Source organism: Vibrio crassostreae, assembly GCF_024347415.1.
Lineage (GTDB): Bacteria > Pseudomonadota > Gammaproteobacteria > Enterobacterales > Vibrionaceae > Vibrio > Vibrio crassostreae.
This window is the reverse complement of record NZ_AP025476.1, coordinates 2,363,272-2,478,614: the sequence shown is the minus strand read 5'-3', so window position 1 is coordinate 2,478,614 and position 115,343 is coordinate 2,363,272. Positions and strand designations below refer to the sequence as shown.

97 protein-coding genes, 1 tRNA gene and 1 riboswitch (2 of these 99 only partly in view) are annotated in these 115,343 nt (G+C 44.4%); of the genes, 54 read left to right on the top strand and 44 right to left on the bottom strand.

Annotated features, from left to right (window positions below):
* Together OC193_RS10970 and sodB are read right to left on the bottom strand one after the other, a co-directional pair.
* Window positions 1–243, bottom strand: the 5' portion of a protein-coding gene (locus tag OC193_RS10970) for a VC2046/SO_2500 family protein (RefSeq protein ID WP_261377961.1). The gene continues 261 nt to the left of window position 1, outside the view; 243 of the gene's 504 nt are visible here — the first part of the coding sequence; its start codon is at window positions 241–243; its stop codon lies off the left edge, out of view.
* 271 nt (window positions 244–514) lie between these two features.
* Entirely contained in the window at window positions 515–1,099 is a 585-nt protein-coding gene (gene sodB, locus OC193_RS10965) for a superoxide dismutase [Fe] (RefSeq protein WP_004734050.1), read from the bottom strand.
* 269 nt (window positions 1,100–1,368) lie between these two features.
* Between sodB and OC193_RS10960 the strand changes: the two genes are divergently transcribed.
* On the top strand, window positions 1,369–1,707 hold the full coding sequence (locus tag OC193_RS10960; protein ID WP_004741702.1) for a Grx4 family monothiol glutaredoxin: 339 nt from the start codon (window positions 1,369–1,371) through the stop codon (window positions 1,705–1,707).
* A gap of 98 nt (window positions 1,708–1,805) precedes the next feature.
* Window positions 1,806–2,435: a DsbA family protein gene (locus OC193_RS10955; protein ID WP_048662056.1), complete on the top strand. Its 630-nt coding sequence runs from the start codon at window positions 1,806–1,808 to the stop codon at window positions 2,433–2,435.
* 42 nt (window positions 2,436–2,477) lie between these two features.
* On the opposite strand, the gene OC193_RS10950 is transcribed toward OC193_RS10955, so the two are convergent.
* From OC193_RS10950 to rnt, 4 genes are all read right to left on the bottom strand, one after another.
* Window positions 2,478–6,827 (bottom strand): transporter substrate-binding domain-containing protein, encoded by a 4,350-nt coding sequence (locus OC193_RS10950; RefSeq protein ID WP_048662057.1) that lies wholly within the window; start codon window positions 6,825–6,827, stop codon window positions 2,478–2,480.
* A gap of 46 nt (window positions 6,828–6,873) precedes the next feature.
* Window positions 6,874–8,217: a response regulator gene (locus OC193_RS10945; RefSeq protein ID WP_230682703.1), complete on the bottom strand. Its 1,344-nt coding sequence runs from the start codon at window positions 8,215–8,217 to the stop codon at window positions 6,874–6,876.
* Window positions 8,218–8,641: 424 nt separating this feature from the next.
* Window positions 8,642–9,967 (bottom strand): Na+/H+ antiporter family protein, encoded by a 1,326-nt coding sequence (locus OC193_RS10940; protein ID WP_048659751.1) that lies wholly within the window; start codon window positions 9,965–9,967, stop codon window positions 8,642–8,644.
* 65 nt (window positions 9,968–10,032) lie between these two features.
* Window positions 10,033–10,677 carry a ribonuclease T gene (gene rnt, locus OC193_RS10935; protein WP_017061178.1) on the bottom strand — a complete coding sequence of 215 codons (645 nt, stop codon included), beginning with the start codon at window positions 10,675–10,677 and terminating at the stop codon, window positions 10,033–10,035.
* Window positions 10,678–10,865: 188 nt separating this feature from the next.
* On the opposite strand from rnt, the gene motY reads away from it, so the two are divergent.
* Entirely contained in the window at window positions 10,866–11,747 is an 882-nt protein-coding gene (gene motY, locus OC193_RS10930) for a flagellar protein MotY (RefSeq protein WP_004734048.1), read from the top strand.
* A gap of 95 nt (window positions 11,748–11,842) precedes the next feature.
* Here motY and OC193_RS10925 read toward each other — a convergent pair whose 3' ends face one another.
* The 10 genes from OC193_RS10925 to OC193_RS10880 form a co-directional block, all read right to left on the bottom strand.
* The gene (locus tag OC193_RS10925) at window positions 11,843–12,277 is read right to left on the bottom strand and encodes a DUF2753 domain-containing protein (RefSeq protein WP_004734047.1); all 435 of its coding nucleotides are present in this window, start codon (window positions 12,275–12,277) and stop codon (window positions 11,843–11,845) included.
* A 201-nt stretch (window positions 12,278–12,478) separates the two neighbouring features.
* Window positions 12,479–12,895, bottom strand: a complete 417-nt coding sequence (gene gloA / locus OC193_RS10920; protein ID WP_004734046.1) for a lactoylglutathione lyase — start codon at window positions 12,893–12,895, stop codon at window positions 12,479–12,481.
* Between the two features lie 123 nt (window positions 12,896–13,018).
* A complete protein-coding gene (gene nth / locus OC193_RS10915; RefSeq protein WP_048662059.1) occupies window positions 13,019–13,654 on the bottom strand; it encodes an endonuclease III in 636 nt (211 codons plus the stop codon).
* Between the two features lie 164 nt (window positions 13,655–13,818).
* Window positions 13,819–14,511, bottom strand: coding sequence for an electron transport complex subunit E (locus tag OC193_RS10910; RefSeq protein ID WP_012603531.1), 693 nt, complete (start codon window positions 14,509–14,511; stop codon window positions 13,819–13,821).
* Complete coding sequence (rsxG, locus tag OC193_RS10905) at window positions 14,511–15,140, bottom strand: electron transport complex subunit RsxG (RefSeq protein ID WP_048662060.1); 630 nt, start codon at window positions 15,138–15,140, stop codon at window positions 14,511–14,513. The genes OC193_RS10910 and rsxG overlap by 1 nt, the downstream gene beginning before the upstream one ends.
* Before the next feature lie 12 nt (window positions 15,141–15,152).
* Window positions 15,153–16,199, bottom strand: a complete 1,047-nt coding sequence (gene rsxD / locus OC193_RS10900; protein WP_048662061.1) for an electron transport complex subunit RsxD — start codon at window positions 16,197–16,199, stop codon at window positions 15,153–15,155.
* Entirely contained in the window at window positions 16,199–18,871 is a 2,673-nt protein-coding gene (gene rsxC / locus OC193_RS10895; RefSeq protein WP_048662062.1) for an electron transport complex subunit RsxC, read from the bottom strand. Before rsxC ends, rsxD begins: the two co-directional genes overlap by 1 nt.
* A gap of 7 nt (window positions 18,872–18,878) precedes the next feature.
* Window positions 18,879–19,472: an electron transport complex subunit RsxB gene (gene rsxB, locus OC193_RS10890; protein ID WP_004734040.1), complete on the bottom strand. Its 594-nt coding sequence runs from the start codon at window positions 19,470–19,472 to the stop codon at window positions 18,879–18,881.
* Window positions 19,473–19,474: 2 nt separating this feature from the next.
* Complete coding sequence (gene rsxA / locus OC193_RS10885) at window positions 19,475–20,053, bottom strand: electron transport complex subunit RsxA (protein WP_004734039.1); 579 nt, start codon at window positions 20,051–20,053, stop codon at window positions 19,475–19,477.
* Window positions 20,054–20,419: 366 nt separating this feature from the next.
* Window positions 20,420–20,495, bottom strand: a tRNA-Asn gene (locus tag OC193_RS10880).
* A gap of 509 nt (window positions 20,496–21,004) precedes the next feature.
* Between OC193_RS10880 and uvrB the strand changes: the two genes are divergently transcribed.
* From uvrB to luxU, 3 genes are all read left to right on the top strand, one after another.
* Window positions 21,005–23,035, top strand: coding sequence for an excinuclease ABC subunit UvrB (uvrB, locus tag OC193_RS10875; protein WP_048662063.1), 2,031 nt, complete (start codon window positions 21,005–21,007; stop codon window positions 23,033–23,035).
* 329 nt (window positions 23,036–23,364) lie between these two features.
* The gene (gene luxO, locus OC193_RS10870; protein ID WP_017632950.1) at window positions 23,365–24,753 is read left to right on the top strand and encodes a quorum-sensing sigma-54 dependent transcriptional regulator LuxO; all 1,389 of its coding nucleotides are present in this window, start codon (window positions 23,365–23,367) and stop codon (window positions 24,751–24,753) included.
* A 23-nt stretch (window positions 24,754–24,776) separates the two neighbouring features.
* The gene (luxU, locus tag OC193_RS10865) at window positions 24,777–25,121 is read left to right on the top strand and encodes a quorum-sensing phosphorelay protein LuxU (RefSeq protein ID WP_017632949.1); all 345 of its coding nucleotides are present in this window, start codon (window positions 24,777–24,779) and stop codon (window positions 25,119–25,121) included.
* A 93-nt stretch (window positions 25,122–25,214) separates the two neighbouring features.
* Here luxU and OC193_RS10860 read toward each other — a convergent pair whose 3' ends face one another.
* Window positions 25,215–26,102, bottom strand: a complete 888-nt coding sequence (locus tag OC193_RS10860) for a YvcK family protein (protein WP_048662064.1) — start codon at window positions 26,100–26,102, stop codon at window positions 25,215–25,217.
* A 194-nt stretch (window positions 26,103–26,296) separates the two neighbouring features.
* Window positions 26,297–26,449, top strand: a riboswitch (molybdenum cofactor riboswitch).
* Here OC193_RS10860 and moaA point away from each other — a divergent pair.
* The 11 genes from moaA (at window position 26,438) to OC193_RS10805 (ending at window position 36,851) form a co-directional block, all read left to right on the top strand.
* Window positions 26,438–27,427 carry a GTP 3',8-cyclase MoaA gene (gene moaA, locus OC193_RS10855; RefSeq protein ID WP_017632500.1) on the top strand — a complete coding sequence of 330 codons (990 nt, stop codon included), beginning with the start codon at window positions 26,438–26,440 and terminating at the stop codon, window positions 27,425–27,427. It overlaps the preceding riboswitch by 12 nt.
* A 356-nt stretch (window positions 27,428–27,783) precedes the next feature.
* Window positions 27,784–28,296, top strand: a complete 513-nt coding sequence (moaB, locus tag OC193_RS10850) for a molybdenum cofactor biosynthesis protein B (RefSeq protein WP_004734027.1) — start codon at window positions 27,784–27,786, stop codon at window positions 28,294–28,296.
* 12 nt (window positions 28,297–28,308) lie between these two features.
* Complete coding sequence (gene moaC, locus OC193_RS10845; RefSeq protein WP_017093480.1) at window positions 28,309–28,788, top strand: cyclic pyranopterin monophosphate synthase MoaC; 480 nt, start codon at window positions 28,309–28,311, stop codon at window positions 28,786–28,788.
* A complete protein-coding gene (gene moaD / locus OC193_RS10840; RefSeq protein WP_048662065.1) occupies window positions 28,785–29,030 on the top strand; it encodes a molybdopterin synthase sulfur carrier subunit in 246 nt (81 codons plus the stop codon). The genes moaC and moaD overlap by 4 nt, the downstream gene beginning before the upstream one ends.
* 2 nt (window positions 29,031–29,032) lie before the next feature.
* Complete coding sequence (moaE, locus tag OC193_RS10835; protein WP_048662066.1) at window positions 29,033–29,488, top strand: molybdopterin synthase catalytic subunit MoaE; 456 nt, start codon at window positions 29,033–29,035, stop codon at window positions 29,486–29,488.
* 632 nt (window positions 29,489–30,120) lie between these two features.
* On the top strand, window positions 30,121–31,752 hold the full coding sequence (locus tag OC193_RS10830) for an ABC transporter substrate-binding protein (RefSeq protein WP_048659735.1): 1,632 nt from the start codon (window positions 30,121–30,123) through the stop codon (window positions 31,750–31,752).
* Window positions 31,753–31,866: 114 nt separating this feature from the next.
* The gene (gene oppB / locus OC193_RS10825; RefSeq protein WP_017062174.1) at window positions 31,867–32,787 is read left to right on the top strand and encodes an oligopeptide ABC transporter permease OppB; all 921 of its coding nucleotides are present in this window, start codon (window positions 31,867–31,869) and stop codon (window positions 32,785–32,787) included.
* A 12-nt stretch (window positions 32,788–32,799) separates the two neighbouring features.
* Entirely contained in the window at window positions 32,800–33,702 is a 903-nt protein-coding gene (oppC, locus tag OC193_RS10820) for an oligopeptide ABC transporter permease OppC (RefSeq protein WP_048662067.1), read from the top strand.
* 42 nt (window positions 33,703–33,744) lie between these two features.
* Window positions 33,745–34,716: an ABC transporter ATP-binding protein gene (gene oppD, locus OC193_RS10815; RefSeq protein WP_048659733.1), complete on the top strand. Its 972-nt coding sequence runs from the start codon at window positions 33,745–33,747 to the stop codon at window positions 34,714–34,716.
* A complete protein-coding gene (gene oppF / locus OC193_RS10810) occupies window positions 34,713–35,705 on the top strand; it encodes a murein tripeptide/oligopeptide ABC transporter ATP binding protein OppF (RefSeq protein ID WP_017632507.1) in 993 nt (330 codons plus the stop codon). The genes oppD and oppF overlap by 4 nt, the downstream gene beginning before the upstream one ends.
* Before the next feature lie 198 nt (window positions 35,706–35,903).
* On the top strand, window positions 35,904–36,851 hold the full coding sequence (locus OC193_RS10805) for a glutathione S-transferase family protein (RefSeq protein ID WP_048662068.1): 948 nt from the start codon (window positions 35,904–35,906) through the stop codon (window positions 36,849–36,851).
* Between the two features lie 102 nt (window positions 36,852–36,953).
* On the opposite strand, the gene pta is transcribed toward OC193_RS10805, so the two are convergent.
* Together pta and OC193_RS10795 are read right to left on the bottom strand one after the other, a co-directional pair.
* Window positions 36,954–39,119 (bottom strand): phosphate acetyltransferase, encoded by a 2,166-nt coding sequence (pta, locus tag OC193_RS10800; protein ID WP_048659731.1) that lies wholly within the window; start codon window positions 39,117–39,119, stop codon window positions 36,954–36,956.
* Between the two features lie 147 nt (window positions 39,120–39,266).
* Window positions 39,267–40,463 carry an acetate kinase gene (locus OC193_RS10795; protein WP_017107306.1) on the bottom strand — a complete coding sequence of 399 codons (1,197 nt, stop codon included), beginning with the start codon at window positions 40,461–40,463 and terminating at the stop codon, window positions 39,267–39,269.
* Between the two features lie 343 nt (window positions 40,464–40,806).
* On the opposite strand from OC193_RS10795, the gene yfbV reads away from it, so the two are divergent.
* The 4 genes from yfbV to OC193_RS10775 all read left to right on the top strand — a co-directional run bounded on the left by yfbV (window position 40,807) and on the right by OC193_RS10775 (window position 46,244).
* Complete coding sequence (gene yfbV / locus OC193_RS10790; RefSeq protein ID WP_048662069.1) at window positions 40,807–41,259, top strand: terminus macrodomain insulation protein YfbV; 453 nt, start codon at window positions 40,807–40,809, stop codon at window positions 41,257–41,259.
* A gap of 317 nt (window positions 41,260–41,576) precedes the next feature.
* Window positions 41,577–42,542 (top strand): ABC transporter substrate binding protein, encoded by a 966-nt coding sequence (locus OC193_RS10785; protein ID WP_048662070.1) that lies wholly within the window; start codon window positions 41,577–41,579, stop codon window positions 42,540–42,542.
* A 190-nt stretch (window positions 42,543–42,732) separates the two neighbouring features.
* Entirely contained in the window at window positions 42,733–44,610 is a 1,878-nt protein-coding gene (malZ, locus tag OC193_RS10780) for a maltodextrin glucosidase (protein WP_048662071.1), read from the top strand.
* Window positions 44,611–44,777: 167 nt separating this feature from the next.
* Complete coding sequence (locus OC193_RS10775; protein ID WP_048662072.1) at window positions 44,778–46,244, top strand: GGDEF domain-containing protein; 1,467 nt, start codon at window positions 44,778–44,780, stop codon at window positions 46,242–46,244.
* A gap of 30 nt (window positions 46,245–46,274) precedes the next feature.
* Here the strand turns inward: OC193_RS10775 and dusC are convergent, their stop codons facing one another.
* Window positions 46,275–47,231, bottom strand: coding sequence for a tRNA dihydrouridine(16) synthase DusC (gene dusC / locus OC193_RS10770; protein WP_048662073.1), 957 nt, complete (start codon window positions 47,229–47,231; stop codon window positions 46,275–46,277).
* A 178-nt stretch (window positions 47,232–47,409) separates the two neighbouring features.
* On the opposite strand from dusC, the gene OC193_RS10765 reads away from it, so the two are divergent.
* Complete coding sequence (locus OC193_RS10765) at window positions 47,410–48,030, top strand: YecA family protein (RefSeq protein WP_048659727.1); 621 nt, start codon at window positions 47,410–47,412, stop codon at window positions 48,028–48,030.
* A gap of 107 nt (window positions 48,031–48,137) precedes the next feature.
* On the opposite strand, the gene dsbB is transcribed toward OC193_RS10765, so the two are convergent.
* On the bottom strand, window positions 48,138–48,662 hold the full coding sequence (gene dsbB / locus OC193_RS10760; RefSeq protein WP_230682264.1) for a disulfide bond formation protein DsbB: 525 nt from the start codon (window positions 48,660–48,662) through the stop codon (window positions 48,138–48,140).
* 132 nt (window positions 48,663–48,794) lie between these two features.
* Complete coding sequence (gene nhaB / locus OC193_RS10755; protein ID WP_048659726.1) at window positions 48,795–50,387, bottom strand: Na(+)/H(+) antiporter NhaB; 1,593 nt, start codon at window positions 50,385–50,387, stop codon at window positions 48,795–48,797.
* A gap of 640 nt (window positions 50,388–51,027) precedes the next feature.
* Here nhaB and fadR point away from each other — a divergent pair.
* Window positions 51,028–51,867, top strand: coding sequence for a fatty acid metabolism transcriptional regulator FadR (gene fadR, locus OC193_RS10750; RefSeq protein ID WP_017062161.1), 840 nt, complete (start codon window positions 51,028–51,030; stop codon window positions 51,865–51,867).
* A gap of 187 nt (window positions 51,868–52,054) precedes the next feature.
* Here fadR and OC193_RS10745 read toward each other — a convergent pair whose 3' ends face one another.
* Entirely contained in the window at window positions 52,055–52,534 is a 480-nt protein-coding gene (locus tag OC193_RS10745; RefSeq protein WP_010437231.1) for a YehS family protein, read from the bottom strand.
* 220 nt (window positions 52,535–52,754) lie between these two features.
* The gene (metG, locus tag OC193_RS10740; RefSeq protein ID WP_048659725.1) at window positions 52,755–54,815 is read right to left on the bottom strand and encodes a methionine--tRNA ligase; all 2,061 of its coding nucleotides are present in this window, start codon (window positions 54,813–54,815) and stop codon (window positions 52,755–52,757) included.
* A gap of 158 nt (window positions 54,816–54,973) precedes the next feature.
* Here metG and apbC point away from each other — a divergent pair, with 158 nt between their 5' ends.
* From apbC to OC193_RS10725, 3 genes are all read left to right on the top strand, one after another.
* Complete coding sequence (apbC, locus tag OC193_RS10735) at window positions 54,974–56,050, top strand: iron-sulfur cluster carrier protein ApbC (RefSeq protein WP_048659724.1); 1,077 nt, start codon at window positions 54,974–54,976, stop codon at window positions 56,048–56,050.
* Window positions 56,051–56,307: 257 nt separating this feature from the next.
* Window positions 56,308–56,949 carry a uridine kinase gene (gene udk, locus OC193_RS10730; protein WP_004734002.1) on the top strand — a complete coding sequence of 214 codons (642 nt, stop codon included), beginning with the start codon at window positions 56,308–56,310 and terminating at the stop codon, window positions 56,947–56,949.
* 106 nt (window positions 56,950–57,055) lie between these two features.
* The gene (locus OC193_RS10725; RefSeq protein ID WP_048662074.1) at window positions 57,056–59,182 is read left to right on the top strand and encodes an AsmA family protein; all 2,127 of its coding nucleotides are present in this window, start codon (window positions 57,056–57,058) and stop codon (window positions 59,180–59,182) included.
* 220 nt (window positions 59,183–59,402) lie between these two features.
* Here the strand turns inward: OC193_RS10725 and cobO are convergent, their stop codons facing one another.
* Window positions 59,403–60,008, bottom strand: coding sequence for a cob(I)yrinic acid a,c-diamide adenosyltransferase (cobO, locus tag OC193_RS10720; protein WP_048659722.1), 606 nt, complete (start codon window positions 60,006–60,008; stop codon window positions 59,403–59,405).
* A gap of 84 nt (window positions 60,009–60,092) precedes the next feature.
* On the opposite strand from cobO, the gene OC193_RS10715 reads away from it, so the two are divergent.
* On the top strand, window positions 60,093–60,542 hold the full coding sequence (locus OC193_RS10715) for a low molecular weight protein-tyrosine-phosphatase (RefSeq protein WP_048662075.1): 450 nt from the start codon (window positions 60,093–60,095) through the stop codon (window positions 60,540–60,542).
* A 114-nt stretch (window positions 60,543–60,656) separates the two neighbouring features.
* On the opposite strand, the gene OC193_RS10710 is transcribed toward OC193_RS10715, so the two are convergent.
* Entirely contained in the window at window positions 60,657–62,204 is a 1,548-nt protein-coding gene (locus OC193_RS10710; protein WP_048662076.1) for a SulP family inorganic anion transporter, read from the bottom strand.
* 258 nt (window positions 62,205–62,462) lie between these two features.
* Complete coding sequence (rne, locus tag OC193_RS10705; RefSeq protein ID WP_048662077.1) at window positions 62,463–65,564, bottom strand: ribonuclease E; 3,102 nt, start codon at window positions 65,562–65,564, stop codon at window positions 62,463–62,465.
* 618 nt (window positions 65,565–66,182) lie between these two features.
* Here rne and rluC point away from each other — a divergent pair.
* On the top strand, window positions 66,183–67,127 hold the full coding sequence (rluC, locus tag OC193_RS10700) for a 23S rRNA pseudouridine(955/2504/2580) synthase RluC (protein ID WP_048659718.1): 945 nt from the start codon (window positions 66,183–66,185) through the stop codon (window positions 67,125–67,127).
* A 283-nt stretch (window positions 67,128–67,410) separates the two neighbouring features.
* On the opposite strand, the gene OC193_RS10695 is transcribed toward rluC, so the two are convergent.
* Complete coding sequence (locus tag OC193_RS10695; RefSeq protein ID WP_048659716.1) at window positions 67,411–67,992, bottom strand: Maf family protein; 582 nt, start codon at window positions 67,990–67,992, stop codon at window positions 67,411–67,413.
* A 149-nt stretch (window positions 67,993–68,141) separates the two neighbouring features.
* Here OC193_RS10695 and yceD point away from each other — a divergent pair, with 149 nt between their 5' ends.
* The 15 genes from yceD to OC193_RS10620 all read left to right on the top strand — a co-directional run bounded on the left by yceD (window position 68,142) and on the right by OC193_RS10620 (window position 81,245).
* A complete protein-coding gene (yceD, locus tag OC193_RS10690) occupies window positions 68,142–68,669 on the top strand; it encodes a 23S rRNA accumulation protein YceD (RefSeq protein ID WP_046222705.1) in 528 nt (175 codons plus the stop codon).
* 35 nt (window positions 68,670–68,704) lie between these two features.
* Window positions 68,705–68,875 carry a 50S ribosomal protein L32 gene (gene rpmF / locus OC193_RS10685; protein ID WP_004737376.1) on the top strand — a complete coding sequence of 57 codons (171 nt, stop codon included), beginning with the start codon at window positions 68,705–68,707 and terminating at the stop codon, window positions 68,873–68,875.
* 9 nt (window positions 68,876–68,884) lie between these two features.
* Window positions 68,885–69,910, top strand: a complete 1,026-nt coding sequence (gene plsX / locus OC193_RS10680; RefSeq protein WP_017062152.1) for a phosphate acyltransferase PlsX — start codon at window positions 68,885–68,887, stop codon at window positions 69,908–69,910.
* Between the two features lie 5 nt (window positions 69,911–69,915).
* Complete coding sequence (locus OC193_RS10675) at window positions 69,916–70,866, top strand: beta-ketoacyl-ACP synthase III (RefSeq protein ID WP_010437276.1); 951 nt, start codon at window positions 69,916–69,918, stop codon at window positions 70,864–70,866.
* An 80-nt stretch (window positions 70,867–70,946) separates the two neighbouring features.
* Entirely contained in the window at window positions 70,947–71,870 is a 924-nt protein-coding gene (gene fabD, locus OC193_RS10670; RefSeq protein WP_048659714.1) for an ACP S-malonyltransferase, read from the top strand.
* A 24-nt stretch (window positions 71,871–71,894) separates the two neighbouring features.
* Window positions 71,895–72,629, top strand: a complete 735-nt coding sequence (gene fabG, locus OC193_RS10665) for a 3-oxoacyl-ACP reductase FabG (protein ID WP_029235138.1) — start codon at window positions 71,895–71,897, stop codon at window positions 72,627–72,629.
* 166 nt (window positions 72,630–72,795) lie between these two features.
* On the top strand, window positions 72,796–73,029 hold the full coding sequence (gene acpP, locus OC193_RS10660) for an acyl carrier protein (RefSeq protein ID WP_004737381.1): 234 nt from the start codon (window positions 72,796–72,798) through the stop codon (window positions 73,027–73,029).
* 93 nt (window positions 73,030–73,122) lie between these two features.
* Entirely contained in the window at window positions 73,123–74,367 is a 1,245-nt protein-coding gene (gene fabF, locus OC193_RS10655; RefSeq protein WP_019821243.1) for a beta-ketoacyl-ACP synthase II, read from the top strand.
* 104 nt (window positions 74,368–74,471) lie between these two features.
* Window positions 74,472–75,350, top strand: a complete 879-nt coding sequence (gene pabC, locus OC193_RS10650; protein WP_048662078.1) for an aminodeoxychorismate lyase — start codon at window positions 74,472–74,474, stop codon at window positions 75,348–75,350.
* On the top strand, window positions 75,347–76,363 hold the full coding sequence (mltG, locus tag OC193_RS10645; protein ID WP_048662079.1) for an endolytic transglycosylase MltG: 1,017 nt from the start codon (window positions 75,347–75,349) through the stop codon (window positions 76,361–76,363). Before pabC ends, mltG begins: the two co-directional genes overlap by 4 nt.
* Window positions 76,364–76,373: 10 nt before the next feature.
* The gene (gene tmk / locus OC193_RS10640) at window positions 76,374–77,006 is read left to right on the top strand and encodes a dTMP kinase (RefSeq protein WP_048659711.1); all 633 of its coding nucleotides are present in this window, start codon (window positions 76,374–76,376) and stop codon (window positions 77,004–77,006) included.
* Between the two features lie 6 nt (window positions 77,007–77,012).
* Window positions 77,013–77,978 (top strand): DNA polymerase III subunit delta', encoded by a 966-nt coding sequence (locus tag OC193_RS10635; RefSeq protein ID WP_048662080.1) that lies wholly within the window; start codon window positions 77,013–77,015, stop codon window positions 77,976–77,978.
* Window positions 77,969–78,736 (top strand): TatD family hydrolase, encoded by a 768-nt coding sequence (locus OC193_RS10630; protein WP_048662081.1) that lies wholly within the window; start codon window positions 77,969–77,971, stop codon window positions 78,734–78,736. Before OC193_RS10635 ends, OC193_RS10630 begins: the two co-directional genes overlap by 10 nt.
* Window positions 78,737–79,181: 445 nt before the next feature.
* Complete coding sequence (ptsG, locus tag OC193_RS10625; protein WP_017062145.1) at window positions 79,182–80,612, top strand: PTS glucose transporter subunit IIBC; 1,431 nt, start codon at window positions 79,182–79,184, stop codon at window positions 80,610–80,612.
* 228 nt (window positions 80,613–80,840) lie between these two features.
* Window positions 80,841–81,245: a hypothetical protein gene (locus tag OC193_RS10620; protein WP_048662083.1), complete on the top strand. Its 405-nt coding sequence runs from the start codon at window positions 80,841–80,843 to the stop codon at window positions 81,243–81,245.
* Between the two features lie 94 nt (window positions 81,246–81,339).
* Here the strand turns inward: OC193_RS10620 and OC193_RS10615 are convergent, their stop codons facing one another.
* Window positions 81,340–81,933 carry an outer membrane beta-barrel domain protein gene (locus tag OC193_RS10615; protein WP_048659707.1) on the bottom strand — a complete coding sequence of 198 codons (594 nt, stop codon included), beginning with the start codon at window positions 81,931–81,933 and terminating at the stop codon, window positions 81,340–81,342.
* Window positions 81,934–82,078: 145 nt separating this feature from the next.
* Between OC193_RS10615 and cydH the strand changes: the two genes are divergently transcribed.
* Window positions 82,079–82,168: a cytochrome bd-I oxidase subunit CydH gene (cydH, locus tag OC193_RS10610; protein ID WP_102432550.1), complete on the top strand. Its 90-nt coding sequence runs from the start codon at window positions 82,079–82,081 to the stop codon at window positions 82,166–82,168.
* A gap of 41 nt (window positions 82,169–82,209) precedes the next feature.
* Complete coding sequence (locus OC193_RS10605) at window positions 82,210–83,424, top strand: patatin-like phospholipase family protein (RefSeq protein ID WP_048662084.1); 1,215 nt, start codon at window positions 82,210–82,212, stop codon at window positions 83,422–83,424.
* Between the two features lie 160 nt (window positions 83,425–83,584).
* On the opposite strand, the gene pyk is transcribed toward OC193_RS10605, so the two are convergent.
* Window positions 83,585–85,030, bottom strand: coding sequence for a pyruvate kinase (gene pyk, locus OC193_RS10600; RefSeq protein ID WP_048659705.1), 1,446 nt, complete (start codon window positions 85,028–85,030; stop codon window positions 83,585–83,587).
* A gap of 319 nt (window positions 85,031–85,349) precedes the next feature.
* Between pyk and mlc the strand changes: the two genes are divergently transcribed.
* Together mlc and OC193_RS10590 are read left to right on the top strand one after the other, a co-directional pair.
* Window positions 85,350–86,567 (top strand): sugar metabolism global transcriptional regulator Mlc, encoded by a 1,218-nt coding sequence (gene mlc / locus OC193_RS10595; protein WP_048607464.1) that lies wholly within the window; start codon window positions 85,350–85,352, stop codon window positions 86,565–86,567.
* 167 nt (window positions 86,568–86,734) lie between these two features.
* On the top strand, window positions 86,735–87,676 hold the full coding sequence (locus tag OC193_RS10590) for a chemotaxis protein CheV (protein ID WP_048662085.1): 942 nt from the start codon (window positions 86,735–86,737) through the stop codon (window positions 87,674–87,676).
* Window positions 87,677–87,995: 319 nt separating this feature from the next.
* Here the strand turns inward: OC193_RS10590 and OC193_RS10585 are convergent, their stop codons facing one another.
* The 6 genes from OC193_RS10585 to OC193_RS10560 all read right to left on the bottom strand — a co-directional run bounded on the left by OC193_RS10585 (window position 87,996) and on the right by OC193_RS10560 (window position 95,687).
* A complete protein-coding gene (locus OC193_RS10585; protein ID WP_048662086.1) occupies window positions 87,996–91,088 on the bottom strand; it encodes an error-prone DNA polymerase in 3,093 nt (1,030 codons plus the stop codon).
* A gap of 94 nt (window positions 91,089–91,182) precedes the next feature.
* Window positions 91,183–92,652: a Y-family DNA polymerase gene (locus OC193_RS10580; RefSeq protein ID WP_048662088.1), complete on the bottom strand. Its 1,470-nt coding sequence runs from the start codon at window positions 92,650–92,652 to the stop codon at window positions 91,183–91,185.
* 3 nt (window positions 92,653–92,655) lie between these two features.
* Window positions 92,656–93,363: a translesion DNA synthesis-associated protein ImuA gene (gene imuA, locus OC193_RS10575; protein WP_048662090.1), complete on the bottom strand. Its 708-nt coding sequence runs from the start codon at window positions 93,361–93,363 to the stop codon at window positions 92,656–92,658.
* Window positions 93,364–93,515: 152 nt separating this feature from the next.
* On the bottom strand, window positions 93,516–94,358 hold the full coding sequence (locus OC193_RS10570; protein WP_123961588.1) for an IS3 family transposase: 843 nt from the start codon (window positions 94,356–94,358) through the stop codon (window positions 93,516–93,518).
* Window positions 94,355–94,864 carry a helix-turn-helix domain-containing protein gene (locus OC193_RS10565; protein WP_048662683.1) on the bottom strand — a complete coding sequence of 170 codons (510 nt, stop codon included), beginning with the start codon at window positions 94,862–94,864 and terminating at the stop codon, window positions 94,355–94,357. Before OC193_RS10565 ends, OC193_RS10570 begins: the two co-directional genes overlap by 4 nt.
* A gap of 82 nt (window positions 94,865–94,946) precedes the next feature.
* Window positions 94,947–95,687 carry a YciK family oxidoreductase gene (locus OC193_RS10560; RefSeq protein WP_017629695.1) on the bottom strand — a complete coding sequence of 247 codons (741 nt, stop codon included), beginning with the start codon at window positions 95,685–95,687 and terminating at the stop codon, window positions 94,947–94,949.
* Window positions 95,688–95,824: 137 nt separating this feature from the next.
* Here OC193_RS10560 and sohB point away from each other — a divergent pair, with 137 nt between their 5' ends.
* Complete coding sequence (gene sohB / locus OC193_RS10555) at window positions 95,825–96,892, top strand: protease SohB (protein WP_048664661.1); 1,068 nt, start codon at window positions 95,825–95,827, stop codon at window positions 96,890–96,892.
* A gap of 144 nt (window positions 96,893–97,036) precedes the next feature.
* Here sohB and OC193_RS10550 read toward each other — a convergent pair whose 3' ends face one another.
* The 3 genes from OC193_RS10550 to OC193_RS10540 form a co-directional block, all read right to left on the bottom strand.
* The gene (locus tag OC193_RS10550) at window positions 97,037–98,599 is read right to left on the bottom strand and encodes a SpoVR family protein (protein ID WP_048659699.1); all 1,563 of its coding nucleotides are present in this window, start codon (window positions 98,597–98,599) and stop codon (window positions 97,037–97,039) included.
* Window positions 98,600–98,610: 11 nt separating this feature from the next.
* Window positions 98,611–99,882, bottom strand: a complete 1,272-nt coding sequence (locus tag OC193_RS10545) for a YeaH/YhbH family protein (protein WP_048664662.1) — start codon at window positions 99,880–99,882, stop codon at window positions 98,611–98,613.
* A 120-nt stretch (window positions 99,883–100,002) separates the two neighbouring features.
* Window positions 100,003–101,937 carry a PrkA family serine protein kinase gene (locus tag OC193_RS10540; protein WP_048659697.1) on the bottom strand — a complete coding sequence of 645 codons (1,935 nt, stop codon included), beginning with the start codon at window positions 101,935–101,937 and terminating at the stop codon, window positions 100,003–100,005.
* Window positions 101,938–102,333: 396 nt separating this feature from the next.
* Here OC193_RS10540 and OC193_RS10535 point away from each other — a divergent pair, with 396 nt between their 5' ends.
* Window positions 102,334–103,047: a MipA/OmpV family protein gene (locus OC193_RS10535; protein ID WP_132957276.1), complete on the top strand. Its 714-nt coding sequence runs from the start codon at window positions 102,334–102,336 to the stop codon at window positions 103,045–103,047.
* A gap of 95 nt (window positions 103,048–103,142) precedes the next feature.
* Here the strand turns inward: OC193_RS10535 and OC193_RS10530 are convergent, their stop codons facing one another.
* The 5 genes from OC193_RS10530 to OC193_RS10510 form a co-directional block, all read right to left on the bottom strand.
* On the bottom strand, window positions 103,143–103,643 hold the full coding sequence (locus OC193_RS10530) for a YfbU family protein (protein ID WP_017631241.1): 501 nt from the start codon (window positions 103,641–103,643) through the stop codon (window positions 103,143–103,145).
* A gap of 221 nt (window positions 103,644–103,864) precedes the next feature.
* Complete coding sequence (gene pflA, locus OC193_RS10525) at window positions 103,865–104,605, bottom strand: pyruvate formate lyase 1-activating protein (protein WP_017631242.1); 741 nt, start codon at window positions 104,603–104,605, stop codon at window positions 103,865–103,867.
* A 164-nt stretch (window positions 104,606–104,769) separates the two neighbouring features.
* Window positions 104,770–105,771: a lipid A deacylase LpxR family protein gene (locus tag OC193_RS10520; protein ID WP_048664664.1), complete on the bottom strand. Its 1,002-nt coding sequence runs from the start codon at window positions 105,769–105,771 to the stop codon at window positions 104,770–104,772.
* A gap of 201 nt (window positions 105,772–105,972) precedes the next feature.
* A complete protein-coding gene (gene pflB / locus OC193_RS10515) occupies window positions 105,973–108,249 on the bottom strand; it encodes a formate C-acetyltransferase (protein ID WP_048659694.1) in 2,277 nt (758 codons plus the stop codon).
* A gap of 307 nt (window positions 108,250–108,556) precedes the next feature.
* Window positions 108,557–110,098 carry a DUF3360 family protein gene (locus OC193_RS10510; RefSeq protein ID WP_048664665.1) on the bottom strand — a complete coding sequence of 514 codons (1,542 nt, stop codon included), beginning with the start codon at window positions 110,096–110,098 and terminating at the stop codon, window positions 108,557–108,559.
* An 800-nt stretch (window positions 110,099–110,898) separates the two neighbouring features.
* Here OC193_RS10510 and OC193_RS10505 point away from each other — a divergent pair.
* The 5 genes from OC193_RS10505 to OC193_RS10485 all read left to right on the top strand — a co-directional run.
* Window positions 110,899–111,669, top strand: coding sequence for an ABC transporter ATP-binding protein (locus OC193_RS10505; protein ID WP_004736532.1), 771 nt, complete (start codon window positions 110,899–110,901; stop codon window positions 111,667–111,669).
* A 136-nt stretch (window positions 111,670–111,805) separates the two neighbouring features.
* Window positions 111,806–112,576, top strand: coding sequence for an ABC transporter substrate-binding protein (locus tag OC193_RS10500; protein WP_048659693.1), 771 nt, complete (start codon window positions 111,806–111,808; stop codon window positions 112,574–112,576).
* Between the two features lie 79 nt (window positions 112,577–112,655).
* On the top strand, window positions 112,656–113,396 hold the full coding sequence (locus tag OC193_RS10495; protein WP_048659692.1) for an ABC transporter permease: 741 nt from the start codon (window positions 112,656–112,658) through the stop codon (window positions 113,394–113,396).
* 2 nt (window positions 113,397–113,398) lie between these two features.
* Entirely contained in the window at window positions 113,399–114,076 is a 678-nt protein-coding gene (locus OC193_RS10490; protein ID WP_048664666.1) for an ABC transporter permease, read from the top strand.
* A gap of 227 nt (window positions 114,077–114,303) precedes the next feature.
* Window positions 114,304–115,343 carry the start of an ImpA family metalloprotease gene (locus tag OC193_RS10485; RefSeq protein ID WP_048666458.1) on the top strand. The gene runs 1,807 nt beyond the window's last position, so 1,040 of the gene's 2,847 nt are visible here — the first part of the coding sequence; it begins with the start codon at window positions 114,304–114,306; its stop codon lies beyond the right edge, outside the window.

The following is a 115,343-nucleotide window of genomic DNA, read 5'->3' as shown; positions in this document are numbered from 1 at the left end:
CGACGACTGGTTTGAACGCAGTTGTTGAGGTTCTGCTACGCCGAATTGTTTACGGAGGCGATCTTCATTGGTCTCTGTGATTTCAATGGTGTCAATCGGCGTGCAATCACGAACATCATTAGAAAACATAGATAACAGCAACGCGAAATCTGCACGGCGACCTTGCTCAACCGCTTGGCTGATCCCGATGCCGAACTTCAGTTCGTTGATGATTCCTGCTTTGTCTAAAGTATGTATTTGCATGTCGCCTCTCATTGGATACACCTTTAACGGCATGGAGTCGGCAAACTTTAGTGTTTAATTACAGGCAAATAACGAATTTCTGCAGGGCGGGGTAGAGTGCTAGGAGTTGGTCGAGAAGTAAGCTCTCTTGGCTAACTGGCTAACTGGCTAATAGGCTAATAGGTTAACAAAGGTCTAGATTTTGTGGAATACGACAGATACAAAAAAGCTCACGCCGAAGCATGAGCTTTCAATAGATAACTCGCTATAAATAGCGCAGCGTAAGTAATAATTACTTAGCTAGGTTCTCTTCTACGAAAGACCAGTTTACTAGGTTCCAGAATGCAGCCATGTAGTCAGGGCGAACATTGCGGAAATCGATGTAGTAAGCGTGTTCCCATAGGTCAACAGTTAGAAGTGGAGTAACACCTTCTTCTGTTAGAGGAGTAGCAGCGTTAGAAGTGTTAACGATGTCTAGAGAACCGTCAGCTTTCTTAACTAACCAAGTCCAAGAAGAACCGAAGTTGTTGATTGCTGAATCAGTGAATTTCGCTTTGAATTCTTCGAAAGAACCGAATGCAGCGTTGATAGCTTCTGCAACAGCGCCAGTTGGTTCGCCGCCTGCTTTAGGAGCAAGACAGTGCCAGTAGAACGTGTGGTTCCAGATTTGAGCAGCGTTATTGAAAACACCACCAGTAGAAGTCTTAACGATCTCTTCTAGTGTTTTGCCTTCAAACTCAGTACCAGGGATAAGGCCGTTTAGCTTAACAACGTAAGTGTTGTGGTGCTTACCGTGGTGGAAATCTAGCGTTTCTGCTGAGATGTGTGGTTCTAGTGCGTCTTTCGCGTAAGGAAGAGCCGGTAGTTCAAATGCCATTGCTCAATTCTCCATTGATATGAAAGAGTTAACTCTTTCGATTGCTTCCAGTGATATTATTATTCATGGCTCGCTATACTGCCAACCATGGTCAATTTGCTGACTTGCGATATAGTTTAGCAAGTTTTTACTTTATTAAAAGCTTATTTCATCACTTTTGTGTGAATTGTTAGCTTAGCTTGTTAACCGCTTTTTTTATATGGTTTTTATTCTTTTGGTTTGGGGTAGAATAAAGGCAATAAAAGCCGTAATCCATTAACGAGGAAGCAATGGAAACTATCGATAAAATCAAACAGCAAATTGAAGAAAACACTATTCTACTGTACATGAAAGGTTCTCCTAAGCTACCTAGCTGTGGTTTCTCTTCTCAAGCGTCTCAAGCTCTAATGGCATGTGGCGAAAAATTTGCTTACGTAGATATCCTACAAAACCCTGATATCCGTGCAGAGCTTCCTGCTTACGCACAATGGCCAACTTTCCCACAACTTTGGGTTGAAGGTGAGCTAATCGGTGGTTGTGACATTATTCTTGAGATGTTCCAAAAAGGCGAACTTCAGCCAATCATCAAAGAAGCAGCGGCTAAAGTTGCTGGCGATGACGCTGAATAAGTTCTAGCCTTTGCGCTGAATAGTTAAAATGAGGGGCCTTAATTAGGCTCCTTTTTTGTTTGAATTGATCGAATCATTGACTCGATAAGGAATGAACAATGAACGTAAAACTTCATTATGTGCATGATCCAATGTGCAGCTGGTGTTGGGGTTACAAGCCAACACTTGAGTTATTGAAACAACAATTGCCTGCGAGCATTGAGTTTAACTATGTAGTGGGTGGTTTGGCCCCGGATTCTGATGAGCCAATGTCAGAAGAGATGAAAGGCAAGCTGCAAGCGATTTGGAAGCAAATCGAAGCTAAACTAGGGACTGAGTTTAACCATGAATTTTGGACTGAGTGCCAACCTGTTCGTAGTACTTACCCTGCATGCCGTGCTGTGATTGCCGCTGGTTTTCAAGACCACTACGAAGCGATGCTTGAAGCGATTCAACATGCTTATTATCTTCGTGCGATGTTGCCACATAGCCAAGAAACGCATCTGCAGTTGGCTGAAGAGCTAGGTATGAATGTTCAACAGTTTGAAAATGACCTTTCTAGCAAGTTATTGGAAAGTGAGTTAGATGACCAGTTAGGCTTTAAAGATGCGATGGGAGTATTCTCTTATCCGACTTTAATGCTTGAAGTGAACGGCATCTTTAGTGAAGTTGAATTGGATTACCATTCAACGGAAGCAACGCTTAAGTCTATTCGCGAAATTCTAGTGAGTAATGCTCCCGCTGCGTAATTCAGCGAGAGTTGTCTGTATTGGCGCAATGACTTCTAAGGCTTACTCATAAGAGTAAGCCTTTTCTTTTGTCTGACGTAGTTGGTTTATTTCCTCAGTAAATCGTTCAAATGTGGAATTCACTTCCTCGATTGACGCTTCAATTTTTGATTCGACTTGCTCTAAGTCCGTGTCTTCGGTTACCAGGTCGTTTGCTCGTGCCTCAATGATTGCGAGCGGAGAAGCAATCCTGTCACATGCGACCATTTTCGCTGCGCCTTTAAGTCGGTGCGCTGTGGTTTTTAGTTCCTTGTATTCCTTGCTCGCCCAATATGTTTTTATCCGTTCATTATCTTCAATAAAGCTTGCGGCAAACTCATCGAGTAAGGTCATTACGACATCGTGATCTTCAAATAGCTCGTAGAGCGCGGCGTAGTCGATAACTTGATTGTTAGTAAGATTGAATGAGTCTTGAGGGCTAGCAGGAGTAACCTCTTGGCTAGGCTCTGATGGGTTACTGATCTCCACTTCCGCAAAGCTCTGTTCAATATCTTGGAACAGCATCGAAAATTCATTGGCTTCTTGATCCGCAGGTAAAGAGTCTGACGAAGAGCTTGTGTCCTGACTGTGTGAATCTGGTTTTTCTGAATCAGAAATATCGTATTCAGGTGTTGGAACGGAATCGTTTATTGCGGGCAACCACTTCTCAATGGTCAGCTTCATTTGCTTAATGGACACAGGCTTAACTAAGAAGTCATCCATGCCGTGAGCATAACAGTTAGCATCCTCACCTTGTACGGCATTTGCTGTTAATGCGACGATTGGCAGTCTTTGAGTCTCTTGGTTAAGTTCCTCTTTGCGTTGTTCTATTTGGCGAATGCTTGATGCAAGTGTGTATCCGTCCATTTCGGGCATGTGGCAATCGGTTAGCAATAGCCCATAGCGTTTATCTTTCAAGGCATTCAGAGCCAGCACTCCGTTATCAACTATGTCGGCATGGACGCCAATATTTTCAAGTTGCTTAGCGATGACTTGCTGGTTGATAGGGTGATCTTCCGCGACCAGAATCAGCCTACCATTGTTCTCAGCTTGTTCGCGAGTCTCTTCAGCGATAGGCGCTTTAGCTTCGCTATCCACTGGTGAGATTAGATTGTCGTGACTGACGGGTTTCGTTAGAACATGCACAAGGTTATCGGGTAGCAGCGGATTGACCGACAAGCACCAAGAGTTGCCTAAAGGCTCAGGCGAGAGCATTGGATTTTGGTTGATCACCGTGAAGCGTGTTGAGCTTGTATGTTGTTGAATCCAGGCATCGGTAATCGCCAGTTGCTGCCATACAGACATCGCAACAAAGATGTGTTTTGGCTGATGTTTGACGACCATCTCTTTGAGCAGGTGCTTTTGATTAATATGCAGAACCTTTGGTTCAAGGCCGAAGTGTTTCAGATATCGGCACAGCTCTTCTTGTTGCAGAACGTAACCAACCACATACACCTCGTGAGAGTGATTGCCCACACCTAGTTCAATAGTATTTTCAACATCCGAAGTGCAGAGTAAAGTTTGTGGCAGAGCCAAAGCGTTGTTGACTGCCTGTTCAGGAGTACAAGTTGGGAGAGTAACGGTAACCGTAAAGTGGCTGCCTTTTCCTTCTTCACTCGACAACTCTATGGTGCCATTCATCTGTTCAATCAACTTCAAAGCGATAGACAGCCCAAGCCCTGTGCCCCCAAAACGGCGGCTGGTGGTTTTGTCGGCTTGTTCAAAAGGCTGGAATAAACTTTGTTGTCTGTCTTTCGGGATACCAATACCTGTATCTGAGACAGTGAGGCTAATTTTCTGCTGATGTTCGTTCTGTTCAATCACATCAACATGTAACGATATTGTCCCATGCTCGGTGAACTTAATCGCATTATTGAGGAAGTTATTCAGGATCTGGTGGAGTCGTATGTCGTCTGCAAACAACCACTGAGCGAGGTTTGGGTCTTGCCAATAGTGGAAGGCCAAGCCTTTTTGTTGTGCATGAATGGATTGCGGTTGTACGATGCGCGCTAATACTTTGCCTAATTCAATCTCGGTAGGGTTAAGTTCTAGTTTTCCCGCTTCAATCTTGGAGTAATCGAGTACGTCATTAACGATGTGCAGTAAGTTACGAGCAGACTGATTCAATCCACCGTGTAAGTTCAGCAACTCTTCACTCAGCTGATGTTCCTGCATTAACTCTAATAGCCCTAAGATCCCACTGATTGGGGTGCGAACCTCATGACTGATAGTTGCTAGGAACTGAGACTTAGCGGCGGTGGCACTTTCTGCTTTCTGGCGAGCGTTGTCTAAAGCCTGTTGCTGTTTTTTCAGCAGGGTGATGTCTGTTATCACCGTGTTCCACTCAATGGCTTGGCCGCTCGATACTTGGCTATTAAATTTCACCCATTTCGCTTCACCAGACGCTAGTTGTACTTGTTGTTCGCTTTCCCAATGCCCAGATTCAATAGCTTCGAGCATACTGGTTTCAAATTGGGGCAAGTCCTCGTCTGAGATAAGATCAAACAGGTGTTGAGGGTGCTCTTTTACGCTATCCACGGATAAGCCGAACATATCGGTTACACCGGCACTGACGAAGCTAAACTGGATATTCAAAGGCTGCCCGAGGTTTGTTTGAATATGTTTAAGCACAACCCCATCAATGTTGTCGGCCAGGGTTTGTAAATGGGCTTCCGCTGCTTTGGCCCGTTGTTCTGCGACTTTTCGCTGCTCGATTTCCGCTGCCATCTTGCGATTCCAGAATACGATCACGAAGATGACTATAAAGATCCCAAGCCCGATGATCACCGACCATTTAGCCACTTCACGTGGCGACAAGCCTTCTTGGTATTCATAGGTCAGCCATTTATTTTCCAAGCGCTCAAGTTCATTGGCAGGCAATGCGCTAATGGCTTTGTTGATAATGCTCAGTAGCATGGGATGGCGGAAGTTGACCGCGAGAGCTAAAGGAGCGCTGTTTTGCTCATTAATGGTGCCAGTGATTTTAAATTGCCCAACATAGTCTTGATGCAATAAAGGTGCAGCATGATGAAGTGAAGCGAGCGCGAAACTGATCTCGTCTTTCTGTAATGCTTGGAAAGCGCTCACGTGATTGATGTAAGGGACGGCTTGGCAAGTCAGGCAGAGAGAAGGTAGAACTGTTGTGCCTCCAGAATCTTCAATCATACCAATCGCTTCGGTGCCACTTGGCGCAAAGTTGCCTAACCGATCAGATCGACTCAATAACACCCATGGTTCAAAACTGTAGGCTTGAGTGAAGTCCATGTATCGCGTTTTATCTGTGGTTGGCGTGATGTTGGTTAGCACCATTGTCTCACCATTATTGAACGCGACCTCGGCTGCTTCTGGGGTTAGGTAAGTGGTACTTTCAAATGACACGCCGAGCACATTACTTATTAGATTTAAGACGTCAGCAGATAAGCCGGAGTGTTGCTGTTGCTCATTGGTAAAGTCGTAAGGATACCAATTGGAGTGTGTGCCTACAGGGATGGAAGGGTTTTTATCAAGCCAGTTCTTTTCGTCTTGGGTTAAGTTCAATGTTCCATAGTCCAGCAACATCGAGTGTTGAGATGGGGCAAGCCATTGATTGTAAATCGACTGCAGCGAACCTTGCTTGATGTCCTCTAAAGCAAAGTTGATTCGGCTGAGTAGTTTATGTTTTCCTTTTTTGACGGCGAAGTGCAAGTGGTCAGCTGGCAGATCAGGAAGGACTGATAGTGTGAGTGAGTCTTTAGGCTGTTCACGTAGCAGCGCAGAAAGGGCAAGCGCATCCCCAATGTAAGCGTCGACACGATTATCTTCAATCGCCGTGAAGGCCGCTTGCGTGCTGTCTAATGTTGTAATTCGACTATCAGGAAGCAGGCTAGGAAGAAGATCATTGAGCGCAAACCCTTTCTCTAGCGCTAAGTTTGCGGTTGCCAGTTCACTCAAGTCGTTTATTTTCAGGTTTTGAGTAATGACCGCTCGTCGAATCGAGAACATGGGTTCACTAAAGGTCATGTATTCTTGGCGCTCTTTGGTCGAAGAGACACCGACCAACAAATCTAATTCACCCTTTTCAAATGCACTAAGTACGCCGCTAAATGTTGGGTACAGCTCAATCTGATATTTGAAGCCTGCGTTTGCCGATACCTCATCCAACATGCTGATAAGTAGCCCTTCTGAAACTCTGTTCCCAGAGGGAGTTTGATGTTGATAGCTATAAGGAACCATGTTGTAAGAAGGCAGGCCGACACGTAATACAACTTGGTTATTCGACGAGTTTTCTAAAGGTTTGCTTTCAGCAAGGATCTGCAGTGGCCACATGAATACCGTAAGGCAACTCAATAGAAAGGCGACACACCCCGTTTTCGTTTTTGTAGCATTGTTCTGCATAAAGACATCCTGTCGTTTACGTATTCATTTGGGTTTGACTGTGTGCTCAACTAACGGCGGCCAAAGGCTTTTTGGTTAGTGTGGGTAATGCAAAATTGTCTGCTTGCTGTAATGCCATACGCTGCAAAAGGGCGAGGCTGGTTTGGTCTGCTTTTAGGTGGATCTCAATTTGGCGCTTAATTTGCTCGAGCTTGTCTTGTAGGCCCAAGGTTTGATAACACAATGCCAACAAGAAGAAGGCTTCGACATCATTGTCTGAGAACTCATTCATTGAGATGCTCTCAATACGCTCTTTCGCAACCTCTTGCTGATCAAGTTGAATGAGCTGCAAGGTACGGCAAAGCTTCAATAGTGGTTTACTAAGCGCATTCGATTTTTCGGAGTGAGAGAGCCTTTGCCAAGCGGCTTCTGGCTTCCAGTTTACTAACTCTTTTTGAGAGAGGGCTAAACTGTCTACCCACAAGATAAGTGCTCGCTTACCTGCTGAGTCCCAAATCGAATGCGGGACTAATTGGGCTAGCGATTTGAGGTACAGAGTCGCTTGTTCGACATTGTTATCGAGCAATTGAAGCCAAACCATGGTGTTGGTCAGTTCGATGTTGCTGCCATTGACGGTGAGCACTTGCTCAATGAGCGTGTTGGCTGACTCGAAGTCACTGGTATTTAAGCAGATTTTAACCTTAAGCTGTTGTAGCTTGATATTGCGAGGGTTGTCTTCAATCAGGCCATCTATTTGACTGAGGGCGTCGTGATAATGCTGTTTGGCGATATGGATTTCAACGAGCTTGATCTTTGCAGGCTGGTAATCATGAAGCTGCAGCAGCCCATTCAACATGGCTTGTGCTTCATCGAGGTGTTGGTTTTTTATCAGAATATTCGCCATATAGATAATGGCATCTTTCAATGTTGATGGGTCAGGTGCTTGTCCAAAGAGTGGCTTTACCGCGTTGAGTCCGTTCTTGAGATAGGCCTGTTCTAATGTTGAAAAGTATTGCTGTCGAGAGAGTGCAGAGGTGACTCTTTTTATTATGTCATCTGCGCGTATTGGCTTAATCAAGTAACCATCAGGCTCGAAGTTAGCATAACCAAAGAAGATGTCTTGGCTGTCATTACCAGTGACGATAAAGACAATCGTTTGTGGCTTGATCAATTCTTTTTGCTGCAAAAACTCAAGCAGTTGTAAGCCATTACTTCCTGAGCCTAAATCGTGGTCAATCAATAAGATATCGAACCGATGTGTGCGGCAAGCCCCAATCGCATTTTGTGCATTGGAAGCACTAATTACATTGTTATTTGGTACGCCTAACTTGATAAGCAGTGCGCGTGTTGCACTTTGAATCACACTGCTGTCATCAATGATGAGATAGCGCGAACGGGCGAGTATATCCATATAGTAGCCTTCTGACGTATTGAGTCTTGCCACTTTATTACACCAATCGTAGTAAACAACTAATCATCCTAGCTGGTTAAAACGCTCGATAACTGCGTTAGAATTTTTGATTGTAGAATAACTACTTACCAAAAAATCTGCCTTGTTCTCGAACCTTTTTCCTGCGCTATTTCTGATCATTTACTTATTGTGATTGGTATTCTCTATGAATTAGCGGCTTATTTATTAAACACTTAAGTGTAGAAGTGAATTTAACGAATAGCCATGAGTTGCATATCAATGCGAACGGGATAATGTATAGAAAGTGATGTTGGTTCAGAAGGTTAGCGTGTTTCTAAAGTTAGATATAAAGGACGGAAAGAGGCTAAATACAAAAAAGACCGCACGAGGCGGTCTTTATAAAAGTGAGCGTAGGACTGTTTAACTACAGAACCATGGCTGCAATCCAACCGAATACGATCAGTGGGATGTTGTAGTGCAAGAACGTCGGTACTACGGTTTCCCATACGTGCTCATGTTGACCATCAGCATTTAGACCAGACGTTGGACCTAATGTTGAGTCAGAAGCCGGAGAACCTGCATCACCAAGTGCTGCTGCTGTACCTACTAGAGCGATCGTTGCCATTGGTGAGAAACCAAATGCTGCTGCTAGTGGAACGTAGATAGTTGCAAGGATTGGAATCGTAGAGAACGAAGAACCAATGCCCATTGTTACCAGTAGACCAACCACTAGCATAAGTAGCGCTGCTAGTGGTTTATTGTCACCGATGCTAGTTGAAAGAGCTTCAACCAGAGATTCAACGCCACCCGTTTGCTTCATAACTGCCGCGAAACCTGCCGCTGCAATCATGATGAAACCGATCATTGCCATCATATGAACGCCCTTGGTGAAAACATCTTGTGTCTCTTTCCAAGCAATGACGCCACCGAAGGTAAATACCATGAAGCCCGCTAGAGCACCGATGATCATAGAACCCGTCGACAGTTGAACTGTTAGCGCTGCTACGATACCAGCCGCTGCAACTAGGATGTGCTTCTTGTTGATCTCTTTCACTTCTGTTGAAACAACAGTGTGAGAGGTTTCTTTGTATTGGCGAGGCTTACGGTAAGTAAAGAATACTGCGGTAAGAAGGCCGAAGATCATGCCTGCTGCTGGTAACAACATTGCCATAGGTACTTGGCTCGCTACAACGTTTTCAAGACCATTGTCGTGAAGGTTTTTAAGCAGGATGTTGTTTAGGAAGATGCCGCCAAAACCAATCGGTAACACCATGTAAGGCGTAATCAGACCAAAAGTAAGCACACACGCAACTAGACGACGGTCTAGGTTCATTTTTGCGAATACGCCTAGTAGAGGTGGGATTAAGATTGGGATGAAGGCGATATGTACAGGAATCACGTTTTGTGAAGACATGGTCACTAAGATCAACGACGCAAGGATGCCGTATTTAAGACCAGTCGATGCTGCACTGTTCTCTTTGCCATGAATGCGTTTGATAACACTTTGAGCAAGGAGATCCGTTATACCAGAACGTGAGATAGCAACAGCGAATGTACCAAGCATAGCGTAGCTAAGTGCGATAGTTGCACCGCCACCTAATCCACTTTCGAAAGCCGCGACTGCGTCGTTCAAGCCCATACCAGAGGCTACGCCACCGATAATTGCGCTGAACGTGAGAGCAACGACTACGTTTACGCGCATCAAAGCTAAAACAAGCATGATGCAAACTGAAATTACAACAGGATTCATATTATTCTCGGGATGTTGTGTTTTTTATGAAGGCAATACGAGTGAACGTTTACCGACTCTATTTTTTATTCTTCGTCAACAAGAGGCCAACCACCAAGGGCTTTCCATTTGTTTACAATGCCGCAAAATAACTCTGTGGTTTTTTGCGTATCATACAAAGCAGAGTGTGCTTCTTTGTTGTCAAATTCCATCCCTGCAGTGCGGCAAGCTTTAGCCAAAACGGTTTGACCGTAGGCAAGACCACTAAGAGCTGCAGTGTCAAAAGTAGCAAATGGATGGAAAGGGACGCGTTTAAGCTTACAGCGCTCACTTGCCGCATTAACGAAGTTCAAATCGAATGTAGCGTTGTGAGCAACCATGATTGCGCGACTGCAATCTGAAGCTTTTTGTTCTTTTCTCACTAGCTTGTAGATTTCTTTAAGGGCTTCTTGTTCCGACACAGCACCACGTAATGGGCTAAATGGGTCTTTAATTCCGTTAAAGTCTAATGCTGCCTGCTCTATATTTGCGCCTTCAAAAGGCTCAATGTGAAAATGAAGCGTTGATGCAGGGTGCAGATCTCCGTTCTCATCCATTTTTAACGTAATGGCACAGATTTCTAATAATGCATCGGTTTCAGCGTTAAACCCTGCGGTTTCCACGTCGATGACCACTGGAAAATAGCCACGAAAGCGTTTTTTTAGGGTCAGAGCTTCGTTTTCTACAGTCATGTTAGCCCAAATAAGTGTGATTAAGGCTGCATTATTGCAGATAATAGCAGTGATAAAAACTAGGGAAGGGCAATAAATCATAAATTACCTAATCCATTGCGGCTTGATAATTGCATATTTAAACGTGAGAGAAAAATGCGGCAATTGGCTGCATTGTTAAACGAATTGCTTAAGAGATACTCCACTTTATGAAGAAACAACTCATAACAGGTTCAATGCTATTTTCGCTACTTATGTCGTCACCAGTAATGGCACAAGAAAAGCGTTACGGAGCATCTCCTCAACAGTCAACGTGGGAGATGGTGGCCAACACGCCACTCGAATGCCGCTTGGTTCACCCTATCCCAAATTTTGGTGATGCTGAGTTCTCATCTCGCGCGAGTAAGAAAATCATTTTGGACTTTGAGCTTAAAATGCGTCGCCCGATGGGTGCTACGCGTAATGTCAGCTTGATTTCGATGCCGCCACCTTGGCGTCCGGGTGAAAGTGCTGATCGCATGACAACCATTAAGTTCTTCCAACAATTTGATGGCTACGTTGGCGGTCAAACGGCGTGGGGAATCTTGAGTGAGTTGGAGAAAGGGCGCTACCCGACATTCAGTTACCAAGAGTGGCAGAGCCGCGACCAGCGAATCGAAGTGTCGCTGTCGTCGGTGTTATTCCAAGAAAAATACAATGTGTTCAGTGACTGTGTTGCTAACCTGCTGCCTTACAGCTTTGAAGATATCTCTTTCACTATTTTGCACTATGACCGTAACAGTGATCAGCTGAACAAGTCGTCGCGCAAAAGGCTGAGCCAGATCGCCGATTACGTTCGCTATAACCAAGACATCGATCTTGTGCTGGTGGCAACGTACACCGATTCTGTCGACAGCAAAGGTATTAGCCAAAACCTTTCAGAGCGCAGAGCGGAATCGTTAAGAGAGTACTTCAAATCTTTAGGCTTGCCAGAAGATCGTATCCAAGTTCAGGGCTATGGTAAACGTCGCCCGATTGCAGACAACAATTCGCCAATTGGTAAAGACAAGAACCGACGCGTTGTTATCTCTTTAGGTCGTACGCAGGTTTAAGCAGAATAATTGCTTGTTTTGAAATCAGATAGCCCGTCGTAATGACGGGCTTTTTTGTCTTTAAAATTTGGAGCCATTGTCTAAACGCAACTCGTTTAGTTCAAGCGGAAACGAGCGATCATTTCACAGTTGGTCGCGGTATCGATCTTTTCTACCATAGAAGCAATTTTAGGATTGGGATGGCGTTTCATGAAATCGATCAGCGCTTTCTTACAGCAACCAATAGAATCGATAAAGCTGGAACATTGAGTGTTTGGGCACTGCGGGATCAGTGTCAGCACTTTTTCTGAAGCCAATTGAAGATACTTGAGCTCGTATTCGGTATCACCAGCCCATCGCCAGAATTGCGCGAGATTGTGGCAAGAGATCACAGAGATCAGTAGGCGTTCGTCAGCCTGAATATCGGTACGCTCAGTGATTTCTTCGCTCAAGTTCAATGCTTGCTGATAGTGGAGAATACTTCGTACAGGATCGTCGAGCTGCAATGCAGTATCGGCAAGTAACGTGTGTTTTTCCCATTCGCTAATCATTGTATTACCTCACTAATCAATAGGTTTTTAATTTAAATGATAATCATTACCATGTAAAGTTTCATTGGTGAGATTGTTAATAATAATTGGTGAAGGGTATTGTTCGTGCGTGGAAACATAAAAAAGAAGCGAGCACAGTGCTCACTTCTTTTTTTCATTTCATCAGGCGTTCAAGCCCAAATTCGCAAAGAGGTTGAGGAATTAACCTTCTAGACCGGCACTTGCTTGTTTGTTCTGAATAAGCTCAATCATGTAACCGTCAGGATCTTTAACGAATGCGATGTGAGTAGAGCCGCCTTTAACCGGGCCAGCTTCACGTGTCACATTACCGCCTGCTGCTTTAATCGCATCACACGTTGTGTAGATGTCATCAACACCGATAGCAACGTGACCAAAAGCTGAGCCAAGGTCATATTCAGTCGTGCCCCAGTTGTAAGTCAGCTCAATCACAGCACCTTGAGATTCGTCACCAAAGCCAACGAAAGCCAGTGTGTATTCGTACTCTTTGTTTTCGTTCTTACGTAATAGCTGCATGCCCATTACATTGGTGTAGAACTCGATAGACTTGTCTAGATCACCGACGCGTAGCATGGTGTGTAAAATACGACCGTTTGACATGATTTGCTCCTAGCTTTAACTATGTTTACGTTTTTGTAATTCTGTTTTCTGCCGCGAGAAAAACACGGCGATATTTAGCTTCTTAGCTTCTTAGCTTCTTAGCTTCTTTCGCTTAGAGCTAGTCTAGACGTCTGTCTTCTCTTTGAACTCACAGAGGTCTTCAATGATACAGCTGCCACAGCGTGGTTTACGTGCGACACAGGTGTAACGTCCATGAAGAATGAGCCAATGGTGGACATCCAGTTTGAATTCTTTTGGAATGACTTTGAGCAGCTTAGCTTCAACATCGTCGACCGTTTTGCCCATTGCTAACTTAGTGCGGTTTGATACACGGTAGATGTGAGTATCAACGGCAATGGTTGGCCAACCGAAAGCGGTATTTAACACTACGTTTGCTGTTTTACGACCAACGCCTGGAAGGGCTTCTAATGCAGCGCGATTTTCCGGTACTTCACCATTGTGCAGGTCAAGCAGCATACGACACGTCTTGATCGTGTTTTCTGCTTTTGAATTAAATAGGCCGATTGTCTTGATGTACTCTTTTAAGCCATCAACACCTAGGTCGAAAATGGCTTGTGGAGTATTAGCGACTGGGTAAAGCTTATCCGTGGCTTTGTTGACACTGACATCGGTGGCCTGTGCTGATAAAAGTACCGCGATCAGCAACTCGAAAGGGCTGTTCCAGTTAAGCTCAGTCTCTGGCTTTGGATTGTTTTCTCTTAAACGCTCAAGTATTTCTACTCGTTTTACATTGTTCATAGCGACATTACTTTCAAATAGTTAGGGCATGAAGCTTGGATTGCTTCTTCTTTATCATCGGTTACGTGCTCTTATGAGCGTCATTATTATATATAATGTTTAGATCTGATTTCCCCCGCTGAGTGATTGAGCTAGCTCAGCGGGGTTTAAGCTAATTTAACTTATTAGGCATTGGTAACGCGAGCGCGTTCAATGACTGGTTTCTCTTGTTTTGGTTGTCTAGATTTTGCTTGGTTATCGATGATGTTTTTCAAAGCAATTAAGAAACCAACACCAATAAAGGCACCCGGTGGAAGCAGGGCTAACAAGAAGCTGTTATCAAATTGGAATATCTGGATTCGTAACACAGAAGCCCAGTCACCAAGCAGCAGGTCTGCGCCATCAAATAGGGTCCCGTTACCAATAATCTCACGCATCGCACCTAACACGACCAATACTGATGTCATGCCTAGACCCATCCAAAAACCATCTTGAGCCGCTGGTAGCACTTCATTTTTTGAAGCGAAGGCCTCTGCACGACCGATGATTATACAGTTGGTTACGATCAGCGGGATAAATATACCCAAAGATAGGTAAAGCCCATAGGCGTATGCGTTCATCAGTAGTTGAACACACGTTACTAGCGATGCAATGATCATTACGAATACTGGGATACGCACTTCTTTTGGTACATGGTTACGAACCAAAGAAACAGAAACGTTTGAGCCGACCAGTACAAGTAAGGTAGCAATGCCGAGCCCAAGCGCGTTAGTGACTGTTGACGATACAGCCAGCAGTGGACATAACCCAAGAAGTTGCACTAGGGCGGGGTTATTGGCCCACATGCCATTTTTGATCAGTGTTTTATGGTCACTCATTATTCACCACCACAATTTAGAGGTTGAGCAAGCAATGCTTGGTTGTTTTGGTTAACGTACTGAACCGCTTGTTTGACAGATTTCACGACCGCTCTAGGAGTAATGGTCGCGCCAGTAAACTGGTCAAAGTCACCACCGTCTTTACGAACCTTCCAACGGTCAAGATTAGAATCTGTTACTTGTTTGCCTGCAAACGAAAGAATCCAATCACTTACACGCAAATCAATCTTATCACCCAAACCTGGCGTTTCTTGGTGAGAAAGCACACGAGTACCTAAAATAGTACCGTCGATCTTCATTCCAACAATGACTTTAATCGCGCCATTGTAGCCGTCTGGTGCAATCGCTTCGATCGCAATCGCGCTTGGCTCACCGTTAAGTTTAGCGATGTAAGCTGGCATCGCTTGCTCAGTACCAAGCTCTTCTGCTTGTACTAAAGTACAAGACGAAAACAGTTCGTTGTCGTGAAGATCGTGCGGGATCACTTGGTTAAGAACAGACAGTAACTGAGCCTGTTCTTGCTGTTTGATCTGATCTTTTGTTAGGTAGTGGGTTACCGCCACTAAACCTGTCGATGCACACGCAAAAATCGCGAGTACAAGGCCGTTTTTCTTAATTGCATTTAGCATGGCATCCGCTCCTTAGTGACCGTATGTACGAGGTTTGGTGTAGTAGTCAATCAGTGGAACACACATGTTGGCTAACAATACAGCAAACGCCACGCCATCAGGGAAACCACCCCAACTGCGGATGATAAATACCAAACCGCCGATCAGAGCGCCAAACACTAAGCGACCTTTCACTGTTGTTGATGCTGAAACTGGGTCGGTCGCAATGAAAAATGCGCCTAGCATAGTCGCACCAGACAATAGATGAATGGTTGGAGAAGCAGTTTCACCTGGAGTTAAGATTAAGAACACTAGGCTAAACAGCGCAAGGCTGCCGATGAAAGCCACAGGAATATGCCATTGAATCACGCGTTGCTTAATAAGTACCAAGCCACCAATTAGGTAGGCAAGGTTCACCCACTCCCAACCCACGCCAGCTAGCCAGCTGAATTGCGGTTGAGACAGAGCTTCAGAAGCGGTGTTGCCTGCCGTTAATGCGGTTTTAAATGCATCAAGCGGCGTCGCCATTGTGGTGCCATCTATACCTAAACGAGCTTGCTGTAGAGACAGCCCCTCATTGTTGAAGCCTGTAAAGATCATCAAAAATGAGTCAACAAAACTCGTTGCTTCAGCTGTTAAACTGGTCGGTGCATTCCAACTGGTCATTTGAACTGGGAATGAGATCAACAAAACAACGTAAGCGACCATCGCTGGGTTAAATGGATTTTGCCCAAGGCCGCCATATAGGTGCTTAGCGATGATAATTGCGAAGAACATACCTATCACTAGAACCCACCACGGTGAGTGTGGAGGAATAGCGACACTGAGTAGCCAAGCAGTAACAACAGCACTGTAATCACGTAGCGCCATTACTGGTGGACGTTTTCTCAACAGCATTACGGCTGCTTCAAAGGTAACAGCAAGTGCGATAGCAAATACTAACTGGATGAGCGTACCCCATCCAAAGAAGTAGGTTTGAGCTAGTAGACCTGGCAATGCACAAATAGCCACCCATTTCATGAGATCTGGGGTGCTTCTACGATTGTGTGCGTGCGGTGAGCTGGCGATAAAGAAGGCCACTACTCTTTCTCCTCATTGTTCTTTTTATCTTGCTCTTGCTGCGCTTTTCTTGCTTTAGCACGAGCAATTGCGGCAGCAATGGCTGCTTTCTTAGGGTCGACGGGTTCTGATTGAGCCTCAGCTTCAACCACAGTCTCTTTTTCAACTAAAGGTTCAGCCACAGGTTCGGGAGCGACTTCTTGAGCTTCGACCTGCTTAGCTTGCTGTGCTTTCTTCGCTTTAGCGCGTGCGATAGCGGCAGCAACAGCAGCTTTCTTAGGATCGACAGCTTCTGGTTGAGTTTCAGCTACCACTTCGAGTACTGGCTTAGGAGTTTCTACTGTCTCAGCCTGTTTCGCTTGCTGCGCCTTCTTCGCTTTGGCACGAGCGATAGCTGCAGCAACGGCGTCTTTCTTAGCGTCGCCAGAGCTTTCAACCGGAGTTTCACTTTCTGTTTGAGTAACGGCTTCAGCTTGTTGCGCTTTCTTCGCTTTAGCGCGAGCGATAGTGGCAGCAACTGCATCTTTCTTGGCATCGCCAGTACTTTCAGCCGGAGCATCAGAAGCTGACTCCGCTTGTTGAGCTTTCCTGGCTTTAGCACGAGCAATGGCCGCAGCAACTGCGTCTTTCTTAGCATCGCCAGAGCTTTCAGCTGGAGCGTCAACAGCCGATTCAGCTTGTTGAGCTTTCTTCGCTTTGGCGCGCGCAATAGCGGCAGCGACCGCATCTTTCTTGGCATCGCCAGAGCTTTCAACCGGAGCGTCAGCAGCAGATTCCGCTTGTTGTGCTTTCTTGGCTTTAGCACGAGCTATTGCAGCAGCAACGGCATCTTTCTTAGCATCGCCAGTACTTTCAGTTGGAACGTCAGAAGCTGATTCCGCTTGTTGTACTTTCTTAGCTTTAGCGCGAGCGATAGCAGCAGCGACAGCATCTTTCTTGGCTTCGCCAGAGCTTTCATCTGGAGCGTCAGCAGCTGCTTGTTGTGCTTTGCGTTCTCGAGCTTGTCGTTTACGCTCTTCGCGCAGTTTTGACATTTCAGAGTTGTCTGGTTCAGCGCCTTCTGCTTTCTGAGCTGCAGCTTGTTTCGCTTTTGCCTTCGCAATAGCGGCAGCAACCGCAGGTTTCACTGCTGGTTCTTCATTCGGAGCCTGATCCGCAGCGGCTTTTTGCGCTTTAACACGAGCAATCGCAGCAGCAATAGCATCATCACCGCCGGATGTTTTCATGTCTTTACGGCGGTTATCTGCGGCTTTCTTAAAGCGGTTTTCACGTTCGGCTTTATCACGCTCCATACGAGCGTTCTTCTCTTCAAAGCGAATCTTGGCGCGCTCTGCAGCAGCGGCTTCATCTTTTCGAGTTTTGATTTCAGCTTTTGCTTGGCGATAGTACTGAACAAGAGGGATTTCGCTTGGGCAGACAAATGCACATGCACCACATTCAATACAGTCTTTAATATTTAGCTCTTCACACTTGTCTAGCTCATTGGCTTTTGCATGCCATTGCAACTGTTGAGGTAACAGTGACGCTGGACAAGCTTCAGCACATGCACTGCATCGAATGCACTCCATTTCGTAAGTGCTTGGTGCAATTTCACGACGTGTTGGCGCTAAAATACAGTTCGATGTTTTAGTGATCGGCACATTGGCATGCGGCAAGGTAAAGCCCATCATCGGGCCGCCCAAAATCAAACGCGGCAGCTTTTTATCGGCTTTGTAGCCAAACTCTTCAAGCAACTCGTGTACAGGTGTACCTAATAGTGCCCACACGTTACGAGGTTGCTTAAAAGTCTTACCGGTTAAAGTCACAACGCGGTTAACGACAGGTTCGCCGTCGATTACTGCTCTCTTAATTGAGTAGAGAGAGCCAACGTTCTGAACCAAAACACCTATATCCGCAGGGATGCCGCCAGCAGGAACCTCTTTATTGGTGAGGATCTTAATCAGCTGTTTCTCACCACCTGAAGGGTATTTGGTTGGGATAACACGAATGACGATATCTTTGTCTTTCGCGGCAATCTCAAGTGCTTTTATCGCGTCTGGCTTGTTGTCTTCAATACCAATCACGGTCAGTTTTGGTTGAAGGATGTGTTCAACCACTTCGATGCCTTTTAGTACTTCTTCGGCATGTTCTTGAAGCAGCTTGTCATCTGAGGTGATGTAAGGCTCACATTCCGCAGCATTGACGATCAAAATGTCAGTACGACCAAGGCCTGACTGAAGCTTCTTAGCCGTAGGGAAGCCTGCGCCGCCCATGCCTGAAATACCAGCTTGACGAATCACATCAAGCAGTTCGTCTGAGGTCTTTGTTGAAAAGTCTTCAACTGGATGTTTTTCGATCCAAGTGTCTAAGCCGTCAGGTTTAATGACCACGCACATTTCGCTCAAGCCTGAAGGGTGAGCGGTAGTTCTTGGTTCGATAGCAGTAATCACACCCGATGTTGGTGCATGTACTGGCAAAGTAAAACCTGTGTCCAAGGCTGTCAGTTGTTGGCCTTTTAGCACGGTGTCACCCGCAGCAACCAATAAGTTACCTGGCTTACCGATGTGTTGTTTTACAGGAAGAACGATTTCTTCAGGAAGCCTTGCATGAACGATGTCAGTGGTATTGGACTGTTTCTTGTTTTCAGCAGGGTGCACACCGCCCGGGAAGTTCCAAATAGAGCCCGTACGAATTTGTTCAATTAAAGAGATCATACTAACCCTACGCCTTAGGCTCTGACGCAGTCGCATCAGTTGCTTGGTTAGTGATATCTGTAACAGGAATGATGTTCATCTGCCATTTCCAATTTTCAGTCGTTGTTGCCACTGGAATCATTTCGATACAGTCAGTAGGGCACGGTGCGACACATAGATCACAACCTGTACATTCATCTTTGATAACTGTGTGTAGTGCCTTGGTGCCACCAACAATGGCGTCAACAGGACAGGCTTGAATACACTTGGTACAGCCGATACACATATCTTCATGAATGAAAGCAACGGTTTTTACTTTGTTATCTAAGTCATGAGCGGAGTCTTCAACCTCTACGCCCATTAAGTCTGCTAGCTTCTCAATAGTTGCTTGGCCGCCTGGAGGACATTTGTTGATCTTGTCTCCGTTAGCGATCGCCTCTGCGTATGGGCGACAACCCGGGTAGCCACATTGGCCACATTGAGTTTGCGGTAAAATGGTATCGATTTGATCAACGATAGGATCAGCTTCTACTTTAAATCGGATAGAAGCAAAGCCCAAAATAGCGCCAAAAACAGCGGCTAAAACGGCTAGCGCAATGATCGCAATTAAAATGGTACTCATGCTTATTTCACCAACCCAGTAAAGCCCATAAATGCGAGAGACATTAGGCCTGCTGTGATCATCGCAATTGATGCGCCTTTAAATGGCATTGGGACATCAGCAACCGCAATACGCTCACGCATCGCAGCGAATAGGATCAGAACAAGAGAGAAACCCACCGCTGCGCCGAAGCCATAGATGATCGATTGAATGAAGTTGTGGTTTTCATTGATGTTCAAAAGTGCCACACCTAACACCGCGCAGTTAGTGGTGATAAGAGGTAGGAAGATACCCAATAGGCGATAAAGAGTCGGGCTGGTTTTGTGAACGACCATTTCCGTAAATTGAACTACCACCGCGATAACCAAGATGAAGCTCATGGTACGCAGGTATTCAATACCCAGAGGGGTAAGGATGTAGGTTTCTACTAGGTATGCAGATACCGACGCTAACGTCAGAACGAAAGTCGTTGCGAGGCCCATGCCAATCGCAGTCTCCAGTTTCTTGGAGACTCCCATGAAAGGACATAGCCCTAAAAACTTCACTAGCACAAAGTTATTGACTAGCACTGTGCCAACCAACAACAAAAGGTATTCGGTCATAATGGATTAATTCTTGAGATTCCGATCCCGATATTATCCTGCTTTGCTCACCTAATAACAACCAAGGATCACTAGGGATTTAGACACTTGGTGAAAAAATCATCAGGTAATCGTTTGATTATTAAAGTCACACTAAGTATAGACGGGCAATTTTTACTTGGTGAGACAAGTTTATAGGAGTGGGTAAGTTGGATCATTGACAAGATCATTCGTGAGCTGAGTGTGCTTTTAGTGCCAATTACAGGGGAATAATTGTTGGTTCTTGGGAGAGTAGAGTTATCGAAGGAGCGTCAAAAAATAGCAAAATGCCAACTAAAAGCTTCAAAACGCAAAAAGCCGCATCGAGTGATGCGGCTTCTTTAAATTTGGCTCCCCTTGCAAGACTTGAACTTGCGACATACGGATTAACAGTCCGCCGTTCTACCAACTGAACTAAAGGGGAATTGCTTGTTAGCGACGCGAATTCTAATAACAGTCCGTTTTTCTGTCAACAAAAAATAGCAGAAAAAAGTAAGATAAAAAACTTTACTTTCTGGAACACCTTATTGGATTTAGCTTTGCTTTAGTTATCCACCAAAATTGTGGATAAGTGTGTGTGTGAAACTTTAACAACAATCATTGGGATAAATCGAAAAATGTAAAAATCTTATCTAACGCAATGTATTTAAAAGATTTATATCAAAATATCGCGATTGTATAACTTTTGTAGATTATAAACCGAACAGTAAAACAAGCGGTATTTTTAGATTTTTTGGGGAAAAGTAGTGGATTAAAATTCGAGTAATTTAGCTGAGGAAACTTTGCAGGGGCACGGATAATACCAAGTTCTAAAAATAAAAGCTATCCCTGATATTCAATCTTAAGGCGCATTTCTCTAGATAATAGTTGCAACTAGATGGCTCCTAGAGTGACAATGACCTGATTAAAAACACAGTATGGAAATGGCAACCTATGAGCAAACTCTTTGATTTGGTATCGGACTACAGCCCGTCCGGTGACCAGCCGACTGCGATAACCAGATTACTCGATGGATTAGATTCTGGTTTGGCACATCAAACTCTACTAGGGGTAACGGGCTCAGGTAAAACCTTTACCCTTGCCAACGTCATTTCCCAATCTCAAAGACCTGCGATCTTGTTAGCGCCCAACAAGACACTCGCTGCTCAACTGTATGGCGAAATGAAATCCTTCTTTCCAAATAATGCCGTTGAATATTTCGTTTCTTACTACGATTACTACCAACCGGAAGCTTACGTTCCGACAACAGACACATTCATCGAGAAAGACGCGTCTGTGAACGCCCATATCGAACAAATGAGGCTGTCGGCAACCAAAGCCTTGCTAGAACGAAAAGACGCCATCATCGTCGCGTCTGTATCGGCTATTTATGGTCTGGGTGATCCTAAGTCTTACCTGAAGATGATGCTTCACTTGAGTCGCGGTGAGGTCATGGACCAACGCGATATCTTGCGCCGCTTGGCTGAGCTGCAATATTCAAGAAACGACGTGGCTTTCGAGCGTGGCCAGTTCCGCGTTCGTGGTGAAGTTATTGATATTTTCCCTGCTGAATCTGATCAAGATGCAGTTCGCATCGAAATGTTTGATGACGAAGTGGATTGCATCAGTATCTTTGACCCTCTGACTGGTGCGGTTAAACAGAGAGACTTACCGCGCTTTACCGTTTATCCGAAAACTCACTATGTAACGCCAAGGGAGAAAATCCTTGAGGCGATTGAGAACATTAAAGATGAACTTCGAGACCGAGCTCAATACCTAAAAGACAACAACAAGCTTTTGGAAGAGCAGCGTATTTCCCAGAGGACTCAATTTGATATTGAAATGATGACGGAACTTGGTTTCTGCTCGGGTATCGAAAACTACTCACGATACTTAAGTGGTCGTGCTGAAGGGGAAGCGCCTCCGACATTATTTGATTACTTGCCTGATGATGGTCTGTTGATTATCGATGAGTCACACGTGACCGTGCCGCAAATTGGCGCAATGTACAAAGGTGACCGCTCGCGTAAGGAAACTCTGGTTGAGTTTGGTTTCCGTTTGCCTTCTGCATTGGATAACCGTCCAATGAAGTTCGATGAGTTTGAATCGATCGCGCCGCAGACCATTTTTGTATCGGCGACACCGGGTAATTACGAGATTGAAAAATCAGATGGCGAGATTGCCGATCAAGTCGTTCGTCCTACTGGCCTGTTAGATCCGATCATTGAAGTTAGACCGGTCGCGACTCAAGTTGATGACTTGTTGTCTGAAATCAGAATCCGTTCAGCGAAAGAAGAGCGTGTTTTGGTGACCACGTTGACGAAGCGAATGGCGGAAGACCTAACCGAATACCTAAGCGAGCATGGTGTTAAAGTACGTTACTTGCACTCGGATATTGACACGGTTGAGCGTGTCGAGATCATCCGAGACCTACGCTTGGGCGAGTTCGACGTGTTAGTGGGCATTAACTTACTTCGTGAGGGTTTGGATATGCCTGAAGTATCGCTGGTGGCGATTCTTGATGCAGACAAAGAGGGCTTCCTACGTTCTGAACGATCTCTGATCCAAACCATTGGTCGTGCGGCGCGTAACCTTGAAGGTAAAGCGATCTTATATGGTGACTCGATTACTAAGTCGATGAAAAAAGCGATTGATGAAACCGACCGTCGTAGAGAGAAACAGCAGGCTTACAACGAAGAGCAGGGTATTACGCCACAAGCGCTTAAGCGTAATATCAAAGACATTATGGAGTTGGGTGACATCACCAAGTCGAAACAACAGCGACAATCTAAACAAGTTCCATTGTCTAAGGTGGCAGAGCCTTCAGAAAGTTATGCAGTGCTTACGCCGCAACAGCTTGATAAAGAGATCAGCAAATTGGAAGCTGCGATGTATCAGCATGCTCAGAACTTGGAATTTGAATTGGCGGCACAGAAGCGTGATGAAATAGAGCAGTTAAGAAAGCAATTCATTACCAATAGCTAACTTCTCTTCAGTTAATCGCACTTCTTAACTCAAGTATTAACTAAAGAAGTTCGCCTCAAAAGGCAACATTTGAGAGTGTTCCAGACAAAAAAACAGCCAGTAGTAAATGTTCTACTGGCTTACGTTTGTGAACACTCGGTCCACTAACAACGTCAGTTGGCTAGGTGACCCGAAGGTCATCTCTATGACTGCATCGTTCGTGCCATATAGATAAAACATTGATTATTTGAAGCAAGTAAAAAAATACAATACAAATATTGTGGCTAATTTGCATAATGCAAAGCGGAATGCGACTATAATAAGAAATGCAAATTATAAATGGCTAGGATATGCAATCAAAAACGTTAGATAACAAATCAAAGTATTTGTTGATGGTGGAGGATACGGCGTCAGTCGCAGCGTTATATCGCTCGTATCTTACACCGCTCGAAATTGATATCAACATTGTTGGCACTGGCCGCGATGCAATTGAGAGTTTGAATCATCGAATCCCTGACCTCATTTTATTAGATCTACGTCTGCCTGATATGACGGGCATGGACGTGCTCTTTGCTGTAAAACAAAAATACCCTGAAGTGCCCGTTATCTTTATGACAGCGCACGGTTCTATCGATACCGCCGTAGAAGCGATGCGTCATGGCTCTCAGGACTTCCTTATCAAGCCGTGTGAAGCCGACCGACTTCGTATTACGGTGAACAATGCGATCCGCAAAGCGACCAAGCTTAAGAACAGCTCTGAACATCCGGGAAACCAGAATTATCAAGGCTTCATTGGCAGTAGCCAAACCATGCAGCAGGTTTACCGAACTATCGATTCCGCCGCATCGAGTAAAGCGAGCATTTTCATTACCGGTGAAAGTGGTACGGGTAAAGAGGTGTGTGCAGAAGCGATTCACGCGGCGAGTAAGCGTGGCGATAAGCCTTTCATCGCAATCAACTGTGCAGCAATTCCTAAAGATTTGATTGAAAGTGAGCTGTTTGGCCACGTTAAAGGTGCATTTACGGGCGCGGCTACGGATCGTCAAGGTGCAGCTGAATTGGCTGATGGAGGCACACTGTTCCTCGATGAGCTGTGTGAGATGGATCTTGAACTGCAAACCAAGCTTCTACGTTTTATCCAAACGGGTACTTTTCAAAAGGTAGGCTCTTCGAAGATGAAGAGTGTGGACGTTCGTTTTGTTTGTGCGACTAACCGTGACCCTTGGAAAGAAGTACAAGAAGGTCGCTTTAGAGAAGACTTATACTACCGTTTGTACGTGATTCCTCTGCACTTGCCGCCATTGCGTGAACGTGGTGAAGATGTCATCGAGATTGCATACTCATTATTGGGCTACATGTCGGTTGAAGAAGGTAAGGCGTTTGTGCGTTTTGCTCAAGAAGTGTTGGATCGCTTTAACCAATATGAGTGGCCGGGTAACGTTCGTCAGCTACAAAACGTATTGCGAAATGTGGTGGTATTGAATAATGGTAAAGAGATTACTCTGAACATGCTTCCGCCACCATTGAATCAACCGATTGAAAATAGCCTGCGCCTGAAAGAGAAGCAGAGTGAAGACATCACAGTAAAAGATATTTTCCCATTGTGGATCACTGAGAAAACGGCAATCGAACAAGCCATAAAAGCGTGTGATGGCAACATCCCTCGCGCGGCTGGTTTCTTGGATGTCAGTCCATCAACGATATACCGTAAATTGCAAACGTGGAATGCGAAGCAGTAATCGCCAAACAATAAGAAAGAACGATGATGAAAGTATTAAATCAGCAAAAAGTTGATGAACTTGCCGGTGAGATAGGGCAAGAAAATGTCCCAGTGTTATTGGAAATCTTTTTAGGTGAATTGAAGGGATACTACGAGCACCTAGAACTAAACAAAGATACCGATACGTCTAAGTATTTGGCCGATATCAGCCATGCATTGAAGAGCAGTGCTGCGAGTTTTGGTGCTGATTCTCTGTGTAATTTTGCTATTAGCTTAGACGCAAAAGTGAAGCAAGCATTGCCCGTGACTGATATTGATTTTCAAGATATGCAGGAGCTTCTGCTATCGACTTATACTGAATATCAGCAGTTGATGACGGATCTCTAAAACGGTTAATTGCCAAATATATAAGTAGAGATACAGAGACTAAAAAAGGAGCATGATGCTCCTTTTTCGTTTTCTATCAGTTGAACTAATGGACTAAGCCAACTGAGCTTCGATCGCTTGTTGGAGCTTCACTCGGTCGTGTCGCCAATCTCGGTTTGCAGATGCAAGATCCGTGGTCACACAATTCCATTGCCCTTCTAGTTCTGGGTGTGGTTCATTGCCTAGTACAACGTCTATCTTACGTGCTTTACAGGTACGTTCACACCACTCCAATTGCTCTTGAAGCGTCATTTTACCTGCTGGACCGTGTTCTGGAGACAGGTTTTCAATGAAGATAACTTTTGCCTTGGTGTTTTCTGAGATTGCTTTACCAATTTCTGGTAGTAGCAGCGGAGGCATCACACTGGTTAGAAAGCTGCCTGGGCCAAGTACAATACAGTCTGCTTCTTCCACCGCGGCAACGGCCTCTTTGGTCGCTGGCACTTCTGGCGACAAGTCCATCATGCGCAGTTTTTCTGTCATGTCATCAACGTTGGTTTCGCCGGTTACCCAACGTCCGTCCATTGATAGGGCTGTGAGGTCAGAAGGGTGCTCGGTCATCGGCACGATATTGACGTCGACCTTGAGCATATTTCGAATTAGGTTAATCGCTTCTAGTGGGCGAACCGAGAGGTTGTCTAATGCCGTGAGCATCAGGTTACCCAAGTTATGACCGTCGAGTTCACCTTGGCCGCGAAAGCGGTATTCAAACATCATCGAGCTGATTGAAGGTTCAGTGATCAATTGGTTGATACAGTTACGAGTATCTCCCCAAGCGATACCACCTTGGCAGTCTCTAATTCGTCCGGTTGAGCCGCCATTATCCGTTGTTGCAACAATGCCAGTTGCGTTGTTACCAAAGTCTTTTAGTGCAGCAAGCATACGACCTAAGCCATGGCCTCCACCGATTGCTACGACCTTCTTTGAAGCGTAAATATTCATTTTTTGTTCTTGTTAGGTTATTACCAACTATAATTTAGGTTAAATGCTTCTCGCTATATACTCAACAAGAGTTATTTTGAGCGTTTGACACGTTTTTTTTGCCGATGTGACCCGTTTTTTACCATCAGAGCTAGATTCACGTACAAATATTAAGTATTTTATTACTCAGCTACTGCACGTATGAATATGACGTGCGGTTGCCATAACTCCGAGCTCTCGCATGCTAAGTCGCACAGTGGTATTTGCTGTACCGATACGCATCAAGAGCCAGTGACATGTTGTCACAAGGGCTTAATTGGAAATGATTATGCCTCCCGTGTTTGGAAAGGTGTTCCGTGGCGCAACAATTCGAAGATAGATTCCATCGCAAGTTTTATTACTTGCGCTTGTCGGTTACAGACGTCTGTAACTTTAAATGTACTTACTGCTTGCCGGATGGTTACAAACCGTCAGGGCAAAAAAACTCGTCTTTTTTAAGTGTTCCCGAGATCAAACGCGTTGTAAAAGCGTTTGCAGATTGTGGTACCTCAAAGATCCGCATTACAGGCGGAGAGCCGAGTCTGCGTAAAGACTTTCCTGAAATCATACATACCGTTGCTTCTACTCCAGGCATCGAAAAAGTGGCCACGACAACGAATGGCTACCGCATGGAGAAACAAGTAGGGCAATGGCGCGATGCTGGTTTAACCCATATAAACGTTAGCGTGGATAGTTTAGATTCACGTATGTTCCATCAGATCACTGGTGAGAATAAGTTTACTGAGGTTATGCGAGGCATTGATAAAGCGTTTGAGGTTGGCTATGAACAAGTCAAAGTCAACGTTGTATTGATGAAAGACCTCAACAGTCAGGAATTACCAGCCTTCCTTAATTGGATCAAAGACAAACCTATTCAATTACGTTTTATCGAGCTGATGAAAACCGGCGAGATGGACGAGTTGTTCGATAAACACCATGTATCTGGCGTTGCGATTCGCAATCAGCTTATTGCTAACGGTTGGCTGTTAAAAGTCAAAGCGGTTAACGATGGTCCAGCACAAGTGTTTGTCCACCCAGACTACAAGGGTGAAATTGGTTTGATCATGCCTTACGAGAAAGACTTCTGTGAGAGTTGTAACCGACTGCGTGTTTCTGCGACTGGTAAACTTCACCTATGTCTGTTTGGCGACCACGGTGTTGAACTGCGAGATCTGATTCAAGAAGATCAACAAGAGCAAGAGCTCATTGATCGAATTCAGGCTCAGCTTCAAACCAAGTCTGTTAGCCACTTCTTACATGATGGCAACAGCGGCATGACTCCAAACTTGGCGTCAATCGGCGGTTAACCCGCTATATACTCTAAAGCATTTTATCGCTCAGCTTCTTTAGGCTGGGCGAATCAGTCTAGGGCGTGTTGCTCTTTCGAGCTGATTTTTGCAGCGAGTTGCTGGGTATTTATACAAGGCAGAGGCTTTGATGTGTAGCTAGCCTACATGAGAAGCCGATAACGTAGTAGAAATGACCAGCAAACGCTGCCCGAAGGGTTCGGCTAAAAGCGTTTTACTCTTTGTTGAGGGAGATTTGCTTAGAATGACTAGGCTACTTCCCCCTCGCCGCGATTAAAACGCTTTTATCTCGAACAAAATTTAATCACGAAAGGTCAACACGCCCTCATAATTGAAAAATTTATATAGGTGAACAAATGGGTCACGCAGAAAGCAAATTTCAAGCAGCAAACATCGCAGTACTAACGGTTTCAGATACGCGTACAGAAGAAAATGACACGTCCGGTGGTTACCTAGCTGAGCATGCTAAAGAAGCAGGCCACAACGTGGTTGATAAGCAAATTGTTATCGATGACATGTACAAGATCCGTGCGATCGTATCCAAGTGGATCGCTGATGAAAGCGTACAAGCGATCATGATCACTGGCGGTACTGGTTTTACTTCTCGTGACAGCACGCCTGAAGCGCTTAAGCCACTATTTGACAAAGAAGTAGAAGGCTTCGGTGAGCTATTCCGTCAAGTATCTTATGAAGAGATCGGTACATCGACAATTCAATCTCGTGCGATTGCGGGCTTTGCTAACCACACAGTTATCTTTGCGATGCCAGGTTCTACAGGTGCTTGTCGCACAGGTTGGACTAAGATCATCAAGCAACAAATGGATGCTAGTCACCGCCCTTGTAACTTCATGCCACACCTTTCTGTATAAGGCGGTTTGAGTATGAGCCAATTTACACACATTAACGCGTCTGGCGAAGCAAACATGGTCGATGTATCGGCAAAAGCTGAGACAGTACGTGAAGCGAGAGCGGAAGCTTTCGTAAAAATGTCTGCTGAAACGCTAGAGCTGATTGTTTCTGGTAGCCACCATAAAGGCGATGTTTTTGCAACGGCACGCATTGCGGGTATTCAAGCGGCTAAGAAGACGTGGGATCTGATTCCACTGTGTCACCCTCTGCTATTAACCAAAGTAGAAGTGCAGCTTGAAGCTATCGAGTCTGAAAACAAGGTTCGCATCGAATCTGTTTGTAAGCTTGCGGGTAAGACAGGCGTAGAAATGGAAGCGCTAACGGCTGCTTCTGTTGCTGCGTTAACGATTTACGATATGTGTAAAGCTGTTCAGAAAGATATTGTTATCGAGAATGTACGTCTGTTAGAGAAGACGGGTGGTAAGTCTGGTCACTTTAAGGTGGAATCATGATTACAGTTCTTTTCTTTGCTCAAACTCGTGAACTTGTTGGTGTGGACAGCGTTGAAGTTGATGCACAGTTCAAGACGATTGCAGCGATTCGCAGCCACCTTGTAACACAAGAAGGCAAATGGGATATCGCATTGGAAGAGGGCAAGCTTTTGGCTGCGCTTAACCAATCAATCGTACCTTTGACGACTGAAGTGAAAGACGGCGATGAAGTGGCTTTCTTCCCACCAGTGACTGGAGGCTAGTCATGGACTCAAGAGTAGTAGTTACTGCAGAAGACTTTTCTGTGGGTGACGAATACGATTATCTAGCTCAAGGCACAGCTGCAGGAGCGGTAGTGACGTTTGTTGGTAAAGTTCGCGACATGAACCTTGGCGACAACGTGATTGGTTTGTCTCTAGAGCACTATCCGGGTATGACAGAGAAATCACTGAGCGAGATCTGTGATCAAGCTGAGGCACGCTGGCCAATTCAAAAGATGCGTGTTATCCATCGTGTTGGTGACCTAGATATCGGTGACCAGATTGTTTACGTTGGTGTATCCAGTGCACACCGCGGTGCGGCCTTTGAAGCCTGTGAGTTTGTGATGGACTTCCTGAAAACCAAAGCGCCGTTTTGGAAGAAGGAACGTACCACTGAAGAAACTCGTTGGGTTGACTCTCGAGATTCAGATGCGAAAGCTGCAGAGCGTTGGGTAAAATAACCACCCAAGGTTACTTACCTTTAGAACGAATATTAAAAGCCGACTATTAAAGTCGGTTTTTTTGTGCGTGCTACAAAGCTATTTATAAATAAGTGGTGTATTAATAAATGGTTAATCATTCAAGTTGCATATAAATTCGGTGCGTGATTTTGTCTGTCTTGGTGCATTTCTAAATCTGTTTTGGTGCAGTGCATTATGCTGTTTTGTATAAAGTGATAACCCTCACAAATAGTGGAGTCTATTTAGGGGATATGTGATGTGCAATTAGATTTCATGTGGCATTAATGTTAATTTGCCGACAGTGTTCTAGCATAAGATGCTAAAAAAAAGTATCAATACAGATACATCAACACTAAAGGCTGTTTTTTAATTAATCCCTATGTGTAACTCACTATTCATTAGGTTTTTATTAGAGATTTACACTGTTACCTTGAATGATTCGGAGAATTATCCGATTTTTTGCGACTTGTTTATGGCAAATTACTTCAATGGTTGATAGTGTGTGCCTCAATCTTTGTAAGGTTTTAGTTTTTTATGCTTAAATTTTGAGCTAAATAAATCTAAATCACTGCCGTTCAGTGAACCTAGCAAAGAAGTCATGGATGCAATACATAAAACTTGGAGTTTATTAAATGTACAAGAATAAAATCACTCAGGCCCTTCTTCTAGGTGCTGGTTTGGCAGTGGCTGCCTCTTCTACTCTTTCTATCGCTGCTGAAGTTCCAGCAGGTACAGAACTGGCAAAAGTTCAGGAACTTGTTCGTGGTAACGGTACTGAAGTTGCGACAATCGACCCACACAAATCTCAAGGTGTACCAGAATCTCACGTAATCCGTGATCTTCTTGAAGGTCTAGTGAACCAAGACGGCGAAGGTAATACTATCCCTGGTGTTGCTGAAAGCTGGGAAACGACAGACAACAAAACATTCACTTTCCACCTACGTAAAGACGCAAAATGGTCTAACGGCGATCCTGTAACAGCTCAAGATTTCGTATACAGCTGGAAACGTGCAGTCGATCCTGCGACGGCTTCTCCATACGCTTGGTACATGGAATATACTAAGATGGCGAATGCGAAGGACATCGTAGCGGGTAAGAAAGACAAGAGTGAGCTAGGCGTTAAAGCTGTAGATGCAAACACGCTTGTTGTTGAATTAGAAACAGCGGTACCATACTTCGTAATGATGATGGGCCACACAACAATGAAGCCAGTACACCAGGCGACTGTTGAAAAATACGGTGACCAGTGGACTAAGCCAGAGCACTTTGTTGGCAATGGTGCATTCTCTGTTGATAAATGGGTTGTTAACGAGCGTCTAGTACTTAAGCGTAACGACCAATACTGGAACAACGATAAGACGGTTCTAAATAAAGTAACCTTCCTACCAATCGAAAACCAAGTAGCGGAAATGAACCGCTTCCTATCTGGCGAAATCGATTTCACAAACGAACTTCCAACTGAGCACTTCAAGCGTCTTCAAAAAGAGTACGCGGAAGATGTATCTGTAGCGGGTAACCTATGTACTTACTACTACATCTTCAACACGAAGAAAGCACCATTTGATGATGTTCGTGTTCGTCAGGCAATCTCTTACGCGATCGACCGTGATATCGTAACAGGTGCTATCCTAGCGCAAGGTCAAAAACCTGCGTATTTCCTAACGCCTGAAATCACAGCTGGCTTCGATCCTGAGTTACCTGCTTACGGTAAGATGTCTCAGAAAGAGCGTAACGCAGAAGCGGAACGTCTTCTTGAAGAAGCGGGTTACGGTAAAGACAACCCACTTAAATTCAACCTACTTTACAACACTTCAGAGAACCACAAGAAGATTGCTGTAGCGCTAGGTTCTATGTGGAAGAAAACACTGGGTCTTTCTGTAACACTTGAGAACCAAGAGTGGAAAACGTACCTATCTTCTAAAGATTCTGGTGACTTCGAAGTAGCGCGTGCTGGTTGGTGTGGTGACTACAACGAAGCGTCTTCGTTCCTAACGCTAATGAAGAGTAACAACACTACCGGTGGTGTTCACTACGACAGCGCGGCTTACGATCAAATCATCGATAAAGCACTTAACTCAACTTCAGAAGAAGAGCGTAAAGCACTTTACCTAGAAGCTGAGGCGCTAATGGCAAAAGACATGCCAATCGCTCCTATCTACCAATACGTTAAATCTCGTCTACTTAACCCGCATGTTGGTGGTTTCCCAATCAACAACGCGGAAGATAAGATCTTCTCGAAAGACCTATACATCAAAGCTCAATAATAAGCTTCGATTCTAAAAAGTTAATATAACTATAACGATACAGACACTACATGCGCAGGGCGCGCATGTAGCGTCTTTCTAATTTTAATTGTCACAGACTGAAAGAGTGAGTTTATGCTTAAATTCATTATGAAAAGGATATTTGAAGCGATTCCAACCATGTTGGTGTTGATCACTATATCTTTCTTTCTCATGCGTTTCGCACCGGGTAACCCGTTTTCAAGCGAACGTCCATTACCGCCAGAAGTTATGGCTAACATCGAAGCTAAATACGGCTTAGATAAACCAGTATTTGAACAATACACCACGTATTTGACAAATATCTTACAAGGTGACTTCGGTCCCTCGTTTAAATACCAAGATTACACAGTAAATGAGCTGATCGCGGTTGCACTTCCAGTATCTGCGAAGGTAGGTTTCGTTGCCTTTATCTTCACATTATTGATGGGGGTCACCGTCGGGACGATTGCTGCCTTGAAGCACAATACCTGGGTCGACTACACCATAATGTCGACCGCCATGCTCGGGGTGGTGATGCCATCTTTCGTGTTGGCACCGGCGCTTATTTACCTTTTCTCCCTGCACTGGAATATATTCCCAGCAGGTGGTTGGCATGGCGGTACATTCATGTACATCGTGCTGCCTGTTATCGCGATGTCTCTTCTTTACGTAGCAACCTTTGCTCGTATTACTCGCGGTAGCATGATTGAAACGCTAAACAGTAACTTTATCCGAACTGCACGTGCAAAAGGCCTAAGCTACCGTTACATCATTCTAAAACATGCACTTAAGCCAGCAATGCTGCCTGTTGTTTCTTACATGGGCCCTGCGTTCGTAGGTATCATCACAGGTTCAGTTGTTGTTGAAACCATCTTCGGCCTACCAGGTATCGGTAAGCTGTTTGTTAACGCCGCGTTTAACCGTGACTACTCGCTAGTAATGGGTGTAACCATCTTGATTGGTTTCCTATTCATCTTGTTCAACGCAATCGTTGATATTTTGCTAGCGCTGATTGACCCGAAAATTCGCTACTAACAGGGACTGGTTATGTTGAAGAAAAAAGAAAATTTAGAAGCGATCGAAAAGTTCTCTGAGAGTTTAGAGATTGAAGGTCGTAGTTTGTGGCAGGATGCACGCATTCGTTTCATGCGTAACAAAGCTGCAATGGTCAGCCTGTTCATCCTTACGATTATGGTACTGGCGGTTATCTTCTTACCGATGCTAGCTCAGTACACTTATGATGATACTGACTGGTACGCAATGCACGTGGGTCCAAACGCGGATCACTGGTTTGGTACTGATAGTTTAGGCCGTGACTTGTACGTTCGTACGCTTATCGGTGGCCGTATCTCACTAATGGTTGGTGTGATGGGTGCCTTCGTAGCGGTACTTATTGGTACACTTTACGGTGCAGCTTCTGGCTTCATCGGTGGTCGTACTGACCGAGTGATGATGCGTATCCTAGAGATCTTGTACGCGGTTCCATTCATGTTCCTAGTTATCGTTCTAGTAACATTCTTTGGTCGTAACATCATCCTAATCTTCGTTGCTATTGGTGCGATTGCTTGGCTAGATATGGCGCGTATTGTACGTGGTCAAACGCTGAGCTTACGTAGTAAAGAGTTCATTGAAGCAGCACACGTATGTGGTGTGAGCAAATGGAAGATCATTACACGTCACATCGTACCAAACGTACTGGGTATCGTAGCGGTTTACTCTACGCTGCTTATTCCAAGCATGATCCTTACAGAATCATTCTTATCTTTCCTTGGTCTTGGTGTTCAAGAGCCTATGACAAGCTGGGGCGCATTGCTTCAAGAAGGTTCGCAAACAATGGAAGTTGCTATCTGGCAATTGACGTTCCCTGCGGCATTCATGGTAGTTACGCTGTTCTGCTTTAACTACGTAGGTGATGGTCTGCGCGACGCGCTTGATCCAAAAGACAGATAAAAAAATAGCAATTAAAAGCTATAAAAGATTAAGGAAGCAATAATGAGCTTATTAGATGTCAAAGATCTGCGCGTCGAATTTACCACGCAAGATGGTATCGTAACCGCAGTAAACGATCTGAACTTCTCACTCAACCAAGGCGAAACGCTGGGTATCGTGGGTGAGTCAGGTTCAGGTAAATCACAAACTGTATTCTCTATCATGGGTCTGCTGGCTAAGAACGGCATCATCTCGGGTAGCGCGAAGTTTGAAGGTAAAGAGATTCTTAACCTTCCAGAGAAAGAGCTGAACAAAGTTCGTGCTGAACAGATCGCGATGATCTTCCAAGATCCGATGACATCACTGAACCCTTACATGAAAGTAAGTGATCAGCTGATGGAAGTACTTATGCTGCACAAAGGCATGGGTAAAGCAGAGGCGTTTGAAGAATCAGTACGCATGCTTGAAGCGGTTAAAATCCCTGAAGCACGCAAGCGTATCACTATGTACCCACACGAATTTTCTGGCGGTATGCGTCAACGTGTGATGATCGCAATGGCACTATTGTGTCGTCCTAAACTGCTTATCGCTGATGAACCAACTACCGCTTTGGATGTAACTATTCAAGCGCAAATCATGGAGTTGCTGAACGAATTGAAAGATGAGTTCAACACGGCAATCATCATGATCACCCATGATTTGGGTGTGGTTGCAGGTTCATGTGACAAAGTACTTGTGATGTACGCTGGTCGTACAATGGAGTACGGCACGGTTGATGAAATCTTCTACGAGCCAAGCCACCCATACGCAGAAGGCCTACTGAAAGCGATTCCTCGTTTGGATACAGAAGGTGAAATTCTACCGACTATTCCAGGTAATCCACCAAACTTACTTCGCCTGCCAACAGGCTGTCCTTACCAAGACCGTTGTCACCGTGTAATGGACCGTTGTAAGCAAGAAGCACCTATTTTGACGCCATTTGGTAATGACCGTCAGCGTGCTTGTTTTTCTGACTGGGAGACTTGGACAAAATGAGTGTAGATAAGCAGTTATTATTAGATATTAAAGACCTGAAAGTTCACTTTAGCATCGCAGCTAAATCAGCGTGGCCTTGGGCAAAACCGTCAAACCTGAAAGCTGTTGATGGCGTTGATATTCACCTTTACGAAGGAGAAACGCTAGGTGTAGTAGGTGAGTCTGGTTGTGGTAAATCGACATTTGCTCGTGCAATCATTGGTTTGGTTGAAGCGACAGACGGCGAAGTTATGTGGTTAGGCCAAGACCTAACTAAAATGCAGGAAGTACAGCGTCGTGAAACTCGTAAAGAGATTCAGATGATCTTCCAAGACCCACTAGCATCGCTAAACCCGCGTATGTCTGTTGGTGATATTATTGCTGAACCTCTAGAGACTTTCTACCCAGAGCTTTCTAAACAGGAAGTGAAGGATCGAGTTAAAGAGATGATGGCAAAGGTTGGTTTACTACCAAACGTAATCAACCGTTACCCGCATGAGTTCTCAGGCGGTCAGTGTCAACGTATCGGTATCGCACGTGCTCTTATCTTAAAACCTAAGATGATCATCTGTGATGAACCAGTTTCGGCATTGGATGTATCTATCCAAGCTCAAGTAGTTAACCTTCTGAAGGAGCTACAAAAAGAGCTAGGTTTGTCTTTGGTATTCATCGCGCACGATTTGTCGGTTGTTAAACACATTTCTGACCGCGTGTTGGTGATGTACTTAGGCAACGCGGTAGAACTTGGCGAATCAGATGCATTGTTCTCTGATCCTAAGCACCCATACACCAAAGCGTTGATGTCTGCAGTTCCAATTCCAGACCCACGCTTAGAGCGCAGCAAAACCATTCAGATGTTGGAAGGTGATCTCCCATCGCCAATCAACCCGCCATCTGGTTGTGTGTTCCGTACTCGTTGCCCACAAGCAACAGAGGCATGTGCGCAAACTAAGCCAACGATTCAAGGCGATGACGTTCACGCAGTATCTTGCTTGCACGTACAAGTCTAGAGCCTATTTAAAACGGTTCAGCCTGTGACAGGCTTAAGCGCGACTAGTTATTAGAGTCGCGCTTTTTTTGTCTTAGGCTTATAGGTCCGCTCAACAAGTTTCATCAAAATATTCGAACAACTAAGCCAACTTCTTCTAGTTTTGAAAAAGTTGGCTTTTTTTATACTAGAGAAAAGTTAGCATCACAGGGGTTTGGATATGGGTAAGTTAGTTGAAGGTGTTTGGCACGATGTGTGGTACGACACCAAAGAAAGCGGTGGCAAGTTCGTTCGTGAAGATGCGGGCTTTCGCAACTGGGTTGAAAATAAAGCCGGTGCGCAATTTGAGCCAGAAAGTGGTCGTTACCACTTATACGTATCGTTAGCTTGTCCGTGGGCGCATCGCACGCTGATCTTCCGTGAACTGAAAGACCTAACCGATCATATTGATGTGACAGTAGTTTGCCCCGACATGATGAGTGAAGGTTGGCAAATGGGCTTGCCTGAGCCTCTGTTCGGTCACACTCGAATGCACCAAATCTACACCCAATCCAAACCGGACTATTCAGGTCGAGTCACGGTTCCTGTTTTATGGGATAAGAAAACCAATACCATTGTGAGTAACGAGTCGTCTGAAATCATCCGCATGTTCAACTCAGAGTTTAATGAGCTAACGGGCAACACTGATGATTACTACCCATGGGAATTGGCGAGCAAGATTGATGAATGGAACGACTACATCTATCCGAACATCAATAACGGCGTTTATCGTACCGGCTTTGCGACCACACAAGAGGCCTACGAAGAAGCGTATGACGCGTTATTTGAAGCGTTAGACAAAGTGGATGCCCATCTTAGCGAACACCGTTATCTGGCGGGTAACGAGATTACAGAAGCGGATTGGCGGTTGTTTACGACCTTGGTTAGATTCGATGCTGTGTATGTGGGTCACTTCAAGTGTAACAAGCAGCGAATTGCGGACTATGCAAATATCCAGGGTTACCTAAAAGAGTTGTATCAGATCGAAGGTATTAAAGAGACGACCGATTTTTACCATATCAAGCGTCACTATTACTATAGCCACACAGGTATTAATCCTACTCAAGTTGTACCCAAAGGACCGGAGTTAGACCTTGAATCAGCGCACGGTCGAGAAAAATTGGACTAATTTCCCGATGACCAAACCGCCGTAAATCAAAAAAAACATATCTGTCAGACATAAAAAACCCTAGATAAAAATCTAGGGTTTTTGCTTTCTACAAAAGAAAAATTAGTTAATTACTTTTTCTTCAGCTTGTGCAGCTTGGTCTGCTTGGATAGCTGTTAGAGCTACTGTGTAAACGATATCGTCTACTAGAGCGCCACGAGACAAGTCATTTACTGGCTTGCGCATACCTTGAAGCATTGGACCGATAGATACTAGATCTGCTGAACGCTGTACCGCTTTGTAAGTCGTGTTACCCGTGTTTAGGTCTGGGAATACGAATACTGTCGCTTTACCTGCAACTGGAGAGTTAGGCGCTTTAGAAGCGGCTACGTTTTCCATGATTGCTGCATCGTACTGTAGAGGACCGTCGATCACTAGATCAGGACGTTTCTCTTGAGCAAGTTTGGTTGCTTCACGTACTTTATCTACGTCTGCACCCTTACCAGATTCACCAGTAGAGTAAGAGATCATAGCAACACGTGGGTCGATACCGAATGCCGCAGCAGAATCTGCAGATTGGATAGCGATTTCAGCAAGCTGTTCAGCTGTTGGATCTGGGTTGATCGCACAGTCACCGTATACAAGAACTTGATCAGGCAGAAGCATGAAGAAGATTGAAGATACGATAGAAGCATCAGGAGCAGTCTTGATGATCTGGAACGGAGGAACGATAGTGTTCGCCGTTGTGTGAACAGCACCAGAAACTAGGCCGTCAACCTCACCAGCTTCAAGCATCATAGTACCTAGGAATACTGAATCTTCTAGCTTCTCACGAGCTACAACTTCAGTCATACCTTTAGCGCCACGAAGTTCTACTAGACGAGCTACGTAGTTTTCGCGAACTGATGCAGAATCGATGATTTCAACGCCAGCGCCAAGCTCAACACCTTGCTGTGCAGCAACACGACGAATTTCTTCTGGGTTACCTAGAAGTACACAAGTCGCGATACCGCGCTCAGCGCAGATAGCCGCAGCTTTAACTGTACGTGGCTCGTCACCTTCAGGAAGAACGATACGCTTAGCCGCTTTACGAGCAAATTCAGTTAGCTGGTAACGGAATGCTGGTGGACTTAGACGACGAATGCCTTGAGTACCTTCAGATAGAGAATCAATCCAAGGGCCATCGATGTGGCTTGCAACGTGATCGTTAACGAACTCGATACGCTCTTTATCGTCTGCAGGAACTTCTAGGTTGAAGCTCTGTAGGTTTAGAGACGTCTGCCAAGTGTTACCTTGAGCTTTGAAGATTGGTAGACCTGAAGCGAATGCCGGTGCACAAAGGTTAGCAATGCTTTCTGGAATGTCGTAACCGCCAGTAAGTAGGATTGCGCCAATCTCAACACCGTTTTTCGCAGCAAGAGCCGCAGCAACGATAACGTCAGGACGGTCTGCAGAAGTTACTAGCAGTGAACCTGGCTTAAAGTGCTCAATCATGTGCGGTAGAGAACGTGCACAGAAAGTGATGCTCTTAATACGACGAGTCGCGATTTCACCTTCGTTGATGATTTCAGCGTTAAGGTGCTTAGCCATATCAACCGCACGAGTTGCGATTAGGTCGATGCTCCATGGCACGCAGCCAAGAACACGGATAGGGCTAGAGTTGAAGATTTGCATTACTTCAAGGTTCGCTTGCTGAGCGCTGTCTGCATCATCAAAGATTTCAGATAGGTCAGGGCGAGTACGACCAGCTTCATCAACAGGAGCGTTAAGCTTGTTGATGATTACGCCTTTGATGTTCTTGTTCTTCGTACCGCCGAAGTTAGAACATGCTACTTCGATACGCTCTTTAAGTTGCGTAGGGTTGTCAGTACCAGGAGTCGCAACGAATACGATCTCCGCGCCAAGTGTTTTCGCGATTTCCGCGTTCACTTGGTTAGCAAATGGGTGCTTACGAGTAGGTACTAGACCTTCGATTAGCGTTACTTCTGCGTCTTTGTTGATCTTGTTGTATTGCTCAACAACAGACTCAAGAAGTTCGTCCATTTTTTCGCTACCGATCAAAGCTTCAGCTTTAGTCATTGCGATTGGCTCACCAATCTTAATGTCGCTGTTTGCGCTGATGATAGTAGACGTTAGATCTGGCTGGTTACCACCGCTGCGAGGCTGAGCGATTGGCTTGTAGAAAGAAACACTTACGCCCTTACGCTCCATAGCGCGAAGAACACCCATGCTAACACTAGTAAGACCAACACCAGCGCTTGTAGGGATAAGCATAATAGTACGTGACATTGACGAACACCTTTGACTATTGGAAATAAAAAAAGCTCAACTGCTATTCCCACCGATATTTAAATTGGGGTAGGAATAGAAGTTGAGCCCCATTTTCTTGATATGAAAAACTGACTAGCTTCGAGTGAAGCTAGTCAGGAAAATCAATTAAAGACCTGCTAGTTTCGCAGTGTCTTCAGCAATTACTAGCTCTTCGTTAGTAGAGATAACCATTGCAGGGATACGGCTGTTAGCTGTAGTGATAGTACCTTCGCCGCCGAAACGAGCTTTAAGGTTAGCTTCACCGTCAACTTCGATGCCGAAGATGCCTAGGCGGTTAAGAACCATTTCACGGATTGGGCCAGAGTTCTCGCCGATGCCGCCAGTGAAAGTGATTGCGTCTAGACGACCTTCTAGAGTTGCAGTGTAACCAGCAACGTACTTAGCTAGACGGTGACAGAACACGTCCATTGCACGAGTTGCTTCTTCTTTCTCACCGTAGTTGTCTTCAACGAAACGACAGTCAGAAGTCACCTCAGTTAGACCAGCAAGACCAGACTCTTTAGTTAGCATGTTGTTGATTTCTTCAACAGAGTAACCAAGAGCGTCGTGTAGGTGGAAGATGATCGCAGGATCTAGGTCACCACAACGAGTACCCATTACAAGACCTTCAAGAGGAGTAAGACCCATAGAAGTATCTACAGATTGACCGTTCTTGATAGCACATACAGAAGCGCCGTTACCTAGGTGACAGTTGATGATGTTAACTTCTTCAACTGGCTTGTTTAGTAGACCTGCAACTTCACGAGTGATGAATAGGTGAGAAGTACCGTGCATGCCGTAACGACGGATGCCGTGCTCTTTGTACAGGTTGTACGGTAGAGCGTATAGGTAAGACTCAGAAGGCATTGTTTGGTGGAACGCAGTGTCAAATACAGCAACGTTTTGTAGACCAGGGAAGTTCTGTTGAGCCGCTTCGATACCGATAAGGTGAGCTGGGTTGTGAAGAGGTGCGAAAGTCGCAGCGTCTTGAATACCCTTAAGTACTTCATCAGTGATAAGTGCAGAAGAAGTGAACTGCTCGCCGCCGTGTACGATACGGTGACCGATAGCGCCAAGGTTAGCTTTAAGCTCAGGCTTAGAAGCAAGAATAGTTTCTACCATGAAAGATAGTGCTTCTACGTGAGCTGCGCCCGCGCCTAGTTGTGCTTCATGCTTGCCATCAAGTTTCCACTTCATACGAGCTTCTGGAAGACCCAGACACTCAGCAAGACCAGTTAGGTGCTCAGCACCTGTTTCTGCATCAACCACAGCGAATTTAAGAGAAGAACTACCACAGTTTAAAACTAAAACTAGCTTAGACATTAATGACTACCTGTTAATTTTTCTGATCGAAATCAGTTAAGGATGAAAATTAATCTCAAGAATAGACGAAGCACGGTAGCTTGCGTACTAACCTTGGTCAAAAAAACGTTAATTTCCGTATAAAGTGAAAGCGCACTTTTTCAAAAAAAGAGGCTTGTGCATTCCTTGCAGAAGTCTTCTCAAAGTTGCTTAAATTGTAAATAAGGGCAACAATGAGATTGAGGTCTGCAAATAATAGCGATATTGTGCAAATATAACAAAAAAATTTGAAAGAATATTATTTTTCGTCAAATTTTTGTGTTTTTAGTTGATGGTTTCAACTTTTTTTTAATGGGAGACTCATATGAGCAATAGAGTTGGTTTAGCGAGCAGTTTAAAAGATGGCCAAAAGTACATGGATCTCTGGCCTGTTCGAAAAGAGTTAAACGCTATTTTCCCTGAGCAACGCATCATTAAAGCGACGCGCTTTGGTGTTAAGGTGATGCCCGCGATAGCTGCTATCAGCGTTCTTACGCAAATGGCCTTTAATAATTACCAAGCGATGCCACAAGCTGTGGTTATGGCTTTGTTTGCTATTAGTTTGCCGCTTCAAGGCATGTGGTGGTTAGGTAACCGCTCAAATACACAACTTCCGCCAGCGTTAGTATCCTGGTATCGCGAACTGCACGAGAAGATCACTGAAACGGGATTTGCGTTAGAGCCAATGAAGCCACGCCCTCGTTATAAGGAATTGGCGATCATTCTGAATCGTGCATTTCGTCAGTTAGACAAATCTTCAATGGAACGCTGGTTCTAAGAAAACCTCACTTCTCCCTATCTTCTGAGAACAGCTGTACATTGTGATGGCATGTTCTCAGATTAGTTCCTCTTGATCCTGTTGGTTCATCTTACTCTTTGTTGATCGTTTCAATTACCTCTTGTTATTCACTTCGTTTCTTACCTGCGGATTCAACCCAACTAGCCTTTTGACGCATAATTCGAGCTTTGTTGTGTTTTTGTTAAATATCACTTCAAGTCATCAAAGCTTACTGGTAATAATGTCAATAGTGAGTTTAATGTTGTGTTCTCTCTAGAGCGAGCAATAACAATGAGCGCTTGATGAAGGAAGTATTGATGGGTTTTGTAAGAAAAGTATTAACGACGGCGTTGAGTGGTTGTCTGTTGTTGTGGGCTAGTAGTGCGGTAGCAAATATTGCCAAGGTATCGGTGTCACAGGTCGTAGACCATCCAGATTTGAATGCGACACGTCTAGGGCTTCTTGAAGGATTAAGAGCTAAAGGTTATGAACCCGGTAAGAACTTAGAGTTTTCTTATGAAATGGCGGACGGAAATCCAGCGCAAGCCGCCAAAATTGCCAGAGAGCTTGTCAGTGAAAATCCTCATGTATTGGTTGGTATTGCAACACCGACTTCACAAGCCCTAGTTTCGGCGACTCGCTCTATTCCTATCGTGTTTACTGCGGTTACCGATCCTATCGGCGCTAGGCTAGTCAAACAACTGGAAAAGCCGGGGCGCAATGTTACGGGACTTTCTGATTTATCTCCGATCACTCAACATGTGTCATTAATCAAAGAACTGCTTCCTGAAGCTAATTCAATTGGTGTGGTGTACAACCCTGCAGAGGCAAATGCAGTTGCCTTGGTTGGGCTGTTAAAGAAAGCGACGCGAGACTTTGGTTTTACTCTTTACACAGAAAGAGCACTCACCATTGATGATGTGGAATCAAAAGCAGAATCAGTGGCAAAGAAATCGGATGTTATCTACGCCTTAACGGACAATACTGTTGCGAGCGGCATGGAAGGTCTTATCAACGCGGCTAACCAAACGGATACACCCGTCGTCGCAGGTGCGACATCTTATGTCGGAAAGGGCGCGATTGCAGGTTTAGGCTTAGATTACTATGACGTTGGTGTACAAACCGCAGACTATGTGGCTGCCATTCTGAACGGACAGAAGCCCGGGATGCTGAGTGTCAAAACTGCGCAGAGTTCTCAGCTGGTGGTGAATTTAGAAGCTGCTCGTGAGTTGGGTGTGACATTGCCTCAATCGGTGATCGACCGCGCGGTAGTCAGTCGTTAATAGGTCGACTTCAAACGCGATCTACGCTTGGTAACAGGCCTATTCATTTGATCATTTTGAGAGAAATCGTCTTACTGAAAATAAAGTGGGTCTACAAAACGTGATCTACTTTGACTGACGATATTTTTCTGATTGTCGCCAACAAAAAATTTCATATCTTAAGCAAATTAAACATTGCTCGAGAACCACTATGAAGCCATTTATCTTTCATGCGCAAACCTCCGATTACTTCCACGAAAAAGACGGCATTCTGACCGTTAAATTAATGACTGACCACAGTGATTGGAATAGAGTTCTGTTGAGGCATGAGCCGGATAACGAAGAGTATCTGCTTGATATGAGCAAAGTCGGTACTGAAGGTCGATTGACCGTGTGGCAAGTCTCATTTCCTGTTAATGCAGACAGAGATATTACTCATTATGTGTTCAAGTTAGTCGACTCAACAGGACAGCACTGGCTTGATGCTAGAGGTGTACATAGTCGCGTTCCAAGCCGTGAGTTTCATTTCAAGTTTAATGCCTATCACCGACCACCATCATGGGTGTCGGAGCAGGTCTTTTACCAAATCTTCCCAGAACGTTTTTGTAACGGTAATCCGAGTATCAGTGTTAAAGCCGGGGAATATCGCCTAAAAGAAAACACTTTAGATGTCGTTGTTAAAGAGTGGGGCGATTCTGTAGAAGGGCATAATGGAACCGGTGCTGCTGAGTTTTTTGGTGGCGATTTGGCGGGCATTCATAACAAGCTAGACTACTTACAAGATCTAGGTATTACCGCCTTGTACCTAAACCCGATCTTTCAATCACCGAGCAATCACAAATACGACACGACCGATTACTACAAAGTCGACCCACACTTTGGCACGAATGAAGAGTTCGCGACGCTCTCTAGCGACATTCATTCTCGTGACATGAAAATTGTCTTAGATGCCGTATTCAACCATACGTCAGTAGAGCACCCTTGGTTTGACAAGCTAAAAACCAACATTTCAAGTTCAAATCTGAACTCAGATAAAGGGGCTTATGGTCATTCTGATTCTCCTTATCATGACTACTATTTTTTCGAGCCAAGTGATTCGAAGAAATACGTAGGATGGAAAGGGATCTCATCGCTCCCTGTTTTAAATTTCTCTAACGAAGCGGTTCGAGATCATATCTACCAATCCGAAGAATCAGTGATCAAACATTGGCTGAAAGCGCCTTACCATATCGATGGTTGGCGTTTCGATGTGATCCATATGCTAGGGGAAGGCGAAGGCGCCTATAACAATGCGCATTATGTGAAGGCATTCCGTGATTCAGCTAAGGATGAGAACCCAGAGGCTTATATCTTGGGAGAGCATTTCTTTGAGGCCAGCCAATGGTTACAGGGAGAGCAAGAAGACGGGTCAATGAACTACTATGGTTTTGCTCATCCTGTGCGCGCGTTATTGGCGAAGCAAGATATCGCTTATGAGCCCATCAATATTGATATGTTCGCTTTCTCCGATTGGTTAGCAGAAGCAAGAGCTAAGGTGCCATGGCTTAATCAATTATCGCAACTGAATCAACTGGATAGCCACGATACGGCGCGGATGTTGACGCTTCTTAATGGCGATGAAGCGAAGCAAAAATTGGCTCTGACTTTGTTATTCACTTATGTTGGGACGCCCTGTTTGTATTATGGAACAGAGGTGGGTTTAGAAGGTGGTCAAGACCCGGATAATCGCAGATGTTTTCCCTGGGGAGCAGAGCAAATATCCCATTGGTTCTCATTCCATCAAGCGTTGATAAGTTTGCGAACAGAACGCAGAAGCTTACAAAGTGGTGCTTACTTAGAGTTGTATTGTGACGCTGAAACTTTAGTGTTTGCGCGTTGCCTGGGAGGGGAAAAGACCTTAGTTGTACTAAACTTGTCTAACAAAGAAAAGTCGCTAGTTTTACCTGTATGGATGCTTGGACAAGAGCAAGGTGAACTGGTCGCTTTGCTTGGTCAAATAGAACGTGTTTTGATCTGCAACGGTACCGCAAATATTGTTATTCCAGCGATGCAGTCGATGATTTTTGACGTCGGCAATAAACTGGATTAAATCACTCAAGACTAGCCCTGCTTAATCTGGGCTAGTTTTAAAGCTTTGAGTGAATGGGAAAGATCGATTCATATCAATTTACACTCTTTTACCTCGTGGGAAATGACAATTAATGTAATAATATTAATGGGGTAAATGAAAATAGCTGAGCGCTAAGAGCAAATTATATGAAAGTAAATAGGCACTTTAGCCTTACCTTTATCTTCGGGTTTCCCGCGGTGATCGCGACGATGCTGCTTGGCCTAATCGGAAAGAACCATTTTGATTCGGTTAAAAAAGACATCGACAGCGAGTTCCACCGTATCGAAGAGGTGTTCAAAAGAACCACAAAAGTGGTGACTGCTCTAGATTACAGCTTCTCCAACTACTACAAATCCGGAAACCCTCTCTTTCTCGATCACAACAAACAAGTTGTGGATGGGCTTTGCCAAATCTGGCCTATTGATGTGTTACTCCTAGCGGATGGTAAAACCTCAGACATTCCTTCTGTCGATATCGACTATATGCTGGTCGGCCAAGAATCCCTTTGTTCCGAAACCAGTGACAGCTACAAGAGCGCTTCAGAAAAGATAGCTCTAGCTCCTATTCTTTCGTTTTTATCTCAGCTTGATGAATACCACGACGGCGTGCATTTTATTGATACGAGTGGCTATGTGATCTCTTCGCCGGAAGATTTTGCCAAAGGGCTGAGTAAAGAGCTGCTCTCGACTATAAAGAGTCGCCCTTACTGGCAGAAAACCGCCAACAACCCTGACAAACTCACGCTCTCTGGCCCTGGCTATCGTTTTGATTCCCTTGACCGCATGATCAGTATGACCATCCCTGTGTTCCATAAAGGCGTTCACCAAGGGATGCTGTCGGTGGATATTAATGCTGGTAGGTTGCTTGAGAACTCTAATGAGCATCTGGCTGGTCGGATAGATATTATCGATACCACTCGCTCTGCGCCGATTGATAGTGCGGCTTTCTATCATGAGATTAACCTAGAAGGTGTCGCATCCCATCATGCTATGTATTACGAGTTGGATATTGCCAAAGAGATCGAACACTTTTTCGTGTATGAGAAAGACAGCCTTATCGTTGCTATCATTGTCTATCTTTTCTCTGTCACGATCTTTTTCTATGTCAATTCGACGATTGAACGTGGTTACTTCAAAGATCTCGCGGCCAAAGACCCAATGACAGGTTTATTGAATCGTCGCGGCTTAGAAGCATTCTGGCGCAGCGTAGAGCACGATCAATTGTTTGCCTTAACTGTATTTGATATCGATGATTTTAAGTCAATTAACGACACCTACGGCCACGACAAGGGTGATGATGTGATTCGTTATATGTCACGTCAGATAGGTAACAGTGTACGAAGCAGTGACGTAGCAGCACGATTTGGCGGTGAAGAGTTTGTCGTTTATATGAGAGGCGAAGATCGTGAAACTTTGATGAGAACTTTAGAGCGGGTGAAGAATGCGATTTGTTCCACTTCAGCCGACATTATTCCAAATGGATTTACGGTATCTGGCGGTGTCTGCATTGTTGAAACTGAGCAAAGTAAGCTTAACTTCGATGAGATATTTAAGTACGCCGATGAAAAGCTGTACGTGGCTAAGACGACGGGTAAAGATCGTCTCGAATTTTAGCCACGTTGTTAAATCATTAAGTGCTTCGTCTTAAACAGGTTGACGGCGTTCTTCTTGATAACGTTGAAGACGTTCTACAATCGGCGGCGCCTTCTTGAAAGTGCGAATTTCTTTAAATAGTTCGTTCGCTTCAGGGTAGCCTTTACTTAAATAAACAAACCACTGCTTCACTCTATTGGGGTAGTACATACCTTTGTCCCCTTTAATTTGAAACTCTGAATAGCGCAGCAAAAGTTCAATGACTTTATCCCACGGCATTTTCTGGTGGTTGTGCTTAACGACGTTACCAAGGTTTGGAATATTGAAAGCACCACGGCAGACCATCAATGAATCGACGCCTGTTGCTTCTATGCAATCTTGACCATCTTGATAGTTCCAGATTTCCCCGTTAGCAATCAATGGCAGAGATGTTTTCTCTCTTATTTTATTGATGTAATCCCATTTAATTTCGCTGGCTTTATAACCGCCAACTTTGGTTCTTGCGTGCACGGTGAGTTCGTCAGCTTTAGCTTGTTCGATGGCGTCGACAATTTCAAAGCACTCTTCCGGATGCTCCCAACCTAATCGGATCTTTGCGGATACAGGAATGTGTGCAGGTACCGCTTCTCGACAAGATTTCACCACTTGATAGATGAGTTCTGGTTCTTTTAGCAATGAAGCGCCACCATTACTTTTGTTTACCGCCTTTGCTGGGCAACCAAAATTAAGATCGATGCCTTTAGCGCCTAAGCTAGCAGCTTGAAAAGCATTCTCGGCCATCCAATTTGGGTGTTGACCTAGAAGTTGAAGATGGATTGGCACACCAGCCATGGTCTGAGAACCTTGGTGCAGCTCTGGGCAAATACGGTGGAACACATGCGGAGGAAGAAGTTGATCCACGACGCGCACAAACTCTGTCACACAGAGATCGTAATCATTTATCTCTGTGAGAATTTCACGCATTAGGTGGTCTAGAACGCCCTCCATAGGGCCAAGTATTACGCGCATGTTGCTTTACCTAAACTGAGTGAACCGAAAAAATCGAGGCGTGATTGTACGGTTTGCTTACAGGATTGTCACTATGAGTGTGGTGTGTCTACCTTAATGATGGTTTCGTCTCTTAATAGCGACATCTTGGAGAGTATGGCGTTATAATATCGAAAATGCCCAAATATCCAGAGCTTTCATGACATACCAATTATTAAGCCTACCAGAATCTATTTCAGACATTACGCCGCAGTTTATTGAAGGTGCAATCCTTGCGTCTAACTTAGCGACCAAGCCACTCGATCCTGAAGAATGGATTGCTATCGTAGCACCTGAAGCGGGCAAAGAGCTTGTAACATTAGTGACGGAACAGATTAACCGCCAGCACAATCTGATTCAGCGTAGTGAATACTTACTGACTGATGTGTTTGCAGAAGGCGACTTCAATGAGCAGTTCGCAGATTTTGCGGAAGGTTTTATGATGGTTTGGCCGACAGTGGAAGAGCAGTGGCAAAGCATTACGGTTGCGGACGGCACTCTGCGCATGCTGCAAGCTCTGCTGACTACATTAATGCTCGCGATTGATGAAGAGCAAACTCAACAACAAATGGTTGCGGCTGGGCTTCAAAACCCACCATCGCTTGCTGATTTAGTGGGCCAGGTCGATCTGATGATCTCAGAAGTGGCAATGGCAGCGGATGAAGCTATGTTGGGCAATAAGTCCCAGAGCGTGAACCCGTTTAAAGATATTGGTCGAAACGACCTTTGTCCTTGTGAAAGCGGCAAGAAGTTTAAACAATGCTGTGGTAAAAACAGCTAATCACGGCTTGTTGAGTAACAGACTTCCTTTAAGTGATAAAGAGTTTAAGTAATAAAAAGTCGACCTTTGGGTCGACTTTTTTGTTTCTGAAGATGATGAGCTAATTGTTAGTCATTTTTTGATTTAACGAATTGAGAAAGCGCTACAAAACCGAAAGCAACTAAGTTACCCGCGAAGATAATCACAAGCCATTGTGGCATCGAAAGTTCTAAGAACTGCCACACAACCTTGCTACAGTCGCCGTAAGCTTCAAACATCCACGGAGCCCATTGGTTTAAAGGTGCCCAACTTGGGAAGGTCACGAACAGGTCACAAGTAGCAAAAGGAGACGGATTAAACTGGTAGTCAACGTGCTCTAAAGCCAGCGTCAAACCTTTGTATGCGCCAAATCCCCAGCCAGCAAGACCTAACCAACGTGATATTGGGTTATTCGGGGAAATAGCACCAATCATGGCTGCAACACCGATAGCAAGCATCGCAACGCGCTCATAGATGCACATTACGCAAGGGCCAAGCATCATCACGTGTTGAAAGAAGAGAGCACATGCCTCAAAAAAGACAATAAAAGCCAGCAGTAAAAGCCAAGATAAACGTCCCTTAGAGAAGTCTTTGATCATTGCTAAAAAGTTCACGAATTTAATCCCGTCTATAAAATAAAAAAGCCCTGATTACTCAGAGCTTTTTATCTTGGATAAGTTTCCTAATCAACTAATATTTTTGATTAGTTAGTTATAGTTATTTTGGTTTGCGACACAGTGTTTAGCTTAGTGACCACCAGAGATAACTGGAGCAACGACTTCACCAGTGCGTTGAATGATCCAACCTGCGTCGTAGAACCATGCTGTCATTGGCTCTACGAAGAACACGATACCTGCAAGGCCAACCAGTGCTAATACGATGGTGTATGGCAGTGCCATGATAACCATGCGGCCGTAAGACAGTCGAATTAACGGAGCAAGTGCTGATGTTAATAGGAATAGGAATGCAGCCTGGCCGTTTGGCGTAGCAACAGAAGGTAGGTTAGTACCTGTGTTGATAGCAACAGCAAGTAGGTCGAACTGGTCACGAGTGATGATGCCTTCTACTAATGCAGTTTTCACTTCGTTGATGTAAACCGTACCGACGAATACGTTATCTGAAACCATCGATAGAATACCGTTGGCAACATAGAAGAGAGCGAGTTGTGCACCTTTATCTTCAACGTGAAGTACTGCATCGATTACTGGCTTAAATAAAGCTTGGTCGATGATTACAGCAACAACCGCGAAGAAAACGGCAAGAAGTGCAGTAAATGGCAGAGCTTCTTCAAAGGCTTTACCCATAGAGTGCTCTTCTATAACACCTGTAAATGCAGTTGCTAAGATGATTACAGAAAGACCAATTAAACCTACTTCAGCAACGTGAAGTGCAAGGCCAACAATCAGCCAAACTGCGATTGCACTTTGAACCCATAGCTTTGCTACGTCTTGCTTTGTACGGTTTGCACGTTCTTTGTTGTCAAATTCAACCAAGATTTGGCGAACATTCGTTGGTAGCTCTGCGCCGTAACCAAACACTTTGAATTTCTCTACAAGTGCACAAGTTAGAATGCCGCAGAAGAAAACAGGCAGTGTTACTGGCAGCATACGGATGATAAATTCACCGAACTCCCAACCCGCTTGCTTAGCAATTACCAAGTTTTGTGGTTCACCTACCATGGTCATTACACCACCCAGTGCAGTACCAACACCGGCATGCATAAGCAGTGAACGTAGGAAAGCACGGTAGTTTTCTAGGTCATCACGAGTTAGCTCAGAGATCTCTTCATCATGAGTATGATCGTGTGCAGACGTCGTGCCCTTGCCCGATGCAACCTTGTGGTAGATAGAGTAGAAGCCTACCGCAACGCTAATAACTACAGCGATTACTGTCAGCGCATCTAGGAAGGCAGACAAAAACGCTGCAGCGACACAGAAAGCGACAGAGAGTAAGATTTTTGATTGGATGCCGAGCAGGATCTTCGTGAAAATGAACAGAAGTAGTTCTTTCATGAAGTAGATACCAGCAACCATGAATACAAGTAAGAGTAATACTGGAAGGTTTGCTTGTAGCTCGTGATAAACCATTTCTGGTTTGGTCATGCCAATGGCGACGGCTTGAATTGCCAATAAGCCACCCGGTTGAAGAGGGTAGCACTTTAGAGCCATAGCTAGAGTGAAAATAAACTCAACCACCAACAGCCAGCCCGCAACAAATGGGTCAACTAGGAAGAAAACAAACGGGTTGATGATTAAAAAGGAAATGATGGCAAGTTTATACCAATCAGGAGCTTTACCAAGGAAGTTCTTGATAAAAGCGTTTCCGAGAGACATCGGCATGTTAATACTCTTTTATGTTGATTATGAATAGACAAGCAATACAACATTTTGAGAATCGAGCTATAGAAATTGTTAAAAACTATAACTAACAGTGACTTAGAAAAACTACATTCCATGTAATGTTCTGTGGTCTTGCCAAGTCACTCCCTTAGAAACTCAAGCACTGCTTATTTTTGAGCGCAACTCTACTCTTAGATAACATTTAGTCAACAGGAAAAGCCCTGTAGCACTAAAAATACCTCTTTTTTGTTGAGAAACGCGATCAAAGTAGCGCAAGCATACCACTTAAAATGTGATAAAAACCGACTAGAATCAATATTTCAGCGAAATGATTGAAATTTACAGAATAACGACGGTTTATATATGATTATTACAACTTAATATTGCAAATTAATAACTTTGAAAATATGACCAATCTCATTGATTTAAAAGAAAATTTATTGTGTTAATGGTTTGTTGAAATGGTGATTTATAGTCGCTTGCTTTCCAAACCTAGGGTGCAAACGTGTGCTGAACTTTAGAGTTTTAACTCTACTGCTATTTTGAATGAGTAAAATTTTTGCGGGTGTTTCCGCTAGGTGTGAACTAGTGGTATGATGAGTAAATTAGAACAGAATAATTAAATTGGATTGAAGTGTAGATGGTCATTAAGGCGAAGAGCCCGGCAGGATTTGCAGAAAAGTATATCATTGAAAGTATTTGGAATGGCCGTTTCCCTCCAGGTTCTATCTTGCCCGCAGAGCGTGAGCTTTCTGAGCTGATTGGTGTTACACGTACTACGCTTCGTGAAGTACTACAACGTCTTGCTCGTGATGGTTGGTTGACAATCCAGCACGGCAAACCCACTAAAGTTAACCAGTTTATGGAAACCTCAGGTCTTCATATCCTTGATACGCTAATGACGTTGGACGTTGATAACGCAAGCAAAATGGTAGAAGACCTACTTGCTGCCCGTACTAATATCAGCCCGATCTTTATGCGTTATGCATTTAAAGCAAATAAAGAAGCTTCAGAGCGTACTATCAGTAACGTGATTGAATCTTGTGAAGCGCTACTTGCGGCACCGACTTGGGATGAGTTTTTAGAATCGTCGCCATACGCTGACAAGATCAAACAAGCGGTAAAAGAAGATTCAGAAAAAGATGAAGCGAAACGTCAGACGATCTTAATCGCGAAGACTTTCAACTTCTATGATTATATGCTTTTCCAACGTTTGGCATTCCACTCAGGCAACCAGATTTACGGCCTAATCTTTAACGGTGTGCGTAAACTGTATGACCGTATCGGTAGCTACTACTTCTCTAACCCAGAAGCACGACGTTTAGCGATGGACTTTTATAAAGAGTTGTTCATTATCTGTGAAAGTGGTGAGCGCGAAACTTTGCCATTAGTGATTCGTAACTACGGTATCGCAAGTGCACAAGTTTGGAATGAAATGAAAACGACATTGCCAACGAACTTCACTGAAGACGACAGCTAACCTATAGGTTTACTATTGTTGCTCCTGTTTAGTCAGTGACGTAAAGAAAACGAAAAAGCGGCGAGATAATTCAATTATCTCGCCGCTTTTTATTTATCTGTCGTTGCTAGAAAATTACCCGTGGGGCATTAATTTACCTACGAGTAGTTACTTACCTATGACGAGTAATTTATCTATGAGTAGCGACTTAACCGGCAAACTCTTCTGAGTCTGGACGGTTGGTAAATTGCACACCGTTTAGAAAATCGCAAAGTAGTTGGTCTTCACACACTTTGTAGTTTTTGTTTTCTGGCTTGCGGAAGTAAGCGCCGATTTCGTACTTGCTCAAGCTAATGCCAACCACTTCTAGTACGTCCAAAACATCTTCTGCTTTCATGTTTAATGCGATGCGAAGCTTCATGAAGATCATGTTGTTCGTCAGTGCAACTTCAGGTTTAGGTTGCTCGCCTTCTTTTTTGCCACGCTTAAGGTTGATGAAACCATTTAGGAATACCGCTAACTCTTTGTCTTTCATCTTAGAGCATGACTTGTCGTTGTCGTCTTTTAGCCAGTTAATCACTTGGTCATGAGCAACGGTCACATCAGCTTGTTCGATAGCTTTGATGATTTGTGCATTTTTAAGGTTTAGTGCGTGTTGAATACGACGCAAGATTTCGTTGTTAGTCACTGGGGATTCCTAAAAAGGGTTTTAGAGTAAAGAGGTGTTGGTTAGTCCATTATCGTCGACAAGCCAATTTCTACTCTACATAGCATAGTTGACGGCGACTCTAACAGAGAACGCTAATTTTCGGTAGATATAAAAAATCCCCAATGCTTATTAACTCTTTCAAGTTATAAGTGCATTAGGGATTTAGTGATGAGTGCTTGTTATCTGACTGAAATCAGAATTACATTACACGCATACCAGGTTGTGCACCTTCGTGTGGCTCAAGGATCCATAGGTCGCTGCCGCCAGGGCCCGCGGCTAGGATCATGCCTTCAGACATACCAAACTTCATCTTACGAGGTTTTAGGTTTGCTACCATTACAGTTAGCTTACCTTCTAGCTCTTCAGGTTTGTATGCTGATTTGATACCAGAGAATACTTGGCGAGTCTCACCACCGATGTCCAGTTGGAACTTCAGTAGTTTGTTCGCTTTTGGTACTTCTTCACAAGAGATGATACGAGCAATACGCATGTCTACTGCAGCAAAGGCATCGAACTCAATCTCGTCTGCGATTGGCTCTTTGTCTAACTCAGTTTGGCTTACTTGCTCTTTTTCAGCTTCTGCTTTTTCTTTCGCTGCTGCTTCAGCGGCTGCATCTTCTTTAGAAGACTCAACCATTGCTTCCACTTTCTTAGGATCAATACGGCTGAATAGCGCTTTGAACTTAGTGATCTCGTGATCAGTTAGCGGAGTAGCAATCGCTTCCCACGTTAGCTCTTCGTTTAGGAAAGCTTCAGTGCGAGCCGCAAGCTCAGGCATCACAGGTTTCAGGTAAGCCATTAGTACGCGGAATAGGTTGATACCAACAGAAGAAACTTCTTGAAGCTCTTTCTCTTTACCTTCTTCTTTTGCAAGAACCCAAGGTGCTTTCTCATCGATGTACTGGTTAGCTTTGTCTGCTAGTGCAGTAATTTCACGGATAGCGCGGCTGAACTCACGAGTTTCGTATAGCTCACCGATACGCTCAGCAGCAGCAACGAATTCGTTGTAAAGTTCTGGTTCGGCAAATTCAGCAGAAAGCTTGCCTTCAAAACGCTTAGTGATGAAGCCAGCGTTACGCGAAGCTAGGTTAACAATCTTGTTTACTACGTCAGCGTTTACACGTTGAGTGAAGTCTTCAAGGTTAAGGTCTAAATCATCGATACGGCTGTTTAGCTTAGCTGCGTAGTAGTAACGTAGACACTCTGGGTCTAGGTGGTTTAGGTACGTGCTTGCTTTGATGAATGTACCTTTTGACTTAGACATTTTCGCGCCGTTTACAGTCACGTAACCGTGTACGAATACGTTGTTTGGCTTGCGGAAACCTGCGCCGTCTAGCATTGCTGGCCAGAATAGGCTGTGGAAGTAAACGATGTCTTTACCGATGAAGTGGTAAAGCTCAGTTGTGCTGTCTTTCTTCCAGTATTCGTCGAAGTTTAGATCGTCACGCTTGTCACATAGGTTCTTGAAAGAAGCCATGTAGCCAACAGGTGCGTCTAGCCATACGTAGAAGAACTTGTCTTTTTCGCCTGGGATTTCAAAGCCAAAGTAAGGTGCATCACGTGAGATATCCCACTGTTGCAGGCCAGACTCAAACCATTCCTGCATTTTGTTTGCAGTTTCATTCTGTAGAGAGCCAGAACGAGTCCACTCTTTCAGCATGCTTTCGAACTGAGGTAGGTCGAAGAAGAAGTGCTCAGAGTCTTTCATTACTGGAGTTGCGCCAGAAACCGCCGATTTAGGGTTAATCAGTTCAGTTGGGCTGTATGTCTCACCACAGTTATCACAGTTATCACCATACTGGTCTTCTGACTTACACTTGGGGCAAGTACCTTTTACGAAGCGGTCTGGTAGGAACATCTCTTTCTCAGGGTCGAAAAGCTGAGAAATAGTACGGCTAGAAATGAAGCCGTTTTTTTTAAGTTCTAGGTAGATGTGAGAAGCCAGTTCACGGTTCTCTTCGCTGTGTGTGCTGTGGTAGTTATCAAAGCTGATATCAAAGCCAGCGAAGTCTTTTTGGTGCTCTTCACTAACAGCAGCGATCATCTCTTCTGGCGTGATACCCATCTGTTGAGCTTTAAGCATAATTGGCGTGCCGTGAGCATCGTCAGCACAGATGAAGTTTACAGTGTTGCCACGTAGACGCTGGTATCGAACCCAGATATCAGCTTGGATATGCTCAAGCATATGGCCAAGGTGAATAGAGCCGTTAGCGTACGGAAGCGCACAAGTTACCAAAAGTTGTCTTGGATCAGTTGCCATACTTAATAATTCGCTTTTTTGATAGGTATAAATTTTGAGAGGTAATACTACTTTATAACGTGTGATACGCCAAGGTATCAGACAAAGGATTCCCCTAGTTTTTTAGGGGTTCAGTCTTCATCTCGTGGGTGATAGCATAAATAAAAAAAGGAGCCTCAATGCGTAACTTTACTTCTAAGCAAGATTTCTGTTCATGGTTGAATGAGTTCGAGTCACCAATCCTCATACCAGAGTGGGCGCTACACCAAAATATTGTATCGGTTGATCCGCGTGGATCATTTGTTATTACCTTGCCTTTTGCTGCCAATCAGCTTGCTGTTGATCTTGAAGATTGGATTAATGCCCAGATTGAGCAAAAGCTTGTGAGTGCTTTCCAATTTGAAGTGAAGGTGAAGCCATCTGCGTTAGAAACAACCGTCGCGACACCTTTGAAGGGCGTTAAGAACATTATCGCCGTGACGTCGGCAAAGGGTGGGGTAGGTAAATCCACAACTTCTGTAAACCTTGCGCTTGCTTTATCTAAGTCTGGTTCAAAAGTGGGCTTATTGGATGCAGATATCTATGGTCCATCAGTACCTATGATGCTCGGCCAATTAGACGCAAAACCAGAAGTACAGAACAATAAATGGATGATGCCAATCGAGGCTCATGGCATTTTCACTCACTCTATTGGCTATCTTGTGTCGAAAGACGATGCGGCAATCTGGCGTGGCCCTATGGCAGCGAAGGCTTTGGGGCAGCTAGTTAATGAAACTGTATGGCCAGAGTTGGATTACCTTGTTATCGACATGCCACCGGGCACCGGTGATATTCAGCTGACATTGTCGCAACAGATCCCAGTGACGGGCGCAGTAGTGGTGACCACCCCTCAAGATTTGGCATTAGCGGATGCGCGTAAAGGCGTAGCGATGTTTGATAAGGTGAGTGTGCCAGTCGCAGGCTTAGTTGAAAACATGAGCTATCATATTTGTAGTCACTGTGGTGAGAAAGAGCATATCTTTGGTGCTGGTGGTGCAGAAGCGATGTCAGAAGAGTTTTACCTCGATATCTTGGCCCAAATCCCTCTTCATATTGACGTGCGAGAAGATATCGATGCTGGTTGCCCGACGGTGATTCGTCGTCCTGATAGTGAACATACACGTCACTACCTAGAGCTCGCAGAAAATGTGGCTGCGAAAATGTTCTGGACAGGGAAAGCAAGGCCAGAAGCGATTAACTTCTCTATGGTTGAATAGCGCAAGTTAATTACTGGGTCGTTTAAATACAGTTTGGATTAGATAAACAACGGTTGGATTGGGCAGATAGCCATTGGGCTTGTGCAAATAGTTGTAGGCAAGTTATTTGAAAGCAAACGATTGTTTTAAGTAAATGTATTGAGATCATCAATTTGACTGCAATTAGCTAAAATCGCGACTAGAATCTATGTGCTTTAGCCCCTATAATCAGGCGGTTTATCTCTTCCCACCACCAAACCATATCGGGTGCAAAATTAATGTCTGATAATAATCAATGTGTCATCGTAGGTATCGCTGGCGCTTCAGCTTCAGGAAAAAGTCTGATTGCTAGTACAATTTATAATGAATTGCGCGAAAAAGTAGGCGACCATCAAATTGGTGTTATCACGGAAGATTGCTATTACAGCGACCAAAGCCACTTGAGTATGGAAGAGCGTGTTAAAACTAACTACGATCACCCAAATGCACTAGATCATGATCTTTTATGTGAACATCTACAGCAGCTAATGAGTGGCAACGCCGTAGAAGTTCCTGAATACAGCTACACAGAGCACACACGTACTTCTGAAACGACTACACTTACTCCAAAGAAAGTGATCATTTTAGAGGGTATTCTGCTTCTAACAGACCCGCGTCTTCGTAAACTAATGCACGCAAGTGTGTTTATGGATACACCATTAGACATCTGTCTACTACGTCGTGTTAAGCGTGATGTAGAAGAGCGTGGTCGTACAATGGACACTGTACTTAAGCAATACCAAGAAACAGTACGTCCAATGTTCATGCAGTTTATCGAGCCTTCAAAACAACATGCAGACATCATCGTTCCTCGTGGTGGTAAAAACCGTATTGCGATTGATGTACTAAAAGCGCACATTGCGAAGTTGTTGAAGTCTTAATCGAATAAAATTTTGCCTAAGTGACTCACTTAGCTTTATTTTTTACCGAATCAGTGGCACTTTTATAGTGCCACTTTCTTTTGGAATCTAAGCAAGGAATATGCGGATGAAGAAACTACTCATTTTCATAGCTGTACCAGTGTTTGTTGTCGTTGCAGCAATTCTGGCACTAGTGCTGTTAGTGAATCCCAATCAATTTAAGCCATTAATTGTCGAACAAGCTCAAAAACACACAGGCCTAGAGCTTGTGATTGAAGGGGATATCAGCTGGCAATTCTTCCCATCTATTGGCTTCGAACTTGGTCAAACTGAATTACGTAACCCTGAAGGGTTCACCCAACCAAACCTATTTAAGGTTGATACCGTTGGCGTTGATGTTTCGGTTACTCCGCTATTTAGCAACCAACTAGAGATAGGCAACATTACTCTAGATGGTGCAGAATTTTACTTAGAAACGCTTAAAGATGGTCGTAAGAACATTGATGCGCTAACGCAAGCGTCAGCGCCTCAAGAGTCTGAGCCTGTCGCTGGCGCAAGTTCTGAATCAACACCTGCACCTCAAGAGCAAAGTGCTACAGACGCATCTGCTTGGACGATCAACCTTGCAGGTGTAACTGTCTCAAACGCATTGTTTGAAATGGACGACAAGCAAGCGGGTTCATTCACTAAGCTATACGATGTGTCTTTGAACCTTTCTGAGTTTGCCGTTGATACATGGACAACCGCGACATTTGCGGCTTCTGGTGAAAACAACCAACAGAAGTTCTCAGCGGAGGGCAGTGCCGAATTCAAATTAGCTGAAGGCTTTGCAAGTTACGCACTTCGTAACATTGATTTAAACGCTAAGTTCAATGATCCAGCGACGTCGATTGAGTCAGCAAAAATTGGCTTGAATGCGTTTGAGTTCGATAAGGTCAACCAACTGACTTACGCTGTAATCGGTAATGCAGCGGGTCTTGACCTTGATCTTAAAGGTGGCGGTGAACTTACGGTTGATAGCGCGATCTCAAAAGTAACGTTGAACAAATTGACGTTAGACTCAACATTCAAAGGCGACACGCTTCCTCAGTCTCCAATGAAAGTCGACATGCTGTCTGACTTAAGCTTTGATCTTAACAAGAGCCACCTGAGCTTTGTGTTAGAGAAGCTACAAGCTAACGCTATTGCATTAGACGGTAAAGCAGACGTAACCCTATCTGAAATACCAAAGGTGCGTTTCTCTCTTCATAGTCCGAACATCGACCTTGATGAGTTCTTAGGCTTAGGTAATACAACAGAAACGGCGAGCACGGCTCCCTCTGAGTCTGCTGGTGGTTCAACGTCAAACTCAGGCAGCTCTGCACCTGCGAAAGAAGTAGAACCTGATCTGTCGGCACTGAAAACATTAGATGTGAAAGGTGACATCACGATTGATAAGTTTAAGGCGAACAATGCGAAAATGCAGAATGTTAAAACAGCATTCTCGGTTAACCGTGGTATCGCAGAGCTTACCTCATTCACATCGAACCTTTACCAAGGCTCTATTTCTGCGACAGCTAAGTTAGACGCACGTAAAACACCAGCGACTTACACAGCTAAGAAGAAAATCAAAGGTGTGAAAGTTCAGCCGTTACTGGTTGATGTTGCAGATAACGATATGCTGGAAGGTACCGGTAATATCGATGTCAACGTGAAAGGTAAGAGTCTGACTCCGACGGGTATCAAGAAAAACCTAGTCGGTACTATCGCGATTAACTTTGAAGATGGTGCAGTTAACGGCATCAACGTAGCTCAACTGATTCGTGAGAATTACGCGAAGATCAAAGGCGAAAAAGTTGAAAGCACAAATGAAGCTCAAAAAACGGACTTCAGTGCAATGAAAGCGACGCTGAAGGTCAACAAAGGTTGGGTTTCAACAAATGACTTATCAGCACAGTCGCCACTGTTACGCGTGACAGGTCAAGGTAAAGCAAACTTCATCAATGAGACGGTCGACTTCCTTGTACGTACATCAATTGTGGGTTCACTTGAAGGTCAGGGCGGTAAGAGCATTGACGACCTGAAAGATGTGACCATCCCAATTAAGGTAACTGGCCAGTGGGCTGACCCGAAATTCGCACTTGTTTTTGATGATGTGTTGAAACAGAAAGCACAGAAAGAAATTGACCGTGGTGTGAACAAGCTAACGGACAAGATCAAAGACGAGAAAACTAAAGAAGCCGTCGATGGTTTATTGAAAGGTTTCTTTAACTAAACGTTTCTAACTCGTATATAAAAAAAGCGCCATTCCTGTTGTAGGAATGGCGCTTTTTTTGGATGCTTATAATACTTTCGAGAGATTCCCTATGACACTCGACCCTCGTTCTAGGGAATGACGACAGGTACTCGTCTTTTGTTTAAGAGCGTGCCAGTCTAGTGGTCGTCATCCTCGAGAGGGAAGAGTGGCCGAGTCGGGGATCTCTGGTTGAATGTGATTACCAGTCAACGCCTTGAAGCGCTTTAACACCAGATTCGAATGCGTGCTTCACATTACGAACTTCAGACACGGTATCGGCCATGTCCGTTAAAGTGCGGTGCGCTCCACGGCCAGTAATGATTACTGATTGCATTTTCGGACGGTTGTTTAGAGCTTGTACCACTTCATCCAGTTCAATGTAGCCATAACTCACCATGTAAGTCAGCTCATCAAACAGAATTACATCAATCGACTCATCGGCTAGCATGCGCTGACACTCTTTCCACACGCGCTGTGCGGCTTCGATATCTTGAGCCTTGTTTTGAGTTTCCCAAGTAAAGCCGGTACCCATCACTTGGAACTCTACGTCGAGCTTTTGGAGAACGTTCTTTTCGCCGTTATCCCAAGTGCCTTTAACAAACTGAGCGACGGCACACTTTTTACCATGACCGACTGCACGTGTAATCGTACCAAAACCGGATGTTGATTTACCTTTACCGTTACCCGTGATGACCAACAATAGGCCTTTGACTTCTTGGGCAGCAGCCACACGTGCATCGACTTGTTCTTTTACTTTCTGTTGTCTTGCTTTGTGGCGTTGTTCTTTGTTGTCTTCAGTCGACATAACAAATCCTTTTAAGTTGTGATTGCGCCTATCATAGCCTAACTTAACGATAGCAAAAACCATCGGAAGAACAGGTGATTAGGGATGAAAAAGATACTCGTAGTTTGTATGGGGAATATTTGCCGTTCGCCAACAGGTGAAGCGGTGCTAAGGAAGAAAGCGCAACAGCTGGATATTGACGTTGTGGTCGACTCTGCGGGGACGATTGGTTTTCATCAAGGTAACCCGCCAGACTCGCGTTCGAAATCTGCAGGAGAGAAGCGAGGCTATAGCTTTAAGGGGATTACTTCTCGTAAAGTGGTTGGTAATGACTTCGAAGAATTCGACCTGATACTCGCGGCAGATAGGGCGAATTTAGACGACTTAATGAGCCAGTGCCCCGCCCACCTCCAATACAAGCTAGCGTTATTTTTAAGCTTTGGAGAGTCACAATATCAAGAGATCCCCGATCCATATTATGGTGAGGGAAATGGTTTTGAATTGGTGTTGGACTTAATCGAAGAGTCTAGCGAAGCGATATTACGTTCAGTGTAGTGTGGAAACAATGTACGTCGTTGGGTTATAAGTCTAAGGGCTGAGCGACAGGTATAAAAAAGGCCGACATTGAATGTCGGCCTTTCTAAATCTAACTTAAAGCTACAGCTAAGATTACTTAGACATTACTTTGTAGATTGGGTCTTCTGCAACGTTCGCTTCAACTAAGCTACCTGCTTTGTGCAGCATAGCAACACAGTCTTGGCTTAGGTGGCGAAGGTGAAGTGTTTTACCTAATGCCGCGTAACGTTCAGCAATCGTATCGATCGCTTCAATTGCAGAGTGGTCGGTAACGCGTGAGTTTGCGAAATCAACGACCACATCTTGTGGATCGTTGTATGCGTCAAACAACTCTAGGAAGTTAGCCGTTGAACCAAAGAAGATTGGACCGTTAACTTTGTACTCTTTAGAGCCTTCAGCGTTTACAGACGTGTCGGCGTAGATGTGTTTAGCATGTTGCCAAGCAAACATCAGCGCTGAAGCTACAACACCAACGCCCACTGCTACAGCAAGATCAGTCAGTACTGTTACTACGGTAACAAGAACGATAACGAAGAAGTCTTGCTTAGGAACGCGACGTGCAAGCTTGAAGGTTGCCCACTCAAATGTACCGATAACAACCATGAACATTACGCCCACAAGTGCTGCTAGAGGAATCATTTCAATCAGTGCAGAACCGAACAGGATGAACATCAGTAGTGCAACTGCCGCTACAATACCTGAAAGGCGACCACGACCGCCTGAGTTTACGTTGATCATCGATTGACCGATCATCGCACAACCACCCATCGCGCCAAATACTGAACACGTTACGTTAGCCATACCTTGACCAACACATTCACGGTTAGATTGACCACGAGTGTTTGTCATTTCATCTAGTACTGTCAGTGTTAGTAGAGACTCAATCAGGCCGATAGCCGCAAGGATAATTGCGTAAGGCAGGATGATCTGTAGTGTCTCTAAAGAAAACGGAACAGCAGGAATTGAGAATGTTGGTAGAGAGCCCGCTAGCGTAGCAGCTTCGTCACCAGACATGGTACGTAGGAAATCGACAACAGTGCGAGTTTCAAGGTCAAGACCCACAACTAAAGCCGTTACTGTAACAATAGCAACCAATGAAGATGGTACTGCTGTTGTTAGCTTAGGTAGGAAGTGGATGATAGCCATTGTAAGGGCTACTAGACCTAGCATTAATGTCATTTGACCGCTTGGTAACCAAGTCAACGCACCTGTTACGTCTGGCGCTTTAAACTGACCAAGCTGAGCTAGGAAGATTACAATTGCCAAACCGTTCACGAAACCAATCATTACTGGGTGTGGAACGATACGGATAAATTTACCCAACTTGAATACACCCGCCGCAATTTGCAGAAGGCCCGCGAGCATGACTGCTGCGAATAGGTATTGAACGCCATGGGTTGCTACTAGGCTAACCATTACAACGGCCATTGCACCGGTAGCACCAGAAATCATACCTGGACGACCGCCGAAGACAGAAGTGATTAAACCTACGATGAATGCTGCGTAAAGACCAACCATTGGGTCAACGCCAGCAACAAAGGCGAATGCTACGGCTTCAGGTACCAGAGCTAGGGCTACTGTAAGACCTGAAAGCACGTCATTCTTTACAGAGTGCTTTGAAAATTGTGGGAATTCGAACATGTTTGCTCAGCTATGCTTAAGATGGATTTACCGACACGGGTGTATTGCGTAGCCAAACAGTGATGGAAAAGAGCGGCAATAGCGAAGTGTCGAAAAGATAAGTGCGCGAATGCTACCCAAAAATGTGATTAAGTTCAAGGTTGAACCTAACTTTGAGTAATATATCTGTTAATTTTTATTCGATTAGTAGATATGAAAAAGGCTGCTTTAATAAGCAGCCTTTGATTCTATTTACTTGCGATTATCTATCAGTAATCACTAGTAGTTTGGCTTAGTCATCGCCGCGCCAGCTTTGTTCGACGCAGCCTGGCTGCCTGCACCTTTCGATACAAAACGCTCAGTGCGGAACGGAGCTGCAATCACTTCAATCTCTTTGATCTCTTGAGGACCAGGAGCTTTAGTCATTGGTGAACCGGCTTGTTTCTTAGCAACTGCTGCCTTTGGTGCCGCTTTAGGAGCTTCTGCTTTTACGACAGGTGCTTCTTCAACTTTTGCACTTTCAGCTTTAGGAGCTTCAACTGCTTTTGTTGGCTCAACCACAGCAGTTTCAACAACTGGTGCTTCAACTACGACTTCTTCTGCTTTCACAGTTTCAACCGGAGCTTCAACTTTTTGTGCTTCTGCAACTACAGCAGGAGTCTCAGTTACTTGAGCTTCAACAGCAGCATCTTCACGGCGGATGATAACTTTACCCATTGCAAGTTCAGGACATGCGAAACCGCCTGCCATTACTACTGTGCTTTGTGGTGCCGTCTCGAGAGCAACATTCTGATCTTGAACAGATGTTTGAGCTTCAGCTGCTACTTGAACTTCAGTCACTTCAGGTTTTGCCTGCTTGTGGTGAGGTTTTGGAATGAAGCGAGGCATCACTTTACCCATAGCCATCTCAGGAGAAGCTACACCACCTTTACGTAGGCGGAATGGGTTAGGGCGACGATCACGACCGCGACGACGACGCTGACCACTTGCACGTAGGTGACGTGGAGAACGACGGTTACGACGTTGTTTCGGCTCTTCCTGTTCAGTTTGCTCTGCATTCGCTTGAGTTGCTTCTACTTGTTCCGCAACTTTTTGCTCTTGAGCTACTGACTGTTCTTTTGAAACAGATAGTTCTTTAGCAACAACTTGTTCTTTTGAAGCGTTATCTTCAGCTTGAGCTTGTTGGTCTTTAACACGAACTTGCTTGTTCAGTTTACGACGCTGACGACGCTCTTTAATCTTAGCTGCTTTCGCTTCAGGTTTAGCCTTAGGCGCTTCCGGTTTTCCTGCTTGTGCTTCTGCCGCTAGCTGTAGACCCTCTTCTGCTAATTTAGATGGAGCTTGCTCTTCGCGTTGCTTCTGCTCATCACGTGGCTTGTTGCGACGGTCTTGCTTTGGCTTACGAGGCTGACGAGTTTGCTGTGGAGCTGTTTCTTTTTGCTCTTCAGGCTTCTCATCACGAACTGGCTTACGACGGCGCTTGTTGTCGCGGTTTTCGTTACGATTATCACCACGTTCACCACGTTGGTTACGACGACGGTTATCGTTACGATCACGGCGTTGACGGTTGCCGTTGTTGCGATTGTTCTTAGGTTTTTCTTCTTCTTTCTTCTCTTCTTCTTTCTTCTCTTCTTGAGTTGAAGAGCCGAATAAGAAGCTACCGATAGCTTTGAAGAAACGACCAATTAGACCTGGTTCTTGAGTCGCTGCTGGCTCAGCTTTCTTCTCTTCTACAGCTTTAGGTGCTGGAGCAGGAGTTGGTGCTGATTGAGCAGGAGCTGCAAAGCCTTTCAGAGCAGGTTCTTCGATCTTCTTAGGACGAATAGTCTGTTCAGCTGGCTCTTTGCTTTCCGCTTCTTTTAGAGCTTCTAGCTTGTTCGGCAGCAAGTAAGACAGTAGATCGAACTCTTCACCTTCACGAACACGGATAACCTCAAAATGCGGCGTTTCCATGTCTGAGTTAGGAACAACAGTGATCTTAACTTCTTGGTTCTTCTCGATGTGGTTTACTGAGCGACGTTTTTCGTTCAGAAGGTAAGAAGCGATTGGCACAGGCACAACTGCAAGTACTTGCGCTGTGTTGTCTTTCAGAGCTTCTTCTTCGATCAAACGTAGAACAGACAGTGCTAGAGATTCGTTATCACGAACAACACCAGTACCTGTACAACGAGGACAAATGTGGTGGCTTGCTTCTGCTAGTGATGGGCTCAAACGTTGACGAGACATCTCTAGAAGACCAAAGCGAGAAATACGACCAATCTGAACACGTGCGCGATCTAAACGAACGGCATCACGTAGACGGCTTTCTACTTCACGTTGGTGGCGAACCGGAGTCATATCGATGAAGTCGATTACAACAAGACCACCTAGGTCACGTAGACGTAATTGACGTGCAATTTCATCGGCAGCTTCTAGGTTAGTGTTAAGTGCTGTTTCTTCAATATCGCCGCCCTTTGTTGCACGAGCAGAGTTGATATCGATAGAAGTCAGTGCTTCTGTTGGGTCGATTACGATAGAACCACCAGATGGAAGGCGAACTTCACGTTGGAAAGCAGATTCGATCTGGCTTTCAATCTGGTAATGGCTGAATAGTGGTACTTCACCATCGTATTTCTTAACGCGATTCATGAAATCTGGGCGTATTAATTGAATGTGCGCTTGTGCACGTTCAAAAATAGTATTGCTGTCGATTAGAATCTCGCCAATATCACGACGTAGGTAGTCACGAATCGCACGAACGATAACGTTACTCTCTTGGTGAATTAGGAAAGGAGCCGCATTTGAATCAGAAGCTTGCTTGATAGCGCCCCAGTGATTCAATAGAACATTCAGGTCCCACTCTAGCTCTTCTGCACTTTTACCAACACCCGCTGTACGCACGATTAGGCCCATACCTTGAGGAAGCTCAAGAGTGCTTAATGCTGCTTTCAGTTGAGTGCGTTCATCACCTTCGATACGGCGAGAAATACCGCCAGCACGAGGGTTATTAGGCATAAGAACTAAGTAACTACCAGCCAAAGAGATGAAAGTTGTCAGTGCAGCACCTTTGCTACCACGTTCTTCTTTCTCTACTTGCACGATTACTTCTTGGCCTTCTTTTAGCACTTCTTTAATGCTAGGACGGCCTTGGTATGTATAACCTTCAGGGAAGTATTCGCGGGCAATTTCTTTAAGAGGGAGGAAACCGTGACGTTCTGCTCCGTAATCAACGAATGCCGCTTCTAGGCTTGGTTCAATACGGGTAATACGTCCTTTGTAGATATTCGCTTTCTTTGACTCGTGACCTGGACTTTCGATATCTAGATCGAACAGTCGCTGGCCATCAACCAAAGCGACACGCAACTCTTCTTTTTGAGTTGCGTTAATTAACATTCTTTTCATTTAGAAATTCTCATTGTCTTTTCTTATTTTCATCATTGTTCTTATCGCTTTATTTCGTTTCTCATGGTGCCAGATCCCATGGCTTTATCGGTGCAGCCTCCCGGCTGGAGAGGGATGCTCTGGGGCACGTCAGTCATCATAGGGAGTTAGCCTATGATCCGCGATGTGGCGGTGAATACTCAACATGAGCGTACGTGAGTAGAGCGATAAGGAACTCAGTTGACCGTGTCTTACGCCGATTGCAGCACTGTCTAATCTGAGTTATCTACTCATTTACTTGCTTATGAATGGTTAGCTGTTTAAATAATAGTCAAACCACTGATAGCAGCTGTGAACTATAGCAGCGGTCGGTAAACACAGCAATCTGCTTTGTCGGAATGCTGTAAAAAAAACAGTTTTTGTTTGGGTTTTGATAGCTCTAACTCACTGTCTATAAATAATTTATCAATTGATATTTTAATTTGCAGGAATCTTGGTGCTTTTTTGTTCGAAGAATCAAAGAAATATAGAACTTCATTGAGCATTTGAGGATAGATCGGCAGGGATTATGAATAAATAAGTTCGGAATAGAGCTAAGAAAATCTCAATTATCAAAAGTGACAGTGATACAATAGCCCAATGAGCGAAATTAGAACCCAAGTCCAATTCGTCGACATTGACGAAGATATGGCTGGTCAGCGTATTGATAACTTCTTACGCAACCAATTAAAAAACATCCCGAAAAGCATGATTTACCGAATCGTGCGTAAAGGCGAAGTCCGCGTTAACAAAAAACGTATCAAGGCTGAGTACAAACTAAAAGCTGGCGATTTAGTTCGTATCCCTCCAGTTACTATTGAAGAGAAAACAGAAGAGAACGTGCCAAGCACGAAACTCAACAAGGTCTCAGAATTAGAACAGTGCATCATTTATGAAGATGATCACATGCTGATTCTAAACAAACCTTCGGGTACTGCCGTTCATGGTGGCAGTGGGCTGAAGTTTGGCGCAATCGAAGCGTTGCGTGCACTTCGTCCTGATGCTCGTTTTCTAGAGTTAGTGCATCGTATCGATAGAGATACATCTGGTATTCTGCTTGTTGCTAAGAAGCGCTCGGCGCTAAGACACCTTCAAGCACAGTTCCGTGAAAAAACGGTTCAAAAATATTACTTCGCTTTAGTCATGGGCGAATGGAAGAACAGCTGTAAGGTTGTTAACGCTCCATTATTGAAAAATGAAGTGAACAGTATTGTTCGCGTGAACCCGAACGGTAAAGCCTCTGAGACGCGTTTTCGAGTTTTAGAAAAATTCAAAGATGCGACGTTAGTTCAAGCAAGTCCAATTACGGGGCGTACACACCAAATCCGTGTACATACTCAATATACTGGCCACCCAATTGCTTGGGATGATCGCTACGGTGATCGTCGTTTTGATGCTTACACGGGTAAGGTTGGTCTGGACCGTTTGTTCCTACACGCAGCAAACATTAAGTTCACGCACCCAGGTAGCGAAGAGAAGATGGATATCTCTGCACCAATGGAAGCAAGACTAGAAAAAGCACTGACCGGATTGCGTAAGATCTAAGAAGATACGAGATACGAGATGCGAAAGGGAACACTCTTTCAGGATTTCGTATCAGCTACCTGAAAATGACAAAGGTTGACGAATATCGTCAACCTTTTTTGTTTGTGCTTGTTGCAAGAGATCCCCAATCCGCTCGTTTCTCGCTCTTGAGGATGACGACACATTGAATTACCAATGACTAAATAACTAGAAGCCCTCAGGACTGTAATTATTATTAGTTTCCGTCATTCCCTAGACTGACGAAGGAAGGAGTAGGGAATCTCTAGCAAAGAGACAGTATCTGTTAAAGCACACTCATCCCTTGGGCACCTAACATATCGACTAAATCGATCAGTGGTAGACCGATTAGGGTGTTCGGATCTTTGCCTTCCATCTGTTTAAACAACGCGATACCTAATCCTTCACACATAAAACTGCCCGCGCAGTAATAAGGTTGTTCCTTCTCAACATAAGAGATGATCTGCTGTTCGGTTAAATCACGGAAATGCACAATGAAGGTGTCGAGACGCGTGTCAGCTTTGTTGGTCTCGCTGTTCCAAACAGAAAGGCCAGTATAGAAAGTGATGCTCTTACCGCTTTGGCGCGATAACTGCTCAATTGCTTTTTCTCGAGTATGAGGCTTACCTATGATCTCTCCATCAATAACACAAACCTGATCAGAACCAATGACCAAGCTTGGTTGTTGTACCATGCACGACTTAGCTTTGGCCTCGGCAAGGCGCATCACTAACTGTTGAGGTGTCTCTTCTGGAAGCGGCGTTTCATCGCAGTCTGGCTTGGCTGTAATGAAGCTTAACTGTAGTTTTTTGAGGATCTCTTGCCTAAATGGTGATGTAGAGGCTAAAACTAGTTGGTAATTTCTCATTTTAATTTACAATTCAAGGAAGCATTTATCTCAGGATAACGTAACTTGTCCTGCTATTCATAATGCTCTGAATAGGAAAGGCAGGAAAGTACATTTTTTTTGCCATTTCCTTTGACTAAACATGATTTGGAAGATAAGATTCGCGCCCTATGCAAAAGGAAAAAATACCGCGTACAGTTGATCCGGCAAGAACGGCTCAAAAACGACTCGATGTGAATGGTATCATTCAGGTCAGTCTTTTAAAGCGTTTAACCGAAGCAACTGAAGGCGTAAAACGTGACGCGCAAGTCTCAATGTCATTTGGGCTTGATGAACAACGATTAGTCGTTATCTCTGGTAAAGCTAACGTCGAAGTCGATTTAGAGTGTCAACGTTGTAATGAGGTTTTCGCACATGAGTGCGATGTCCAATTTACTTATACTCCTGTTTACAGTGAGAAAAGTGAAGAAGAAGCACCGGAAGAGTACGATTTGGTAGATCTGAACGAGTACGGTGAGTTAGACCTGATTCAATTAGTTGAAGACGAGTTCATCCTTGGATTGCCACAAATAGCAATGCACGACGATGCGGACTGTAGCGTTAACTCAAATAATTTGGTATTTGGTGAACTTCCTGAAGAAATTGAGGAAGATAAAAAGCCGAATCCATTTGATGTTTTAAAAAGCTTAAAGAAGTAATTGCTTCTTTAAGAATTTACATAGGAGTAGGGTCAATGGCCGTACAAAAGAGCAAGAAATCACGTTCAATGCGTGGCATGCGTCGTTCACACGATGCACTAACTACAGCTGCACTTTCTGTAGACGCAACTTCAGGTGAAACTCACCTACGTCACAACGTGACTGCCGAAGGTTTCTACCGCGGCAAAAAGGTTATCAACAAGTAAGGTTGACCTTTGCAAAATCTAACCGTTGCGCTTGATGCAATGGGCGGGGACTTCGGTCCTCGTGTAACAGTGCCTGCCGCCGTGCAGGCACTGTCGTATTTCCCAGAGCTAAAAGTCATTCTCATAGGTGATCGAAACGCGATCACATCTCAATTATCTTCATTAGGTCGAATGCCTGATTCTCGTTTGAGTATCCAGCATTGTGATCGAGTTATTTCCAATTCTGAAAAACCTTCACTAGCCTTACGTAATAGTCAGGGTAGCTCTATGCGTGCCGCTATCGATCTAGTTGCCGAATCACAGGCTGATGCTTGTGTGAGTGGTGGTAATACTGGCGCACTGATGGCTTTATCTCGTTTCCGACTCAAGCTCCTCCCCGGTATTGATAGACCTGCATTGGTTTCAGCTTTGCCTACCGCATCAGGGAATCGCACATGGATGCTTGATTTAGGGGCAAACGTGTCTAGTGACGCGGATTCACTCTTTCAGTTTGCTGTCATGGGCAGTGCATTAGCGGAACAACATTTAGGTCGCGCTCCACGTGTCGCTATCTTGAATATCGGTGCAGAAGAAATCAAAGGTAATGACCTTGTAAAACGATGCGCTGAAATGTTGTCGAACACTCAGTCTGTGAACTTCATAGGCTATATTGAAGGTAATCAATTACTTCAAGATGCTGCTGATGTCGTCGTATGTGATGGTTTTGTGGGCAATGTCTGCTTAAAAACGTGCGAAGGTACAGCTCAGCTCTTTATTGATAAGCTAAAAACGCGCATGATGGCTTCAACAATAAAGGGTTGGATAGCCAGAATGTTGTTTTCTGAGCTATTTACTGAATTAAAAACCTTGAACCCCGACCAGTATAACGGCGCAAGTTTGTTAGGATTGCGCGGCATTGTCATTAAAAGTCATGGAAGTGCTGATGTGTCTGCAGTCGTCAACGCGATTGGTGAAGCAGTACACGAGGTCAAACGACAAGTCCCCAGCCGCATTAGCGATCGTTTGGAAGCGGTTTTACTCGAGAGGCATTATTAGTCTTCATGTATAGCAAAATTTTAGGTACTGGCAGCTACTTGCCATCTCAGGTGCGTACAAACGCAGACTTAGAGAAAATGGTAGAGACTAGCGATGAGTGGATTGTTGCTAGAACAGGTATTAAAGAGCGTCGTATTTCAGCGGAAAACGAAACCGTTGCTGATATGGCGTTTTACGCTGCTGAAAATGCCATTGAAATGGCAGGTATCGACAAAGAAGATATTGATTTAATCATCGTTGCGACAACCAGCAGTAGCCACACATTCCCGTCTTCGGCATGTCAGGTACAAGGTAAGCTTGGTATTAAAGGCTGCCCTGCGTTTGATTTGGCTGCAGCGTGTTCTGGTTTTGTTTACGCACTGTCTGTTGCTGATCAACACATCAAGACTGGCATGTGTAAGAACGTTTTGGTAATTGGTGCGGATGCACTGTCAAAAACCTGTGATCCGACTGACCGCTCTACTATCATCCTATTTGGTGATGCAGCAGGCGCGGTGGTTGTAGGCGCAAGCGAAGAGCCAGGTATTTTGTCTACTCACATTTACTCTGACGGTAAATACGGTGAGCTTCTAAGCCTAGAAGTACCAGAGCGCGGCGGTGATGCAGACAAATGGCTGCACATGGCGGGCAACGAAGTATTTAAAGTGGCGGTAACTCAGCTTTCTAAGCTAGTTAAAGACACATTAGCTGCGAATAATATGGATAAGTCAGAGCTTGATTGGTTAGTTCCACACCAAGCGAACTACCGTATTATCTCGGCAACGGCTAAAAAGCTGACGATGTCGCTTGATCAAGTAGTTATTACCCTTGATAAGCACGGCAACACTTCAGCAGCGACCGTACCAACGGCCCTTGATGAGGCTGTTCGCGACGGGCGAATTAAGCGTGGTCAAACGCTTCTTCTTGAAGCCTTTGGTGGCGGCTTCACTTGGGGTTCTGCGTTAGTTAAATTCTAACCTCAAGCGATAATCAACAAACAAGGCACATAACTTATGTGCCTTATTCAATTTTTTGCTTTGCTTAAAGGATAATTACAATGAGCAAGTTTGCTATCGTATTCCCAGGCCAAGGCTCTCAAGCTATCGGTATGCTTGCTGACCTAGGCGAACAGTATGGTGTTGTTAAACAAACATTTGCTGAAGCTTCAGAAGCACTTGGTTACGATCTATGGGCATTGGTTCAAGATGGTCCAGTAGAAAATCTAAATGAAACTTTTCGTACTCAACCGGCTCTATTAACAGCGTCTGTTGCAATTTGGCGTGTATGGCAAGAGCTTGGTCTAGAGCAACCTGTAAACTTAGCAGGTCACAGCCTAGGCGAATACTCTGCACTCGTATGTGCGGGCGTTATCGACTTTAAAGAAGCGATCAAGCTGGTTGAACTACGTGGCCAACTGATGCAAGAAGCGGTCCCTGCTGGTGTTGGTGCAATGTACGCAATCATTGGTCTAGACGATGAAGCGATTGCTAAAGCGTGTGAAGAAGCTGCGCAAGACGAAGTTGTGTCTCCAGTTAACTTTAACTCTCCTGGCCAAGTTGTTATCGCGGGTAACAAAGCGGCAGTAGAGCGTGCTGGTGCACTTTGTAAAGAAGCGGGCGCTAAGCGTGCACTTCCGTTACCTGTTTCTGTGCCGTCTCACTGTGCACTGATGAAGCCAGCAGCAGACAAGCTAGCAGTGGCTCTAGAAGCTCTAGAGTTCAACACGCCAGCACTGCCTGTTATCAATAACGTTGATGTTATTGCTGAAACAGACCCTGCAAAAATTAAAGACGCACTTGTTCGTCAGCTATACAGCCCAGTTCGTTGGACTGAAGGTGTACAAGCGATGAACGAGCAAGGCGTTGAGAAGCTACTTGAATTAGGCCCTGGTAAAGTTCTTACTGGTCTAACAAAACGAATAGTAAAAACTATGACAGCTGCTGCAGTTAATGACACTGCATCACTAGAAGCTGCTAAGTAATAACCACTTAATAGAGAAGTTATGATGAATTTAGAAGGCAAAGTTGCACTAGTTACAGGCGCAAGCCGTGGCATCGGTCGTGCAATCGCTGAACTTTTAGTTGAGCGTGGTGCTAAAGTTATCGGTACTGCTACATCTGAAGGCGGCGCTGCTGCAATCAGCGAGTACCTTGGTGAGAACGGTAAAGGTCTTGCTCTTAATGTAACGGATACTGACTCAATTGCTGCTACACTGAAAACCATCAACGACGAATTCGGTGCGATTGACATTCTAGTTAACAACGCAGGTATCACTCGTGATAACCTACTTATGCGTATGAAAGACGACGAATGGAATGACATCATCGACACTAACCTAACGCCTATCTTCCGCATGTCTAAAGCTGTATTGCGTGGCATGATGAAGAAGCGTCAAGGTCGTATCGTAAACGTTGGTTCTGTAGTAGGTACTATGGGTAACGCTGGTCAAGCTAACTACGCAGCTGCAAAAGCTGGCGTAATTGGTTTTACTAAATCAATGGCTCGTGAAGTTGCGTCTCGTGGCGTTACAGTGAACACTGTAGCTCCTGGTTTCATCGAAACTGACATGACTAAAGCGCTAAATGATGACCAACGTGCAGCAACTTTGGCGAATGTACCAGCAGGTCGACTAGGTGACCCTCGCGAAATCGCTGAAGCTGTGGTATTTTTGGCGTCACCTGCGGCAGCTTATATCACAGGTGAAACACTTCACGTCAATGGCGGTATGTACATGGTGTAAATTATGTGCAACATTTGTGCATGATTTAAGTCAAGATCATACGTAATTTCGGTTAAAATCGTGAAAATTGTGGTTTGACCAGAAAAGTTGACCTTGCAACTTTCAATAGATTGAATAAACTACGGAAAACATCGCATAAAGCGAACTCTGTAAAGGAAAAGAAAAAATGAGCAACCTCGAAGAACGCGTAAAGAAAATCATTGTTGAACAGCTAGGTGTAGACGAAGCTGAAGTTAAAAACGAAGCTTCTTTCGTTGATGACCTAGGTGCAGATTCTCTAGACACAGTTGAGCTAGTAATGGCTCTAGAAGAAGAATTCGACACTGAAATCCCAGATGAAGAAGCTGAGAAAATTACTACTGTTCAAGCAGCTATCGATTACGTAACTAGCGCTCAGTAATAATCTCTCCCAGGCGGTCACCTCGACCGCCTGTGTTTTATCTAACTCATCTATCCTCATCTTAAATCACCTCAATCCCCGGAGTGTAAAATCGTGTCCAAGCGTCGTGTAGTTGTCACTGGCATGGGTATGTTGTCACCGGTAGGCAACACTGTAGAATCTTCTTGGAAAGCCCTGCTAGCTGGTCAAAGTGGTATCGTTAATATCGAGCACTTTGATGCAACCAATTTCTCAACTCGTTTTGCAGGTCTAGTTAAAGACTTTAACTGCGAAGAGTATATGACTAAAAAAGATGCTCGTAAGATGGACTTGTTCATCCAGTACGGCGTCGCAGCAGGTATTCAAGCTTTAGATGATTCAGCCCTAACTATTACTGAAGAAAACGCTCCACGTGTGGGTGTTGCTATCGGTTCTGGTATTGGTGGTCTTGGTTTGATCGAAGCCGGTCACCAAGCTCTAACTGAAAAAGGCCCTCGTAAGATCAGCCCGTTCTTCGTACCGTCGACGATCGTGAATATGATTGCTGGTCACATGTCTATCATGCGTGGCCTACGCGGTCCAAACATCGCGATTTCTACTGCATGTACGACTGGCCTACATAACATTGGTCACGCGGCTCGTATGATTGCATACGGCGATGCTGACGCAATGCTAGCGGGTGGTGCTGAAAAAGCATCTACACCACTAGGTATGGGCGGTTTTGGTGCGGCTAAAGCACTGTCTACTCGTAACGATGAGCCTCAAAAAGCTTCTCGTCCATGGGACAAAGGCCGTGATGGTTTCGTTCTTGGTGACGGTGCAGGCATGATGGTTCTTGAAGAGTACGAACATGCGAAAGCTCGTGGCGCTAAGATTTACTGTGAGCTAGTTGGCTTCGGTATGTCGGGTGACGCTTACCATATGACATCTCCAAGTGAAGATGGCTCAGGTGGCGCACTAGCGATGGAAGCGGCTATGCGTGATGCTGGCATTACTGGTGAACAAATCGGTTATGTTAACGCACACGGTACGTCGACTCCTGCGGGTGACGTAGCGGAAGTTAAGGGCATTAAGCGTGCTCTTGGCGAAGCAGGCAGCAAGCAAGTATTGGTTTCTTCTACGAAATCAATGACTGGTCACCTTCTAGGTGCTGCAGGTTCTGCTGAAGCTATCATCACGGCTATGTCTCTGGTTGACCAAATTGTTCCACCAACAATCAACCTAGATGATCCTGAAGAAGGCTTAGATATTGACTTAGTACCTCACACTGCGCGTGAAGTTAGCAACATGGAATATGCTGCATGTAACTCATTCGGTTTCGGTGGTACAAACGGCTGTTTGATCTTCAAAAAGATTTAATCATCTTATTAAAGACATAAACACTCGTAGATAGTCACAATTAGACTTGTTTTTAAACGGCTTGATGCTTTAGCATTGAGCCGTTTCTTTTTATGGGGAAAAACATGTTTTGGGTTGATGGAGAAAGCCAGCAAACTGTCGATATATTGGATCGCTCATTTCAGTACGGAGACGGCTGTTTTACAACCATGCTTGTAAAAGGTGGCCAGATTCAACATTTTCACGATCATCAGCATCGTGTAGATGAATGCCTGAAAGCGCTACGCATTTCTGCTCTTGATTGGGATGTTGTTAGTCCTTGGCTCGATACTGCGCTTCAACACATCCAACATAACGCTCTTCATGGCACAAAGAACCTTTCTGGCTCAAAGAAGTTCCATAACGCAAACAAACCTCATAATGAAAAAGCAGGGATTAAGCTGCACGTTAGCCGTGGAGCGGGTGGGCGTGGCTACAGCACCAAGAATATCGCTAAACCTACGGTCACCATCAGTACTTTCGATTTTCCAAGCCATTATTCAGCGTTGCAATATTCTGGTGTTGAACTCGGTGTTTGCCATCAAGCGCTAGGTTTGAGCCCACTACTTGCTGGCCATAAGCATAATAATCGTCTTGAGCAGATTTTGATGAAAGATGAAATGGACCAAGCCAATGAAGTGGATGGTGTGGTTCTTGATATTTTGGGCAATGTGATTGAAACCACAATGGCCAACTTGTTTTGGCGCAAAGGTCAGGCGATATACACACCTCAACTCACTCAAAGTGGTGTAGCAGGGGTTATGCGTAAGCAAGTGTTAACCGCGCTGAATCAAGCTGAACTTTCCGTTACAATTAGTGACTACTGCTTATCTCAACTCATGCAAGCTGATGAGGTTTTCATGACCAACTCCATTTTAGGGGTTGCCCCAGTTACCCGTATTAGTGATACCCAATTTAACATTGGAACCGTTACTCGTAGCCTTCAAGGACAACTAAACTCGTGATCAAAAAGTTATTTATTTTTATTATCTTGTGCTTAATCGCAGCTGGTGCTGCTGGTTTTTATGTTTACAACCAAGCACAAGATAACCTGAAACAAGTTATTCAATTAGAAAAACCACAAGTCGTGACTGTTGCTTCAGGTAGCAGCTTTAACCGCGTTCTAGCCCAGTTGATTAAGGAGGGGCTTTTTGAGGCTTCTCCTTACGAGAAGTTAATTCGTAAATTACACCCTGAGCTTGTAGACGTAAAAGCGGGGACTTTCCTGCTTGAACCGGGTTTAACATTAGAACAGGCACTACAAGTGCTTGTTGAGGGCAAAGAGCACCAATTCACTATTACCTTCGTTGAAGGCAGTCGCTTTGATGAATGGCTTGTCCAGCTAAAAGACAACGAATTCATTCAACAGACGTTGGACGGCGTTTCTGAAAAAGAGATCGCTGAAAAGTTGGGTATTGAAAACGAGAAGCTAGAAGGTCTTTTCTTAGCAGAAACGTATCATTACACCTACGGCACCACTGATTTAGATTTGTTGAAGCGCGCGCATCGCGACCTAATGAGCGTGGTGAATGAAGAGTGGGAAAATCGAGCGGATAAGCTTCCTCTTAAATCGCCATACGAAGCGTTAATTCTTGCGTCTATCATTGAGAAAGAGACCGCTGTTGCGTCAGAACGTGAGCGTGTCTCTTCTGTATTTGTTAACCGTCTGAACAAGCGTATGCGATTGCAAACTGACCCAACGGTTATCTACGGCATGGGTGACAGCTACGATGGCAATATCCGTAAAAAAGACTTACGCACGCCAACGCCATACAACACCTATACAATGAGTGGCTTGCCACCAACGCCGATTGCCATGGCAGGTCGAGCGTCAATTAATGCGGCTCTGAATCCAGAAAAGAGCAACTATCTCTATTTTGTCGCGAGTGGAACAGGTGGGCACGTATTTTCAAAGAGTTTGGCTGAGCACAACCGTGCAGTACGAGCTTACTTAAAACAATTAAGAAAAAACAGATAAAGAAATAATTATGAATCAGTCGAAATTTATCGTGGTTGAAGGCCTTGAAGGCGCTGGCAAAAGTACAGCGATCAATGCCATCGTTGAGACATTAAAAGCATCGGGTGTTGAGGATATTGTTAATACTCGCGAGCCGGGTGGTACTGTCTTAGCTGAAAAGATGCGTTCATTGGTTAAAGAAGAGCACGCAGGCGAGAAGCTTCAAGACATGACTGAGTTGCTGCTGATGTACGCAGCACGTGTTCAATTAGTAGAAAACGTTATCAAGCCTGCACTAGACAGTGGTCAATGGGTATTGGGTGATCGTCATGATATGTCTTCACAGGCATACCAAGGTGGTGGTCGCCAGATCGCACGCACTACTATGGAATCACTGAAAGCAACCACGCTAGGCGGCTTTAAACCCGATCTAACGCTATATTTGGACCTAGACCCTAGAGTAGGGCTAGAGCGTGCTAGAGGTCGTGGTGAGCTAGATAGAATTGAAAAGATGGATATCTCGTTTTTTGACCGTACGCGTGAGCGCTATCTAGAAATTGCAGAACAAGATGATTCTGTACTTGTGATTAACGCGCAGCAAGAAATTGAGCAAGTAGCCGCTGATATTAAAGTCGCGCTAACTGCTTGGCTCGATAAACAGTAGGTAGTCATGGCTGAAGTGTATTCTTGGCTCACACCGGTATGGAGTGAGTGGAAAAAAAGTCTCGATGCGGAGCGTTTTCCTAACTCTGTAATTGTTAATGCGCCGGAAGGGCTAGGCGTTGATGCGTTGATTAGCCAACTTACCGACGCATTGATGTGTACGAACTATGAAAGCGAGTCGTGCGGGTTTTGCCACAGCTGTGAATTAATGAAGTCGGGCAGCCATCCTGATTTTCATGTGATCTCACCAGAGAAAGAAGGTAAGTCGATCACGGTTGATCAAGTGCGTGCCAGTAACCGTTGGGCTCAAGAGTCTTCTCAGTTAGGTGGTTTGCGCGTTATCTTGCTTAACCCTGCTGAAGCAATGAACGAATCGGCTTCCAACGCACTACTGAAAACTCTGGAAGAGCCATCAAGCAAATGTATCTTCATTCTTTCTACTCGTAATAGTAACCGTTTGATGCCGACTATCATTAGCCGTTGCCAACAATTTAATGTGGTAAGCCCACAGTTGGAGGTGGGGTCTGCTTGGTTAGATGGTGAAGTTGGTAAGGCTGTCCCACAATATATTTTAGCGCTTAATGACAACGCGCCTTTAAAAGCAAAGGCGATGTTTGAGCAGGGTGGGGTAGAGGCTTCGACCAAAGCGCTTGATGGCTTTGTTAATGTCATTAAGGGCACTCAACCTGACATGCTAAAATTCTCGACAGAGCTTAGCAAAGACCCTTTGATTCAACTTGGCTGGCTTTGGCATTTATTGTCAGATGTACAGAAGCTGCATTTTGGTTTGGCGAATCAGGCTATCACTCCGAGCGCGAAAGCTCTGGTTGAGGTGATGTCTTATCAAAGTGCTTACGCAGTATCGAATAAACTGCTGATATTGATTGAGCAGTTAAAGCAACACCCTGGGCTCAATACGGAGCTACTCATAATGAATTGGCTGATAGCCACTTGCGAGGAAACATGTTCGTAGATTCCCACTGTCATTTAGACAAATTGGATTATCAAGATTTACACACAAGCGTAGAAGACGTTGTGAACAAAGCGAAGGCAGCAAACGTAGACCAGCTGTTGTCTGTTGGTGTGACACTGAATTCGTTTGAAAATATGCTCGAGATGATCTCGCCGTTTGATAACGTTAAAGCCTCTTGTGGCGTTCACCCTCTCGATGTTGAAAGTGATTTCTGTCTAGAGACAATGCGTGAGTACGCGAGTAACCCTAAAGTGGTGGCGATTGGTGAGACAGGTTTAGATTATCACTATCAACCAGAGACTGCAGAGCTACAACAGCTACGATTTAAGCAGCATGTTGAATTGGCCGTTGAGCTTAATAAACCTTTGATCATCCACACTCGTAACGCACGTGAAGACACATTGGCTATTTTACGTGATGGCGGAGCTGAGATGTGTGGTGGTGTTATTCATTGCTTTACTGAAGATCAAGCGTTCGCTGAAGCGGCAATGGAGTTAGGTTTTTATATCTCAATTTCAGGTATTGTGACCTTCAAACAAGCTACAGAACTCAAAGAAGTTGTTAGGAAGCTTCCTCTCGATAGGCTATTGATCGAGACAGATTCTCCATATTTAGCGCCAATTCCATATCGTGGCAAGCAGAATCAGCCTGCATATGTCGTAGAAGTTGCCGCCTATATTGCACAATTGAAAGGCTTGTCAATGAAAGAGGTTGCTGAACAAACGACCAAAAATTACCAGAAACTTTTTTTGCGATAAAAATCTAACTAAGCAAATAAAAGGGAGCGAAAGCTCCCTTTTTGTGTTTTTGATCACCAAAAATGCGTTTTTTTTTAATGTTTACGAATTATGTTGAACTTGAGAGCGCTAATTATAACATTTGTAATTTTGTTACTAAAAATAACATTAGCTCCTATTTTATTTACCCAGTAAAATAATAGGGCTCTTGAAAAATACCCATGTATTTCAATGAATTAAGCAGTTGTAAAGCATTGCATTTTCTAGATTTGACATGTGATCCAAGACGTGTTTTGAAACTAAATTTCGTAAGTGACTAGAAAGTTAGTTCCCCATCAATATATATTTAGCGGCAGAAAATATAATGCAATACATGGTTACATTTTCGCAGGGTGCTAACATATAGGCTACGGGGGTGTGCCGTTAGAACCCATATAATTATTTTATCTTTATCAGGAGCATAAACATGTTTAAGAACCTTTTTGCTAGCCTGCAGAAAGTTGGTAAGTCTCTGATGCTTCCAGTATCAGTTTTACCAGTTGCGGGTATTTTGCTAGGTGTCGGTGCAGCAGATCTTCCTTTCATTCCAGAAATCGTTTCAAACTTAATGGAACAAGCTGGTGGTTCAGTATTTGGTCAAATGGCACTACTGTTCGCAGTAGGTGTTGCACTTGGCTTTACTAACAACGATGGTGTGGCTGGTCTAGCTGCTATCGTTGGTTACGGCATCATGACTGCTACACTTGGCGTAATGGCTGGTGTAATGGGCGTTGATAAAATCGATACTGGTGTACTAGGTGGTATCCTAGTCGGTGGTGTTGCTGCTTGGGCATTCAACCGTTTCTTCCGTATTCAACTACCAGAGTACCTTGGCTTCTTCGCTGGTAAGCGTGCTGTGCCAATCATCACAGGTTTCTCTGCGATTGGTCTAGCAATCCTACTATCTGTAGTATGGCCACCAGTTGGCGGCGCTATCTCTGCGTTCTCTGATTGGGCTGCTCACCAAAACCCACAAGTGGCGTTTGGTATCTACGGTATCGTTGAGCGTTCTCTAATTCCATTTGGTCTTCACCACGTTTGGAACGTACCTTTCTTCTTTGAAGCTGGTACTTGTGTAAACGCTGCTGGCGAAACTCAAAACGGTGTTCTTACTTGTTACCTAGTTGCTGATGACGCATCTCGTGCAGCGGGCAATGGCTTCGGTCAGCTAGCTGGTGGTTACATGTTCAAGATGTTCGGTCTACCTGCTGCTGCAATCGCGATTGCACACTCAGCTAAGCCTGAAAACCGCGCTAAAGTAATGGGCATCATGGCTTCTGCTGCGTTGACTTCATTCCTAACGGGTATCACTGAACCAATCGAATTCTCTTTCCTATTCGTTGCTCCAGTACTGTACGCAATCCACGCTCTACTAGCTGGTTCTGCATACGTTCTTGCGAACACTCTAGGTTTTGTTCACGGTACATCTTTCTCACACGGTCTAATCGACTTCCTAGTTCTATCTGGCAACGCGTCTAAGATGGGCCTAATGGTTGTATGTGGTATTGCTTACGCTGCAATTTACTACATCGTATTCCGCACTGTGATTAAAGCTCTAGACCTTAAAACTCCAGGCCGTGAAGACGAGACTGAAGAAGAGTCAGTTGCGACTGGTTCTGAACTTGCTGGTGAGCTAGTTGCTGCGTTCGGTGGCAAAGCGAACATCACTGGTCTTGACGCTTGTATTACTCGTCTACGTGTTGCAGTAGCTGATACAGCTCTTGTTGACCAAGACAAACTGAAGAAACTAGGCGCTGCAGGTGTTGTTGTAGTTGCTGGTGGCGTACAAGCTATCTTCGGTACTAAGTCTGACAACCTTAAGACAGACATGGATGAGTGGATCCGTAACAACGGTTAATTCACTGATTCAATAAATTGAAAGGAGGCCGAAAGGCCTCCTTTTTTATTTTCAGCTCTATGAAAGACCTATTATGCTTAATTTCCATTAACTCAGATACTTATCATTCAACTCGATCAGTTGATGGTTGCTCTTAAATTTTTCGTGTCTTTTATCTTTTACCTAGCGATGACACCTTTCGTTATTATTCCAGTAAACTACCGCTTTTAAACACAGTCTGAGAATATTATGAAACATCGTTACTTGATCGGCCTTATGTGCTGCAGCGGAGCCTCGTTTGCTCACGCTTCTGAAGCTCCAGCTTTGGAAGTTGGACTTGCCATTGACCAAGACCTGAGTGTCGTTGTGGAATTTGATCAGAAATACCGTGCTACGATCGGTAATGACGGCGCTGCATTTGACTACATTTGGAAGCGTGGTCAGTTCGAGACTGAAGCTCCATTGAGTTGGTACGTCGGTGCGGGTGCTTGGGCTGAATGGAATGACGACTTTGGCTTACGCTTGCCGTTAGGCGTAAAAGTGAACTTCTACGAAGGTTGGAATGCTTACGCACAAGTGCACCCTGAGATCGATATGTATAAAGGTGTTGAGTTGCAAGTAGGTGGCGCTTTAGGTGTTACCTACAAGTTCTAATCTGAACCGAAACCGTTTTAATAATGAAAAAAAACCAGCACTTAGCTGGTTTTTTCATTTGGGCCGATCTTATATTTTTGCTTCATTGAGCCGCTTAGAAAGTAAAACTGAGTCCGATATTGGCTTGGAATTGGTTCATCCAGTCGGTATCAAAGCGAATAATGCACTCTTGTCCATTGCTTGGGATGTTACACACGCCAGTTGTGTCGTTATCCACGACGGTACCTAACCAACGTACTTGTGTGTTCAACGCTAATCGATCACTAAATTTGTACTCTAAGCCACCAAAGATTGAGGTTGAGAACCCATACTTATCTTTTGCCCAGTCTACATCGACGTAAGAAGCCCCAAGACCTAACCCTAGATAACCCGACAACACGGGGGAGGCCGGGTAGTAGATGCTACTTTGAAAGTGTAGGTATTGGATGGAGGAGCTTAGGTTGAGTGTTTCTAATTCCGAGCTCTGATTGGAATAGAAGAAGCCGATGCGTCCTTTTTCAAGTGGCGTTTCAATTGCAAAGGTGTAGTTTTCAGAGCCTTTCATGTCATAGGTTTTACCGTCCTGGTCTTCGACACTGCCACCGCCGGTATAACCCACCATCGGAGTAATGATGATCTCCGGCGAAGCATGTGCGCTTGAAACGGAGAGAAACGCAATCAGTGCCATCATATTTGCTTTGTTATTCATGAGTATATCCTTATCCATACACTTACTAATTGTGATGGTTACATCAATATTGTGCGACTAATTTCGACGATTCTTGAAGATACTTCACACACCTGATAGTACTTAAATAGAGACTCGACAAATTAATAATAAGCCAGAGGTGTCTATGGACCATAATCTGAAAAATGCCCTACAAATAACAGCGTTTATCTACACAGTCATTCTTTCATTTGGCTTTATTGCGATTGGTAGTTAATACCTTCCAATTCGAGGCTGAGTTTTTATACTCAGGGAATAATGAATAGTGGGATTATAACCAATATTGATACAGCAATAGACTTAGACTATTACGCTAAGTTTATTGCTGGAAAAACAGCACTGGTCGCTCAAGGTGGCGGACAGAGAAGTATTTTTACTTCTGGAGTGCTGGATGCCTTTCTTCTTTCTAATTTTGACCCCTTCGACGAATTTTTTGGCACCTCAGCAGGCGCTCTTAATTTATGTGCTTATCTGTGCCGCGATAAAGGCCTTGGTCGTTCTTTCGTTCTCGACCTCACTACCGCACCGGAGTTCTTTAATCTCTTTTCCTATATACGCCACAGAAAGAACCTTGGATTAGAGTGGGCCTTAGAACAAATCATGGCTTATCCATACAAACTCGATCTGGATTTGGGACGACAAACGCTAGGTGATCGCCACTTCTATGCGGCTGTAACGGATTCTAAAGATCTGCGAGATCACTACTTTCCGTTATTGGGCGAAGATTGGTATAAGGTGATGATTGCGACCTGCGCCATTCCTCGTTTGTACAATGATGAAATTTATATTGGTGACAGTGCTTATGTGGACGGTGGCGTATCAGCATGCATACCGGTTCAAGAAGCATGGCGCAGGCAAGCTCGTTCCATTGTTGTGATTCGTACTGAACCCGTGCTAGAGGATGAACATGTGGGTTTGGCTGAAGCTCAGGCGACTAAGTCTTCAATTAAAGCACCTAAGGCAATATCTGCCGAAGAATTGGAATGGTTCCGCGAATCTTTTGACAGTGTTCAAGGTCATTGGCAACAGAAAGTGGAACAGTGGAAAACCGACTGGACCTCTTTCTTCCAACAACAAATTATGCGATCAAAAGAGCAGAAGCGTGACCGTGGGCATTTGGACCTGCTGAACGGTGGTCGCTGGCTATTTGGAGCGGATGATATTTATCGTTTGAGTCATTTAATTGGGGATAAGTTTGATTCAGGCTTAGCTGATATGTTGATGGTGCACTACCAGACTTATTCATTAACTCAGGACTTTTTGAATTCGCCACCGGACGATGCGTTTGTGGTGCAAATAGCGCCAAGTCAGCCGCTAAAATCGAGTTCATTAATGAGTGACAAAGAAGATCTGTTGCACGATTACGAATTGGGCTTAGAAGCCGGTTACCGATTTGTAGAAACCTACACTTCAACGGAAAACGCTCGCAATTCACACATGCCACAGTTGGCCACCATTGCTGCTGACAAGTGATTTTCGAAGTTGCTGAGTTAGAATGCGGTGAGCTCGTTATGTTGTTTAAGCAGATCGTTAGTTAGTCGTGTTCTGAAATGAAAAAGGGTTATTGAACTTAGTTCGATAACCCTTTTTTGCTTTTGAGATTAGGTAAATCGTTTCGCCTTACGGCCACACACTAAGTGACAGGCAAGATTCTCATACAGTTGGTTGAGCCTGCTACATCCATGATATCACCTTGAGTGACGATCACTAGGTCGCCAAACTTAAGGTGTCCTTTCTCCTTCAGGCAAGTGAGTGTTGATAGCGCAATATCAAAGCTGTCTTTGGCTTCTGTCTCAAAGTAAATAGGTGTAACACCTCGGTACAAGGTACAGCGATTGAGCGTTCCTTCGTTACGAGACAGCGCGTAGATAGGCATGTCAGCACTTAAGCGAGACATCATCAACGCAGTACGGCCAGATTCGGTGAGAGTGACTACACCTTTAATGCCTTCCATATGGTTTGCCGAATAGATGGTTGCCATAGAAACGGTTTCTTCAGCGGTAACAAAGGTGCGGTCAATACGGTAATTCGATTGGTTAACCCCCGCCATCTTCTCAGCTCCAATACACACTTCTGCCATGGATTTTACGGTTTCGACTGGGTAATCACCTGCAGCGGTCTCACCTGAAAGCATCACTGCGTCGGTGCCATCCAGTACGGCATTAGCAACGTCCATCACTTCGGCACGGGTTGGCATTGGCGCAGAGATCATCGATTCCATCATCTGAGTTGCGGTGATCACTGTTCGATTAAGCGCTCTGGCACGGCGTATAAGCTGTTTTTGTACACCGACCAACTCAGGGTCACCAATTTCCACTCCGAGGTCACCACGAGCCACCATGACCACATCTGAGGCCATTATGATGTCATCCATGTTCTCAACAGTGGCGACTGTCTCTGCTCGCTCCACTTTTGCGACGAGGTGAGCTTCTAAGCCGGCTTCTCGTGCAAGTTGACGAGCGTAGTGCATGTCTTCACCATTACGTGGGAAAGATACGGCTAGGTAATCCACTTTGATTTGTGCGGCGGTGACGATGTCGCGCTTGTCTTTCTCTGTTAGCGCTTCTGCGGAAAGGCCCCCGCCTTTTTTGTTGATGCCTTTGTTATTTGAGAGTGGGCCGCCAATGATGACTTCGGTGTGAACACGGCAACCTTCGACCTTGGTTACTTTGAGTTGAACACGACCATCGTCAAGCAACAAGATATCGCCGGCGGATACGTCGTTAGGCAGTTCTTTGTAATCAAGGCCAACGGCTTCTTGATTGCCTTCGCCTAAACCTAGGCTGCTATCGAGAGTGAACAGGTCGCCTACGGCAAGTTGGATTTTGCCATCTTTGAATGTCGACACACGAATCTTGGGACCTTGTAAGTCTCCGAGAATGGCGATTTGAGTGCCGTGTCTTTTTGCTATTGCTCTGACTTTTTCTGCGCGTTGTATATGGTCGTCGCTGGTGCCGTGAGAGAAGTTCATACGGACGATATTGGCACCTGCTTTGATAATTTCTTCAAGCACGTTACCTTTATCTGTTGAAGGGCCAAGCGTTGTGACGATTTTCGTTTTTCTTAATTCGGCTGTCATGAATACTCCTAGAGTGAGACCAAGTAATCTTTTACAAGACTGAATTAAGTATATGCATTAATTGATAATTTATTGGGAGCTAGGAAGATATTTCTGTATTTACTGATATTTATTGTATTTAGCACTCAAGCGCGATGTTTTTTTATGAAAATTAAGTCTCGATTTATCGATGTGGGTGTTAATTTTCCTCGAACAATTTGACTCGATACACAAAGATTCATGTATATACGTGATACTGGTCACGGCGATATACCAAGTGACTTCACAATTACTTCGCAAAGTAAAAAAATTACCTTGTTGATGATTTCTGGAGCGTAAAATGTACATGGCTCAACCGGGCCATATTGATCATATCAAACAGGTCAATGCTGGTCGTGTATATAAACTAATTGACCTTAAAGGTCCTATTTCTCGTATCGATCTGTCCAAGCAAAGTGAGTTGGCTCCGGCGAGTATTACTAAAATTACCCGTGAACTCATTGAAGCTCACCTTATTCACGAGACCACGGTTCAAGAAGCCACGACTCGTGGACGTCCTGCTGTCGGTCTACAAACCAATAACGAAGGTTGGCAATTTTTGTCGATGCGTCTTGGTCGCGGATACTTGACGATCGCGCTCCATGAATTGGGCGGCGACGTGCTTATCGATACCAAAATTGATATTCACGAACGTGATCAAGATGATGTGCTGGCGCGTCTTCTTCATGAAATCGATGAGTTCTTCCAAACCTATGCTGAGCAACTCGACAGGGTGACGAGTATCGCTATCACACTGCCAGGCCTTGTGAATTCAGAGCAGGGTATTGTGTTGCAAATGCCGCACTACAACGTTGAAAACTTAGCGTTAGGGCCGGAGATCTACAAAGAAACCGGTCTGCCAGTTTTTATTGCCAATGATACCCGAGCATGGGCATTAGCAGAGAAGCTGTTTGGTAACTCACAAGATAACGACAACTCTGTTCTTATCTCGATTCACCACGGTTTAGGTGCCGGGATCATTCTCGATGGTCGCGTTCTGCAAGGTCGCCACGGTAACATCGGTGAGTTGGGGCATATCCAGATCGATAAAGAAGGCAAGCTTTGCCACTGTGGTAATCGAGGCTGTTTAGAAACGGTCGCGAGTTCTCAGGCGATCCGTGAGCAAGTCAAAGAGCGACTGGCAAATGGTGAAGAATCAACGCTAACTGTGTTTGAAGACGTCACTATTGAACAGATCTGCGCTGCCGCTGCTGATGGTGACCCATTGGCTGTCGAAGTGATTGAGCAGTTAGGCCGTTACTTAGGCTCTGCGATTGCGATTGTGATTAACCTATTCAACCCAGAGAAAATCTTGGTGGGGGGTGTTATCAATCAGGCGAAGAGCGTGTTATACCCAGCGATTCAAAAGTGCATCGAAGAGCAGAGCCTATCGGTTTACCATAAAGACTTAGAGCTGGTGGAATCTCGTTTTTATAAGCAGGCAACCATGCCAGGTGCTGCTCTCATCAAGCAGGCTTTATATGATGGTCAACTGCTAATGAAAGTGATTGAAGGCTAACTCTTTTTCTCTTCTTTAAGCCTTACCCCGAACCTTTCCATGTACTTAAGCTTTGTATAACATCATTTGTTGTACTTAGTTTAAGCATTCTGTGCATTAGCGCTTTGCTTTAACCTATTGAAGTAGGCTATTGTAGCCACAGTTATTATTTGTCACTAAGGTGTTGTATGTCTGGCGTTTTAAATTCGGTTGATCAGAGAACCAAGCTAGTCGGTGAAAACCGTCTGGAACTCTTATTATTCAGCTTAAATAGTCGTCAACTATTTGCGATTAACGTATTTAAAGTGAAAGAAGTCCTAAAAGTGCCAGTACTCACTCGCTTACCGGGCTCTCACCATCATATTACGGGTGTTGCTTCTCTACGTGGTGAATCGGTACCTGTGATTGATCTGCGAAGTGCGATTGGCTTTCCGCCATCTCGTGCGGAATCTCAAGAGAGTAACCTGATCATTACTGAATACAACCGAACCGTACAAGGTTTCTTGGTTGGGCAAGTTCGTAATATCGTCAATACGACATGGACAGAAATCCAGCCGCCGCCAAAGACAACAGGCCGCGCAAACTACCTAACCGCTATCACGCATATTCAAGAAGAAGAGCAGCACAAGATCGTCGAGATCATCGATGTGGAGAAAGTGTTGGCTGAGATCATTGATTACGATGTATCGATCTCTGAAGGTGTGTTAGATCAGCAGTTAGCTCAGGAAATGATAGGACGTAACGTGCTTATCGTTGATGACTCTTCAACAGCGCGTAATCAAATCAAAGGCACCTTGTCGCAGCTTGGGTTGAATATTATTGAGTGTTGTGATGGCTTAGAAGCACTGACCTTACTTAAGAGTTGGTGTGATGAAGGCAAAGACATCAATCAAGAAATATTGTTGATGATCACCGATGCTGAAATGCCTGAAATGGATGGCTACAAACTGACTCACGAAGTACGTACTGATCCTAGAATGCATGACCTATTCATTACGCTAAATACCTCATTAAGTGGAAGTTTTAATGAGGCGATGGTGGAGAAAGTCGGGTGTAATCGCTTTATTTCTAAGTTCCAACCAGATTTACTGGTTGAGGTAACTCAAGAGCGTATGCGTCAGATCCTGTAATTTATACCGACATGCAGTTTGTTTTGAGTGACCTTATAGAAAACGTTTGCTATTATTGATGCGGCATATTTCTCGTAACAAAATATGCTCAATTACTCACGTAACTTTTCACACACAATCTAAGGTAGTTCCTTTTAATGATATGGTTAACGTCTAAAGTCGTTATGACTTTGAGCTTATTACTATATAGGGAATTTAAGAAAAGACGTACGGAAGCTGACGTTGAGGTGTAACTCAACAATTTGAAATGAAGGGAAGCAGATGCTTCCCTTTTTCGTTTCTAGCGTTTCTAGCGTTTCTGGTAGGGCGATTTGAATCGTTAATGAAAATCTCGTGATTTGGTTTTCAAACCAACAATTTCATCGGTAATATCGATAAGTTTCCCCGCGATAACATGCACGACCTCTCCTTCTTTTTCTAATATCCCTTGTACTTTTAACGCCTTGGCTGTGAGGTAGGCTTGCTGTTGAGCGCGCGCGGTTGCTCCCCATACCACGACATTAATATTACCAGTGCTATCTTCTAGTGTGACAAAGGTGACACCTGCCGCGGTTCCGGGAGATTGTTTTCCTGTGACTAATCCGACAACGGTGACCATCGATTTGTGTCTTTGTTGTATTAAATCTTTCATGTGTGTGAATCGACCTAATCGTCCCGCTTCTTCGAGCAAAGTGATTGGATGCTTGTTCAATGAAACTCCGACACTGGTGAAGTCTTCGAGTAGATCTTGCATTTCGTTGGGCTTGTGCAGTGTGTGTTCGCCATGCTCATCCTCAGTATCGTCATAGACCTGGCTAAACAGAGGTAGATCAGACGCGGAATCCATTATCGCCCAGCGAGTTTGGAAGCGGTCTCCAGAGACGTTATGTAGCGCATTGGCCGATGCCAGTAGCTCGATATCTTTCTTATTCATCGATAACTGTTTCACCTGGCTAGGGTGGCGATAACCGGATGGTGGACGATTGGCGATCACGCTTTGAATCCCATGCTCGCTGAACCCTTTGATTTGTCGCAGCCCTAAGCGAATCGCTAGACCATTCTGATGAGAGACAACCGTGTGGTCGTTTTGAGAAGCGTTCACACATACCGGAAGTATCACCACATTATGTCGCTGTGCATCTTGTACCAACTGTGATGGGCTATAAAAGCCCATGGGTTGGCTGTTCAACAAAGAAGCGTAGAAACATTCAGGGTAGTAGCATTTCAACCAAGCTGAGCAATACGCTAACACCGCAAACGAAGCCGAGTGGCTTTCTGGAAATCCGTACTCGCCGAAGCCGCATATCTGTTTAAAGATCTGTTCGGCAAACTCTGTCTCATAGCCGCGCTTTTGCATTCCCTCGATGAGTTTGTTTTTAAACTTAAAGACGTTGCCATTTTTCTTCCAAGCGGCCATTGCGCGTCTGAGTTGATCTGCTTCACCACCAGTGAACCCTGCAGCCACCATCGCGAGTTTAATCACTTGCTCTTGGAAGATAGGTACACCTAAGGTACGCGACAGTACTGATTCCACGTCTTTAGATGGATAACTGATTGGCTCAATGCCATCTCGACGCTTGAGAAATGGATGCACCATATCGCCCTGAATAGGACCTGGGCGTACGATAGCGATTTGAATCACCAAGTCGTAATAAGTTTTCGGTTTCAGCCTTGGCAGCATGCTCATTTGCGCACGTGACTCAATTTGGAATATCCCGACCGTGTCTGCCCGTTGAATCATGCCGTAAACCTGAGGATCATCCTTAAGGCGAGTGATCTCAGCAATGGTCAGTGATCGCCCGTGAATACGTTTGATCAGGTCGAAACATTTACGAATCGCAGAGAGCATACCCAACGCGAGCACATCAACTTTCAGCAAGCCTAAGGTTTCTAGATCATCCTTATCCCATTGGATAATGGTTCGATCGTGCATCGCGGCATTCTCGACGGGAACCAATTCATACAAGGGCCCAGAAGAGATCACAAAGCCGCCCACATGCTGAGACAGATGACGTGGAAAGCCGATAATCTCATTCACCAAATGGATAAACTGTTGCCCCTTCAAAGAGTCTGGTTGCAGCCCTAATTGGGTGAGCTGAGCCTGCCAACCTAGGCTCTTGTCTCTGCGATTGGTGTTCTTAATGAAGTAATCAAGCTGGGTTTCTTGCAGCCCTAATGCTTTTCCGACATCCCTTACCGCGCTTTTAAAGCGATAAGAAATAACCGTTGCGGCAAGCGCAGCCCGTTCTCTACCGTATTTTTTGTAGATGTATTGGATGACTTCTTCACGTCGTTCGTGTTCAAAGTCGACATCAATATCAGGCGGCTCATCACGCTCTTTACTAATGAAGCGTTCAAACAGCACCGAGATTTGTCTTGGATCGACAGAGGTGATTTCTAGGCAGTAACAGACTACAGAATTGGCCGCTGAACCTCGACCTTGATAAAGAATGTCTTGGCTTTTGGCAAACATGACGATGTCATGAATGGTGAGAAAGAAGAAAGGGTAGTTGAGCTCACCAATCAGCCCGAGTTCTTTATCTATGATTTGTTGAATGTCATTAGGCACACCTTGTGGAAAGCGAGCCTGTTTCCCTTTCTCGACCAACATGCGCAGATAACTCATGGGTGTCTCACCCTGAGGAATCAGTTCACTTGGGTATTCGTAGCGTAGGCTACCTAAATCAAATTCACACAGCTCAGAAATTCGGTTGCTCTCTTCCAGCCACTCAGCTTTGAATATATGAGAGAGCTTATTGATGCTTCGTAAACAGCGCTCGGCATTCGCCAACAGATGGCTTCCCACTTCGGTTATTGGCTTTTGGTATTTAATCGCAGTGAGTGAGTGCTGTAAGGGCAGGCGGTTAGCATTGTGCATCAACACGCCACCGCAAGCTGTAATAGGCAGTTGGTGATGTTGTGACAGAACAACGCAGTAATCAATGTACTGTTGATCGGTCTGTTTCAGGTGTCGTTGTAAGCCAATCCATAACCGACCTGAGTGGTGCTGAGAAAGCCACTGTCCCCAATGTGCGTCTTCATTTTTCTGTTGAGGCAACCACAGGATGAAGCAGTGCTTAGCCGACATGATATCCCACTCAGAGAGCTGATAATGTCCCTTGCTGCTACGACGTCTAGCGTTGGTAATAATACGGCACAGTTCGGCATAGGCTTGTCTATTTGGACATAACAAGACAACTTGGCACTCTTCATTTAACCAAAACATGCTTCCGACAATCTGCTTGAGCGACAGTTTGTGTTGCTTGATTGCAGAGTGAACCTTAACGATACCCGCGACCGAGCACTCATCAGTGACCGCGAGTGCTTTGTAACGTAAAAAGTCGGCCTGTAAAACCAGCTCTTCCGCGTGTGAAGCTCCCTCAAGAAAGGAGTAATTACTTTGGCAGAAAAGCTCTGAGTACTGCTGAGACATAACGTAATCTCACTTAATCATTGTGAGTAAACATGATTGAAAAAGGGGCGTTTAAATGGGACAAGTGGCAAGAACGACTTACCAAACTGCCTTACTAACTGAACAAACCGTGCAAGAACCACTGTTTATCGGGTGTTCTGAATACCCATAGCCATCGACCGTTTTCACTGTGAGCAATAAAGTAGTCACGAATGATTTTCTCGCCATCCCACCAGCCAGAAACAATACGTTCAGGGCCCTGAGATAAGGTAATTTTCTCGGTTAAGGCTTCTGGCTCCGGCAGCAAAATACTGGGCCTGAGTCGCTGCTGATTGACGCTGAGATCTGTGGTTTGTTGCTCGAACTCTGAAGGAGTTTTACTCTTTGACACAGATTTACTTAGTGTTGGGATCGAGTACTGATTGGCTTTTTCTGGCCTTGGGTCATGCTGTATTTTCGGTGTTTGAATACAGGCTTGTCCAAGCTTCGCTTGTAACAATGAAAGTAGGTCTAACGCAGCAAGTGTACCGGTATTGCCATCAAAAAGATCATGGTAGGCCATTTGAGGCTCACCATGACGAGTTAACGAGAGAGTGAGCCCTTGAACCGGCGCTGTGAGCTTTAGTGATTCTAAAGTTAGATGGGTAAGGTTCGCCCATTTTCCAGCAAGGTAATCACCTTGTGCCGAATAAAAAGAGACAGGGTGGTCGTCTTTATCTCTTAGGTGCAAAGTCAGTGTTAACTCGAAAGCCACTCGGTCGCGTAGCTTCAAAAAACACTCGAGTTGATTCAGTAATTTCAGCAACGGCTTTTCAATGAACAGAATATTTTCAATATCAAACAACAGCTCCAGATATTGTTGGAAATTCTCTGGCGGGTGATAAAAATCAATCGGGTGCTTGAACTGTCCATTAAGACGACCAACATAATTGACCAAGTCGATGTCAAAGCGACGCGCGACCTCTTGCAAAGGCAGCTTTAATAGGTCTTCAACGATATTGATACCGACACGGTTCAGGCGTTCAACTTGCTTGGTCGGTAGTTCACTGGAACTCAATGCTTGCTGATTGACCCAAGCTTTCATTTGCTCAACATTGTTTGTTGCTTGGTTGATCGCTTGCTTACCCAAAAGGGTCGCAGCAAGCGGCGAGTAACCTGTGGCAAAACTGAACTTAATGTTGAGGGCTGCAATATGGTTTTTGAGTTCATGCCAGTAGTTATCTAACCCGTCGTAAAGTGACAGCATGTTAGAGGCTTTAATCAATAAACCATTAGGCGGCAATAACGCCATATCAGAAGTGACCAGATACGCCCATTGAGCTATCTCTTTCAGCTTATTTTTCTCTAGCTCAATACTGTAAGGGTGAACGTGTAAGTTATGGCAGAGCGCCGCCGCAGACCCTAGCCCCATGCCCAGTGTAATGCCTGAGTCCAGCGCGACTTGATTAGCTTGCAGCACACGATGATCTTTTTCATCCACGATGATAATAGGTTGCTCGTGTGCTTCTTCGTTCGAACCCAATTCATTAGAGTTAAATAAGGTATCCAACTGCAGAGATGGAAAGTGCAGATACAGCCACAACATGCGCTAACCTTGCTTCGCAATAGGAAAGGCCAACACAGTATTACCTGACAGATTGTGGTGTGAACTGTCGATGCTGATGACTTTTTCTGTCAGTAACGGCCAATTGTGGGTCATATCGAGAATAAAGCTGCCATACGACCAACTGCCTTTTCTCTTAGTCACCTCAACCTTTAAACCCTGCGCGTGAGAAGAGAGCTTCATACTTAATGAAACGGGTAGAGATAACTGATTATGGCTGGTGGCTTTAAAGTGAAATTGCAGGCATTTACCTGTTTCACTTGCGGCTTGTAAGCGTTTGGTTTGGTGGATTTCGAGATCGGCTCCCCATAACAATACAGAATGACAAGCACCGCTTTTGAGGCATTGCTCAGCAGCCCACAAGGCATCGAGATCGCGTTGAGGCTCGATTACTAAGATGTTATCGAGTTCAATCCCTTGGCTGCTAAAAAACTCGGCACAGATCCTTCCTGGTGGGTTAATGAATATGGCCAACTTCTGTGAGTTTTGCTGAGCTAAATAGGGCGTAAGCAGGCGCAGTTCGCCAATCCCTTGTTGTGATTCAACTTCAATAACGCCGTGTGTAGGAAAGCCACCATCAAGCTGTTTATCCAATTGCGGATAGCCTGTCGAAGTGGTACTTCCTTGCGTTGTTGATTGTAGCCCTTTCCAGATTAGCTGGCGGTCTTGTAAGCTTTTTATGAGTTCATGCATAATCAAATACCTGTATATTTATACAGTATATTTAACAATGAAAAAGATGCAAAGCAAAATGATGAAAATTAGCGGAACTAAGTTCTAGTTGATTGATTTAGATACAAAAAAAGCCGCGATTTGAAGTGACCCCGTAAAGTTGGACATTTCTGTTAAGCGGCTTTCAAGGCCTGAGTTCGATATTCTATCGGAGTCAGGCCTTTTAGTTTCACTTTTATACGTTTGGTATTGTAGTACTCGATGTATTCTTTAATTTGCTCTATCAGAGCATCTGCATCTTCAAAGCTTTGGTTGTGATACATCTCTGTTTTGAGTAAAGCAAAAAAGTTTTCAGCAACCGCATTATCCAAGCAGTTACCTTTTCTCGACATGCTTTGCGTTAACCCACTCTCCGCTACCTTTTTCTGATACTGTCGATGGCGATATTGCCAACCTTGATCGCTGTGTATAATTGGCTTTGAGTTGGGTTTCAGCTTTGATATAGCCTCCGTCAGCATATCCGTGACAAGCGGCAAGCAGGCATTTTGGGCCACTCTATAAGCAACCACTTCCTGAGTAAACAAGTCGACAATGGGAGACAAGTATACTTTCTGCTCTTTGACTTTGAACTCCGTGACATCAGTTACCCACTTTTCGTCGGGTTGAGTCGCACTAAAATCTCTTTCAAGCACGTTGGGAGCTGCTGTTCCAGACTCTCCTCGGTATGAACGATACTTTTTAATCCTGACTGTCGATTTAAGGTTCAGCTGAGCCATAAGTCTTTGAACCGTTTTGTGATTAAGCACGACCCCCTGATTTTTTAGTTCCAAGTGAATACGGCGGTAGCCGTATCGACCCTTATGTTCATGATAAATTGACTTTATCAACCGCAGCTCACGTTCGTAGCTATTTGGGCGCTTGCTCGTTTGAGCCTGATAATAAAAGACACTTTTTGCCAGCTGTAGAGTGTGCAGTAAGTGCTTTAGTGGGTACTTGCCTTTAAGAGTTAGAGCTATGACCGCTTTTTCTTTGTTCGACGGTTTTTTTCCTGCTCCAACTCTTCCAACTTTTTTAGAACGGCATTCTCGGTTCGTAAGTAGACCAACTCCTCTTTTAGCTCCTCAAGCGTCATTTCATTATCAGGCTTAGTGGTACGTTGAGGTTGCTGTTTCATTGAGGGTCTTCCTTTCTGGCGCATTTTGAGCCCTTTGATACCCAGCTCATTAAATCGTTTGAGCCAGACAGAGAGTATCCCAGGGGATGAGAGGTTTAATACAGCGCTAGTGTGCGTGAGAGACCATTCATTCGTCCACATTAAATTCAATGCTTTTCGCTTTGTCTGAGCAGAGGCAGCATGCTTAGTTGGTAAAAATGAATCAGTACCATGGATGGCAAAGACTTGAGCCCAATACCGTATCTGTCTTGAAGAGATTGAATATTGTTTTGCTAAGCAGAGAGATGACGTGCCATCTAAATATTGCTTAGCAATGATACATTTTAGCTCTCGGCTATATTTGGACATAAAAAGACCCCCAATAATTGGTGTCCAACTATTGGGGGTCAGTTCAAGTAAAGCGGCTTCTTGTTATTGGTTATAATATCAACTACTTAGGTTGAGCGTCGATACATTGGCCATTAATGTCTGTCACACTTGGATTCATTAAGTGTAGGTACAGTGGGATAATGTCCAGTGGCGTTTTCAGCTTGTTAGCATCTTCACCTGGGTACGCTTTTGCACGCATGCGCGTTTGAGTACCGCCTGGGTTGATCGCATTAACACGGATGTTTGTGTCTTCAAGTTCATCCGCTAAGATCTGCATCATCCCTTCGGTAGCAAACTTAGAAATCGCGTAAGTGCCCCAGAATGCACGGCCAGAGTGACCAACGGTAGAAGAGGTGAATACGATACGACCCGCTTCCGCTTTCTTAAGTGCAGGTAAAAGCGCTTGAGTCATCAAGAATTCAGACTTCACATTGATCTGCATAACATCATCAAAGGTCTCTTCATCAATCTGCTCAAACGGGCTCAGGGTTCCGAGAACGCCAGCGTTATGAAGTAGACCGTCTAAACGACCGAACTGCGATTCAATGGTTTCAGCCATATCAATGTAGTTCTGTTTTGTCGCGCCTTTTAAATCCAATGGGATAATCGCAGGCTGCGGGTAGCCTGCGCTTTCGATTTCATCGTAAATGAATTCTAGGTTTTTTACATTGCGGCCTAACAGAATGACAGTTGCGCCATGTTGAGCGAAGCTTAGTGCAGCTTGGCGACCAATGCCAGCACCGGCACCTGTAACCAAAATTACTTTATCTTTGAGGGCATCTGTAGAGATTGGGTAATCCACTGTGCTTATCCTTCTTTCTTTTATTATGTTCGTCATTCCATTGATGTTTAATCACACAGATAACCGCAGGAATGATGAGAAATTCTTGGTAATCGTGACAAGATGGTTACAATACACTAATTCATACAATAGGGGATATGACATTGGAATTTTTGTTGGACTACGGCTTGTTTTTAGCCAAGATTGCGACCGTTGTAATCGCCATCATTGCAATTTTAGTGATTGCTAAATCTGTGGGTGGGAAATCAAACGCAATTAAAGGTGAGCTGGAAATCACGAACCTATCTGAACACCATAAACAGACGATTGAACAACTAGAGCACCATCTACACGATGATGCTTTCATCAAAGCCCGTGATAAAGCAGAAAAGAAAGCGGAAAAAGAGAAAGTAAAATCACGCGGTAAAGAAGTGAAGAAAGCAGCGAAAGAGGGTGAGCTTGATAGCAAGCGTGAACCACATCTATTCGTTCTTGATTTTAACGGCAGCATTGATGCGAAAGAAGTAGCTTCATTACGTGAAGAGGTAACGGCGGTTCTGGCTGTTGCTCGTGAAGGCGATGAAGTATTGCTTAAGCTTGAATCTGGCGGTGGCATGGTTCACGGCTATGGTTTGGCATCTTCTCAACTTGATCGTATTAAAGCAGCAGGCTTGCCTCTGACTATCTCGGTAGACAAAGTAGCAGCAAGTGGTGGTTACATGATGGCATGTATCGCAGACAAAATTGTGTCGGCACCTTTCTCTATTGTTGGCTCTATTGGTGTTATCGCTCAATTGCCCAACTTCAATAAACTGCTTAAAAAGCATGATATTGAGTTTGAACAGTTAACAGCAGGTGAGTACAAACGCACGCTAACCATGTTTGGTGAGAACAGCGATAAAGCGCGTGAGAAGTTTAAAGAAGAGCTAGAAGAGACACATGGTCTATTCAAAGACTTCATTCGTGACCATCGTCCAGCGCTAGACCTTGATAAGGTTGCAACGGGTGAGCACTGGTTTGGTACGCAAGCACATGAACTTGGGCTGGTGGATGAGATCCGTACTTCTGATGACCTAGTTGTAGAAGCATGCAAAGACAAGACGGTTCTAGCGATTCACTACGTACAGAAGAAAAAGCTGTCAGACAAGCTTGCAGGCGTTGCTGGTAAATCTGCAGACAGCGTGCTGATGAAGCTGATTGAACGCGGCCAAAAGCCGATTGTTTAAGCTTATTTAGTTCGAGCCTTGAAAAGAAAGCGCATAAGTCTGATGACTTATGCGCTTTTTTATTGCTCCACTTCCGAGCGGGTGACCACTATGTTGTAGGGGGAGCGGAGTTTTCTACCCATTATCTACTTACTATGATGGATATTAAATCTTGGCTCCATAATCATTGCGTTTCGGACAAGTGGTTAGAATTTCTCGATGCCCCGTGTCTTTGAGTTCCTCAAGAATTACGTCAAAGCCCCACAAGCGATAGAGATGCTTCATCACTTCATCGTAGCCTTTGTCAAGCGGGATACGGTCATGAGGCACATACTGTAGTGTCATTGAACGATCACCACGAACATCGACGTTAAACACCTGAATATTAGGTTCAAGATTACTTAGGTTGTATTGAGCCGCAAGCTTTTCACGAATCAGGCGATAGCCCGGGTCATCATGAATAGCACTTACCTCAATGGTGTTTTTACGGTCGTCGTCGAGCACTGAGAACAGCTTAAAGTCTCGAATGATCTTTGGAGAAAGGTATTGGCTGATAAAGCTTTCATCTTTGAAATTGTGCATCGCAAAATGCACCGCTTCTAACCAATCACTTCCGGCCAGGTCTGGGAACCACTCTCGGTCTTCATCGGTTGGCTCTTCACAGATGCGTCGTATGTCTCTAAACATCGCGAAGCCGAGTGCGTAAGGGTTTATCCCGCTGAAGTAAGGGCTATTGTAAGCAGGTTGTGCGACCACACTAGTATGGCTGTGCAGGAACTCTAAGATGAACTTGTCACTCACCAAACCTTCGTCGTAAAGGTGGTTGAGAATGGTGTAGTGCCAGAAGGTAGCCCAACCTTCATTCATCACTTGTGTTTGTTTCTGAGGATAGAAGTATTGGCTCACCTTGCGAACAATACGAACACACTCACGCTGCCAAGGTTCAAGTAGTGGTGCATTCTTCTCGATAAAGTAGAGAATGTTCTCTTGAGGTTCGCTAGGAAAGCGGATTTTGGTCTCTTTTTCCTTGTCTTGATTTTTTGGCACAGTTCTCCATAGCTCGTTGACTTGAGATTGCAGATAAGCCTCTCGCTCTTCCTGCCTTGCGGTTTCTTCGGCAATGGAAATCTTCTCAGGACGTTTGTATCGGTCTACGCCGTAATTCATTAATGCATGGCAAGAATCAAGGAGTTGCTCGACCTCAGCGACGCCATACTTCTCTTCACAACCACTAATGTACTTCTTAGCGAACAGTAAGTAATCGATGATAGAACTAGCGTCTGTCCAGGTCTGGAACAGGTAGTTGCCTTTAAAGAAAGAGTTGTGGCCGTAACAAGCGTGCGCCATTACCAGTGCCTGCATCGTGACCGTGTTCTCTTCCATCAGATAAGCGATACAAGGGTCTGAATTGATCACAATTTCGTATGCTAAGCCCATCTGACCATGCTTATAGTTTTGCTCAGTTTGAATGAATTTCTTACCAAATGACCAGTGGTTGTAATTGATAGGCATACCAATGCTTGAGTATGCATCCATCATCTGCTCTGAAGTGATCACTTCAATTTGGTTCTGGTAAGTATCTAAACGGTAATGCTGCGCCACACGCTTAATTTCGACGTGATATTGTTCCAAGAGATTGAATGTCCAATCTGGACCATCAGGCAGCATCTTGTTGTTTTTCTTTTTTGCAGCTTTGTCTTTCTCTGCAACGTTTGATTTCGCTGTCATGGCAAACTCCCTTACGCTGTCTCTTTCTGGAACAGTTCTCTAAACACAGGAAAAATATCATCCACCGTTTTAATGTTTTTCATTGCGAAGTTGTCGAAGCTTGCTTCTAACTTCTCATACTCGTGCCAAAGCGTTTGGTGAGAGCGGCGTGTGATTTCGATATAAGAGTAATACTGACAAGTTGGTAGAAGCGTATTGACCAACAGCTCTTTACAACGAGGTGAGTCGTCAGCCCAGTTATCACCATCAGAAGCTTGTGCCGCATAGATATTCCACTCATTAGCTGGATAACGGTCTGCGACAATTTCTTTCATTAATTTCAGTGCACTAGAAACGATGGTGCCGCCCGTTTCTTGTGAGTAGAAGAACTCATGCTCGTCGACTTCTTTTGCTTGAGTATGGTGACGAATAAACACCACATCGACGTTTTCGTAGGTACGATTGAGGAACAAATAAAGCAGTACGTAGAAACGTTTTGCGATGTCTTTGGTGGCTTGATCCATTGAGCCTGACACATCCATCAAACAGAACATTACCGCTTGGCTAGATGGAATAGGGCGCTTCTCATAGTTTTTAAAACGTAAGTCGAAGGTATCAATGAATGGCACGTTTTCAATTTTTTTACGTAGCTCGGCAATCTCTTCTTTCAAGCGACTCTCTTCGAAGGGTTGTGCCGGTTCCGTCATTTTAACTTGGTCAAGTTGCTCCATCAGTAGGTTAAGCTCGCGCTTTTTACCTGCTGTCATCGCGGTTCTACGAGCTAGCGATTGCTGCAGTGAACGAACAATAGCGATGTTGGATGGAATCCCCGCACTTTGATAACCAGAACGGTGGGTTTTCCATTCGGTGATTTTGTTGACCTGATTCTTCTCTAGATTAGGCAGAGCTAAATCTTCAAAGAGAATATCAAGATACTCATCTTTTGAAATTTGGAAGGTAAATTCATCTTGGCCTTCGCCATCAGGACTTGCATCACCTTGGCCTGAACCACCACCTTGACCGCCACCTTTAGGGCGCTCAATTTTATCACCCGTGATGAACTGATCATTACCTGGGTGAACGCGCTCTCTGACGCCGCCTTGACCTTGGTGAAAGTTCGGCTCTTTGATGTCTTTATGGGGAATAGTGACGTCTTCACCCGTTTCAGTATTGGTGATTGAGCGTCGGTTGACTGCATCGGCCACAGATTCTTTGATTTGCTCTTTATGGCGTCGTAAGAATCGCTGTCTATTTACAGCACTCTTATTCTTGCCATTGAGCCTCCGATCGATAAATTGTGCCATAAGAACTCCCTCTCAGCTGATGTCACGATCCTACTTTTTATTAGGGTATAAGAGTTATTAGGATATAAGAGTTATTGCTTTGTACGAGCTGCTCACGTGAGCAGCTCAATACAGTTTGGTTTATGAGGATTTACGAACTCTTAGATACCACTCAGATAGCAGTCTAACTTGTTTCTCGGTGTAGCCTTTTTCCATCATACGAGCAACGAAGTCGTCGTGTTTTTTCTGATCATCCGTTGAGGTCTTAGCGTTGAATGAGATAACAGGAAGTAGCTCTTCTGTGTTAGAGAACATTTTCTTCTCAATCACAGTGCGCAGTTTCTCGTAGCTCGTCCACACAGGGTTTTGACCGTTATTGTTGGCTTTGGCACGAAGCACAAAGTTCACAATCTCATTTCGGAAGTCTTTAGGGTTACTGATACCGGCTGTTTTCTCTATTTTCTCAAGTTCACCATTCAGAGAAGCGCGGTCAAATAGCTGGCCTGTTTCTGGATCGCGGTACTCTTGGTCTTGAATCCAGAAGTCAGCGTAAGTCACGTAGCGGTCGAAGATATTTTGACCGTACTCAGAGTAAGACTCTAGGTAAGCGGTTTGAATCTCTTTACCGATGAACTCTACGTAGCGTGGTACTAGGTATCCTTTCAAGAACTCTAGATACTTCTCGGCGGTTTCTTGAGGGAACTGCTCACGTTCGATTTGCTGCTCAATAACGTAGAACAGGTGCACTGGGTTGGCGGCCACTTCGGCTTGGTCGAAGTTAAACACGCGAGACAGGATCTTAAAGGCGAAACGTGTCGATAGCCCAGACATACCTTCGTCAACGCCTGCGTAGTCTCGGTACTCTTGGTAGCTCTTCGCTTTTGGATCTGTGTCTTTTAGAGTCTCACCATCGTAAACCCGCATTTTTGAGAACAGAGAAGAGTTTTCAGGTTCTTTCAGTCTCGATAGGATGCTGAATTGCGATAGCAGGTCGAGCGTGCTTGGTGAACAAGGGGCTTTGGATAGCTCACTGTGTTCAAGCAGCTTCTTGTAGATCTTGACTTCTTCAGAGACGCGTAAACAGTAAGGGACTTTTACAATGTACACACGGTCGAGGAAGGCTTCGTTGTTTTTGTTGTTACGGAAGGTCTGCCACTCAGATTCGTTCGAGTGAGCCAGAATCATACCGTCAAATGGCAGTGCAGAAAGCCCTTCGGTACCGTTGAAGTTACCTTCTTGTGTTGCCGTTAGTAGTGGGTGTAATACCTTGATTGGCGCTTTAAACATCTCCACGAATTCCATCACACCTTGGTTGGCTTTACATAGCGCACCAGAGTAGCTGTAGGCATCAGGATCATCTTGAGAGAAGTGCTCAAGTTTACGAATATCCACCTTACCAACCAGAGACGAAATATCTTGGTTGTTTTCATCACCAGGCTCTGTTTTAGCGATCGCTACTTGATCGAGAATCGAAGGGCGCAGTTTGATGACTTTGAATTTGGAAATATCACCGCCAAAATCGTGCAGACGTTTTGCTGCCCACGGAGACATAATTGAGCGAAGATAGCGTTTCTCAATGCCATATTCGTTCTTCAATAAGTCACCGTCTTCGTTAACATCGAATAGACAGAATGGGTGATCGTTTACTGGGCTTCGTTCACCGTCAGCAGACAATACATAGATTGGTAGTTTCTGCATCAGGGCTTTGAGTTTTTCAGCAAGAGATGATTTACCACCGCCCACAGGGCCAAGTAGGTAAAGGATTTGTTTACGTTCTTCTAAACCTTGTGCAGCATGTTTTAAGTAAGACACAATCTGTTCAATCGCATCTTCCATGCCGTAGAAATCTTTAAATTCGCTGTAGCGTGAGATGACACGGTTCGAGAAAATACGACTCAGTTGAGGGTCTTGAGCGGTGTCAATGACCTCAGGTTCGCCAATGGCTAGTAATAAGCGCTCGGCAGCATTCGCGTAAGCACTTTTATCGTCTTTACACAGCGCTAAGAACTCTTGCAATGTCAGCTCTTCTTCCTTGGCTGCTTCATAACGTGATTGATAGTGGTCAAAAATACTCATAGTCACATTCCCCTTGTTAACCAGTCAAAACTGACGAGCGATTGAAAAATAGGCTCTCCCTACATTTTAAGGTTAGACCCGCTTCGACAATTTTGCTTAACAATTATGTATTTATTTACAATTTTGTGTGTTGAATGGCTAACGAAAGCAATGGGCAACTTGAGCCGAGAGGAATCGAATTATTTTACATTCATGGGGTATCGACGGTTTGTTTTGTGATTTTAGGAGGCTTTCCAATTCTTGCCGTGGATTTATGTGTGTTGGATGTATAACGAAGCATTATTGATTTTTTGGAATGAAATACCATATAATGCGCGGCGTTATCAAAAATCGCTTAAAAAATAGGTAGAAATAGTGAAGAGTCTCAGGTTAAAAATCGCCTTTGTTGGAACGACAATGCTCATGGCGACCGCTACACACGCAAAAATATCACAATGGTCATTGGGTGTGGCTGCTTCCTACTCTCCTGCCGTTTATAAAGATACGCCGTCAAACCGCGCAGTTATTCCAATGATTGGTTATGAAGGCGAGCACTTTTTCATGCGTGGTTTCAGTGCTGGCTATCGTTTATTTCCTGCGGGTTCACCGCAAAACATCGTTTTTCGAGCGGTGTACGATTCAAGAACATTAAAGCCGGGTGATTCTGATAACGTGGATATTCAAAAATTAGATGAGCGTGAAGCTTCAGTATTGGGTGGCGTAAGCTATCAAGTGATCACTATGGTGGGTATGTTTGAAGCGACGGCGGGGTCGGATTTAGGCTTTAAACACAACGGTATTTACGCAGAAGCGGCATGGCGCCTACCTATTCGCCGAAATGGTTGGGCGATTACTCCATCTATTGGTTACGCTTATAACAGTGAACGCTTGAACAACCACTTGTTTGGTGTGAGCTCGGCAGAAGCGTCGAGAACGAACTTGAATGAGTTCGATGCAGATTGGGACGGGCAGTACTTTATTGGTTTAGGTGGCTACTTACATGTAACGCCGAATGTTCGAGTGACTGGCGGTGTTCGTTACACCAATCTAGAAGGTGATATCGAGAAAAGCCCTATCCTGGAAAGCGGGATCAATATGGCGGCAAACGTTGGTGTTGCTTACGTTTTCTAGTTAAAAAGAAGCGAATACAAAAAAGGGTTACTCATGTGAGTAACCCTTTTTATTTGAAACTTTATAAGCCAAATTAAGGCTTATTTTTTCACACATTAAGCACTGAAGATTTGAGACAGCTCTGTCGCACATAGGTGGTATTGACGAGGGCAGTTGCGCCACGTTGTTAGCATGCGACGGTATTTGTCTAGCATTGGCATTTGGCTATTGAAGTGGTGATCCGCTTTGTCGAATTGAGGGTAAAGACCTTCAGAGTCAACAAGGAAACGCACGTAGTGTACGATTTGCGCTTCAGAAGCGATATCAAAACCTAAGAACTGCAGACGGCGTTGATCAACTTCAGCGCGCTCTTGTTCTGCTAGCATTTTGTTTGACTCTTGCATTGCATGGTACATCTCCATGATGTCGATAATTTCGCGACATTCTGCTTCAGTCAAACAACCAAACTCTTTGTTAAGCTCACGCATTTGGAGTTCGTAACCGCGCTCTACAATCGTTTGTAGGCGTTGATATTTAGCGGAGTTCTCAGGATCCATTTGAGACATTAGGTAGTATTGATTTGATAGAATTAGACGCTGAGCATTGGTCATTTCCATGGGAGGAGCCTCACTAAAAAACTAAATGTTGTATTCTTTTGTTGCAGTAAGAGTAACAGCATTCCTACGAGTGGAAACATGATCTCAACACGGATTTAATATGATTTTTTGAATTGATAAACAAAAGTTGTAAAGAAAAGTGAAAGGATTGTTTGGCTCGAAAAAGAAAACGCCCCAATCGAAATTGAGGCGTTTGAAACAGGCTTGGAAAACCGTCGGTATTAGTATTTTACGTTTGAATGGTACTGACTAAGAACAGCGACAATCTCATCCATTTTTTCTTTACTTGGCGGGTTAACACCATCAAGTGGGTAGTCATGACCCAGCGCTTCCCATTTGTGAGCACCAAGCTTGTGGTATGGAAGCAGTTCTACTTTCTCGATGTTGTCCATGTCTTTAATGAATTCACCAAGAAGATGCGCATCTTCAGCTGTATCTGTGTAGCCAGGAACAATCACATAGCGAATCCAAGTTTTCTTACCGATTTTGTGCAGGTAGCGTGCAAAATCGAGAGTACGTCGGTTTGATACACCAATGAAATCGTGGTGAATCTCGTCTCGCATGTGCTTAAGATCAAGCATCACTAGATCAGAGGCTTCAAGTACTTCATCAACCACTTCTGTGTGCTTACGAATGTAGCCATTAGTATCAAGACAAGTGTGAATGCCTTCAGCTTGAGCTGCACGGAAAAAGTCACGAACAAACTCAGGTTGTAGCATCGCTTCGCCACCTGAACAGGTGATACCACCGCCAGAAGCTTTCATGAAATGACGGTATGATTTTGCTTCGTTGATGATCTCTTCAACCGTTACTTCCTTTCCGTCATGAAGATCCCATGTATCGCGATTGTGGCAGTACATACAGCGCATTAAGCAGCCTTGAAGAAACACAATAAAGCGGATACCAGGGCCATCGACAGTACCACAAGATTCGAATGAGTGAATGCGACCAGTTGTAGACATGAGCTATTCTCGTAGAGGAATTTATACCCTTTATTTTATTACAAAAACGGTACATAAAATAGGGTCAAATGGTAACGAGGTCTTTAAAAACAAGGGCAATCACCTGTGAAGATGATTGCCCTTATAAAACTTGAACATTGAAGGACGAAAGCTCTTACTGGTGGCTAGAAGAAAGCAAACATTGTGATACCGCCAGTGGTGTACACTGACTCTTTTGCTTCTTCGTAATCTGGTGTTTTTGCTGTTAGTGCGAAAGAGGCACCAACGTATCGGTTATACCAAGCGACACCCAATACAGCAGTCGCTTGAATATTCTCTAAAGTCACATCGTAGATAGCGGGATCTTCGTTGTTTTTATGAGCGTACTCATCAACACCTGAGCGATCGCCTTCAATTGTTAGGTCGTTGAATCGGTAACGACCTTCAAGGCCTGCATAGGTAAACCAACCAGCGTTTGATGCGCCGATCATGCCAGGTTTGAATGGGTTTTCTGTGGTGATGTTGGCTGCACCAAAGTTACCGCCCAAGTCCGTACCCCAACGGAACATAAAACCAGTCGAGATATCACTTCTAAAGTTACCCACGTTGATTTCTGAAACGTTAGAGATTTCGTAGTCAGTATTCGCTAGAGCTTGATTACGCATTAAGTTGAAATGGCTTAGGTAACCAACGCTGCCCGCCCACTCATCATCAACTTGATATTCCCAACCCATAGGCTCATCTGATTTTGTGATTGAGTGAACCAGTTTTTGAGCATCTTCAGACAATGCACGTTCGCCTGTTGTACCAAACGTGATGTTAAAACGCTGAGCTTGCTGTGGATTCAAGCTGATGTAGTTGAATTCTGTGTGTAGGTAACCTGCATACGGACGATCATTGGCAGATGGTGTTTCCAACTCAATATCTGAAGGCGTATACATTTTGTGGCCAATCGTGATTTCCCACTTATCTAGAGAGCTTGCGCCCCAGTAAGAAAGGCTCAGTGGTTTTACCCAGTTGTATGGCGTAATACTTGATGATGTGTAACCCAGAAATAAGCCGTTGGTATAGTCTTGGTCGACACCAAAAATACCATCATTATCTAAAGCAAAAGTCAGCGTCGAACGCTCAGATGCTAAAGATGAGAAAGAGAGAAGAATCAGGGGTAAACAACGCAGGTATTTCATGGAGCAGTTACTCTTAAATTATGAACCGCGATATTACCGTAATTTGACAGAATTTGTGGAAAAAAAGTGAATGGCAGGGTGCTTTTTTGCTCAATCTAACACTTCGAGGGATGGGTTAAGCTTGTGCGATTTACAACTGATATAAAAAAGCCCCGCACATTGGCGAGGCTAATATTATTTACTGTCTATTAAGCGGTGAGCTTATAGAGACTCAGTAAATGTACGTGCGATTACGTCAGCTTGTTGCTCTGCAGTTAGAGAGTTAAAGCGAACAGCGTAACCAGATACACGGATTGTTAGCTGAGGGTATTTCTCAGGGTGCTTAACTGCGTCTTCTAGAGTGTCGCGGTTAAGAACGTTAACGTTAAGGTGTTGACCACCTTCAATGCCAGCTTCGTGGTGGAAGTAACCATCCATTAGGCCTGCAAGGTTAGCACGTTGGCTATCAAGTTCTTTACCTAGTGCGTTTGGCACGATAGAGAACGTGTAAGAGATACCATCTTGTGCGTCAGCAAACGGTAGTTTACCTACAGACGTTAGTGAAGCTACAGCACCTTTCTCATCGCGACCGTGCATTGGGTTTGCACCAGGAGCGAAAGGAGCGCCAGCACGACGACCGTCTGGAGTGTTACCAGTTTTCTTACCGTATACAACGTTAGACGTGATAGTAAGAACTGACTGTGTAGGGATAGAGTTACGGTAAGTCTTAAGCTTACGGATCTTGTTCATGAACGTAGAAACTAGTTCACAAGCAATATCATCTACACGAGAGTCGTTGTTACCGTATTTAGGGTAATCGCCTTCGATTTCGAAGTCAGTTGCGATACCGTCTTCGTCACGGATTGGCTTCACTTTAGCAAACTTAATTGCAGACAGTGAGTCAGCAGCAACAGAAAGACCAGCGATACCACAAGCCATAGTACGACGAACGTCACGGTCATGAAGAGCCATTAGAGACGCTTCGTAGCTGTACTTGTCGTGCATGTAGTGAATGCTGTTTAGTGCAGTCACGTATTGCTTAGCTAACCAGTCCATGAATGTGTCTAGGCGACCCATTACGTCATCGTAGTTAAGAACTTCGTCAGTGATCTTGTCTGAAACAGGACCAACTTGCATCTTAAGTTTCTCGTCCACACCGCCGTTGATTGCGTAAAGCATTGTTTTCGCAAGGTTAGCACGAGCACCGAAGAACTGCATTTGCTTACCAACGATCATTGGAGATACACAACAAGCGATAGCGTAATCATCAGACTCTAGGTCAGGACGCATTAGGTCATCATTTTCGTACTGGATAGAAGAAGTATCGATAGATACCTTCGCACAGAAACGCTTGAAGCCGTCAGGTAGTTGCTCAGACCAAAGAACAGTGATGTTTGGCTCTGGAGAAGGACCCATAGTGTATAGAGAGTTTAGGAAACGGAAGTTCGAACGCGTTACTAGCGTACGACCGTCGATACCCATACCACCCATAGACTCTGTTGCCCAGATTGGGTCGCCAGAGAACAGCTCATCGTACTCAGGAGTACGTAGGAAACGAACCATACGCAGCTTCATTACGAAGTGGTCGATCATTTCTTGTGCTTGTTCTTCAGTGATCTTGCCAGCAGCGATATCACGCTCGATGTAGATGTCTAGGAAGCTCGAAGTACGGCCTAGAGACATTGCAGCACCGTTTTGAGACTTAACAGCAGCTAGGTAGCCGAAGTAAGTCCACTGGATAGCTTCTTGAGCAGTTTGAGCTGGCTCAGAGATATCGAACCCGTATTTCTCAGCCATTTGCTTGATTTGACCTAGAGCACGGTGTTGCTCAGAGATCTCTTCACGCAGTTGCATTGTTTCTGCTAGGTTTTCACCGTTTTCGAATTGCTCTTGAAGAGAAGCAAATTGAGCTTGCTTGTCTTTCATTAGGAAATCAATACCGTAAAGTGCAACACGACGGTAGTCACCAATGATACGACCACGGCCGTAAGCATCAGGAAGACCAGTCAGAACACCAGACTTACGACATTTTAGGATATCAGGAGTGTAGATATCGAAAACGCCAGCATTGTGTGTTTTGCGGTATTCTGAGTAGATTTTTGAAACCATTGGGTCAAGAGTTTCACCGTATGCTTTACAAGAACCTTCAACCATACGTACACCACCGTTAGGGATGATTGCACGTTTTAGTGGCTTCTCAGTTTGTAGACCAACGATAGTCTCAAGATCTTTCTCAATGTAACCTGCATCGTGAGCAGTAATGGTAGAGATAACAGAAGTATCGAAATCTACAGGTGCTTTAGTTGCGTTTTCCTGTTTGATACCTTCCATTACCGAAGACCAAAGCTTGTTAGTTGCTTCAGTACCCTCAGAAACTAGGAAAGACTCGTCGCCTTCATACGGCGTGTAGTTCTTTTGAATGAAATCACGAACGTTTACTTCGCTTTGCCACTCACCTGCAGCAAAATCTTCCCAAGCTTTAGCAAATTGCTCTGCCATGACATACCTACCTTTTTAGTAGAAAAAATACGTACATTAACACTGTTGAGCCAGCGCCCCTCGTAAGGGTAGTACACTCTTATTAATAACAATATATATGAGCATATAAGCGTCATATGGTTATATATATTGTCACTACTTTTTATATGTTGTCTTTACTCTATGAATTCAAGACTACGCTAAAAAATTCCTGCAAACCTTAAACTAAATCAATAAATGCCAAAAAAAGTTGAAAAAATTTGAGTGACAGGGGTTGCCACCCAAACTTTTTTTTAATCCGATTACTACTTTTGTGTAGTAAGGACCATTATAGCCAAGCTTTTAGACCATATTGGCTTTCTAGCATACCAACTGCAAGCATTGCTACTAGACAGATAACTAAAACACCAACTGGGATAACAATCTTGTCTACAAATGATAGACGCTTCGCACGCTCTTTATCACCAATCAGGCCGTTGTTATCAAGAAGCATAGTCAGTGCCCATGCTAGTACTGGGTTAACAACCGCAGAACCGAAGATACAGATACCAGCCGCTTGAGAATCTTTTGAATCCTTAACCATTTGCATACCCGCTTCAAGTAGAGGTAGAGATACACCTACAAGTAGCGCGACACGCATCACTGGTGGCCATACCGCAACGTCCATTGGGAAGCCAAGAATCGCAACAATAATACATAGAGAACCAAGCAAGATTGCGCCGCCAGGAATTGGACGTTTCGCGATAGCTGCTGGGATCATGTAAGTACCCCAAGAAGATGTGATGTTACCACCACCAACCGCAGTACCCACCATTTGACGAACTGAACACATAGTCATTGTGTCATCTACATCCATAAGTACTTTTTCAGACTTTTTAGGGTAGTTCAGTTCTTGGAAGATACGGTGACCTAGGAAGTCAGGTGACCACATCGCTACTGCAAGAATTGCGAATGGTAGAGAAGCGATGAAGTGTTCAACGTTTGGCAAGCCAAGCATCCAACCTTCAGAAGTAGAACCCCACCAGTAAACTGGGTTTAGGTTTGGAATACCCATTTCAGTTTCGAACACGATATCGAAACCTGCACCTAGTGCTAATGCAATAGCAAGACCTGTGAATGCACACACTGGGATAGCCAACCAACGCTTGTTTACTTTTGCTAAGAAAGCGTAGATAGCAATAGTAATAGCAAGAACAATTAAACCAACGTAACCCATACTGCCCGCTTCAACAGTAGAAGATTGAAGACCAACCGCCCATGTTTGAATTGAGTTAATTTGGCTCATGGTGCCCGTTAGGCCTAAGAAAATGAGCAAGCCACCAGCGGTACCTTCCGAAGTTAGGTTAACCAGCTTGGAGCCGCCTTTCAGGAAACTTAGGATTAGACCGAAAACACCAATAAGAATTGCCAATGCAAGAGGGTGAGCACCAGCTAAAGCAATGGTACCAATAAGAGGAATCATTGGGCCGTGGTTACCGGCAAGGTTTGCTTTAGGGTTAAAGAAACCAGAAGCAAGGATACAGAACAGCAGTGCAGGGATAAGCATTTCTACACGAGCGACTTCAATCGCAAACTCTTTACCTAAGTTTACGTGATCCCAAGCTTGAGTTAGGCCATCAGCCCAAGACATCATTACTGCTGAGTACATCGCGATGATACCAATGGTACCAGCAAGTGCAGGAACAAGGTCTTCAAGTTCAAAGCGGAAGTCACGACCAGGAAGGTTTAAACCGAAGCGGCGAGGCTTCATGATTTGAAGCTCATGATCTAGATAATCTGAGCGGCTCTCAAATTCAGAAGCAGGGCGGTGTAGCTCTTTATAGCTTTTCTCTTCTACTTCAGAGTTCGCATTGTTCACAACGTCTGACATAGATTCCTCATATTTTTATGTTAGTAATTCTAAAATTGAATTCTATAAGTTCGCGTAATTGCGTAATTGCGTTATTTCTTAGTTATAACTCATTAACATTATGTTGCACGGTCTTGATGTGCTTTATGCAGCTAAGTTAAAAGAAATGTTTGGCATTTTTAATGCCTTATTCTTTGCTGAGGAGTCTAACAAGCTTACCCTTTAGGGTGATTGATCTTGATCACTTTATGAGTGTATGTGAAAGAAAGCTACAAAACGCAGCGATTCATTAACTTTCCATTGATGAATCGTGTAATTAGTTTTCACAAACTGACGTTTTCTTATCTTCTCCGAGCCTTTACCGCTATGGCATTGGCTGAATGCTTTATGTTTACTGAGTTATCTCACTATTACTCGCTTGCCCCACGCTCTGAGTAAAATACTTACAATGTAATAACCTTAAAATAATTGTGCATTATGGTGAGGGTAGTGTGCTGAATGTTCGCGCTATATTTTGTGGGTCGCGATGTTTCTAAGTTCACAAAACCTGTTTTTCTTGTGAGACATCAAGCTACGAGAATCTCATTTTGGTTAACTTTATTTAAACAATGTAAGGGGTGTAATTACAGCTTATTGATAGAACTCATTCATTAAATTGAGGCGAAAACGCTACCTTTTGCATAATAAGTCAGAGTGAATCGCTATTTATTCCAATTTATTAGGTTAATAATTTGTTGCATGTTTTTTCGTGTGGTGCTAGTTTGTATCGCATGAAAAGGTCGGAGTACCTTGCATTTTCACAAACTTGGGAGAGAAAGCGCATGAAAGATGTACCAGCGCTGGACATAAAGGATCTACACAAAACGTTTGGTCAAAATGAAGTTTTAAAAGGAATTTCACTTTCTGCGCATAAAGGCGATGTTGTATCGATTATCGGATCTTCAGGGTCGGGTAAAAGTACTTTCCTTAGATGTATCAACCTTTTAGAGACACCAACCGCAGGCGAGATTTGGGTTAATGGCGAATTAATTCAAATGAAAAACAACCGCCAAGGTGTATCTGTTCCTGCTAATGAAAAACAAGTACAGCGAATCCGTTCTCGCTTAGCGATGGTTTTTCAAGGCTTCAATCTTTGGTCTCACCTGACCGTTCTCGAAAATGTTATCGAAGCGCCTGTTCACGTCTTAGGTGTACCTAAAGCTCAAGCGATTGAAAATGCAGAACTACTACTTAAAAAAGTAGGCCTGTATGAGCGTAAAGATTACTACCCAGGTCATTTATCAGGTGGACAACAACAACGTGCGGCAATTGCTCGAGCGTTAGCGGTTGATCCTGAGGTGATGCTGTTTGATGAACCAACATCGGCACTTGACCCTGAGTTAGTAGGGGAAGTACTTGGTGTAATGCGTGATCTAGCAGAAGAAGGAAGAACCATGCTTGTGGTAACACATGAAATGGCTTTTGCTCGTGACGTATCAAACCATGTGATGTTCCTGCATCAAGGCTTAGTGGAAGAACAGGGCGATCCAGCTAAACTGTTTACTGAGCCTGAATCTGAGCGATTACAACAATTTATCTCATCGATTTACTAATCAGAATTGAAATGCTGTTGCTAAGGTAAATGGCGACAGTGTTAACAATGAAACACAACAAGTAAGTTAATAAGTAACAACAAACACAATATTAAAATTAGCAAAACATAAAAACCTAAATCACAGGAGTAGGGATATGAAAAAGTGGTTATTAGTCGCGGCACTTGCTGCAACTGCTGCAACGGGCGTAGCTCAAGCAAAAGAATGGAAAACAGTACGTTTCGGTATTGAAGGTGCTTACCCTCCATTTAGCTGGACAGAAGCTGACGGTTCACTAAAAGGCTTCGATGTCGATATGGCTAACGCACTTTGTACTGAAATGCAGGTGAAGTGTAAGATCGTTGCACAAGACTGGGATGGCATTATCCCTTCTCTACTTGCTCGTAAATATGATGCGATCATCGCGGCAATGTCTATCACGGAAGAGCGTAAGAAAAAGATCGATTTCACTGGCAAATACGCACTTATCCCAAACAAGTTCATTGCTAAAAAAGGTGCAGGTCTTAACTTCGATGATCTAAGCGGTCAAAAAATTGCGGTTCAACGTGCAACAACTCACGATAAATATCTAACAGACAACTATGGTGACACAGTAGAAATCGTTCGTTACGGTTCATTCGATGAAGCTTATCTTGATCTAGCTAACGGTCGTGTTGCTGCTGTACTGGGTGATGCATCTGCTCTAGAAGAAGGCGTACTAAACAAAGCTGGTGGTGAAGCTTACGAGTTTGTTGGTCCATCACTAACAGATCCTAAGTGGTTCGGTGAAGGTTTTGGTATTGCTCTACGTAAGCAAGACAAAGATCTGACTAAGCAATTAGATGCTGCAATTCTTTCACTACGTGAGAAAGGCATCTACCAAGATATCGCTGCTAAATACTTCAACTACGACGTATACGGTCAGTAATTTCTAGCGTCACTTCTTAAGGGAGAGGTTCTCCTCTCCCTGTCTTACCAACTTTTTCGCAGTTCTGTTGGAATTCATTATGTTTGATTTACAAGGATATGAAGCTTCGATCCTGAAAGGGGCGGTGCTTACAATCGAAGTTGCCTTGCTGTCGCTAATTTTAGCTATGGTTCTTGGTATGCTAGGTGCCTTAGCAAAACTAGCGCCTTATCGCTGGGCTCGTGCTATTGCAACCCTCTATACAACTGTTATTCGAGGCATTCCTGATCTCGTCTTGATGATGCTGATTTTCTTTGGTGGACAAATCCTTTTAAACAACAGTTTGTATTCCATCAATGAGTGGCTCAATGAGTGGTTCACCTCAAGTGATCCTAACCACGAATGGACCTCTTACTTACCAGATTATATTGATGTCAGCCCATTCATTGCTGGTGTCTTAACCATTGGCTTCATCTTTGGCGCTTACATGGCTGAAACCTTCCGTGGTGCAATCATGGCTGTTGATAGCGGTGAAATGGAAGCCGCAAAGGCCTATGGCATGGGACCCGTTTTAGCGTTTCGTCGTATTCTATTACCGCAAATGATTCGTCACGCACTGCCGGGCTTTGGTAATAACTGGTTGGTTCTGCTTAAGACGACTGCGTTGGTTTCGATTATCGGCCTAGAAGACATGGTCCGCGTTAGCGCATTAGCGGCAGGTTCAACCAAAATGCCATTTACCTTCTACATGACGGTGGCGCTGATCTTCTTATTCTTCACCAGTGTTTCGACAGGCTTACTAAAGTTGGTTGAACGTAAATTCAGTATCCACGCGAGGTAGTTATGGACTTTTCATTGATAATTGAAAGCCTGCCGATTTACCTTGGTGGTTTATGGACAACGGCTTGGATGGTTTGTGTCGCTTTGGTCATTGGCTTATTCGTAGCCATACCGTTAGCTATCGCTCGTAACAGTCCAAATATGATGATTAATGCTCCAGCTTGGTCGTTCATCTATTTCTTCCGTGGCACACCATTATTGGTTCAGTTGTACCTGATTTACTACGGTATGGATCAGTTTTTCCCAGTGAAAGACACATTGTGGGAAAACGCATGGTTCTGTGCTTTAGTGGCATTCATTCTTAACACGTCAGCTTATACTGCAGAGATCATTCGTGGTGCGATCAACGGGTTACCGAAAGGTGAAGTGGAAGCTGCAAAAGCATACGGCATGAGTACACCGAAGACTTACCGTCGTATCATTTTACCAAGTGCTTTACGTCGCGCACTGCCAGCTTACAGTAATGAAGTCATTTTCATGCTTCACGGCTCTGCGGTAGCAGGTATCGTAACCATTATGGATCTAACTGGTGCAGCTCGTTTGGTTAACTCACGTTATTACGCTCCATTTGAATCTTTCCTAACGGCAGGTCTGTTTTACATGGCGCTCACGTTTATCATCATCGCGATTTTCAAATTCGCAGAGAAACGTTTCCTTGCTTACCTAAGGCCTCTTAGTTAATCGCACCCTGTACAAATCATATTAATAAAACGGCGCTTCTATAGCGCCGTTTTTTGTATCGAAAAGGTAACACAGTCATGGTTTGGGCAGAGACTCGTCAATACTAACTATAGATTTTTAAAAACAGTTAACTTGCTTCAAATTGCGTTCACGCATTCATTAGAATAATTGCTTTAGACTTAACTATAGATAGACTCGGAAAGATTTTGTTGTTGTACGGAATAATGATGAAAAAGAGTAACTTACTAGCGAACTTGGTTCTTTGTGTTATCACGTTATCACTTTTAGGGTGCGGAGGTGGTAGTGGCGGTGAAAGTGCCCAAACTGGTTCTGGAGGTTCTGGAGGTTCTGGAGGTTCTGGAGGTTCTGGAGGTTCTGGAGGTTCTGGAGGTAATGACGGTGATGGAAGCGGTGAGCCAGATATAAACCCAATTCCGCAAACCGCAGTTCAAAAAGCCTTGTCGACTGGTAATGCTTCTTATGTTGATAATTCCTTGGAGTTTATTGAGGCAAGCCAAGCATTAGTTGCTCAATACAACGAGGACTACAATCATATTAAGCAAGCTTTATCCCAAAACTCTGAAGGGGAACCTCTACGTAATCTTCATTGGGATCCAACGCATGACACGGCAATCATCTTACCTACCTATGGCTTTAACGATGTCATCTTAAAAACCAATAAAGCGATGCAAGATGGCTATGCCAACCAAGAGCTTGTCATTGGTATTGCGGGTTATACGTCAGACGACAACCGCTATGCAGCATTAGCAAGTAACCCGTTTCGAACTAAGCAGCGCTTTCCTGATTCTGTCAACGAAGAGATGGATACTTGGTTGAAGAACTTAGTTAGGTGGACTTCTAGTACTGACTCGCCACAAAATGTTGTGTTAGCTCAGCTTGATCAGTCTCATTATTTTCCTGATGATCAAGCGACACGAAACTGGTTAACCGACAATGTTAATGCTTCTATGGTTATCAACGCTGACAATACTTGTGATGGTAGTAAATTAAGTCAATGTATTGAAGCCAATAACCCTGACTTGCTAGTTTTGTCTCAAAAGTTAAATGATGGTGATGACATTGAAGATGTGATTTCAGGGTTACGTTTGGCGTTCACCAAAAATATTCCAGTGTTATATCTACATCTTGATGGCGGTATGACGGACTTAGGTAATGCCTTGTTTGCTGAAATGAACATGACTTACGTTGGTGATAACTATTGGCGCAAACTCGGCCTGTCTAATTGGGATTCTACACAGCTTATTAA

Excerpts from the sequence above, each read along its gene's own strand:
- OC193_RS10540 (WP_048659697.1), bottom strand. The coding sequence starts at position 101,937 with ATGAGTATTTTTGACCACTATCAATCACGTTATGAAGCAGCCAAGGAA.
- oppF (WP_017632507.1), top strand. The coding sequence starts at position 34,713 with ATGAGTGTAGATAAGCAGTTATTATTAGATATTAAAGACCTGAAAGTT.
- OC193_RS10580 (WP_048662088.1), bottom strand. The coding sequence starts at position 92,652 with ATGTTGTGGCTGTATCTGCACTTTCCATCTCTGCAGTTGGATACCTTA.
- fabD (WP_048659714.1), top strand. The coding sequence starts at position 70,947 with ATGAGCAAGTTTGCTATCGTATTCCCAGGCCAAGGCTCTCAAGCTATC.
- OC193_RS10695 (WP_048659716.1), bottom strand. The coding sequence starts at position 67,992 with ATGAGAAATTACCAACTAGTTTTAGCCTCTACATCACCATTTAGGCAA.
- OC193_RS10635 (WP_048662080.1), top strand. The coding sequence starts at position 77,013 with ATGGCTGAAGTGTATTCTTGGCTCACACCGGTATGGAGTGAGTGGAAA.
- OC193_RS10615 (WP_048659707.1), bottom strand. The coding sequence starts at position 81,933 with ATGAATAACAAAGCAAATATGATGGCACTGATTGCGTTTCTCTCCGTT.
- oppD (WP_048659733.1), top strand. The coding sequence starts at position 33,745 with ATGAGCTTATTAGATGTCAAAGATCTGCGCGTCGAATTTACCACGCAA.
- pyk (WP_048659705.1), bottom strand. The coding sequence starts at position 85,030 with ATGACAGCCGAATTAAGAAAAACGAAAATCGTCACAACGCTTGGCCCT.
- moaC (WP_017093480.1), top strand. The coding sequence starts at position 28,309 with ATGAGCCAATTTACACACATTAACGCGTCTGGCGAAGCAAACATGGTC.
- luxO (WP_017632950.1), top strand. The coding sequence starts at position 23,365 with ATGCAATCAAAAACGTTAGATAACAAATCAAAGTATTTGTTGATGGTG.
- mlc (WP_048607464.1), top strand. The coding sequence starts at position 85,350 with ATGTACATGGCTCAACCGGGCCATATTGATCATATCAAACAGGTCAAT.
- yceD (WP_046222705.1), top strand. The coding sequence starts at position 68,142 with ATGCAAAAGGAAAAAATACCGCGTACAGTTGATCCGGCAAGAACGGCT.
- pflA (WP_017631242.1), bottom strand. The coding sequence starts at position 104,605 with ATGTCTACAACTGGTCGCATTCACTCATTCGAATCTTGTGGTACTGTC.
- moaB (WP_004734027.1), top strand. The coding sequence starts at position 27,784 with ATGGGTCACGCAGAAAGCAAATTTCAAGCAGCAAACATCGCAGTACTA.
- OC193_RS10940 (WP_048659751.1), bottom strand. The coding sequence starts at position 9,967 with ATGAATCCTGTTGTAATTTCAGTTTGCATCATGCTTGTTTTAGCTTTG.
- OC193_RS10630 (WP_048662081.1), top strand. The coding sequence starts at position 77,969 with ATGTTCGTAGATTCCCACTGTCATTTAGACAAATTGGATTATCAAGAT.
- fadR (WP_017062161.1), top strand. The coding sequence starts at position 51,028 with ATGGTCATTAAGGCGAAGAGCCCGGCAGGATTTGCAGAAAAGTATATC.
- OC193_RS10710 (WP_048662076.1), bottom strand. The coding sequence starts at position 62,204 with ATGTTCGAATTCCCACAATTTTCAAAGCACTCTGTAAAGAATGACGTG.
- yfbV (WP_048662069.1), top strand. The coding sequence starts at position 40,807 with ATGAGCAATAGAGTTGGTTTAGCGAGCAGTTTAAAAGATGGCCAAAAG.
- oppB (WP_017062174.1), top strand. The coding sequence starts at position 31,867 with ATGCTTAAATTCATTATGAAAAGGATATTTGAAGCGATTCCAACCATG.
- ptsG (WP_017062145.1), top strand. The coding sequence starts at position 79,182 with ATGTTTAAGAACCTTTTTGCTAGCCTGCAGAAAGTTGGTAAGTCTCTG.
- OC193_RS10530 (WP_017631241.1), bottom strand. The coding sequence starts at position 103,643 with ATGGAAATGACCAATGCTCAGCGTCTAATTCTATCAAATCAATACTAC.
- OC193_RS10805 (WP_048662068.1), top strand. The coding sequence starts at position 35,904 with ATGGGTAAGTTAGTTGAAGGTGTTTGGCACGATGTGTGGTACGACACC.
- nhaB (WP_048659726.1), bottom strand. The coding sequence starts at position 50,387 with ATGCCGATGTCTCTCGGAAACGCTTTTATCAAGAACTTCCTTGGTAAA.
- malZ (WP_048662071.1), top strand. The coding sequence starts at position 42,733 with ATGAAGCCATTTATCTTTCATGCGCAAACCTCCGATTACTTCCACGAA.
- OC193_RS10795 (WP_017107306.1), bottom strand. The coding sequence starts at position 40,463 with ATGTCTAAGCTAGTTTTAGTTTTAAACTGTGGTAGTTCTTCTCTTAAA.
- moaE (WP_048662066.1), top strand. The coding sequence starts at position 29,033 with ATGGACTCAAGAGTAGTAGTTACTGCAGAAGACTTTTCTGTGGGTGAC.
- metG (WP_048659725.1), bottom strand. The coding sequence starts at position 54,815 with ATGGCAACTGATCCAAGACAACTTTTGGTAACTTGTGCGCTTCCGTAC.
- OC193_RS10860 (WP_048662064.1), bottom strand. The coding sequence starts at position 26,102 with ATGAATATTTACGCTTCAAAGAAGGTCGTAGCAATCGGTGGAGGCCAT.
- OC193_RS10960 (WP_004741702.1), top strand. The coding sequence starts at position 1,369 with ATGGAAACTATCGATAAAATCAAACAGCAAATTGAAGAAAACACTATT.
- sohB (WP_048664661.1), top strand. The coding sequence starts at position 95,825 with ATGACATTGGAATTTTTGTTGGACTACGGCTTGTTTTTAGCCAAGATT.
- OC193_RS10510 (WP_048664665.1), bottom strand. The coding sequence starts at position 110,098 with ATGTCAGACGTTGTGAACAATGCGAACTCTGAAGTAGAAGAGAAAAGC.
- rsxG (WP_048662060.1), bottom strand. The coding sequence starts at position 15,140 with ATGCTAAATGCAATTAAGAAAAACGGCCTTGTACTCGCGATTTTTGCG.
- OC193_RS10605 (WP_048662084.1), top strand. The coding sequence starts at position 82,210 with ATGAATAGTGGGATTATAACCAATATTGATACAGCAATAGACTTAGAC.
- dusC (WP_048662073.1), bottom strand. The coding sequence starts at position 47,231 with ATGCGCGTAATACTTGGCCCTATGGAGGGCGTTCTAGACCACCTAATG.
- OC193_RS10830 (WP_048659735.1), top strand. The coding sequence starts at position 30,121 with ATGTACAAGAATAAAATCACTCAGGCCCTTCTTCTAGGTGCTGGTTTG.
- OC193_RS10565 (WP_048662683.1), bottom strand. The coding sequence starts at position 94,864 with ATGTCCAAATATAGCCGAGAGCTAAAATGTATCATTGCTAAGCAATAT.
- OC193_RS10945 (WP_230682703.1), bottom strand. The coding sequence starts at position 8,217 with ATGGATATACTCGCCCGTTCGCGCTATCTCATCATTGATGACAGCAGT.
- pta (WP_048659731.1), bottom strand. The coding sequence starts at position 39,119 with ATGTCACGTACTATTATGCTTATCCCTACAAGCGCTGGTGTTGGTCTT.
- imuA (WP_048662090.1), bottom strand. The coding sequence starts at position 93,363 with ATGCATGAACTCATAAAAAGCTTACAAGACCGCCAGCTAATCTGGAAA.
- oppC (WP_048662067.1), top strand. The coding sequence starts at position 32,800 with ATGTTGAAGAAAAAAGAAAATTTAGAAGCGATCGAAAAGTTCTCTGAG.
- tmk (WP_048659711.1), top strand. The coding sequence starts at position 76,374 with ATGAATCAGTCGAAATTTATCGTGGTTGAAGGCCTTGAAGGCGCTGGC.
- rsxB (WP_004734040.1), bottom strand. The coding sequence starts at position 19,472 with ATGAGTACCATTTTAATTGCGATCATTGCGCTAGCCGTTTTAGCCGCT.
- luxU (WP_017632949.1), top strand. The coding sequence starts at position 24,777 with ATGATGAAAGTATTAAATCAGCAAAAAGTTGATGAACTTGCCGGTGAG.
- sodB (WP_004734050.1), bottom strand. The coding sequence starts at position 1,099 with ATGGCATTTGAACTACCGGCTCTTCCTTACGCGAAAGACGCACTAGAA.
- rpmF (WP_004737376.1), top strand. The coding sequence starts at position 68,705 with ATGGCCGTACAAAAGAGCAAGAAATCACGTTCAATGCGTGGCATGCGT.
- motY (WP_004734048.1), top strand. The coding sequence starts at position 10,866 with ATGAAGAAACAACTCATAACAGGTTCAATGCTATTTTCGCTACTTATG.
- rnt (WP_017061178.1), bottom strand. The coding sequence starts at position 10,677 with ATGACTGTAGAAAACGAAGCTCTGACCCTAAAAAAACGCTTTCGTGGC.
- OC193_RS10585 (WP_048662086.1), bottom strand. The coding sequence starts at position 91,088 with ATGTCTCAGCAGTACTCAGAGCTTTTCTGCCAAAGTAATTACTCCTTT.
- OC193_RS10675 (WP_010437276.1), top strand. The coding sequence starts at position 69,916 with ATGTATAGCAAAATTTTAGGTACTGGCAGCTACTTGCCATCTCAGGTG.
- OC193_RS10725 (WP_048662074.1), top strand. The coding sequence starts at position 57,056 with ATGAAGAAACTACTCATTTTCATAGCTGTACCAGTGTTTGTTGTCGTT.
- OC193_RS10520 (WP_048664664.1), bottom strand. The coding sequence starts at position 105,771 with ATGAAATACCTGCGTTGTTTACCCCTGATTCTTCTCTCTTTCTCATCT.
- rsxA (WP_004734039.1), bottom strand. The coding sequence starts at position 20,053 with ATGACCGAATACCTTTTGTTGTTGGTTGGCACAGTGCTAGTCAATAAC.
- OC193_RS10590 (WP_048662085.1), top strand. The coding sequence starts at position 86,735 with ATGTCTGGCGTTTTAAATTCGGTTGATCAGAGAACCAAGCTAGTCGGT.
- fabG (WP_029235138.1), top strand. The coding sequence starts at position 71,895 with ATGAATTTAGAAGGCAAAGTTGCACTAGTTACAGGCGCAAGCCGTGGC.
- OC193_RS10950 (WP_048662057.1), bottom strand. The coding sequence starts at position 6,827 with ATGCAGAACAATGCTACAAAAACGAAAACGGGGTGTGTCGCCTTTCTA.
- OC193_RS10775 (WP_048662072.1), top strand. The coding sequence starts at position 44,778 with ATGAAAGTAAATAGGCACTTTAGCCTTACCTTTATCTTCGGGTTTCCC.
- OC193_RS10910 (WP_012603531.1), bottom strand. The coding sequence starts at position 14,511 with ATGAGTGACCATAAAACACTGATCAAAAATGGCATGTGGGCCAATAAC.
- apbC (WP_048659724.1), top strand. The coding sequence starts at position 54,974 with ATGCGTAACTTTACTTCTAAGCAAGATTTCTGTTCATGGTTGAATGAG.
- OC193_RS10545 (WP_048664662.1), bottom strand. The coding sequence starts at position 99,882 with ATGGCACAATTTATCGATCGGAGGCTCAATGGCAAGAATAAGAGTGCT.
- OC193_RS10505 (WP_004736532.1), top strand. The coding sequence starts at position 110,899 with ATGAAAGATGTACCAGCGCTGGACATAAAGGATCTACACAAAACGTTT.
- rluC (WP_048659718.1), top strand. The coding sequence starts at position 66,183 with ATGAGCGAAATTAGAACCCAAGTCCAATTCGTCGACATTGACGAAGAT.
- rsxC (WP_048662062.1), bottom strand. The coding sequence starts at position 18,871 with ATGATCTCTTTAATTGAACAAATTCGTACGGGCTCTATTTGGAACTTC.
- OC193_RS10765 (WP_048659727.1), top strand. The coding sequence starts at position 47,410 with ATGACATACCAATTATTAAGCCTACCAGAATCTATTTCAGACATTACG.
- moaD (WP_048662065.1), top strand. The coding sequence starts at position 28,785 with ATGATTACAGTTCTTTTCTTTGCTCAAACTCGTGAACTTGTTGGTGTG.
- OC193_RS10495 (WP_048659692.1), top strand. The coding sequence starts at position 112,656 with ATGTTTGATTTACAAGGATATGAAGCTTCGATCCTGAAAGGGGCGGTG.
- OC193_RS10620 (WP_048662083.1), top strand. The coding sequence starts at position 80,841 with ATGAAACATCGTTACTTGATCGGCCTTATGTGCTGCAGCGGAGCCTCG.
- nth (WP_048662059.1), bottom strand. The coding sequence starts at position 13,654 with ATGAACAATGTAAAACGAGTAGAAATACTTGAGCGTTTAAGAGAAAAC.
- cydH (WP_102432550.1), top strand. The coding sequence starts at position 82,079 with ATGGACCATAATCTGAAAAATGCCCTACAAATAACAGCGTTTATCTAC.
- OC193_RS10490 (WP_048664666.1), top strand. The coding sequence starts at position 113,399 with ATGGACTTTTCATTGATAATTGAAAGCCTGCCGATTTACCTTGGTGGT.
- OC193_RS10535 (WP_132957276.1), top strand. The coding sequence starts at position 102,334 with ATGCTCATGGCGACCGCTACACACGCAAAAATATCACAATGGTCATTG.
- acpP (WP_004737381.1), top strand. The coding sequence starts at position 72,796 with ATGAGCAACCTCGAAGAACGCGTAAAGAAAATCATTGTTGAACAGCTA.
- pflB (WP_048659694.1), bottom strand. The coding sequence starts at position 108,249 with ATGGCAGAGCAATTTGCTAAAGCTTGGGAAGATTTTGCTGCAGGTGAG.
- OC193_RS10955 (WP_048662056.1), top strand. The coding sequence starts at position 1,806 with ATGAACGTAAAACTTCATTATGTGCATGATCCAATGTGCAGCTGGTGT.
- gloA (WP_004734046.1), bottom strand. The coding sequence starts at position 12,895 with ATGTCAAACGGTCGTATTTTACACACCATGCTACGCGTCGGTGATCTA.
- OC193_RS10715 (WP_048662075.1), top strand. The coding sequence starts at position 60,093 with ATGAAAAAGATACTCGTAGTTTGTATGGGGAATATTTGCCGTTCGCCA.
- pabC (WP_048662078.1), top strand. The coding sequence starts at position 74,472 with ATGTTTTGGGTTGATGGAGAAAGCCAGCAAACTGTCGATATATTGGAT.
- cobO (WP_048659722.1), bottom strand. The coding sequence starts at position 60,008 with ATGTCGACTGAAGACAACAAAGAACAACGCCACAAAGCAAGACAACAG.
- udk (WP_004734002.1), top strand. The coding sequence starts at position 56,308 with ATGTCTGATAATAATCAATGTGTCATCGTAGGTATCGCTGGCGCTTCA.
- rne (WP_048662077.1), bottom strand. The coding sequence starts at position 65,564 with ATGAAAAGAATGTTAATTAACGCAACTCAAAAAGAAGAGTTGCGTGTC.
- OC193_RS10550 (WP_048659699.1), bottom strand. The coding sequence starts at position 98,599 with ATGACAGCGAAATCAAACGTTGCAGAGAAAGACAAAGCTGCAAAAAAG.
- OC193_RS10925 (WP_004734047.1), bottom strand. The coding sequence starts at position 12,277 with ATGATTAGCGAATGGGAAAAACACACGTTACTTGCCGATACTGCATTG.
- OC193_RS10500 (WP_048659693.1), top strand. The coding sequence starts at position 111,806 with ATGAAAAAGTGGTTATTAGTCGCGGCACTTGCTGCAACTGCTGCAACG.
- OC193_RS10785 (WP_048662070.1), top strand. The coding sequence starts at position 41,577 with ATGGGTTTTGTAAGAAAAGTATTAACGACGGCGTTGAGTGGTTGTCTG.
- uvrB (WP_048662063.1), top strand. The coding sequence starts at position 21,005 with ATGAGCAAACTCTTTGATTTGGTATCGGACTACAGCCCGTCCGGTGAC.